The organism is Ruegeria sp. HKCCD6647-2, assembly GCF_057221075.1.
This window is the reverse complement of the sequence record NZ_JBWVBD010000001.1, coordinates 1-115,343: the sequence shown is the minus strand read 5'-3', so window position 1 is coordinate 115,343 and position 115,343 is coordinate 1. Positions and strand designations below refer to the sequence as shown.

At 57.0% G+C, this 115,343-nt stretch carries 99 protein-coding genes (1 of these 99 running past the window's edge); 37 read left to right on the top strand and 62 right to left on the bottom strand.

Going from position 1 to position 115,343, the window contains the following annotated elements; all coding sequences use genetic code 11:
- The 7 genes from AC2TDJ_RS00495 to rbfA all read right to left on the bottom strand — a co-directional run.
- Positions 1-40, bottom strand: partial view of an adenylate/guanylate cyclase domain-containing protein gene (locus AC2TDJ_RS00495; RefSeq protein WP_480838165.1) — the 5' end (the start) only. It extends 476 nt beyond the left edge of the window; 40 of the gene's 516 nt are visible here — the first part of the coding sequence; its start codon is at positions 38-40; its stop codon lies beyond the left edge, outside the window.
- A 693-nt stretch (positions 41-733) separates the two neighbouring features.
- Positions 734-1,003, bottom strand: coding sequence for a 30S ribosomal protein S15 (gene rpsO / locus AC2TDJ_RS00490; protein ID WP_480838163.1), 270 nt, complete (start codon positions 1,001-1,003; stop codon positions 734-736).
- 143 nt (positions 1,004-1,146) lie between these two features.
- Positions 1,147-2,169, bottom strand: coding sequence for a calcium-binding protein (locus tag AC2TDJ_RS00485; protein ID WP_480838162.1), 1,023 nt, complete (start codon positions 2,167-2,169; stop codon positions 1,147-1,149).
- Positions 2,170-2,263: 94 nt separating this feature from the next.
- Complete coding sequence (locus AC2TDJ_RS00480; protein ID WP_480838161.1) at positions 2,264-2,773, bottom strand: DUF1643 domain-containing protein; 510 nt, start codon at positions 2,771-2,773, stop codon at positions 2,264-2,266.
- A gap of 21 nt (positions 2,774-2,794) precedes the next feature.
- Entirely contained in the window at positions 2,795-3,700 is a 906-nt protein-coding gene (gene truB, locus AC2TDJ_RS00475; RefSeq protein ID WP_480838160.1) for a tRNA pseudouridine(55) synthase TruB, read from the bottom strand.
- 54 nt (positions 3,701-3,754) lie between these two features.
- Positions 3,755-4,498 (bottom strand): phosphodiester glycosidase family protein, encoded by a 744-nt coding sequence (locus AC2TDJ_RS00470; protein WP_480838158.1) that lies wholly within the window; start codon positions 4,496-4,498, stop codon positions 3,755-3,757.
- Positions 4,495-4,890, bottom strand: a complete 396-nt coding sequence (rbfA, locus tag AC2TDJ_RS00465) for a 30S ribosome-binding factor RbfA (RefSeq protein ID WP_480838156.1) — start codon at positions 4,888-4,890, stop codon at positions 4,495-4,497. The genes AC2TDJ_RS00470 and rbfA overlap by 4 nt, the downstream gene beginning before the upstream one ends.
- A gap of 91 nt (positions 4,891-4,981) precedes the next feature.
- Here rbfA and dapB point away from each other — a divergent pair, with 91 nt between their 5' ends.
- Positions 4,982-5,791, top strand: a complete 810-nt coding sequence (gene dapB, locus AC2TDJ_RS00460) for a 4-hydroxy-tetrahydrodipicolinate reductase (protein ID WP_480838154.1) — start codon at positions 4,982-4,984, stop codon at positions 5,789-5,791.
- 88 nt (positions 5,792-5,879) lie between these two features.
- Here the strand turns inward: dapB and AC2TDJ_RS00455 are convergent, their stop codons facing one another.
- The gene (locus tag AC2TDJ_RS00455; RefSeq protein ID WP_480838152.1) at positions 5,880-6,062 is read right to left on the bottom strand and encodes a DUF1674 domain-containing protein; all 183 of its coding nucleotides are present in this window, start codon (positions 6,060-6,062) and stop codon (positions 5,880-5,882) included.
- A gap of 88 nt (positions 6,063-6,150) precedes the next feature.
- Between AC2TDJ_RS00455 and AC2TDJ_RS00450 the strand changes: the two genes are divergently transcribed.
- The 7 genes from AC2TDJ_RS00450 to AC2TDJ_RS00420 all read left to right on the top strand — a co-directional run bounded on the left by AC2TDJ_RS00450 (position 6,151) and on the right by AC2TDJ_RS00420 (position 14,620).
- A complete protein-coding gene (locus AC2TDJ_RS00450; RefSeq protein ID WP_480838150.1) occupies positions 6,151-7,410 on the top strand; it encodes an RsmB/NOP family class I SAM-dependent RNA methyltransferase in 1,260 nt (419 codons plus the stop codon).
- Between the two features lie 88 nt (positions 7,411-7,498).
- Entirely contained in the window at positions 7,499-9,238 is a 1,740-nt protein-coding gene (locus AC2TDJ_RS00445; protein ID WP_480838148.1) for a heparinase II/III family protein, read from the top strand.
- A 22-nt stretch (positions 9,239-9,260) separates the two neighbouring features.
- Entirely contained in the window at positions 9,261-10,850 is a 1,590-nt protein-coding gene (purH, locus tag AC2TDJ_RS00440; protein ID WP_480838146.1) for a bifunctional phosphoribosylaminoimidazolecarboxamide formyltransferase/IMP cyclohydrolase, read from the top strand.
- Positions 10,850-11,326 (top strand): signal peptidase II, encoded by a 477-nt coding sequence (gene lspA / locus AC2TDJ_RS00435; RefSeq protein ID WP_480838144.1) that lies wholly within the window; start codon positions 10,850-10,852, stop codon positions 11,324-11,326. Before purH ends, lspA begins: the two co-directional genes overlap by 1 nt.
- A gap of 50 nt (positions 11,327-11,376) precedes the next feature.
- Positions 11,377-11,892, top strand: a complete 516-nt coding sequence (locus AC2TDJ_RS00430; protein WP_480838142.1) for a DUF3035 domain-containing protein — start codon at positions 11,377-11,379, stop codon at positions 11,890-11,892.
- Between the two features lie 86 nt (positions 11,893-11,978).
- Positions 11,979-13,319, top strand: coding sequence for a M16 family metallopeptidase (locus AC2TDJ_RS00425; protein WP_480838140.1), 1,341 nt, complete (start codon positions 11,979-11,981; stop codon positions 13,317-13,319).
- The gene (locus tag AC2TDJ_RS00420) at positions 13,316-14,620 is read left to right on the top strand and encodes a M16 family metallopeptidase (protein WP_480838138.1); all 1,305 of its coding nucleotides are present in this window, start codon (positions 13,316-13,318) and stop codon (positions 14,618-14,620) included. Before AC2TDJ_RS00425 ends, AC2TDJ_RS00420 begins: the two co-directional genes overlap by 4 nt.
- A 267-nt stretch (positions 14,621-14,887) precedes the next feature.
- Here the strand turns inward: AC2TDJ_RS00420 and AC2TDJ_RS00415 are convergent, their stop codons facing one another.
- From AC2TDJ_RS00415 to AC2TDJ_RS00395, 5 genes are read right to left on the bottom strand one after another with little or no spacing between them, the layout of a single operon-like run.
- Positions 14,888-16,510, bottom strand: coding sequence for a GMC oxidoreductase (locus AC2TDJ_RS00415; protein WP_480838136.1), 1,623 nt, complete (start codon positions 16,508-16,510; stop codon positions 14,888-14,890).
- Position 16,511: 1 nt separating this feature from the next.
- Positions 16,512-17,909 carry an SDR family oxidoreductase gene (locus AC2TDJ_RS00410; protein WP_480838134.1) on the bottom strand — a complete coding sequence of 466 codons (1,398 nt, stop codon included), beginning with the start codon at positions 17,907-17,909 and terminating at the stop codon, positions 16,512-16,514.
- Positions 17,906-19,216, bottom strand: coding sequence for a glycosyltransferase family 87 protein (locus AC2TDJ_RS00405; RefSeq protein WP_480838132.1), 1,311 nt, complete (start codon positions 19,214-19,216; stop codon positions 17,906-17,908). Before AC2TDJ_RS00405 ends, AC2TDJ_RS00410 begins: the two co-directional genes overlap by 4 nt.
- Positions 19,216-19,599, bottom strand: coding sequence for a GtrA family protein (locus AC2TDJ_RS00400; protein ID WP_480838130.1), 384 nt, complete (start codon positions 19,597-19,599; stop codon positions 19,216-19,218). Before AC2TDJ_RS00400 ends, AC2TDJ_RS00405 begins: the two co-directional genes overlap by 1 nt.
- A 15-nt stretch (positions 19,600-19,614) precedes the next feature.
- A complete protein-coding gene (locus AC2TDJ_RS00395) occupies positions 19,615-20,634 on the bottom strand; it encodes a glycosyltransferase family 2 protein (RefSeq protein ID WP_480838128.1) in 1,020 nt (339 codons plus the stop codon).
- A gap of 459 nt (positions 20,635-21,093) precedes the next feature.
- On the opposite strand from AC2TDJ_RS00395, the gene AC2TDJ_RS00390 reads away from it, so the two are divergent.
- On the top strand, positions 21,094-21,738 hold the full coding sequence (locus tag AC2TDJ_RS00390) for a class I SAM-dependent methyltransferase (protein WP_480838126.1): 645 nt from the start codon (positions 21,094-21,096) through the stop codon (positions 21,736-21,738).
- 254 nt (positions 21,739-21,992) lie between these two features.
- Here the strand turns inward: AC2TDJ_RS00390 and AC2TDJ_RS00385 are convergent, their stop codons facing one another.
- The 9 genes from AC2TDJ_RS00385 to AC2TDJ_RS00345 all read right to left on the bottom strand — a co-directional run bounded on the left by AC2TDJ_RS00385 (position 21,993) and on the right by AC2TDJ_RS00345 (position 32,472).
- The gene (locus tag AC2TDJ_RS00385) at positions 21,993-22,991 is read right to left on the bottom strand and encodes a glycosyltransferase family 2 protein (protein WP_480838124.1); all 999 of its coding nucleotides are present in this window, start codon (positions 22,989-22,991) and stop codon (positions 21,993-21,995) included.
- Positions 22,992-23,312: 321 nt separating this feature from the next.
- On the bottom strand, positions 23,313-23,516 hold the full coding sequence (locus AC2TDJ_RS00380) for a hypothetical protein (protein ID WP_480838122.1): 204 nt from the start codon (positions 23,514-23,516) through the stop codon (positions 23,313-23,315).
- Between the two features lie 472 nt (positions 23,517-23,988).
- On the bottom strand, positions 23,989-25,359 hold the full coding sequence (locus AC2TDJ_RS00375; protein WP_480838120.1) for a nucleotide sugar dehydrogenase: 1,371 nt from the start codon (positions 25,357-25,359) through the stop codon (positions 23,989-23,991).
- Between the two features lie 246 nt (positions 25,360-25,605).
- Complete coding sequence (locus AC2TDJ_RS00370; RefSeq protein WP_480838118.1) at positions 25,606-26,349, bottom strand: polysaccharide deacetylase family protein; 744 nt, start codon at positions 26,347-26,349, stop codon at positions 25,606-25,608.
- Between the two features lie 3 nt (positions 26,350-26,352).
- The gene (locus tag AC2TDJ_RS00365; RefSeq protein WP_480838116.1) at positions 26,353-27,801 is read right to left on the bottom strand and encodes a protoporphyrinogen/coproporphyrinogen oxidase; all 1,449 of its coding nucleotides are present in this window, start codon (positions 27,799-27,801) and stop codon (positions 26,353-26,355) included.
- Positions 27,798-28,769, bottom strand: a complete 972-nt coding sequence (locus AC2TDJ_RS00360) for a lysylphosphatidylglycerol synthase transmembrane domain-containing protein (protein ID WP_480838113.1) — start codon at positions 28,767-28,769, stop codon at positions 27,798-27,800. Before AC2TDJ_RS00360 ends, AC2TDJ_RS00365 begins: the two co-directional genes overlap by 4 nt.
- Before the next feature lies 1 nt (position 28,770).
- Positions 28,771-29,682 (bottom strand): glycosyltransferase family 2 protein, encoded by a 912-nt coding sequence (locus AC2TDJ_RS00355; RefSeq protein WP_480838111.1) that lies wholly within the window; start codon positions 29,680-29,682, stop codon positions 28,771-28,773.
- Between the two features lie 466 nt (positions 29,683-30,148).
- Positions 30,149-31,324: a glycosyltransferase family 4 protein gene (locus tag AC2TDJ_RS00350; RefSeq protein ID WP_480838109.1), complete on the bottom strand. Its 1,176-nt coding sequence runs from the start codon at positions 31,322-31,324 to the stop codon at positions 30,149-30,151.
- 59 nt (positions 31,325-31,383) lie between these two features.
- The gene (locus tag AC2TDJ_RS00345; RefSeq protein WP_480838107.1) at positions 31,384-32,472 is read right to left on the bottom strand and encodes an NAD-dependent epimerase/dehydratase family protein; all 1,089 of its coding nucleotides are present in this window, start codon (positions 32,470-32,472) and stop codon (positions 31,384-31,386) included.
- Between the two features lie 156 nt (positions 32,473-32,628).
- Between AC2TDJ_RS00345 and AC2TDJ_RS00340 the strand changes: the two genes are divergently transcribed.
- Positions 32,629-33,681, top strand: a complete 1,053-nt coding sequence (locus AC2TDJ_RS00340; protein ID WP_480838105.1) for a Gfo/Idh/MocA family protein — start codon at positions 32,629-32,631, stop codon at positions 33,679-33,681.
- Entirely contained in the window at positions 33,681-34,601 is a 921-nt protein-coding gene (locus tag AC2TDJ_RS00335) for a glycosyltransferase family 2 protein (protein ID WP_480838103.1), read from the top strand. Before AC2TDJ_RS00340 ends, AC2TDJ_RS00335 begins: the two co-directional genes overlap by 1 nt.
- A gap of 9 nt (positions 34,602-34,610) precedes the next feature.
- Here AC2TDJ_RS00335 and AC2TDJ_RS00330 read toward each other — a convergent pair whose 3' ends face one another.
- Positions 34,611-35,753 carry a glycosyltransferase family 4 protein gene (locus tag AC2TDJ_RS00330; protein WP_480838101.1) on the bottom strand — a complete coding sequence of 381 codons (1,143 nt, stop codon included), beginning with the start codon at positions 35,751-35,753 and terminating at the stop codon, positions 34,611-34,613.
- A 240-nt stretch (positions 35,754-35,993) separates the two neighbouring features.
- Between AC2TDJ_RS00330 and AC2TDJ_RS00325 the strand changes: the two genes are divergently transcribed.
- Positions 35,994-37,235, top strand: coding sequence for a glycosyltransferase family 4 protein (locus AC2TDJ_RS00325; protein WP_480838099.1), 1,242 nt, complete (start codon positions 35,994-35,996; stop codon positions 37,233-37,235).
- Here the strand turns inward: AC2TDJ_RS00325 and AC2TDJ_RS00320 are convergent.
- The 6 genes from AC2TDJ_RS00320 to AC2TDJ_RS00295 all read right to left on the bottom strand — a co-directional run bounded on the left by AC2TDJ_RS00320 (position 37,232) and on the right by AC2TDJ_RS00295 (position 46,243).
- A complete protein-coding gene (locus AC2TDJ_RS00320) occupies positions 37,232-38,761 on the bottom strand; it encodes a GMC oxidoreductase (RefSeq protein WP_480838097.1) in 1,530 nt (509 codons plus the stop codon). The genes AC2TDJ_RS00325 and AC2TDJ_RS00320 overlap by 4 nt on opposite strands.
- Positions 38,754-40,208 (bottom strand): glycosyltransferase family 39 protein, encoded by a 1,455-nt coding sequence (locus AC2TDJ_RS00315; RefSeq protein ID WP_480838096.1) that lies wholly within the window; start codon positions 40,206-40,208, stop codon positions 38,754-38,756. The genes AC2TDJ_RS00320 and AC2TDJ_RS00315 overlap by 8 nt, the downstream gene beginning before the upstream one ends.
- A 21-nt stretch (positions 40,209-40,229) precedes the next feature.
- Positions 40,230-41,201 (bottom strand): NAD-dependent epimerase/dehydratase family protein, encoded by a 972-nt coding sequence (locus tag AC2TDJ_RS00310; protein WP_480838094.1) that lies wholly within the window; start codon positions 41,199-41,201, stop codon positions 40,230-40,232.
- A 172-nt stretch (positions 41,202-41,373) separates the two neighbouring features.
- Positions 41,374-42,831, bottom strand: a complete 1,458-nt coding sequence (locus AC2TDJ_RS00305) for a lipopolysaccharide biosynthesis protein (RefSeq protein WP_480838092.1) — start codon at positions 42,829-42,831, stop codon at positions 41,374-41,376.
- An 89-nt stretch (positions 42,832-42,920) separates the two neighbouring features.
- Positions 42,921-44,090, bottom strand: coding sequence for a PepSY-associated TM helix domain-containing protein (locus tag AC2TDJ_RS00300; RefSeq protein WP_480838090.1), 1,170 nt, complete (start codon positions 44,088-44,090; stop codon positions 42,921-42,923).
- Between the two features lie 116 nt (positions 44,091-44,206).
- Positions 44,207-46,243, bottom strand: a complete 2,037-nt coding sequence (locus AC2TDJ_RS00295; RefSeq protein ID WP_480838088.1) for a B12-binding domain-containing radical SAM protein — start codon at positions 46,241-46,243, stop codon at positions 44,207-44,209.
- Between the two features lie 389 nt (positions 46,244-46,632).
- Here AC2TDJ_RS00295 and AC2TDJ_RS00290 point away from each other — a divergent pair, with 389 nt between their 5' ends.
- Positions 46,633-47,604 (top strand): glycosyltransferase, encoded by a 972-nt coding sequence (locus AC2TDJ_RS00290; RefSeq protein ID WP_480838086.1) that lies wholly within the window; start codon positions 46,633-46,635, stop codon positions 47,602-47,604.
- Entirely contained in the window at positions 47,601-49,646 is a 2,046-nt protein-coding gene (locus tag AC2TDJ_RS00285) for a hypothetical protein (RefSeq protein WP_480838084.1), read from the top strand. Before AC2TDJ_RS00290 ends, AC2TDJ_RS00285 begins: the two co-directional genes overlap by 4 nt.
- Positions 49,647-49,649: 3 nt before the next feature.
- Here AC2TDJ_RS00285 and AC2TDJ_RS00280 read toward each other — a convergent pair whose 3' ends face one another.
- From AC2TDJ_RS00280 to rfbF, 5 genes are read right to left on the bottom strand one after another with little or no spacing between them, the layout of a single operon-like run.
- The gene (locus tag AC2TDJ_RS00280) at positions 49,650-50,054 is read right to left on the bottom strand and encodes a GtrA family protein (protein ID WP_480838082.1); all 405 of its coding nucleotides are present in this window, start codon (positions 50,052-50,054) and stop codon (positions 49,650-49,652) included.
- The gene (locus tag AC2TDJ_RS00275) at positions 50,051-50,941 is read right to left on the bottom strand and encodes an NAD-dependent epimerase/dehydratase family protein (protein ID WP_480838080.1); all 891 of its coding nucleotides are present in this window, start codon (positions 50,939-50,941) and stop codon (positions 50,051-50,053) included. Before AC2TDJ_RS00275 ends, AC2TDJ_RS00280 begins: the two co-directional genes overlap by 4 nt.
- Positions 50,941-52,182 (bottom strand): methyltransferase domain-containing protein, encoded by a 1,242-nt coding sequence (locus AC2TDJ_RS00270; RefSeq protein ID WP_480838078.1) that lies wholly within the window; start codon positions 52,180-52,182, stop codon positions 50,941-50,943. Before AC2TDJ_RS00270 ends, AC2TDJ_RS00275 begins: the two co-directional genes overlap by 1 nt.
- A complete protein-coding gene (rfbG, locus tag AC2TDJ_RS00265; protein WP_480838076.1) occupies positions 52,182-53,276 on the bottom strand; it encodes a CDP-glucose 4,6-dehydratase in 1,095 nt (364 codons plus the stop codon). The genes AC2TDJ_RS00270 and rfbG overlap by 1 nt, the downstream gene beginning before the upstream one ends.
- A complete protein-coding gene (gene rfbF / locus AC2TDJ_RS00260) occupies positions 53,258-54,031 on the bottom strand; it encodes a glucose-1-phosphate cytidylyltransferase (RefSeq protein ID WP_480838074.1) in 774 nt (257 codons plus the stop codon). Before rfbF ends, rfbG begins: the two co-directional genes overlap by 19 nt.
- A 677-nt stretch (positions 54,032-54,708) precedes the next feature.
- On the opposite strand from rfbF, the gene AC2TDJ_RS00255 reads away from it, so the two are divergent.
- Positions 54,709-56,190 carry an NAD(P)/FAD-dependent oxidoreductase gene (locus AC2TDJ_RS00255; RefSeq protein WP_480838072.1) on the top strand — a complete coding sequence of 494 codons (1,482 nt, stop codon included), beginning with the start codon at positions 54,709-54,711 and terminating at the stop codon, positions 56,188-56,190.
- A gap of 23 nt (positions 56,191-56,213) precedes the next feature.
- On the opposite strand, the gene AC2TDJ_RS00250 is transcribed toward AC2TDJ_RS00255, so the two are convergent.
- The 4 genes from AC2TDJ_RS00250 to AC2TDJ_RS00235 are packed head-to-tail and all read right to left on the bottom strand — an operon-like array spanning position 56,214 to position 60,655.
- Complete coding sequence (locus AC2TDJ_RS00250; protein WP_480838070.1) at positions 56,214-57,155, bottom strand: sulfotransferase family protein; 942 nt, start codon at positions 57,153-57,155, stop codon at positions 56,214-56,216.
- Complete coding sequence (locus AC2TDJ_RS00245) at positions 57,139-58,128, bottom strand: glycosyltransferase family 2 protein (protein ID WP_480838068.1); 990 nt, start codon at positions 58,126-58,128, stop codon at positions 57,139-57,141. The genes AC2TDJ_RS00250 and AC2TDJ_RS00245 overlap by 17 nt, the downstream gene beginning before the upstream one ends.
- Before the next feature lie 32 nt (positions 58,129-58,160).
- Positions 58,161-59,654, bottom strand: a complete 1,494-nt coding sequence (locus tag AC2TDJ_RS00240; RefSeq protein ID WP_480838066.1) for a hypothetical protein — start codon at positions 59,652-59,654, stop codon at positions 58,161-58,163.
- On the bottom strand, positions 59,651-60,655 hold the full coding sequence (locus AC2TDJ_RS00235) for a UDP-glucuronic acid decarboxylase family protein (RefSeq protein WP_480838064.1): 1,005 nt from the start codon (positions 60,653-60,655) through the stop codon (positions 59,651-59,653). Before AC2TDJ_RS00235 ends, AC2TDJ_RS00240 begins: the two co-directional genes overlap by 4 nt.
- 670 nt (positions 60,656-61,325) lie before the next feature.
- On the opposite strand from AC2TDJ_RS00235, the gene AC2TDJ_RS00230 reads away from it, so the two are divergent.
- A complete protein-coding gene (locus tag AC2TDJ_RS00230) occupies positions 61,326-61,850 on the top strand; it encodes a VPLPA-CTERM sorting domain-containing protein (RefSeq protein ID WP_480838062.1) in 525 nt (174 codons plus the stop codon).
- A gap of 253 nt (positions 61,851-62,103) precedes the next feature.
- Positions 62,104-63,792 carry a hypothetical protein gene (locus tag AC2TDJ_RS00225; protein ID WP_480838060.1) on the top strand — a complete coding sequence of 563 codons (1,689 nt, stop codon included), beginning with the start codon at positions 62,104-62,106 and terminating at the stop codon, positions 63,790-63,792.
- A 9-nt stretch (positions 63,793-63,801) separates the two neighbouring features.
- On the opposite strand, the gene AC2TDJ_RS00220 is transcribed toward AC2TDJ_RS00225, so the two are convergent.
- Complete coding sequence (locus tag AC2TDJ_RS00220; RefSeq protein ID WP_480838058.1) at positions 63,802-64,206, bottom strand: GtrA family protein; 405 nt, start codon at positions 64,204-64,206, stop codon at positions 63,802-63,804.
- Between the two features lie 29 nt (positions 64,207-64,235).
- Positions 64,236-65,504, bottom strand: coding sequence for a right-handed parallel beta-helix repeat-containing protein (locus AC2TDJ_RS00215; RefSeq protein ID WP_480838056.1), 1,269 nt, complete (start codon positions 65,502-65,504; stop codon positions 64,236-64,238).
- 444 nt (positions 65,505-65,948) lie between these two features.
- On the opposite strand from AC2TDJ_RS00215, the gene AC2TDJ_RS00210 reads away from it, so the two are divergent.
- The 3 genes from AC2TDJ_RS00210 (at position 65,949) to AC2TDJ_RS00200 (ending at position 70,931) form a co-directional block, all read left to right on the top strand.
- Positions 65,949-68,150 (top strand): right-handed parallel beta-helix repeat-containing protein, encoded by a 2,202-nt coding sequence (locus AC2TDJ_RS00210; RefSeq protein WP_480838054.1) that lies wholly within the window; start codon positions 65,949-65,951, stop codon positions 68,148-68,150.
- A gap of 588 nt (positions 68,151-68,738) precedes the next feature.
- Positions 68,739-69,956: an O-antigen ligase family protein gene (locus AC2TDJ_RS00205; protein ID WP_480838052.1), complete on the top strand. Its 1,218-nt coding sequence runs from the start codon at positions 68,739-68,741 to the stop codon at positions 69,954-69,956.
- A 45-nt stretch (positions 69,957-70,001) separates the two neighbouring features.
- The gene (locus tag AC2TDJ_RS00200; RefSeq protein WP_480838050.1) at positions 70,002-70,931 is read left to right on the top strand and encodes a sulfotransferase domain-containing protein; all 930 of its coding nucleotides are present in this window, start codon (positions 70,002-70,004) and stop codon (positions 70,929-70,931) included.
- Positions 70,932-70,938: 7 nt separating this feature from the next.
- Here the strand turns inward: AC2TDJ_RS00200 and AC2TDJ_RS00195 are convergent, their stop codons facing one another.
- Genes AC2TDJ_RS00195 through AC2TDJ_RS00175 form a run of 5 tightly spaced genes read right to left on the bottom strand, consistent with a single transcriptional unit; the run spans position 70,939 to position 76,136 of the window.
- Entirely contained in the window at positions 70,939-71,619 is a 681-nt protein-coding gene (locus tag AC2TDJ_RS00195) for a polysaccharide deacetylase family protein (RefSeq protein WP_480838048.1), read from the bottom strand.
- A gap of 1 nt (position 71,620) precedes the next feature.
- Positions 71,621-72,643 (bottom strand): lipid II:glycine glycyltransferase FemX, encoded by a 1,023-nt coding sequence (locus AC2TDJ_RS00190; RefSeq protein WP_480838046.1) that lies wholly within the window; start codon positions 72,641-72,643, stop codon positions 71,621-71,623.
- Positions 72,643-73,587: a sulfotransferase gene (locus AC2TDJ_RS00185; RefSeq protein WP_480838044.1), complete on the bottom strand. Its 945-nt coding sequence runs from the start codon at positions 73,585-73,587 to the stop codon at positions 72,643-72,645. Before AC2TDJ_RS00185 ends, AC2TDJ_RS00190 begins: the two co-directional genes overlap by 1 nt.
- A complete protein-coding gene (locus AC2TDJ_RS00180; RefSeq protein WP_480838042.1) occupies positions 73,584-74,576 on the bottom strand; it encodes a glycosyltransferase family 2 protein in 993 nt (330 codons plus the stop codon). Before AC2TDJ_RS00180 ends, AC2TDJ_RS00185 begins: the two co-directional genes overlap by 4 nt.
- Before the next feature lie 24 nt (positions 74,577-74,600).
- The gene (locus tag AC2TDJ_RS00175) at positions 74,601-76,136 is read right to left on the bottom strand and encodes an oligosaccharide flippase family protein (RefSeq protein WP_480838040.1); all 1,536 of its coding nucleotides are present in this window, start codon (positions 76,134-76,136) and stop codon (positions 74,601-74,603) included.
- A gap of 346 nt (positions 76,137-76,482) precedes the next feature.
- Between AC2TDJ_RS00175 and AC2TDJ_RS00170 the strand changes: the two genes are divergently transcribed.
- Both AC2TDJ_RS00170 and AC2TDJ_RS00165 read left to right on the top strand, forming a co-directional pair.
- The gene (locus AC2TDJ_RS00170; RefSeq protein ID WP_480838038.1) at positions 76,483-77,745 is read left to right on the top strand and encodes a nucleotide sugar dehydrogenase; all 1,263 of its coding nucleotides are present in this window, start codon (positions 76,483-76,485) and stop codon (positions 77,743-77,745) included.
- The gene (locus tag AC2TDJ_RS00165) at positions 77,732-78,988 is read left to right on the top strand and encodes a glycosyltransferase family 4 protein (RefSeq protein WP_480838036.1); all 1,257 of its coding nucleotides are present in this window, start codon (positions 77,732-77,734) and stop codon (positions 78,986-78,988) included. The genes AC2TDJ_RS00170 and AC2TDJ_RS00165 overlap by 14 nt, the downstream gene beginning before the upstream one ends.
- Positions 78,989-79,002: 14 nt before the next feature.
- Here AC2TDJ_RS00165 and AC2TDJ_RS00160 read toward each other — a convergent pair whose 3' ends face one another.
- From AC2TDJ_RS00160 to AC2TDJ_RS00130, 7 genes are all read right to left on the bottom strand, one after another.
- Positions 79,003-80,103: an acyltransferase family protein gene (locus AC2TDJ_RS00160; protein ID WP_480838034.1), complete on the bottom strand. Its 1,101-nt coding sequence runs from the start codon at positions 80,101-80,103 to the stop codon at positions 79,003-79,005.
- Between the two features lie 43 nt (positions 80,104-80,146).
- Complete coding sequence (locus AC2TDJ_RS00155) at positions 80,147-81,685, bottom strand: hypothetical protein (RefSeq protein WP_480838032.1); 1,539 nt, start codon at positions 81,683-81,685, stop codon at positions 80,147-80,149.
- Between the two features lie 238 nt (positions 81,686-81,923).
- Positions 81,924-83,543 (bottom strand): VPLPA-CTERM-specific exosortase XrtD, encoded by a 1,620-nt coding sequence (xrtD, locus tag AC2TDJ_RS00150; protein WP_480838030.1) that lies wholly within the window; start codon positions 83,541-83,543, stop codon positions 81,924-81,926.
- A gap of 133 nt (positions 83,544-83,676) precedes the next feature.
- Positions 83,677-85,113 carry a porin family protein gene (locus AC2TDJ_RS00145; protein WP_480838028.1) on the bottom strand — a complete coding sequence of 479 codons (1,437 nt, stop codon included), beginning with the start codon at positions 85,111-85,113 and terminating at the stop codon, positions 83,677-83,679.
- A gap of 162 nt (positions 85,114-85,275) precedes the next feature.
- Positions 85,276-85,902 carry a polysaccharide biosynthesis/export family protein gene (locus AC2TDJ_RS00140; RefSeq protein WP_480838026.1) on the bottom strand — a complete coding sequence of 209 codons (627 nt, stop codon included), beginning with the start codon at positions 85,900-85,902 and terminating at the stop codon, positions 85,276-85,278.
- Positions 85,903-85,993: 91 nt separating this feature from the next.
- Positions 85,994-88,453 (bottom strand): tetratricopeptide repeat protein, encoded by a 2,460-nt coding sequence (locus tag AC2TDJ_RS00135; RefSeq protein ID WP_480838024.1) that lies wholly within the window; start codon positions 88,451-88,453, stop codon positions 85,994-85,996.
- Between the two features lie 65 nt (positions 88,454-88,518).
- Positions 88,519-89,208, bottom strand: a complete 690-nt coding sequence (locus AC2TDJ_RS00130; RefSeq protein ID WP_480838022.1) for a sugar transferase — start codon at positions 89,206-89,208, stop codon at positions 88,519-88,521.
- Positions 89,209-89,819: 611 nt separating this feature from the next.
- Between AC2TDJ_RS00130 and AC2TDJ_RS00125 the strand changes: the two genes are divergently transcribed.
- From AC2TDJ_RS00125 to AC2TDJ_RS00110, 4 genes are read left to right on the top strand one after another with little or no spacing between them, the layout of a single operon-like run.
- Entirely contained in the window at positions 89,820-90,737 is a 918-nt protein-coding gene (locus AC2TDJ_RS00125) for an ExeA family protein (RefSeq protein WP_480838020.1), read from the top strand.
- Between the two features lies 1 nt (position 90,738).
- On the top strand, positions 90,739-92,295 hold the full coding sequence (locus AC2TDJ_RS00120; protein WP_480838018.1) for a GumC family protein: 1,557 nt from the start codon (positions 90,739-90,741) through the stop codon (positions 92,293-92,295).
- Positions 92,296-92,326: 31 nt separating this feature from the next.
- Complete coding sequence (locus AC2TDJ_RS00115; protein WP_480838016.1) at positions 92,327-93,151, top strand: CpsD/CapB family tyrosine-protein kinase; 825 nt, start codon at positions 92,327-92,329, stop codon at positions 93,149-93,151.
- Entirely contained in the window at positions 93,132-94,016 is an 885-nt protein-coding gene (locus AC2TDJ_RS00110) for a glycosyltransferase family 2 protein (RefSeq protein ID WP_480838014.1), read from the top strand. Before AC2TDJ_RS00115 ends, AC2TDJ_RS00110 begins: the two co-directional genes overlap by 20 nt.
- Before the next feature lie 46 nt (positions 94,017-94,062).
- Here AC2TDJ_RS00110 and AC2TDJ_RS00105 read toward each other — a convergent pair whose 3' ends face one another.
- The 3 genes from AC2TDJ_RS00105 to deoC are packed head-to-tail and all read right to left on the bottom strand — an operon-like array spanning position 94,063 to position 98,277.
- The gene (locus tag AC2TDJ_RS00105) at positions 94,063-94,872 is read right to left on the bottom strand and encodes an SDR family oxidoreductase (RefSeq protein WP_480838012.1); all 810 of its coding nucleotides are present in this window, start codon (positions 94,870-94,872) and stop codon (positions 94,063-94,065) included.
- 25 nt (positions 94,873-94,897) lie between these two features.
- On the bottom strand, positions 94,898-97,231 hold the full coding sequence (locus AC2TDJ_RS00100) for an aldehyde dehydrogenase family protein (RefSeq protein ID WP_480838010.1): 2,334 nt from the start codon (positions 97,229-97,231) through the stop codon (positions 94,898-94,900).
- Between the two features lie 47 nt (positions 97,232-97,278).
- A complete protein-coding gene (gene deoC, locus AC2TDJ_RS00095; protein WP_480838008.1) occupies positions 97,279-98,277 on the bottom strand; it encodes a deoxyribose-phosphate aldolase in 999 nt (332 codons plus the stop codon).
- Between the two features lie 198 nt (positions 98,278-98,475).
- Here deoC and AC2TDJ_RS00090 point away from each other — a divergent pair, with 198 nt between their 5' ends.
- The 6 genes from AC2TDJ_RS00090 (at position 98,476) to AC2TDJ_RS00065 (ending at position 105,800) form a co-directional block, all read left to right on the top strand.
- Positions 98,476-99,429 (top strand): metal ABC transporter solute-binding protein, Zn/Mn family, encoded by a 954-nt coding sequence (locus AC2TDJ_RS00090; protein ID WP_480838006.1) that lies wholly within the window; start codon positions 98,476-98,478, stop codon positions 99,427-99,429.
- Positions 99,430-100,236, top strand: a complete 807-nt coding sequence (locus tag AC2TDJ_RS00085) for a metal ABC transporter ATP-binding protein (RefSeq protein WP_480838004.1) — start codon at positions 99,430-99,432, stop codon at positions 100,234-100,236.
- Between the two features lie 3 nt (positions 100,237-100,239).
- Positions 100,240-101,445 (top strand): metal ABC transporter permease, encoded by a 1,206-nt coding sequence (locus AC2TDJ_RS00080; RefSeq protein WP_480838002.1) that lies wholly within the window; start codon positions 100,240-100,242, stop codon positions 101,443-101,445.
- Positions 101,442-102,371 (top strand): metal ABC transporter permease, encoded by a 930-nt coding sequence (locus AC2TDJ_RS00075; protein WP_480838000.1) that lies wholly within the window; start codon positions 101,442-101,444, stop codon positions 102,369-102,371. The genes AC2TDJ_RS00080 and AC2TDJ_RS00075 overlap by 4 nt, the downstream gene beginning before the upstream one ends.
- 281 nt (positions 102,372-102,652) lie before the next feature.
- Positions 102,653-104,518, top strand: a complete 1,866-nt coding sequence (gene mutL, locus AC2TDJ_RS00070) for a DNA mismatch repair endonuclease MutL (RefSeq protein WP_480837998.1) — start codon at positions 102,653-102,655, stop codon at positions 104,516-104,518.
- 52 nt (positions 104,519-104,570) lie between these two features.
- Positions 104,571-105,800: a DNA recombination protein RmuC gene (locus AC2TDJ_RS00065; RefSeq protein ID WP_480837996.1), complete on the top strand. Its 1,230-nt coding sequence runs from the start codon at positions 104,571-104,573 to the stop codon at positions 105,798-105,800.
- A 3-nt stretch (positions 105,801-105,803) separates the two neighbouring features.
- Here the strand turns inward: AC2TDJ_RS00065 and AC2TDJ_RS00060 are convergent, their stop codons facing one another.
- Genes AC2TDJ_RS00060 through AC2TDJ_RS00050 form a run of 3 tightly spaced genes read right to left on the bottom strand, consistent with a single transcriptional unit; the run spans position 105,804 to position 107,580 of the window.
- Positions 105,804-106,208, bottom strand: a complete 405-nt coding sequence (locus tag AC2TDJ_RS00060; RefSeq protein WP_480837994.1) for a hypothetical protein — start codon at positions 106,206-106,208, stop codon at positions 105,804-105,806.
- 54 nt (positions 106,209-106,262) lie between these two features.
- Complete coding sequence (locus tag AC2TDJ_RS00055) at positions 106,263-106,913, bottom strand: ChrR family anti-sigma-E factor (protein ID WP_480840174.1); 651 nt, start codon at positions 106,911-106,913, stop codon at positions 106,263-106,265.
- Between the two features lie 10 nt (positions 106,914-106,923).
- Positions 106,924-107,580: a sigma-70 family RNA polymerase sigma factor gene (locus AC2TDJ_RS00050; RefSeq protein WP_480837992.1), complete on the bottom strand. Its 657-nt coding sequence runs from the start codon at positions 107,578-107,580 to the stop codon at positions 106,924-106,926.
- A 148-nt stretch (positions 107,581-107,728) separates the two neighbouring features.
- Here AC2TDJ_RS00050 and AC2TDJ_RS00045 point away from each other — a divergent pair, with 148 nt between their 5' ends.
- From AC2TDJ_RS00045 to AC2TDJ_RS00030, 4 genes are all read left to right on the top strand, one after another.
- Positions 107,729-108,499, top strand: a complete 771-nt coding sequence (locus tag AC2TDJ_RS00045; protein WP_480837990.1) for a DUF1365 domain-containing protein — start codon at positions 107,729-107,731, stop codon at positions 108,497-108,499.
- A gap of 87 nt (positions 108,500-108,586) precedes the next feature.
- Positions 108,587-108,904 carry a DUF3775 domain-containing protein gene (locus AC2TDJ_RS00040; protein WP_480837988.1) on the top strand — a complete coding sequence of 106 codons (318 nt, stop codon included), beginning with the start codon at positions 108,587-108,589 and terminating at the stop codon, positions 108,902-108,904.
- A gap of 216 nt (positions 108,905-109,120) precedes the next feature.
- Positions 109,121-109,348 carry a DUF1127 domain-containing protein gene (locus AC2TDJ_RS00035; RefSeq protein ID WP_480837986.1) on the top strand — a complete coding sequence of 76 codons (228 nt, stop codon included), beginning with the start codon at positions 109,121-109,123 and terminating at the stop codon, positions 109,346-109,348.
- A 54-nt stretch (positions 109,349-109,402) separates the two neighbouring features.
- Positions 109,403-109,603: a DUF1127 domain-containing protein gene (locus AC2TDJ_RS00030; RefSeq protein WP_480837984.1), complete on the top strand. Its 201-nt coding sequence runs from the start codon at positions 109,403-109,405 to the stop codon at positions 109,601-109,603.
- A gap of 511 nt (positions 109,604-110,114) precedes the next feature.
- Here the strand turns inward: AC2TDJ_RS00030 and AC2TDJ_RS00025 are convergent.
- The 4 genes from AC2TDJ_RS00025 to AC2TDJ_RS00010 are packed head-to-tail and all read right to left on the bottom strand — an operon-like array spanning position 110,115 to position 113,618.
- Positions 110,115-111,260, bottom strand: a complete 1,146-nt coding sequence (locus AC2TDJ_RS00025) for a saccharopine dehydrogenase family protein (protein WP_480837982.1) — start codon at positions 111,258-111,260, stop codon at positions 110,115-110,117.
- A 3-nt stretch (positions 111,261-111,263) separates the two neighbouring features.
- The gene (locus AC2TDJ_RS00020; protein WP_480837980.1) at positions 111,264-112,319 is read right to left on the bottom strand and encodes a saccharopine dehydrogenase; all 1,056 of its coding nucleotides are present in this window, start codon (positions 112,317-112,319) and stop codon (positions 111,264-111,266) included.
- A gap of 14 nt (positions 112,320-112,333) precedes the next feature.
- Positions 112,334-112,948: a glutathione S-transferase family protein gene (locus AC2TDJ_RS00015; protein ID WP_480837979.1), complete on the bottom strand. Its 615-nt coding sequence runs from the start codon at positions 112,946-112,948 to the stop codon at positions 112,334-112,336.
- A gap of 19 nt (positions 112,949-112,967) precedes the next feature.
- Positions 112,968-113,618 (bottom strand): histidine phosphatase family protein, encoded by a 651-nt coding sequence (locus AC2TDJ_RS00010; protein ID WP_480837977.1) that lies wholly within the window; start codon positions 113,616-113,618, stop codon positions 112,968-112,970.
- Positions 113,619-113,765: 147 nt separating this feature from the next.
- Between AC2TDJ_RS00010 and AC2TDJ_RS00005 the strand changes: the two genes are divergently transcribed.
- Entirely contained in the window at positions 113,766-114,956 is a 1,191-nt protein-coding gene (locus tag AC2TDJ_RS00005) for a Zn-dependent hydrolase (RefSeq protein ID WP_480837975.1), read from the top strand.
- Positions 114,957-115,343: the final 387 nt, after the last annotated feature.

Genomic DNA, 115,343 nt, shown 5'->3' with positions numbered 1-115,343 from the left:
TTTCGGACCAGCTGGTAAAACCCCGCATGTCCGCAAACATCAACCCCGCTTCCACATCAAGGGTTTTGGTTGGCAAACCTTCAAAACAACTTCGGCAAAAGTTTGGGTTTTCAGCAGCGGGTTTAATGCCCAAGATTGCGCCAACTCCGCGAAACGGCACCAGGCACAATCGGCACCGCGGCGAAGCGGGCAGTATCCGAGTGACTTTCCTGACCCTTCCGACAAACCCACTTTCACAAAGACTGAATGCAAGAGGTTGGTTGTCCGAGGTCAGCCTTTGAATCAGCCAGGCATCGTGGTTGTAGATCAAGACGACCATGCCAATAGCTAAAGCGAGAAAAACCAGGACACCAGCGAGTATCGAGAAGCTTAAGGCTACGTAGGCGGCCGCTGTCAGAAACAGGATCTGAAGCGCTATTACACCAGTTTCGATGAGTCGGGCATTTCGCATCAACACACCTGCCTTTGAACACCAGAAAGCCTAACATCATTGGCGATTCGTTGAAATTGAGGCGAATGCGTGAGCATCCGGGCAGCGGATTGAAATATGCCAGAGTGAAGAACGGCCTCTATTGCCGGCCGGGCAGGCTGCCCGATTCTTGCACTGGTCGGCAATCGTTGGGCGCCAAGGCTGTTGGTTATTGGTGTCTGAACGAAGAACGCCCACCAGTTTGGTGGGCGTACAAATCACTGGAACAGGGTTCAAATTCCGTTAGATAACGCCAGAAAGCGCTTAGCGACGGATACCCAGCTTTTTGATCAGGTCCTGGTAGCGCGCTTCTTCCTTACCCTTCAGGTAGTCCAGCAGCTTGCGGCGCTGGGCAACCATTTTCAGCAGACCGCGACGACCGTGGTTGTCTTTCTTGTGGGTCTTGAAGTGATCGGTCAGGGTGTTGATGCGCGAGGTCAGGATGGCAACCTGGACTTCAGGCGAACCGGTGTCGCCGTCCTTGGTTGCAAATTCTTTCATGACGCGTGCTTTTTCAGCGGCAGTAATCGACATCGGGGTCTCCTTCGAAGGTTAGAGTTGATGGCGCAGGCCGGGATGTCGTCCAGCACAGGCCCATGGAGAAAACCGCACCGATTCCGACGCGGATGGGCGCGTATAGGCGTATTCGCGGGAAATGGCAAAGGGATTCTGTCAGTTCAGCCGGTCGCAGCGTATTGAGCCATGTGGCCTTCGGTCACAAGCCGGATGTCCTGAACAGTGAACCCTTCGGTACGGTAAAGTTGCGCGACGTCCTGACCGTTGAACTTCACCAGTGTCAGATCCTCGTTTCCGGGGTCGGGTTCGATGGTTATCTCGGGGTCATCCTGACCTTCCCAGGGAACCAGCAACTTGTCCTGCCCGATCTGAAAATCCATGATTGTGGCGCTTTGCTGCCCTGCTGGGGTACTCAGAACGAACTCATCAGCGCCATTGCCCCCGGTCAGGATATCCGGGCCTTCGGCAATCAGGGTGTCGTTCCCGGCACCGCCATTCAGAAAGTCGGCAGAGGGCTCGCCCGTGTCGTCGCCGCCGAACAGTATATCATCCCCATCCCCGCCAAACAGCGAGTCTGCGCCCGCACCTCCGGCCAGTCGATCCGCGCCCGCACCGCCTTGCAAGGCGTCATCCCCATCTCCGCCCAGCAAAACGTCGTCATCCTGCCCGCCATAAAGTTCATCGTCGCCCGCACCGCCAACCAATTCATCATCACCGAAATGCCCGTAAAGGGAATCGCCGCCGGCTCCGCCGTCCAGCACGTCATCGCCGCTTTCGCCATGCAATATGTCCGCCCCTGCGCCGCCGGACATGTCGTCTGACCCGTTGCCGCCGTGAAGCACGTCATTGCCCTGACCGCCATCAATACGGTCATCGCCGTCATACCCGTTGATCTGATCGTTTCCGTCCTGACCAATAATGTCGTCAGAGCCTTCACCTCCAACGATGACCAGATTTCCTTCGAAATCCGAGATGACTTCACCCGAGCCTGGTGTTTGTATGTCGACCTCGGTCGGTTGATCGACGTTGTCGCCATCATCCAGCAGATTGCCCTGCGTGGTGTCTTCGGGCGCTGTTTCATCGAACGGGTCATCCTCTTCCCGGTCGTCCGAGAGGAAAATGTCGCCCATCGCGTAGGCCGCACCGCCAACGGCTGCCAAACCAAATAATCCGATCAGAAACATGGGAGCCCTCCGAAAGCACACTGCCCCGGATCGAAATATTCCATGCATTCAGAAGGTTGGTCAAAGCCAAGGTGGCGTTGTGGTTAACCCTTTGTCACCGGGGCCAGGGCTGGGGCTGTTGCGTATAGGCGATGTACAGGGGATGTTTCGGATGACCGTCCTTGGTAAGCCCAAGATGGAAAAGGGCCTGGCCGGTTCCACGCAGCAGAGTTTCAACCGCAGGCCCGCGCGCCAGATGCGCGCCGTGGGTACCCCAGGCGGCGATGATTTGGTCTGCCCATTGAACACCGTCCAAAATAGCGTTGTCGTTCTCTGGTCCTACCGGATCGGCAGCAGCGCGCATCTTGCGCGGGTCGGTGTCGCGCCAGGCAAAGATATTGGTCACCTGAAACGCCCCGAACCCCAGCGCCCGCGCACGGCGTTCACAACGTTCCACGGTCGGATCATTCTGCACCTCGGTTGCGGTCGAGGGGTTCAGCATCACAAACAGTGCCTTTCGCCCTTCCGGGTCCCAGATGCGGGTCAGGCTGTAACGGTACTTCTCGCAATCGGAATAGATGGCGGTCGAGGGCGCATCGCCCTTGGTGTGGGAACGGGTGATCATGCCCTTCGCCTAGCACGTGGATCAGGTGACGAACACCCGGCTGGGATGCAATTCGCCGGATTTGTAGATGCCCACGGCCACCGCCTTGCCGTCCAGTGAGGCCCAGGCCTCATCGCCATATTCCACATCCGAGGCCAGCACCATGCCCGGATTTCCGTTGCGCAGGCGAGTGGCGCCTTCGGGTGTGCATTTCAACTCGGGGAGGTCGGCGAGGCCGGTTTCCAGTGGGTGCAGGTAGTCGTCCAGCGCCTCGGTCTTGGCCATCTCGTCGACCTGCTCGATGCTCAGCCCGTCCTCGGCTTCGAACGGGCCGGACCAGATGCGACGCAGCTCTTTCACGTGGCCGTGACAGCCCAACGCTTCACCCAGATCGCGCGCGATTGAGCGGACGTATCCGCCCTTGCCGCAGGTCATTTCCAGTACGACATGGTCCTCGTCGGGGCGGTCGACCAGAACCAGTTCCTCGACCCACAGGGGGCGGGCGGACAGTTCCACATCCTCGCCATCGCGGGCCAGCTTATAGGCGCGTTGCCCGTCGATCTTCACGGCCGAGAACTTGGGCGGGACCTGCATGATCTCACCGAGAAACGAAGTCAGCGCTTGTTTGATGTCGTCATCCGAGGGGCGCGTATCGCTGGTCGAAATCACTTCGCCCTCGGCATCATCCGTGTTGGTCGCCTGACCCAGACGCACGGTGAAGGTGTAGGCTTTCAATGCGTCGGTAATATAAGGAACGGTCTTGGTCGCCTCGCCCAAGGCCACGGCCAGAACGCCGGTTGCCTCGGGGTCCAGCGTGCCCGCGTGACCCGCCTTTTTCGCGTCCATCGCCCAGCGCACCTTGTTGACCACCGCGGTCGAGGTCATGCCCGCGGGCTTGTCCACCACCAGCCAGCCGGAAATGTCGCGACCCTTGCGTTTGCGTCCCATCTTGCACCTTGAATCTTGCCGAAGCGCGCGAGTTAGCGGATCACCACCACCCTGTCAATTTGCGGGTACATCCTCGACGACGCCCACGATCGGCCCCAGTGAAAACCCGACATCCGAACGATTGTTCGCGCGGTCATACATGCGCGAGATGTTACCGTCGAGAAACAGAGCATTCGGGGTGCCGATGACATCGCGAAATAGGCTGCCGAATTCGTGAAAGGTGACGTAATCATCCGAGATCGCAAACACCGCCCGTGTGCCGTCGGCGCTGGTGCCCACACCGTTGCGCACATAAAGCGAGGTCGAATCGGGCAAGAAGCGGGGATGCAACTCACCGTCGATGACCAGCATCGGGCCGGATTGAGACGCGAAACGGCATTCCGGATCCTTATCGACGTAGTCCAGTGTCTCGAACACATCGGCGCGGCCCTCGCGGATGCAGAACACCCCGTTTGGCAGCAGGCCAAAGTTTCCGGGTCCGGCATTCGGAATCACACGCATGACCTCTTCGCCCTCTTCGACATAGTGGCCAACGGGCGACCGGTCGTCGTGATACATGCCGGCATTCATCGCAAAAGCCAGTCGCTTGCCGTTTGGTTCAAGCGCTTCGTTCACCGAAGAGAAATGGCCCAGCAACTCGCCGTTTTCGCCATTGAGAAACAGGCGCAGGTCTTCGTTGGCGGCATCCACCTCGCAGATGGTGTAACGCTTGTCCTCGTGGGTCAGCTTTTCACAGGTGACCGCAGAGGCTTGCGCCGCCCAGAGAGCTGCGCCCAAAATGACGAGTGCCCGGATCACTCGTCCAGATCGCGGCGTACCGCGTCCTGTTCGAACATGCGGCGGGTGTCGTCCAGACGGTCGAACGTGTCATCCAGCCGGAAACGAAGATCGGGCGAGAACTTCAGGCCGACCTTTTTGCCAACCATGCGCCGTAGTTCGCCCTTGTTACGGGCCAGCAGTTCGATCACGTCTTCCTGCCCCTTGCCTCCCAGGGGCAGCACAAAGGCGGTGGCGATTTTCAGATCGGGCGAGGTGCGCACCTCTCCCACAGTAATCGACATTCGGTTCAGGTCGGGGTCGTGGACATCTCCGCGCGCCAGAACTTCGGACAGGGTGCGACGGATCAGTTCGCCGACGCGCAGCTGTCGTTGGGACGGGCCGGGGCCATCGTGGAATTTGTTCTTTGCCATGTCCCCGATCTAAGCCCAAAGCAGGGCTTTGCCAAGCGGGCGCGAACGGGGTAGGAGGCTTTGAGCCAAATTGAGGAAAAGGACCAGCGCTATGACCCATATTCCGGGGATCGTCATCACAGGGGTTTCGGGCCGTATGGGGCAAATGCTGATCAAGACCGTCACGGACAGTGATCAGGCGCGTCTGGTGGGTGTGGTCGAGCGTAAGGGCCATGACTGGATTGGGCAGGATGTGGGCGAGGCCATGGGTGGTCAGGCGCTGGGCGTGACTGTGACCGATGATCCGCTGGAGGCCTTCGCGCAAGCGCAGGCAGTGATCGACTTTACTGCGCCCGAGGCGACATTGGAATTCGCTGCTTTGGCCGCGCAGGCGCGCTGTGTCCATGTGATCGGCACCACCGGTATGACCGACGAACAGATTGCGGCGCTGGAGCCGGCCTCGCGCCACGCCGTGATCATTCGTGCCGGTAACATGAGCCTTGGTGTTAACTTGCTTGTGCAGCTGACCAAGAAAGTCGCAGCTGCGCTGGATGAGGATTTCGACATTGAAATCATAGAAGGCCACCATCACCACAAGGTCGATGCGCCATCGGGCACTGCGCTGATGCTGGGTGAAGCAGCCGCCGAAGGACGGGGCGTCAAGCTGTCGGACGTCTCCGACAGGGGCCGGGATGGGATCACGGGCGCGCGTAAACGGGGTGACATCGGATTCCACGCCATTCGCGGCGGGGACATCGTGGGCGAGCACGACGTGTTGTTCGCCGCACCCGGAGAGCGCATTGTTCTGCGCCATCTGGCCTCAGATCGTGCGATTTTCGCGCGTGGCGCGCTAAAGGCGGCCTTGTGGGGGCAGGGCAAGGCACCCGGCCAGTATGATATGGTGGATGTGCTCGGGTTGTAACGAAGTTTTGCGTTCGGCTGATGATTGACACCGGGGGGCTTGCGCTTCGCGAAGTCCATTCATCCAGATGAAAGGGTCCCCGTTCGGATCAAAAGTCGATCGCGATACCCTTTTTCTCCCAATCGCCATAGCGGGCCGGGTCGGGGCCGTCGCGCCCGCCCAGTTCCTTGGGCATCTCCTTGGCCTCGGCTTCGGCTTTGCGGCGACGCTCTTCAGCCTCGGCCAAAGCGCGCTGGGCAGCGGGGGGCAGGTCTTTGCGCGTGTCGCTCATGACTTCGGGTTCCTTTCCGGGTACGTGCTTGATATACGCCCCCGTCCGCCGATGACAATGCGGGCAGAGGTCACACAAAGGCAATACCATGTCGGACAACCCAACAGCGGCGCGGCGCAGCGCGATCTATCTGCTGGATCAGATTCTGGGCGAGGGGCGGTTGTTGTCCGAATGCCTTGCTGCGGGGGCGCTGGACCGGCTGGGCCCCGAGGATCGCGCACGGGCGCAGCGACTTGCGCTTGAGACGTTGCGCGGATTGGAGCGGGCGGATCGGCTGGTCGGTAATCATCTGAATCGCACGCCTGCCCTGACGGTGCACAACGCATTGCGCCTGGGTGCAGTCGAGCTGTGTCATGGTGCAGCAGCGCATGGCGTGGTCAATTCGATGGTCGAAATTGTCGGACGGTCGCGCAAGCATGGGCGGCTGAAGGGTCTGGTCAATGCGGTGCTGCGCAAGGTGGCTGCCGAAGGCCCCGAGGCATGGCCCAAAATGCGCGTTCCGCGCCTGCCGGAATGGCTGCGTGAACCACTTTCCGTGGCCTGGGGCGATGAGGCTGTCAAAGGGATGGAGCAAGCGCATTTCGCCGGGGCACAATTGGATTTGACCGTCAAGGCGGATGCGGCGGCTCCCAAAGGAATCCAGTTGCCGACCGGATCATTTCGAATCCAGGATGCAGGTCAGGTCTCGGCCCTGCCGGGTTACAAGGACGGTGCGTGGTGGGTGCAGGACGCTGCGGCGGCTTTGCCTGTTCGCATTCTGGCACCGAAATCCGGCGAAAACGTACTGGACCTGTGCGCGGCTCCGGGCGGCAAGACGCTGCAACTGGCCGCTGCCGGAGCCAATGTCACAGCCTTGGACATTTCCGAAGGGCGAACTGAACGCGTGCGTGAAAACCTTGCCCGCACCGGGCTGTCGGCGCAGGTGATCGTGGGCGACGCGCTGGAACATCAGGGACAGTATGATGCGATCCTGCTGGATGCGCCCTGTTCGGCCACCGGAACTATTCGCCGCCATCCTGATTTGCCATTTGCCAAGGACGGGTCCGAATTCGGAGAATTGATCGAATTGCAAACCCGCATGCTGGGCCACGCATGGACCTTGCTGAAACCCGGAGGGCGGTTGGTTTATTGTACCTGCTCGTTGTTGCCGGACGAGGGCGAGGTGCAGATCGAAGAAGCTCTGGACGTGTTGCCGGATATGCAGGTGGATCGGGGTGCGCTGTCCGTCCCGGGCGTCGAAACAGATTGGATCACCGACGAAGGTGGCCTGCGTCTGCGTCCGGATTATTGGCCGGAACGTGGTGGGATGGACGGGTTCTATATCGCCTGCCTGAACAAATCCGCCTGATGGCACTCTTTTCGATGACTTGACGTTCAGACCTGTCTATCGTTGGTTCAGACGCCGGCAGAGCGTCGGGGGCAGAGTAACGAGCGGCATGTCACAGTCAGACACCATGGCAAACCGATGGAGGCGGTTTCAGAACCGTCTTTATGCGCGGCTTGCTCAGCGGCGCAAGGCGGTAGAGGGGTTTGTCGGCCAGCCGGAACCGCGCACCGTTGGTTCGTTCGCGCGCGGGCGCCAACTGGTGGCCGGGAACCTGCTGTTTGCCGGTTACCTGGTCGAGGCCGAAGACACCGCCCTTTGGGATGTGACTGCCCCCAGCACGGATTTCGACGATGAACGCCACGGTTTCGCGTGGCTGGACGATCTGGCCGCGGTGGGCGATATGCGCGCGCGGGAAAAGGCGCAGCGCTGGGTCTGGGGCTGGATCGAGGCGCACGGGCGCGGGCAGGGTTCCGGCTGGGCACCCGATCTGACAGGCCGCCGGGTCATGCGCTGGATCAACCACGCGCTTTTCCTTCTGCGCGGTGTGGACGAAGCACAAAGCAGAGCTTTCTTTCGTTCACTGGCGCAACAGGCATGGTTTCTGTCGAAACGCTGGTCTGCTGCAACGCCGGGTTTGCCTCGGTTCGAGGCTTTGGCCGGTCTGGTTCAGGCGGGGCTGGCGTTGGAGGGTTTGGAACGGATGGCCGACCCGGCCTTGCGTGCACTTGCACGCGAATGCGACCGGCAGGTCGACGCGCAGGGCGGCATTCCCACGCGCAATCCCGAAGAGTTGCTCGAAGTCTTCACGCTTTTGTCCTGGACGTCCGCTGCGCTCAGCGAAATTGGACGCGGCACACCCGCTTCTCAGACCGAAGCGATCAAGCGTATTGCTCCGACGCTGCGAAAACTGCGCCACGCGGATGGCGCGCTGGCCCGGTTTCACGGTGGCGGGCGTGGCCTTGAAGGACGTCTGGATCAGGCCTTGGCGCAAAGCGGCGTCAAACCGCAACCGACGACTGGCCTGTCCATGGGATTTGCGCGCCTCTCTGCCGCGCGCACAACTGTGATCGTGGATGCCAGCGCACCGCCGACTGGTGCGGCATCGTACAATGCCCACGCCTCTACCCTGGCGTTCGAACTGACATCGGGACGCCGGCCTTTGATCGTAAATTGCGGATCAGGCGTCAGTTTCGGGCAGGACTGGCGACGCGCGGGCAGGGCAACACCGTCACATTCGACCTTGTGCCTGGACGGCTATTCCAGCGCACGCCTGACCGCGCCGGTAAAGGGCACTGCGCATGAGGCCCTTGTAGATGCCCCGCAGGATGTACCGCTAGACACCGAACAGGCGTTCGGGGGTGAACGTCTGATGGTCGGTCACGACGGCTATGTCAGAGTATTCGGCCTGACCCATGCCCGCACATTCGAGCTGAGATTTGATGGTCGCGAGCTGACAGGCGAAGACATCTTGCTGACCACGACCGACAGGTCCAAACGGCAGTTCGACCGCGCACTGGATGCCTCAAGCCTGAACGGCATTCCGTTTGACGTCAGGTTTCACCTGCATCCCGACGTGGATGCGGCGCTGGATCTGGGCGGTACGGCGGTGTCCATGGCGCTCAAAAGCGGAGAAATCTGGGTTTTCCGCCATGACAACACGGCAAAATTGTCTATCGAGCCAAGTGTTTACCTTGAAAAAGGGCGTCTGAAGCCACGCGCGACAAAACAGATCGTTCTATCCGGGCGCGCAATGGAGTATGCGACGCGCATCCGGTGGACGCTGAGCAAGGCACAGGATACAGCCTATGCCGTGCGCGATCTGCACCGGGACGAGCCCGAATTCGACTGACGCCAAAAGGACCTTTGGACCCATGACCGATCTTCACCCCGTGCGCCGCGCGTTGCTTTCCGTTTCCGACAAGACCGGGCTGATCGAGCTGGGCAAGGCGCTGGCCGAGCGCGGGGTCGAACTGTTGTCGACCGGCGGCACCGCAAAGGCTCTGCGCGATGCGGGGCTTGCCGTAAAGGATGTGAGCGAAGTCACGGGTTTCCCCGAGATGATGGATGGCCGCGTGAAAACCCTGCATCCGATGGTGCATGGCGGCCTGCTGGCATTGCGCGACAACGACACCCATGTCGCCGCGATGACCGAGCATGGGATCGGCGCGATCGACTTGCTGGTGGTGAACCTCTACCCATTCGAGGCCACCGTTGCCAAAGGTGCCGATTACGATGAATGTGTTGAGAATATCGACATTGGCGGTCCCGCGATGATCCGTGCGGCGGCCAAGAACCATGCGTTCGTCAACGTGGTGGTGGATGTCGAGGATTACGAGAAACTGCTGGGCGACTTGGATCAGCATAACGGCGCGACCTGCCCGAAATTCCGCCGCAAGCTGGCGCAAAAGGCCTATGCCCGCACTGCCGCCTATGACACCGCCGTGTCCAACTGGCTGGCCGACGCGCTGGAGCTTGAGGCCCCGAAACGCCGCGCCTTTGCCGGTGAGTTGAAACAGACCCTGCGCTATGGCGAGAACAGCCACCAGTCGGCGGCCTTCTACACCGATGGCACCAACCGTCCCGGCGTTGCAACCGCCGTGCAGCATCAGGGCAAGGAACTGAGCTACAACAACATCAACGACACCGATGCGGCCTTTGAACTGGTCGCCGAGTTCGATCCGCGCGACAGTGCCGCATGTGCGATTATCAAGCACGCGAACCCCTGTGGCGTAGCCAAGGGCGCGACCCTGCTGGAGGCCTACAAAGCGGCCTTTGACTGTGACCGCACCTCGGCCTTTGGCGGCATTGTAGCGCTGAACCAGCCGCTGGACGCCGAAACCGCGCAGGAAATCACCGGCATCTTTACCGAGGTCGTGATCGCCCCCGGCGCCTCGGATGAGGCCAAGGCGATCTTTGCCGCCAAGAAGAACCTGCGCCTGCTGACCACCGAAGCCCTGCCCGATGTGACCACCGGCGGCAAGACCGTGCGCCAGGTGGCCGGTGGCCTGTTGGTTCAGGACAAGGATAATGGCTTCGTCGGTATGGATGATCTGAAAGTGGTTACCAAGAAAGCGCCGACCGACGCGCAGATGCGTGACCTGTTGTTTGCCTGGAAAGTCGCGAAACACGTCAAGTCCAACGCCATCGTTTATGTCAAGGACGGCGCGACCGTTGGCGTCGGTGCAGGGCAGATGAGCCGCGTGGACTCGGCCCTGATTGCAGCCAAGAAAGCGGAACGCATGGCAGACACGCTGGGCCTGCCGCAGCCACTGACCATCGGCTCGGCCGTGGCCTCCGACGCGTTCTTCCCTTTCCCTGACGGTCTGATGGAAGCTGCTGAGGCCGGTGCCACCTGCGTCATCCAACCCGGTGGCTCGATGCGCGATGGCGAGGTGATCGCGGCCGCGGATGAGGCAGGCCTCGCCATGGTCTTCACCGGCATGCGCCATTTCCGCCACTGATGCGGTACCGTCTTTTGCTCTGGGCCGGTTTGGCCGCGTTTCTGATCGACCAGATCAGCAAATATCTGGTCGTCCGTGTCATGCGCGTGGCCGAACAACCCGGAGGAATCGACGTTCTGCCGCCTTTGGTCGTTTTCAAGTACGGCGAGAATCGCGGTATCAATTTCGGCCTGTTTCAGGGCGACACCGAGACCGCCCGTTGGGCATTGATCGGCATTTCCATTGCAATCTCGGTTGGTGTCCTTGTCTGGCTTATGCGATCGACCCCGTCGAAATTCATTCTGATTTGCGGCGGGTTGCTGATTGGCGGTGCGCTGGGCAATGTGGTTGACCGGGTGCTTTACGGCTATGTTCTGGATTTCCTGAACATGTCCTGCTGCGGGATCAACAACCCGTTTGTATTCAATCTGGCCGACGTGTTCATTTTTGCGGGAGCATTGGGTCTGGTGCTGTTTGACGGCAAAAAGGCCTCGTGACCTGCCGGATGATATGCGATAAAAGCGCCTGAAACTTGCTGGAGACACGAATGCGGACGCCGCGCGCCTTACTTGCCCTGACACTTGCCGTTGCGGTTGCGGGCTGCTCTGACATTGGTTTGCGCAATCTTCAGCCTCCGGGGCCGGGACCGGATGAGTTTTCGGTTTTGCCGGTGAAGCCACTGACTCAGCCAAAGGACTACGCCTTCCTGCCCGCGCCAACACCGGGCGGGGCGAACCTGACCGATCCGACGCCCAAGGCCGATGCTGTTGTGGCTCTGGGCGGCAATGCCGCAGCGCTGAACCCGAATACGACGATTCCATCTTCGGATGCAGCGTTGGTCACGGCCTCCAGCCGCTATGGCGTACCAGCCAATACCCGCCAGGTGACGGCTCAGGAAGACGCGGATTTCCGCAAGCGCAAGGCACGCTTCACCCGTCTGCGCCTGTTCCCGGTCGACCGGTATTCGCAGGCCTACAGGGCAGAGGCGCTGGATGCGAACGCACAGAACGAAGCGGCACGCCGGCAAGGGCTCGAGACGCCGTCTGCACCCCCGGCGGAATGAAATCTTCTTAACTTTCCGTCATCGGCCTTGAACCAGCGCGGCGCCACCGTAGTTTGAACACCATAAAACCAAACGGAGGACGCCCCATGTATAGGGCCCTTGCATTGTCGGCCGCCCTTCTTGCTGCAACACCCGTGTTGGCCAAAGAAGGGCACGAGGCGGTTACCACGTTCACGCTGGACAACGGTATGGATGTCGTTGTGGTCGAAGATCATCGCGCGCCCGTGGTACAGCATATGGTCTGGTATCGGGCAGGTTCAGCGGATGAACCCATTGGTTCATCCGGCGTGGCGCATTTTCTTGAGCATTTGCTGTTCAAGGGCACAGATACACTGGCACCCGGCGAGTTTTCTGCCACCGTGGCGGCCAATGGTGGCAACGACAATGCGTTCACCTCCTATGACTACACCGCCTATTTTCAGCGCGTCGCCGCTGACCGATTGGAGCTGATGATGCGGATGGAGGCGGACCGGATGCGCAACATCCGCCTGACCGAAGAGGACATTGCCACCGAACGCGATGTGATCCTCGAAGAGCGCAACCAGCGAACCGAAAACAACCCTCGCGCCCTGTTCGGTGAACAGATGAGCGCGGCGCAGTATCTCAATCACCGGTACGGTGTTCCGATCATCGGCTGGATGCATGAGATGGAGGAGCTGGATATGGAGGACGCGCTGTCCTTCTATCAGACCCACTATGCACCGAATAACGCCATTCTGGTCGTGACCGGCGATGTCGACCCCGATGAGGTCAAATCTCTGGCCGAGCAATATTACGGTGTGATTCCCGCCAACCCTGACCTGCCTGAACGCGTTCGCTCGCAGGAGCCCCCGCAGACGGCTGAGCGCCGCTTGACATACAAGGATCCTCGCGTCGCGCAGCCCTATGTTCAACGCAGTTATTTGGCACCTGAACGTGACGCAGGTGCCCAGGATAAGGCCGCCGCGCTGTATCTGCTGGCAGAGTTGCTGGGTGGCAGCACAACATCATACCTGAACGAGAAGCTGCAGCTTGAGCAGCAGAAGGCCGTCTATGCCGGTGCATTCTATCGCGGTGTCTCGCTGGACGACACGACGTTTGACCTGATCGTGGTCCCCGCCGAAGGCGTTTCCTTGCAGGACGCCGAAAAGGCAATGGATCAGGCCGTCGCCGATTTCATCGCTGAAGGTGTGAACCCGGACGATCTGGATCGGATCAAGATGCAGCTGCGCGCGGCCCAAACCTATGCTCGCGACAATGTGGACGGCATCGGCAACCGCTATGGCCGGGCGCTGACCAGCGGTCTGACGGTCGAAGACGTTCAGGCCTGGCCCGACATCCTGCAGGCCGTGACCGGGGAAGAAATCATCGCCGCGGCGCGCGAGGTGCTGCAACCCGAAGCTTCTGTAACCGGCTGGTTGATGCGCGATGATGAGGTGACGCAATGAAACGCTTGTTAGCATCCTTGATCATTTGCCTCGTCGCGCTGCCCGCCTGGGCCGAGATTGAGATCAAAGAGGTTACGTCTCCCGGAGGAATAACGGCCTGGCTGGTTGAGGATCACTCGATTCCCTTCACCGCGCTGGAGTTGCGCTTTCGCGGAGGAACGTCCCTGGACGATCCTGACAAGCGCGGTGCAGTCCATTTGATGAGCGGTCTGATCGAGGAAGGTTCCGGTGACATGGATGCGCGCACCTACGCACGCGAACTGGAATCGCTGGCGGCATCATTCAGATATCGTGCCACGGATGACTCGGTTGCCATTTCGGCGCAATTTCTGACCGAAAACCGCGATGATGTGATCGACCTGCTGCGGACCACCATCCACGAACCGCGGTTCGATCAGGATGCGATCGACAGGGTGCGCGCACAGGTGCTGTCGGGCCTGCGCTCGGATCAGACCGATCCGAATGATATTGCGGGGCGTAACTTTGCGAAAATGGCCTACGGAGACCACCCTTACGGATCAGAAGGCAAGGGGACGATCGAAAGCGTTGCGGCGCTGACCCGTGATGATATCGTGGCTGCCTACGACGCCGTGTTTGCCAAGGACCGCCTGTATGTGGGCGCAGTGGGAGACATCACCGCTGAAGAGCTTGGCGCATTGCTGGACAAGCTGCTGGCCGACTTGCCCGATAGCGGCAAGCCAATCCCCGAAAAGGCAGATGTCAACATCGCTGGCGGGGTCAGTGTCGTGGAGTTCGACACGCCGCAATCGGTGGCCCTGTTCGCACAACGGGGTATCGACCGGGACGATCCTGATTTCTTTGCCGCGTATATTTTGAACCACATCCTTGGTGGCGGAGGTTTTGAAAGCCGACTGATGCAGGAAGTGCGCGAAAAACGAGGTCTGACCTATGGTGTGGCAACCTATCTGGTGCCCAAGGATCTGGCCTCGGTCTATTTGGGATCGGTGTCCTCGGCAAATGACCGGATTGCTGAAGCGGTGGACGTGATCCGCGACGAATGGGCCCGTGCCGCGTCCGAAGGTGTGACGCAGAAAGAGCTGGATGACGCCAAGACCTATCTGACCGGCGCCTACCCACTGCGCTTTGATGGCAATGGTCAGATCGCCGGGATCATGGTCGGAATGCAGATGGAGGATCTGCCGATCGACTACATCGCCACCCGCAACGATCAGGTCAACGCGGTGACGCTGGAAGAAGTGAACCGCGTCGCATCCGAATTGCTGGACCCAGAGGGCCTGCATTTCACGGTTGTCGGCAAGCCCGTCGGGTTGGATGGCTAGCCGGTTTCAGCAATGTGACGCCGAATGAAAGATGGGCCGATATCGGCCTGTTGCTCTGGCGTGTGGCTGTCAAACCGGAACTGGGCCGACATAAGCGGGTCTTGTTTGTCGCACATCGGGTTACGGCGCGGTTCCTTTGGTGCTTGCGAAACAGCCGTGCCGTTCTAGTAATCGGGATGGTAAGCTGCGCAACTGGGTTGGTACGGAATTGCAACATATGAGGTTTTCTAAGATCGGTAGGACACGAGTTGGTCGAAAACCAGCTTCTCAGAAAACTTCGGTCGCGACACGCGTTGCATTTGCCATCAGTGTAAATGTCAGGTTTTTGGATGGGAGCGCCGGAAAAACGGAACCGTCGACGACGAACAGGTTCTCAAAGTCGTTCGATTGACAATCTTGCGTCACGGTCATCTCTCCGCCCGTTTCCGAAATCGGCAACGTACCGGAATAGTGCACACTGGCCCCGGGTTTGCGTATCTGTGTCATGCCGGGCACCAGCGGAGCGCCAAGATCGCGCATAAACCGTTTCAATCGTGACAAGGCGTCAGAGATGTCGCGATCCTGACCATCCGGCGAAACGTAATTCAACGACAATGAAGGCCATCCCTCAGCCTCTACCTGCGGATCCAGAGTGGCGAAATTCTCTGCGCGTCGGGTGTCGTTGAAGTTCAGATTCACCACACCCAGTGCCGACCGTAACGTTGTGAAAATCTGGCGACCCGCACGCATCCCCAGCGGGACTTGTGCAATGACCGGATGAGCGCTGCCGGTTGTCATTGTCGTGACCTGCGCATGCACGAATTTCTCTGCGTTATCGGCCTCCATGCCAATTGCAAGTTGGTGGTATTGATAGGAGGACGGATCATAAGATCGCCCCAGCATGGACAGGTTGAGAAACGGGGCCAGAATTTGCTGATTGTCCATAAGTCCCGGCAATTGGATGATTTCCCCGGATGCCTTGTAGACCGTGCGAAGATACAGGTTTGCGCTGCTGATGGTTCCGGCTGCAAGAACGAAAGCGTCTCCGGTGAACTCTTCCGTTGTGCCACCTGCAGCGTAGGTGACCAGACGGCTTAGCGACCCTTGCCCCGTCACCTTGAAATGGCTGGCAAAGCGGTTCGGGGCATAATTGAACTGCGGGTGTTTTTTCAGGGACGCCAATGTCAGGGAGGGGGTGTAGAATGCCCCGTTGGGGCATCCCCACAGGCACCGGCCACATTCGGTACAGGCCTTCCGGACGTCAAGATCGGTGGACAAAGCGGCCTGCCGTGACCGGCCAAGGCGTATGCCCGGGTGCCTGCTGTCGAGTTTGTTGCGCCGTGACTGGTACTTTTGGAGCAACAGCGCGCTGCTTCGATCCAGAGAGATGGGTTCGAGCAATCCGTCATGTGCAGGATACCAACGCGCAAGTTCATCGGCCTCTCCGCCGATGCCGATGCGTTCGGCCACTTTGGCGTAATGCGGTGCCATTCGGTCGTAGCCGAAGCCAAACGCGCTCAGGTCGTCATCATTAAAGGTGTAGGCGCCACCGGTCCAGCATTCCGCCAGACCGCCTGCTGCAAACGAGACTAGCGAAGACAGGCCATGCATCTGCATCCTGAACCGGTCAGGATGGTCAAAGACGTAGTCCTTGGACGCGGGAAGCCCATAATACTCCTCGTCCTGATCAGGGTCTGTAGCAGGCAGGCTGACCGCTTCGTATTGTTCGCCCAGAAAATACTGCACCGCATCGGGATGTGTGGCTTTGAGTTCGGAAAACCCGGCTTGTGGCAGCGGTGCTTCCCGCCCGGTTCTTCCGACATCGACCATTGTGACTATGTGACCACGCTCAAGCGCTGTCTGGGCGAAATGCACCCCGCTGGGGCCAGAGCCAACGACGACGATGTGCATGCTATTTCAAACCATTTGTCGACGCAGGGCCCGAGCGGTTCAGCCAAAATCGCATGGGAAGCAAAAAGATTGTTCCAGCCACTGAAGCCGCAACCGAAACCGTTCCGACGATTGCAAGGCGCATCAATGCGCCGATGGCACCGACATCCGGCGACCCGTCAAAGGATTGATGTGTTTGGGCCTCGTTCTCCAGAATTGCCGCGCACAGGACCTGCCGTCGCCGCAAAACACCATGCCGGTGAAGCAGCCCGCAGAACCCGTCGGTCAGCCAAAGTCGGGCCCCGCCGCGCCGTGCCAGAGCAAGGGTCAGTTGATCGAACTGGTTGCCTTCCTGATTCAGGCCAAGCGCTTCCAGAGCACGCGCATAGTGTTCGAGGGCCGCTTCGCTGGGCTCTTGTCCGGTCATGTGTTTGCCTAAAGTCTTTGCCTCTGATTTGGCTTCTGACGGTGAGGTCATCCGGGTCTTGGCAACGGCACTTTCGCCACTGCCGCCGCCGTTTGATGGTCGGGTGCCGATCTGATCATTCAGCGCCGCCATTTCCGGCCCTAATGCCTGAACCAACCAGTTGTCCGTTATTGTGGAATTGTTGCCGAACACGGCAAACTGCCCTGCGGTTGCAGGCATGACGCCGCGGGCCAGGGGCTCGAGCAGAGCCAAGGGCCATTGCACCAAGCGCAGGGGCAGTTTCATGAAACGCGGCGTGCGGTCAAAATGAAGTTGTGCAATCCTGCGCAATAAGTCCTGCATCGAAACACTCTCAGGGCCGCCAAGGTCCAGAGTTTCCCGCTCGAACGCGTTACGTTTCAGAACCTCGACAATGCCGCGCGCAACGTCGTCTACGGAAATCGGTTGTACACTGACAGGGCCACCCTTTTGCGGCAGTGGAACAATCGGCAATCCGGCCAATGTGCCAAGCGCGTCCGCAATGGGCGAGCCCGGACCAAGGATCAGAGTGGGGCGAAGGATCGTGTAACTCAGATCCGAGGCCGCCAAGTCCTGTTCGGCCCGCGCCTTGGCTTCGGCATAGGGATAAAAGGACTTATCCGGGTATCCCGCTGCAATAGAACTGACGAAAAGGAATTGTCCGACGCCCTTTTCTTTGCAGGCAGCAATCAGATGTTGTGTCGCTTGGCGGTTTATCAGTTCATGTTCGTGCTTTGAGGCCTTTCCGGTGAGCGCGCCAAGGTGGAGAACCGTCTCAACCCCGTCAAGCGCCGCACGATAGCTGGCCGGGTCTGTCAGGTCGCCGACGCAGGTTTCCACGTCACCCGGAAGGTCCTTTGCCCGGTCGGGATCGCGCACCAGAACGCGAAGGTGCCATCCGTGCGCAGCAAGCGCGGGCAATACGCGCTGTCCTACAAATCCTGTGGCTCCGGTCAGAAAGATCGTGCGCGTCATATCGAACCCAGTCGGCTAACGGTTTTGCGGTTCAGTTGCAGCGTGACTGTGATTACTGCGAACAGAAACACCAAAGCGCCTATTGTCGCGAGGCGCGAGCTTGGAAATATCTCGACCTCGGGGACATGAAACGCCCAAATACCGGCAAGGTTTTCAGATCGCCAAATCAACAGTGCGCCGCAAAGGGCAAGTCCCGAACTGACCCACCCGCCCTGAAACAGTAATGCCAGGGGTATGGCGAGCAATACAAAATCATAAATATGCAGCGGCGCCAGCGCGACAATCACTGCGCTTGTCAGGGCGAAGATCTGCCAGGTCAGAACCGCCTTGTCCGTAGACCGCACGATGCGCGCCGGACCGACGCACAACAGCAAGATGACGGCCAGCGTGACAACGGTCGCAACGGGATTTCCGATGTCGAGATTCGTGAGTTCCCAAACGACCAGTCGTATGCCGGTCATGGATTGCGGCAGATTGGCCGCGGTGAACCCGTCATAAGCCGCGAGGTTGCGCAAGAAATGAAAAATCGCACCGGGGGCTGTAAGCAGTGATGGAAGCACAAGAAGAACAGACAACCCAAAAGCGACCGCAACCACCTTGCGCGAGCCGGGATCGAGCAACAGAAGCAATATGGCGATCGGCCCTCCGATCTGAGGTTTGAGGATCACCAGTGTCAGCCCTATGGCCTCCAGAAACAGCTTCTTGTTGATCCGGCTCCAAAGCATGAGCGCAATTCCGAAACCTGCAATCAGGGTTGTCTGACCTACGGAAAACAGGATCGCCGTTGCTTCCAGCACGGCCATGAGGAAGAACAGCACGCTGAATATGGGCAGATAGACCAAACCACCCAGGCGCTCTGAAACACTCTGGCTGAAGGCGGAAAACGTGGACACAAACGCGCTGGTGATCAGCCCGCAGATTGCGATAACCAGAGCGAGTCCGCATAAGTTCCAAGCAATATTTGCGGCATGCAGGCCGAGCGCGCCGAATGGTGTTGCAAATGCCCACCATGTCGGTGGGTAGACCCACATGATGGGAACGTGCCCTTTGTCTATTTTAGCGGCACCTGTGGCTTCATAAGACTCGCCATAGGGATTTATGCCATCCAGCCACATATCGCCTGCCAACCAGATGTAGCGGAAATCGAAGCCGGGCGAACCGGCAATTTGCTGGATCTTGAACAGCAGATAGGCAATCGCGAGGCCGCACAAAACGAAGGATAAACCCAGCGTAACCGGGCGCGAAAGTGCTGGGCCAGCCATGCTGGATGCCGCTTGCGGCCTGGCGCTTTCTCGATATTCATCCATCAGAAATCACCATCGCTAAACGCCCAGATTTTACTCATGAAATATGTAAATGCCGGTACGATCGCGATCATTACCGCCAGCGATGCCCAGTAGGGCTGGCCCATAACGTCCGAAACTGTGAAGACGATGATCTGGTTCAGAAACAGGTTGGTGACCGATATGGCAAAGAATTTTGGCATCGAGGACCGAACTCGCCCGGGCGATCGAAACGAGTAGTTTCGATGGCCGAAGTAGGACACAAAAAACGCCACAGAATAGGCCACAAGGTTGGCATCAAACGGATCGAGTCCCGCCAGATGATGCGCCATCAACCCGACGGCGACATGAACACCAGTGACGATCCCGCCTGTCACCACGAATGTTACGACGCTTCTGACTGACATTCCGAATTGCCCGTTCTACTGTGCCGCGTGCCTGGAGGACCCGATCTCGTCCGGCAGTGTCAGGCCATTCGGATCGGTATCCCGGTCGGTTTCAGAGGAATTTCCCTGTCTGACAATCTCTTCCACGATGAACAGGGGGCGCTGTTTGGACTGGATATACAGCCGTCCAAGATATTCGCCGATCACACCCAGAACCAGAAGTTGCCCACTGCCAAGGATCAGGACGACCGACATCAGCGTCGTCCAACCCTGAATGGCGATACCGGTCAGGTAACTGTAAGCCGTATAGGCAAAGAAAATGAGACCCAGCAGCGCACAAACGAAGCCAAGGTAAATCGAAAGCCGCAAGGGAACGATGGAAAATCCGGCAATGGCGTCCATCGCAAAGCTGAGCATCTTGCGAATGGGATACTTGGTTTCACCGGCGAACCGGGCGGCGCGGGTATATTCCAGCGGAACCTGTTTGAACCCGACCCAACTGACCATGCCCCGAATGAACCTGTGCTGTTCCGGCATTTCGTTCAGCACGCTCAGAGCGCGCCGGCTGATAAGGCGGAAATCCCCGGTGTCCTGGGGAATGTCGATATCCACCAGCATGTTGAGGAACCGATAGAACATATGGGCGGTGAAGCGCTTGGAATGGGTTTCGCCCTGCCGTTCGGTCCGCTTGCCATAGACAACATCGGCCCCGCCATCCATCAGTTGCATCATGTCGGGAAGAAGTTCGGGCGGATCCTGAAGGTCTGCATCAAGGATGAGAATGCGGTCGCCGCTGCATACCCTCAAACCGGCCGTCAAAGCCAGTTGGTGACCAAAGTTCCGGGACAGGAAAACGCCTATTATGGCCGGGTTCTCGTCGCTGAACCTACGGATCAAGGACCGCGTGTTGTCGCGTGATCCGTCATCTATGAGGACAAGCTCGAAACTGTCACCGGCGGTTTCGGAGCACACCGCAACGACTCTGCGCACCAATTCAGGCAGCGATTCTTCTTCGTCGAAACAGGGAACGACGACGGATAAAAACGGAGCACTCATTGCACAAATAAACCCTAAAATCAGAATCCCACCCTAGAGTATATCCTCAGCAGGCAAAGAATTGTCAGAGGAATGTCGCATGAAACGAGAATATCTCAAAGTTATTAGATACATTGGGGTGTCTCGGGCAATATTGTTGCCGTCCCGTTGATATTGCTGGTTCAGAGTTTTGGGGTGCTCGACAATTCAGGTAATAGATTGGACGATTGAAGCTGATGCAAAGTGGCCCCGAAAATTGGAAATACTCGCATGTTGTCCATACCGGAAACCGGATGAAACCCGGAACTTGCCATCAGTTCATTGTTGCGGGGTCTTTGGGTGCATTCGCGCCTTTTTTGCCCTGTTTCACAACTGCTGGCCAACATGTCCCGATGGTCGATTGCAGTGTTGTTTTCTGTTGGGCCGGCCGATATGATCCAGTCGTTGTTTTAAGGTAACAAGTTGAAAAATATGGAAAACATGGAAGTTCGTGAGGACTATCACGCATTGGTCCGACAGGACGTGCTCAGCTTGGTTCCCCAAGGACAAAACGTGGTTTTGGACATTGGTGGCGGGATCGGGGCTTCGGCCGGATATCTCAAGGATGCCGGAAAAGCCGAGCGGTATGTTGTGGTTGATCTTGTTGCCGACACAACGCATCCAAGCGTTGATGCAGCGTATTCCGGAAATCTGGAAGACCCTTCACTGTTAGAGCAGATCGGCTCCGAGCAAGGTGAATTCGATGTCATCATGTGCTTGGACGTCCTGGAACATCTGACCGATCCCTGGTCTGTGATCGAAACCTGCCACAAAATGCTGAAACCCGGAGGGGTGATCGTCGCAAGCATCCCTAACGCCAGAAACCACAGGCTTGTCCTCCCGCTGGTTTTCAAGGGCCGCTTTAACTACACCGAGAAAGGCATCCTCGATCGCACGCATCTCAGGTGGTTCGTGCGCGATACTGCTGTTGCGTTGATGACCGGATCCGGGCTGGAACTCGAACATATTCAGGGCCGTTTCTATGGCAGGCGCAAGCAGCTGGTGAATTGGTTGACGTTGGGGTTGCTGAGGGATTTCATATACTTGCAGTATTTTATCCGGGTTCGGCGAAACCCTTCGAAATGACATGACAAGTGGGAAAGGCCGCGCCATGTGGGAAAGAGTTTCGACACAGAGCGCGCCGCCTTAGAATCCGGTTTGACACCCGACAGAAGATCATTCAGCGGTGTTTTGCAGGTAATATAGCTCAAGACTTTGACAAAATAGGGTATTCAAATTGAGGATAACCTATCATTGAACAAATATCTGCTCATCCGGATAGTCTGAGGAAGTAGAGGCTGTTATCTGACACGTGCAAGGTTTTTGCGACCCCTGAACGGTCATGCGGAAACGTTATCTTCTGGTTCGAACCCCAGACTGCTTTCGACAATATAGAGCGGCCGATTTCGGGCCTCTTCATAGAGCCGTCCCAGATACTCGCCAATAACACCCAGCACGACCAGTTGCAGACCGCCGATCAGCAGCACTGCGACCATCAGCGAGGCGTAGCCGGGCACATCCACGCCGTGGATCAGTGTGCGCAGTACCAGAAAAAGGCCATAGAAAATTGCACCCAAGGCCGTCAGCATCCCGATATATCCGGCTATTCTCAGGGGAACCGTGCTGAAACCCGTGATGCCGTCCAGCGCGAAATTCCAAAGCCGCCAATAGTTGAATTTGGTCTTTCCTGCCGCGCGTTTGGGGCGGTTATAAGGGACCTCTGCGTGGCGAAACCCGACCCAGGCAAACAGCCCTTTCATGAATCGGTTCTGTTCGCGCAACTGAACAATGGCACGAACCACGCGCTGATCCATGAGGCGGTAATCACCGGTATTGGCGGGGATAGGGACACCGGAAAGGCGGTTGATAACTTGATAGAACTTCGTCGCCGACCAGCGCTTCATTGTGGTATCCGAACTGCGCTGACGCCGAACGGCGTAGACCACATCAAAACCCTCGCGCCATTTCTTTAAGAAATCCTCGATCAATTCGGGTGGATCCTGCAGATCGGCGTCAATCGGCACGACGGCCTTGCCTTTTGCAACGTCAAGCCCGGCGGTCAGCGCAATCTCTTTGCCGAAATTCCGGGAAAAGTTCAGCACTTTGACGCGATTGTCACGCTCATGCGCATCTGCCAAAAGGGTGGCGGTTCTGTCCGTGCTCCCATCGTTCACGCAGATGATTTCAAAGCTTTCGCCCAGTTTTTCTAGATAGTTCCCAAGGCGTTCAAAAAGGATTGGCAGAACATCTTCTTCGTTGAACATAGGAACTACGACACTGAGCGTAGGAACGCTGTCGTCCTGTGAGATGTGCCGATGTGTAGATGTCAATTTGTTCATGTCCGGCGCCGTGGCGAATGTATTATGGTTGCTTGCGCCTAAGTGATCACGCAACGGCGCCGGGTTCAAAGAGTTTTGCAGTCAATCGTGAATTTTCAGGCAATGCGTCTGTCAAAAGCCACCGAAAGATCAGAGTCGTACATTCTTTAGGTAAGGTACCGCCTCTGATCTGACCGCTTTGTTACGGGCGGTCAGGCTGCGCCTGCAACAAGGTGTTCTGGTTCAGGAGAGAGTTTTGGCAACTTGAACCTGTTTTGTTCATGCCCAATACGGGAACCGCCCAACTGCTACAGTCAGAGAAAGCCGAGTAACGAAAAGTCGTTAATAAACCAGAGGGCTGCGCTGTTTTTGCAAGCGGGTTTTCAGCGATCGGACACTGACTATTACAACAATTGCAGTCAGAATGAACATCCAGCCGAACAACATGTAGAAACCCAAAGCCATCGACAGGGAGTATCCGGAAAACAACGCCATTCCACCAGCGCTCAAGCCGACAAGAATAGCTATCCCCAAAACGCCCATCATGAATTCAAGTCCTCCGGTCCTTGCCCATGCGTCAGCGAAATCACTGAGTGGTGGCGGTTGTTCCCAAGGGTTTTTTCCCCTCTGGGTATTCCGCGACGCAATCGTGGCAAAATTTGGACCACCTTGGGTAAAAATTTGGTTATTGAATACAATTTCGGATGCTAAATCGCTGACTAAGCGATATATCGCTCAGATTTTGGGTTGGATGGCAAATCCGGGCCGATGTGGCCGTCAACCAATGCTTCCAGCGAATGTCCGACCCGGCTCATTCTCTGGATCGCGAGGCTCTTTCCAAAGTAGAGCAAGAATATTAGTTAAATAACAGTCGGTTATCCGAAGCAGTGGCGAAATCGCCTCTGATAAAGCGAGAATGATGTGCAGACGGGAGACTCGCGTTCCGAGGGCGTGCCTCCAACCTGCACCAGAGTTTTGATAGTAATGGGCGAAGTTCGGTTATCTGCCGGGACGCAGGTTACAACTTGACCAACCGTCCGCCCGTTACTTTGATCCCTTGTTTTTCAAAGGCATTGCGGGTGTCAAAAACCAATGCCGCATCGCGCGCAACTAGTTCGTAATTCATGGCGCTGTGATCGGTGATAACGGCCACGGCCGCATAGCGCTTCAGGTTTTCATCCGTCAGCGGTTCGGACGTTCGCCCTGCCAATTGCGGGTATTCACCGCCTTCCGGCAGGCGAGGGAAAAACGGATCATGATAATCCACCTTGGCCCCCAGTTTCTCCAACTCTTCCAGCAAAACCAGGGCCGGGCTGCGGCGGGTGTCCTCGACATCCCGTTTGTAGGCGATACCCATCAGCAGTATCTTTTGGCCGGTCAATGGCTGCCCGGTATCCGCCAAGGCCGAGCCGTTTCTGGCCGTGAGTTCAGCAGTGATGCGAGCGGCCAGCAATTCCGGCACGGCGTCATTGCTGCGGCGTGCCAGGTTGATGATCGGAGTGTCTGATCCCGCATCCGCAGCCCTCCAGGCCAAATAGGCGGGAGACACCGGAATGCAGGCGCCGCCAATGCCGGGACCGGGATAGAAGGGCATGAAGCCAAAGGGTTTGGTCGCCGCGGCCTCGATCACTTCCCAGACGTCCACATCCATCGCTTCCAGCGCGGTTTTCAATTCGTTGACGAGTGCAATATTGACGGTGCGGAAACTGTTTTCGACCAGCTTCACAGCTTCGGCGGTGGCGGCGGAACTCACCGGCACGGCGCTGGTTACGATGGCGCGATAGAAATCTTCGACCAGTTGTCGGGATTGCGGGTCGTCGGCACCGACGACCTTGGGAATGCTGTGTGTGTCGAACTTGTCATTGCCGGGGTCTTCTCGTTCAGGCGAAAAGGCCAGGAAAAAGTCGATGCCGGCGCGCAGGCCGCCCGCTTCGAGAATAGGCTGAACCAGAGTTGTTGTGGCACCGGGCCAGACGCTGCTTTCCAGAACCACCAACTGACCGGGGCGCAGATGCTGCGCGATGGTTCGGGCTGCGGCCGCGACAAAGCGCATGTCAGGGTCTTGTTCGTCTGTCAAAGGCGTGGGTACGCAAATCAGCACGATATCCGCTTCGGACAGTGCGGCGGCGTCCTGGGTTGCGCGGAACCGTCCGCTGTCCACCGCCTGCGCGATCCGGTCCTGCGCCAGATACGAGATGACCTGTTCGCCGCGGTTGATCCGCGCCACCCGATCGGGGTTGAGATCCACACCGGTCGTGTCGAACCCCTCATCATAGGCGGTCAATGCCAGAGGCAGGCCAACATAGCCCAACCCAACCACGGCGACCCGTGCGTCGCGGGCCGCGATAAGCTGTGTGAGAGACTGATGATGCGAGGTTTCGTAGTTCATGATTCAACCTGATTATACAAAGTCACACTGGAATACTGGCGGTTTTCCCGCGAAAACTGAATTATCTCGGCCAGCAGGATGAAGGGGATAAAGGGCAAAGCCAATAGATTTGTTGGAATTCAATTCAGCCATCGGAGACTGTTTGGAAATTCCGGACAATACGCCCATTTTCGCAGCTCTGTTTACTCATTGACGCTGGTTTCGAAGCGCAAAAATGGCTCTTGATTTTGATGCGGGTGAGGGTGTTCATCTCCATACTCGTCTGGCAGTGCTGCGTATGCGCCGCAGGGCTTGGCGAATGGCCAGGTAGGTATTGCCTTGCCCCGCCAGATGCGATTTCCAGCGGGAAACATCGCTAAAATAGAACATCTCCAGCCGGGGCAGGTCATAAAGATCGGAGTCCGGTTTGGCCACCCCCAGTCTTGTGCCCACCGACGTAGAATAATGCTGTGCGACGCATTTTTGGACGGTTGGGGATGTCGCACCATACGGTGGCGCAAAATGGTGAACGGGTTGCTCGATCCGGGTTGCGATATCCACTCCTGACTGAATGACCTCGTGTTCCAGCTTGGTGGGGGGCAAATTGGACAGGTCTGGATGGGTGATGCTGTGCGCCCCAAAATACACGCCTTCGGAGGCCAGATGCCGGACCCGGTCCCAGCTCATCAATGGGCGGGGCGGGGAATTGCTGCCGACCCATTCCTCGCGGTTCCCCATAAGCCCCGAAGGCAGATAAACGATGGGGCGAAAGCCGTAGTCGCGCAGGATGGGCCAGGCGACCGTGTCGAAATCGGTAAACCCGTCGTCAAAGGTGATCACGACCGAGCGTTTTTGCGGTGGCTTTGCCATTGCGTCCGGAGAGACAACCGGTAAGCCCGACTCAGCCAGTGCCTGCATCTGTGCGCCAAAGGTTTTTGGAGAAATCGACGTCGGACCCGGTGCATCGGAAATCGAGTGATACATCAGAATATCGAGCTGAGGTTCCGCCACGGATCAATCCTCGACGATATGGGTGGCGAAGATTTCGCGGTATGTGTTCCACCTTTCACGATCAACCTGGCCATCCGGTCCGATAACCTCGGCAGCCGCATAGGCCATTGCAAAGGCATGATGGGTGTTGTCGTGGGCAAACAGGCCCTGTCGCCCGAACACCAGCAACCCGTCCAGCCCCAGCAACCACTGATCCACGGTATCAAACCGGCTCTGATAGTCGACATCATAAACCGGGTAGGCGTGGCTGAGCCTTCGGGTCTCGCAACGTCGCACCGGCACTGTCACAGGCAGGCCAAGTTGTCCCAGCCATCCGGTGAATTCGCGGCCAAGCTCCTCGTCGGACATGTCCCACCATTTCTCACCGGGGTCGCAAGGCAATTCGGCGCAGAGTACGGTCACACCTTTCGGATTGGACGAGGCGGAATAATTCTTGGGTTCCGACATCCGGCTGATAGGGATCGACGTTTCGGGAAAATAATGCGCGTCGAATTCTGTGAACTGGTCGGTCTCAAGTATCAGATACAGCAAGATCATCCCTCGGAACCGGATGGTTCTGGCGGCTTCGACCACCGCGGCAGGTGGCTCATCAATCAAACGTGTGAGGCCGGTCAGAGGAATGGTTGACAGGATCAGGTCACCGTCCAGCCGGGTTTCGCCTTTGCCGTCCCGAATGGTCAACCCGGTCACCCGGCCGCCGTCACGTTCGATCCGGGTAATCTCGGTTTCGAACAGAAATTCGGCACCGTTTTCACGGGCGCTTTGCAGCATGGCGTCCGAAATCTGCCCAAACCCCCGGCGCGGGTAATAGAACCGACCGGCGGTTTCGCTGCGCAGTCCGGGCATCAGCCGAAGCATTTTCATCAGGATTTTGCCCACCGAACCGCTGCCGACCCGGCGTTCAGCCAGCGTGACGGCCAGTTTATCGGGATCAAGCCCCCAAAGCTTGCGTACATACGGAAAGTAGAAGTTCTCGGAAATTGTCGGACCCAGACCGCCATACAGCACAGTCGAAAATGTTGCCGGACCGGTGTTTTTCTTGCGGAATGGCTTCAGAACCATGTCTCCGACCAGCGACAGCGCAAAGGGCTTGGGAAGGCGCATCAGTGCATCGGTCAGCTTTAGCGGGAAATGAATCCACTTACCCCCCAGTCTTATGCGCCCGTGCCGGGGACGCAAAAGCAGGTCATCGCCCAGCAGTTTCTTAACATCATCAAGCACTTCAGGCTCAGCTGCGGGGTGAAAACGGTGTGACCCGTAATCGCAAATCACGCCCTCGATCGGGAAGGAGGCCGAGTTCCCCCCGGCCTGACCTGCGCGTTCAATCACTGTAACGCGCGCCTGACCTTTGCTGGTCAGCGTATGCGCCGCAGCCAACCCTGCCGGACCGGCGCCGAGTATGATGATATGCGGCTTGTCCGCACCGGCACCCTGTCGGGAAACATCCGTCACTTGTAATCTTCCTTTCCAGTAGGGCGGGGGCTCAGTTTCAACCCGGACAGGCTGAACACCAGCGCGCCAATTCCGCCCGCCACAAACAACACGGCCTGCCACATCAGTCCAGCCGCCACGATCACGGACGGATCCGCTCCGAAAGGTGCCAGTAATACCGCAAGCGTGGCCTCCCGCAGGCCCAACCCATTCAGCGATACGGGCAGAACGGCAACGATTTTTGCCAATGGCCAGGCAAACAACCAGTCACCGATGTCAACTCCGGTACCCGCTGAAACCGCGAGCCACCAGGCCAGTACGGCAAGTAGGCACTGGATCACGGTCGAGGCCACGAAGGCCATCGCAAGAAGTACCGGTTTCCGTCCAAACTCGGCAAAGGCAACGCCCAGCCGCTCTGCAAAACCCCGACCCGGCAAGGACGGAACCACGCGCCACGGGATCGGAAGAAGGCGCGGCAGGGCAATGACGCCGGCCACTGCGACTGCAAGAAACAGACCGACCTGCAGGACCATCCCCCCATCCGCACCCGCGTGTCTCGATAAGACAAGACCGATGCCCGAAACGGTCAAAAGTGCCAACATGTCGATCAGCCTGTCGACCGCAGCGACCGCGACGACATGAGCGCCATCCTTCACGGTGGCCTGGGCCAGACCGGCCCGAACGGCGTCGCCTCCGATGGCGCCGGGCAGACACAGGTTTGCCGCGAGACCCGCAAAATGGGCACGAATTGCCATGAGCGGCGGAAACTCCCGGCCCAACAGAAGCCACCATTTCAGAGCAGCACCAACATGGGCCAGCAAAAACAACAGCAGAACCAGCAAAAAGACTTTTAAGGAAATCGATTCAAACGCCTGGCGGATCTGATCAAACGGCAGCAGCCAGAACAAAATGGTCAGCAGCAGCAATGAGCCCACGGCCCGTATGACCCAGCCGCGCCGGATCGTAAAGGAAGAGGGCGAGGCGCTCATGTCAGGGCCTGAGATGCAGCCGCGAAATCATGTCGGCGATCAGGCCAAGCGACCAGATCATGATTGCCGCGAGGAATGAGAACACCGCTGTTTCGCTGAGGTTCCAGTAGAAGATATCGATCAGGAATTTCACCGTGCCCAACGTGAAAAACGCCAGACCCAGCGGGATGAAAACCCGAAGTGGATTGAACAAGGTGCTGATGCGCAGGATCAGGATGATGAAGTTCAGAAAATCAATCGGTCTGATCTTGGATTTCCCGACCCGCTTGCCGTATTCGATCGGAGTGTAGATCATGCGCTTGCCGTTCGAAGTCATGCACAGCGTAATCGTGGTGGTGAACGAGAAGTTCTGCGGCAATAGTGGCAGAAACGGGATCAGCTCGGATTTGCGAAAGACCCGCATGCCCGAGTTGAGATCGTTGATCTTGCGCTCGGCCAGAAACGACGCAAAGGCAAACAGGAACTTTTTGGCAGGTTTGCGCAACAGTGGCACGTTTTTCATCGCCGCGCCGCGGTCGCCGACGACCATGTCCTGTTCGCGGCACAGTCCAAGCATCTCGGGAAGGTAGCGCGCCGGATAGGTGCCATCGGCATCCATAATCGCGACATAGTCATATTGTGCCATCCTGATCCCGCGCTTGAGGCTGGCGCCATAGCCCGAATTGACGTCATTATAGGTGACAATCGCACCGCTTTCGCGCGCACGGGCACGGGTGTCGTCCTGACTGGCGTCATCAACCACGATGATCTCGTAGGGGATGCCAAGCGGTTCGAGATGCTCGCGTACATCGTCGACCGTGCTGCGAACAGCGTTTTCCTCGTTGTAAGCCGGGATAACCACGCTGAGTTCCATGCCCGCCGTATTTGGTGCGGCCAGCTCTTCTGTGGCGGTCATTTCAGTTACATTGTTCATTGAATTGAACTGTCCTTTATCTGAAATCCAGTCACCGGGCCGGATCTGACTTTTCAGCTTGAATCTGGATCAAGCCGATTTGGTTTCTGCCTTCGCATCCTATCCATATTGGTCCTAACCGAGCATAGTTGGCAAATTTGGCAAAAATCGAACGATCAAAAGCAAAGTTATGTTCGTTCATCAATTGGCACCAGATTTGAGCCGCCGTGCTTGATGGACCCGAAACATGCCGCCGGTCAGTCGTGGAAGCCGCACTCGGCCATACGGGTGTGGTGAGATATATGTGAAAAAGAAAGCCGTAGCATTTGAACAGGTACCCAACCAATCAGAAAAATCACTTGCGCCCATTGTGTTGTTCTGCGTTTCGAAGTCCAGAACAAGGTTATGCGGCGAATTAATTTTGTTTCGCGCGTGTCCAAAACGGCAACAATGGCGCGTTCAAGCTGGCTATAGTTGCCTAAAGGGCTCAAGCCTTTCCAAGCGCATTTTTGAAACTCACCTCCGCCAGCTCTGCGCCTTTTTCCCAACTGAACTTTGATGCCTGTGCCAGTGCCCTGGTGGAATAGGCATCGCGCAGACCCGGTTCGGTCAAAAGTCGGATCGCCTGTTGCGCCAATTCGGTCTCGGAAAGTGGATCAAAGTACAGACCTCCATCGCCCACGACCTCGGGCAAACTGCCACGGTCAGAGCTGAGAACAGGCGTACCGCAGGACATCGCTTCGAGCGCGGGCAGGCCGAACCCCTCCCACAGAGAAGGAAAGACCAAGGCGTCCGACGTGTTGAGCAGTAATGTCAGCTGTTCGTCGTCAATCTCACCAGTAAAAACGATGCTATTGGAGCGCGCCGCGTCTGCAGCGGCGCTGGCTTTGAGGTCTTCCACATTGTCCCAGAACCGCGCGCCCGTTGTGCGTCCGACTATTGCCAGCCGAGTTTCTGGTACTCGGGCCAGGATACTTGGCATCGCCTCGATCAGGCGCAGCACGTTCTTGTGCCGGTTGAAGCCCCCGACATATACCAGCAGCGGCGCATTGTTCGGTATCCCGTATGACTGCCGGGTTTGTTCCAATAGTCGCGCATCGTGGATTTGCCGAAACACCGGCTCTGCGCCTTCGGTGATAATATCAGTGCGGTTTGTCGGGACGTTCAGGATGCGCTCCAGATCGTCCGCCGAAGCCTGCGAGATCGTCATCACCCGCGTGGCCTGTTTCTTGGCCAGCCAGCATTTCGCCTGCCACAATCTAAAATTCAACGTCTTGGGGAATATCAGATCGGGGAAACGTTCAGGAATGGTGTCATGAAAACACACGACCGAGGGGCGTCGGGTCAGTTGTGGAAAATAGGAATAGACGGCCGGGTAGAAGAACAGATCGCAGTCCATCCGCTGAGCCGTTCTGGCCATTGTGATCAGGTCCGCCCCACCACGCACCGCCGCGCCCGAGGATGCCTCGGACATGGATCTGTCCGACCCGGCGATTCTGACATCGACGCCTTCTGGCACAGGTCTTGTCGGTTCCTGATCGAACAGCAGGGTATAGCGAAAGCCCGTCTGACGGGCGGCAAGTGCAGTGATCAGATTGCGCGTGAAACGTCCGAACCCACGCTCATTTTCCCAGGAACTGGCGTCAACACCGATATGCAGCATACTAAAACCTAAATGGCGGCCCCGAATTCAGGTCACGCGTTTCAAACGACAGGTCCGTATCAGCCATACCGGTCCCTTAAATAGTCTGCTGTGGCGGCCAGTCCGTTTTCAAGCGGATATTTGGGCTCATACGCCAATCGGGCTTTTGCATGATCGATCCGGCATCCGCCCCGTGCGGTAAAGAGCTCAAGCAAATGCCGGTCCGGATATGCGAACCCGTCGCCTTTTGCTGTGCGTTTTTTGATGGTTCTGACCAGCGCTTCGAACCGCTGGCGCCCCAGCACAGTTCGGCCAATCGCCCCGATGCGCGCCGCAGCCGAGACGGTGTCGGATCCATTACCAGCCTCCGGTTCGGGACCAAGGCGTCGGTCAAGCGCTTCATATGGCTCCGTTCGAATGTCGCCCCCACCGATGATCTTGGAATACCCCTGTAGCAACGAGGACCACAGGATAGGTTCGGGCCCTGAGATGACGAACTTTTCCTGGCCCAGATCATTGAGCAGCGCAGCTTTGAGAATGGCCTGAACGACGTCATCGACAAACACGGCGTTACACAGGCCTTCCGGTTCGGGCATCACTTGCGTTCCCGCTGCAAGATTTGCAGCCAGTTGATCCGTCCACAAGGCGCTGCCGGGCCCATAAATCAAAGTGGGTTGAAGAATTGCCGCAGGGATCGAACCTGCCATCAGTTTCTTTTCCATCTCGATTTTTGCCTGGCGGTACGGGCTGCCGCCGGGACGGTTCATCGGGCTGGTTTCGTCCAGGTTTTCGTTGGGCCAGTCGTCATAGACGACAATGGAACTTGTATGGATGATCCTGCCAACGCCCGCATCCTGCGCCGCGCCAAACAGCGAGTCGAAATCCGAAAGGTTCTTTTCCGCAGTGTCGCGCACGTTATAAGCCAGATGCACCAAAACGTCGTGTCCGCGCAGTGAGGCTGCGACTGCCGCGCGTTCACCAAGTGCGCCGATCACCACATTTGCACCCATCGCCTCCAGTTCCTTGGCGCCGTGGCGGCTGCGCAACAGGGTTGAGACTGTTGCTCCGTTGGCCAGCAGGGCGGGAACCAGACGCGCCCCGAGAAACCCGGTCGCACCGGTCACAAAGACTGTTTGCCCCTGCAGTTTTTCAGATCCCGCGAATTCCACTGTTGCCAATCCCCTACCAATTCAAACTCAATCATGAAATCGTTGCGCTTCAGAAGCCTAGCGCAGGGTGATCGCACATGCTACTCCGCATGAAAGTGATTTGCTGTTATAGATGTCCGGTGTGTGGCACCCCATGGTTTTTGAGTGAGGAATTTGATGAGGATCGGTGTGATCGGGGCGGCCGGTAAGATCGGCCAGATGCGGGTTCAGAACATTCACGAGTCTCCTGATGCCGAGCTGGCGGCGGTCCTGGATCTTGAGTTTCATCGCGCCGTGGCTGTGGCGGATGGCGCGCCGGCCTTTACTGATCTCGACCGGTTCTTTGCGATACCGATGGATGCGGTGGTCATCTCGACCCCGGCGCATGTGCGCGAACCGCTGTGCCTGCGGGCCTTCGAAGAAGGGCTGCATGTGCTGACCGAAAAGCCGCTGGCTCCGACGGTGGAGGGCGCAAGGCGGATCGTCGATGCCGCCAAAAAGGCGGGCAAGGCCCTGGGGGCAGGGTTCAACATGCGCTACTACCCCTCCTTCGCTCATGTGAAGGAGGTCGCATCCTCTGGTGAGATCGGCGAGATCGACCATGTCCGTGTCTACGGCGGTCATGACGGGCTGGGCCACTTCACTCATGATTGGGAGTATCAGGCTGAATTCTCTGGCGGCGGCGCCTTGTGGGATGTGGGCATTCACATGACCGACATGGCGCGCTTCATTCTGGGCGAAATCACCAGTGTTTACGGCGTGGCCACCAACACGGTCTGGAAGGTGCCGGGGTCCGAGGACAACGCGGTGGCAATCTTCAAGAACCCCGAGGGCATTCCGGCGATCTATCAGGCCTGCTGGAACGACTGGAAAGGGTATCAGAGCGTGATCGAGGTTTATGGCGCGCGCGGTATGGTGCGCGGGGCCTATGCGCCGATGCAGAACCTCGTCATCACCATGGACAAGCCGGGCGGCGCACCCAAGCGGGTGCGCAAGTTCTATCCGGAAATAATGGTGCGCGAGAAACTGAAATCCTGGAAATCGACCGCCATCCTGTCCTTTGGCGAGGAACTGGCCGATTTCATCCGGCTGACCCGGGGTGAAACCGGATTGAACTGTGCCGACGGCCATGCCGGCTTGCGCGCGGTTGAGATTGCCGCTGCGGTTCCGGAAAGCACGCGCAGCGGTCAGCCGGTTGAACTGGACAATCTTGGGGACATGAAAATCTGATGAGCAGCGATCCGACCCTTTCCATCGTTCTGACCATCGTGCAAGGCGGCAGCTATGTGCGGGATTTTCTGGAGGCGGTGCACAGTTTCGACAATCCACCCCCGCTGGATGTGATCATCCCCTACGACGCCAGCGTCGCCGATGTCGCGCAATATGCCGAAGATTACCCCGAGGTACGGTTTCTGGACCTTGGCGTGATCGAACCCATCCGCCCGATTACCTCGGAAGCCGGCAAGCACGAACTATATGACCGTCGCCGTTCGGCGGGTCTGGCGGCGGCCAAGGGTGACATCATCGGTATTCTTGAAGATCGCGGCCTGCCGCAATCCGACTGGGCGCGCACCATCGTGCGTCTTTATGCGGAAACCGGAAAGAACGTGATTGGCGGCGCGATTGAATGCATGGAGCCGGTCAGCCCGTTGAACTGGGCTTTTTACGTCACCGATTTCGGTCGCTACGGGCGACCGTTTGAGACAGGACCGGCCGATTGGGTATCGGATGTGAACCTGACCTACAGCCGGAAGGCATTGGATGAGACCCAGCACCTGTGGAAGGACCGGTATCACGAGCCGATCGTGCACTGGTATCTGATCGAACAGGGCGAGCAACTTTGGCTATCGAACGAGGTGGTCGTGCATCACCATCGCCCCAAGGCAACCTTTCGCGAGTTGTTGCCCGAGCGGTTCGACTGGGGCCGCCTGTTCGGCGAGATTCGGGTGCGCAATCAAAGCAACGCAAAACGGCTGATGCTGATTCTGGCAGGTCCGCTGATCCCGCCGCTGCTGTGGGTGCGCCATTACAAGCTGCAGGCCAGCAAGGGGCGCGGCATGCGCTATCTCAAGGCATTACCCTATGTCATGCTGTTGTCGACGGCGTGGACGCTGGGAGAAGTCTGGGGCTACATCACCAAACGCCCCTGACATGCGACATCACCTTTGGCGCCCAGCCAGATCGTAATAAGTCCTTTCGAACTGGTGATGCACCCAATCCGGGTCGAACCGGTCCTCTCGGCTGCGATTCAGGGCATTCTCTGCCAAGATCTGGCGGCGGGCTTCGTCTGACAGAACATCCGCAACCGCAGCGCAGATCGCGTCGATGTTGCCGATGGGCACGACCGCGCCAACGCTCTCGTCGATCAGTTCGACCACCCCGGAACAGGCGGTTGCCACAGCCGGGGTTCCGGCTTGAAACGCCTCGGCGATGGTAAAGGGCAGCGCCTCCCACCGCGAAGTTAGCAAAAACAGGTCCGCTGCCCGTAAATGGCGGATCGGCTTATCGGTCCGACCAATGAACTGCAGATGTTTGTCTAGCCCCTTTTCCAAAGCAAGCGCGTGCAATTGCGCCTCGTCCGGCCCGTCGCCAGCGACCACGAAACGAAATCCGGGATGCGTGTCCTTCATTCGTGCGACGCAGTCGATCAGAATGTCGATCCCCTTCTGAGGCAGCAGCCGGGCGAGCGTGACAATCAATCGGTCGCCATCTCCCAGCAACTCCGCCCGGAGGCTTGCGATGTCCTCTGCGCTGTCCTCGGGGGGTGAGGTAACGCCGAGACCGATAACCTTCAGCTTGTCTCGCGGCACGTTGCCGATGGTTGCCAGGTCTTCTGCCGAATGGTGGCTTGGCGTAATCACCAGATCGCATTTTGCGGCGATGCGGCCAAAGGCTGCGATCCGTTCAGGTTCTGATCCATGATAGGTGACGGCAACCGGAACGTGCCGCCCGATACGGGCGAGATTGGCGACCAGAGCGGGGGCGGATTCATGGCAATGGATCAGGTCGGCCGGGTTGTCCGCCAGCCAGCGCCGCAATCGCCAGGCCGCGCCCGCCGTATGACGCAGCCGGTTCGCAATACCGCCGCCGTCACCGGCAACATAGCGTGTTGGCAGGTCCAAAAACCCTGATTGCCGGTCCGGACCCGCCCAGATATCGGCGGTGCCCGCCAGAGTGATGCGGTGATCCCGCGCCTGCAACCAGTCACTTAACCCAAGGATATGCCGGGTAATGCCACCCATACCGAACTGGGTGCCCATTTCGACGACATGAAGAGGGTCTGCAGAGGGCGTGGTTTGCATCTGAAGCGGGTTGGGGTCAAATTTCTGAGTTATTCTGTATTCATAGCATGTGCATCGCGTTTGCACATACTGAGGTCACGCCTTGGCGCAGCCGAAGTGCAATTGAAGCATGTCCGCAACACCAGGTGCCAACCGATTGCCTACAGGGCTTCCTTCTTTAGATTGTCGCAGGGATCGTGTTTCATACTGGAAAGTCATTGGTAATCTGGTCCAATTCGCATGCAGCCATTGCGCATTTTGATGTTCACCACATTCTATCCGCCGTTTTCCTTCGGAGGCGACGCCGTAGGGATACAACGCATGGCCCGGGCGTTGATCGCGCGGGGTCACGACGTGACGGTTGTACATGACGAAGACAGCTACCTCATCCTGGGCGGCAAACCGCAGCCAGAAGGGGCAACCGACGGGATCAGGCGGATCGGATTGCGCAGTCGCAACGGCATGATGTCGAATTTGCTGACCCAACAACTTGGCCGTCCAGTTGTGCATGCCGCTCGCATCCGCGAAATACTGGCCGAGCAGAAGCCGGATATCATCTGGCACAACAACACATCCCTGATTGGTGGCCCCGGCCTGCTGCCGATGGGCGAGGGATTGAAAGTCTACGAAGCGCATGAGCATTGGCTGGTCTGTCCGACTCACGTTCTGTGGCGTCATGGGCGCGAGTTGTGTGACGACCGTCAGTGCCTGCGTTGCGTGCTGAATTACAAGCGCCCGCCGCAGCTTTGGCGCTATACCGGCGCGCTGGACCGGGCTCTTGATCACATGGATCTGATCATTGCCAAAAGCGAATTCAGCCGAGCCAAACACCGCGAGTTCGGTCTGCGCCAGGACATGCAGGTTCTGCCATATTTTCTTCCCGATCTCGATCAGTCGGCCCTGCCTGAACCGGCAGCGCACGAGCGGCCTTATTTCCTGTTCGTTGGACGCCTGGAAAAGATCAAGGGGTTGCAGGATGTATTCCCGGCCTTTGATCAGTATCCCGACGCCGACCTGCTCATACTTGGGGATGGTGACTATGCCGACGCTTTGCAGAAACAGGCGGCCGGCAACGAACGGATCAGGTTTCTGGGTCGAAAGACGCTGGAAGAACTCAACGCATACTATCGTGGTGCAATCGGGCTAGTTGTGCCTTCTGTGTGTTACGAAACCTTTGGCATTATTCTGATCGAGAGCTTCCGTCTGGGAACGCCGGTGATTGCGCGACGGCTGGGCCCTTTCCCAGAAATTGTCGAGCGGGCAGAGGGCGGTATCTTGTTTGAAACACAAGACGAATTGCTTGCCGCAATGCGCGGGCTGCAGCACGATCCGGGTCGCCGAGAGGCGCAGGCACAGTCCGCACGGCGGGCGTACGAAGAAATCTGGCACGAGGATCGGGTGTTGGCCGCATACGGCGAAGCTTTTGCCCGCGCAGCGCATAAGAAAGGCCACCGCAGCCTGAGCCAAAGATTGGAATCGGGTTTGCTGGAAACCGGCGGCTAGCCCGCCAGCGTTCCGATCCGATGAGCGTTGGCCATTACCGAGAACGTAATTGTCGTCGCCGGAATGCTTGGCAGCACGGATGCATCGACAATATGAATTCGGGAAAGACCCTTGGGACGGCCCAGGACATCGGCTTGACCCGGTCCGGGATCGGATGCCATCGGAACCGAACCGCCCACGTGAAAACCTGACCCCGGCTCCCCGGCGCGCGCGGCGAATGACAATGTCGAAAGACCTGATTTGTTCAACGCTTTGGCCAGTCGGGATGTGGTTGCGGTCATGACGTTCCGGGTTTCCGGATTGTGGACCACCGAAGGTATCAGGCGTCCATCGGGTGCGAGGGACAGGTCAATCCGAGCCGAGTGATCGGAATGCAAGAACACCTGAGCCACGATCAGTCGCCGCGCCAATGCGTGCCAAAACGGCGCCGTTCCGGGCAATTTCGAACCGTAATTGGTGACCAGGTCATGCGCGAAAAACTCGTTCCAGGTATAGATCTGCGCGTGAATCAGATGTGGCGAGATACCCGGATCGGCGATCTCCAAAAAGGCCTGCGGCAGGGTGTGAAACGGGGGGTGGTCGGGCCGCCGCGGCGCCGGCCACCTGTGCAGGTTGGGCAAGAAGAAGTGCTGGCTGTCCTTCAGCGTCATGGTCGCGTGGGCATCGTCGCCTGAGGCCAGCATCAGCCGCGCGGTTTCCAGCACGCCGGTTGCGACAAAAACGCGATCCGCTGTCAAGCTTTCACCATTGTCCAGCGTCAGGGTCACTCTGTCAGCAGTTTCCTCAAACCGCCGAACAATGCCGGAGCGGTGTTCAAATTCCGATCGCTTGCGCAGAGTGCCGAGCGTTTCCCGGGCCGACCAGATATATCCCCACGGACACCCGTGAAGGCATTGCCCACAATGCTTGCAACCCGGCGCCACAGCCAAACGTGAGGCCCCTCCGAACACACCCAAATCCGCAAGCTTCGATTTTTGCCGGTCCAGCCGGTCCAAGAAACGCTCGGCCTGCGGAGAAGGGGTCAGAGTCGTGCGACCGTGCATGGAAAAAGCCGGCAACAGAGTTTCAAGATCGTCGCTCCGCCCGCTCACCGGCATGAACTCGGCGACTGCTTTGTAGTGTGGGGCCAGATCATCGACTTTGACTGGCCAGTCGGAAATGTCCTCGGCCCGGTTGGGCAATACGGCAGACCCCCAAAGATTTGACAAACCGCCCTCGGCTCGCGATGCACGCAGCCCGAAATCGTCCCCGGTCGTCAGCGAATTCTCCGAGGGTTCCATCGCGAAATCCGAACCAAATCGGCGTATCTGACCGGGCGGCGCATCAAACTGCGGTTCCTGCCAGGCGGTCCGCATGTCTTGTGACCAGTTGTCAGGCGAACACTCTGCCATGCGCCTGCGCCGCGTATCCGAGTCCGGCTCCGGGACCTTCCCGCCGTCCAGCATCAACACCCGCCGTCCGCGCGCCAGAAGGGCGGTTGCGACTGACACCCCCGAAGGGCCGGATCCAATAACCAGGTCAGTCATGCCCGATGCGTTTGAGAATAAGGATGTCGCCATCTCCGAGGGTTCCCGGGAACCGGTGAACCAACTCAAAAACCGGTCCGATATCGTCTTTCAATGTTGGGATCATTCTGAGTGAGCGCGACGGAAATGGCACAACCAGAACAATTGGTCGAGGTTGGGTCAAAGCGGCATCATAGTCTTGTTGCGACGTCAGGTTGCCCCAATCTGCGCCAAAGTACCCAGAGAACAATGGGCCACTGTGGCCCACCGAATAGACATCGGTATTGGCAGTTCTAATGTCCTCTGCCATCGCATAGGCACCCGCCATGTCCTGTTTGGGGGCCGCGTAATTTCGCTGTACCATGGCAATGGACACAGCAACCATGACAATGGAAGCGGCGATGAATACGTATCGCTCCAGGAACGGTTTTCGAAGCAGTCGTCCCGCGAAGCCCGCGCAGGCAGAAACGCCAGCCACCACAAGGATCAGAATAAAGCCGATGTCCGAAAAGAAAAAGCGCGGCCAGACCCGCATACCCAGTGCCAGCAGCACTACCACCATGAGAACGATATGAGCCAGCACCAAGGGTGCAAAAAGCGGAGCACGACTGTGCAGAGCCGCTGCGCCGATGCCGGAAGCCGCCAAAACGCAAACGGCAACAAACAAAGGTAGAAAACCTGCAGCGCCGATTGCTGTCCGGACACCTTCGAAAACGGTCCAGAGCGGATTTTGGTATTCTTGCATCAAATCGACTGCAGAGGTCTCTGAGACTGTTCCCACTGTGTTCAGAACGTACGGAAGCACCGGTGCATAAAACGCAGCGAGCAAGAGCAGTCCAACAGATGCACCGATCAAGGGCGAGAGAACAAGGTCGCGCGGCAAGCGCCCCTGAACGGCCAGCACGGTGATCAGAACAAGCCAGACCAGCCCCTGCGCGGCAAAGAAAAACGCACCAGTCAGGTGTGTGAAGACAGCTGCCGCAAAAACAACACCGTATGCAACCCAGATACCGGGCCGAGGCGATTGCACCCCGCGCAGAAAAATTATCATGCCCAGGGTGCTCCAGAACGCAAGTTCGGTGTAGCCGCGCGCATTCTGGGAAAACCAGACCTGATGATAAGACAGCGCGACCAACAGGGCGGACACATGGGCCACTGCCACGCCCGCAACATCCCGGGCGAGCCACCAGATTGCAAGAACGGTACCGGTTCCGAACAGGACGGCCGGAAGCCGATAGGCCCAGATGTGGTCGCCGAACAGAGAGGCGAAAAACTTGGATTGCAAAGTGAACAGGAAGTGGTTGTTCATGGAATAGGTCTGCATGACTTCCGCCCACGGACCGGCCACATAGTTCTGAATTGTGACGATTTCATCAAACCACAGCGGGGCATTGAGGCCGATCAGCCGCAACACAACTGCCAGCGTCAGAATGGCCGCCAGTAAGATGTAGTCAATTGACCGGAGCACGGGGTGCTGCATCGCTGAAATCTATGCCGTCATCGGAAGCCGCATCTCATTGGTGATATCATCAATGATCTGGCTTAAAGGCAACATTGGCCGAAAACCGGTGAAACGCTCCAGCTTGGATACATCAGGCAGGCGTCGCTGCATGTCCTCGAATCCGGCGGGGTATACCTGATCATACGGTACGAATTGAATCTCCGATGACGAGCCTACAGCCTTGATGATTTGCTCGGCCAGAGCGCGGATGGTGATCTCTTGGTCGGTGCCGATATTGAACACTTCTCCTTTGGCGTCAGGCGTGTTCATCAGCCGACACACGGCCTCGACGACATCGGCGACGTGCCCAAAACAACGCGATTGCTCGCCGGTGCCATGGACGATCAACGGAGCATTCTCCAATGCCGATTTGACGAAATTCGGCAGCACCATTCCGTATCGGCCGGTTTGTCGTGGGCCGGTGGTGTTGAAGAATCTCAGAATCGTGACTGGAAGGCCGGACTCGCGCGCATGTGCCAGGGCGAGGAATTCATCCAAAGTTTTGGCGCACGCATATGACCAACGCAGGTTCTTTGTCGACCCGATCGTCAGGTCATCATCTTCCTGAAACGGGAATTTCGATGATTTCCCGTACACTTCCGAAGTGGACGCCACGAACGTATGCGCCTTGTTCCGAAGCGTTGCATCCAACACGTTCTCGGTGCCGGCGACATTGGTCAGCATCGACCGGCTGGGTTCATCCATGATCAGCTTGACCCCAACCGCCGCAGCAAGGTGAAAAACGACATCCGCCGGTTGAACCAATTCGGCGACCAGTGTCCGGTCCAAGACATTGCCTTCGACGAAATTGAACGTGGTTTGGCCGGAAAGGGCCGAGAGGTTTGACAATTGTCCGGTCGAAAGATCATCCAGCACTGTGACTGTGTGGCCTTCGCGGACCAGACGTTCAGAAAGGTGTGAGCCAATAAACCCGGCGCCGCCGGTGATCAGAATATGCATTTTAACTCGCCAGACTTACTACGGAAAACCAATTTCGCCCGTTATAGCACGTCGTTGAGGGTGCTTCCACAATCCCTGAGCGAATGTTGGGAAGCGGCAGAGAATTGGCACTTAGGACCTATCCAAATGGGAAACAATTCACAAAGTTCGGTGCGATTGATTTTTTGACGATTCACAGCGATTTTTCCGGTTCTTCCTTCGGCGGACGGACAAAAGACAACAGCAGATCCAGCCTGTCGCGAAGACAGAGAAAGGCAAAACCTGAAAACAGTATCAGGCCAACCAAGGTACCTGAAGCGAGTATGACGATCCCCGACGTGCCAACCATTTGGCGGCTCAGATAATGCACGCCGATCGCCATAAGAGCAGCCAGAATCAAGGGGGCCATATGAAGACGCACCAGTGTGCCGGCACTGAGGCCAGAGATAGCGGCGAGATTGAGAAAACGCATTGGCCACAAAACCAGAAACGCCGCAACAAATGCGGTGGCTGCCGCTGGAAGACCGAAGGGAATAGCAAAATAGATCAGCACAACGCCGAGCCCAACTTCGCACCAGGCCAGCAACGCGAGAATACCGACACGTCCGGCAGCGAGGCAATAAGTCTGCTGCACCTTTTCAATACAGAGATACATCCCAAAGACGGACATGATGCTCAGAACAGGTGCTGCCGGGGCCCATTTCTGACCGAAAAGGACCGTAAGTACTGGTTCTGCAAGGACAGCCAGACCCGCAAACGCCGGAAAAACCACCAGCCCGGTCATGCGCATGATGTCCCGCAGCAATTGTGATGCTTGCGCCCCCTCGCGCATGACGGCGCCGATGGCGGGGAGTGTTACCATGCGCAATGGTGTGGTCACCAGAAAAGATGCAATTTCAATGACCCGCCAGGCGATCGAGAATAACCCTGCCTGGGTTGGGCCAAGTGCGGCTCCGATAATGACGGAAGGCATCTGAACTGCGACCAGTTCTGCGGCGCGCAAGCCGACCATCCGGTGACCGAAATGCAGAACTTCGCGGATATGCGCGGAGGATATGTGCAGTCCTGGCCTCCAGGAAACGGCGGCCCATGCCATGATCACGTTCACCCCTACCTGAGTGACGCGCTGGCCTGCGAGGCTCCAGACGCCATACCCCGAAAGTGCCATGCCAATCCCAACCAAGCCGCCTGCGATGACACCGCACACAGCCCGCAAGGCCAGCGTGCGAAACTGCATGTCGCGCCGCAACAACGCCACCGGAACCGCAGTCAATGCAATCAGGGGCACAGTTGGCGACAATGCGGCAATCAGTGGAGCAACTTGTGCCTCCTTGTAGAACGCCGCGATTGGACCTGACGCAACAAGAAGCAACCCAGCCAGACCGAGGCCGAATGCAGCCAACAGCCAAAACACCGAGTTGAGACGCTGCGGAGACAAGCCTTCATTTGTCAACAAAATCTCTGAGACGGACTCACGAACCAGAAACTCCGGCAGCAACACGAACGCCGCTGCCATTGCCAGAATGCCAAATGCTTCGACGCCAAGAAGGCGCGCAAGCAAGGCGAAAACCACGAAATTGATTGCCTGTTCTACCCAGCCGCCCGCCGACATCCAGGCGACACCCTTGGCAAATTTCCGTTCAAGTGACATCGCAACCTTGTCGTTTGGCAAAAAATGATACCGGACCTGAGGTGAGTTAGGAAGGGTGGATCACAACTAAGCAGGCAAAACCGGGCTGTTCACAGCGCGTAGTGATAAATCGTGGCGGCAATCATCCCCAAGACCATCAATCCATAAGCCCAGCGGAACACTCCAAGCGCCATCCAAACCTTCCGTATTGCGCTCATGCTTTCGTGCTCGGGTCCAGCCTGGCGCGCGGCGAATGTCAGCATTCCGCTGACTGCCACGCCAAAACCCGCCAAACCCAGACCGAACCAGAGCAGTTTGGAAAACAGGCCGCCCCAGATTCCATAGTGGAGTTGGATAAAAAGTTCGCCCATGCGCGCGATGCCCGTGTTGTTGGCGGGTGTCAGCGTTCCGATAACCTCCATGGTCACGGGGTCGACGAATACTCTGGCCGGACCGATCAGTCTGGAGCCTCCGGCCCAATGTCCGAAGAAAGTGATGCCAGCGCTTGTATTGCGGGGGGGAACCATGACCTTCGGGTCAAAATCGGGCAAAGCAGTTCGGGCAACGGACTCGGCCTGATCAATGATTGCGGCGCCAAAATCTTCCGGCAGCACCGTGGTTCGGTCCCGTCCAGGCGGAGGGGAAGGTGTATGCCCGTTGATACCCAGCCCTCCGAGAAAGAAGAAGACGGTTGTAACGGCAATCAACAGCATCAGAATCGCAGACCAAACAGCCAGTAGCCGATGCAGCCCTCCAAACCATCCGCGCCGACCCGAGCGGTCGGAAGGGGGGCGAAAGAAGCCTTTCCAGAACCGTCGGTAGCTTACCAAACCCGAAACGACCAGACCCAGCAACAGGAACGAGCTGGCGGAAACAAGCAGGTAACCCAATCGGTGGTCGGTCATCAGGGTTTCGTGCAGCGGGTCGAGAATCCCTGTTAGACTCAAACCTCGTTCGACAAACAGTACGGCGCCGCTTGTTGGGTCCGTCCATAAGGCTTCTGCACCGCTGGAAGAATGAACATAAACCTTGTCCAGCTGCCAGGCGCTGGCGTGCCTTTCGATGACGTTCACTGCACGAACATCTTCGTCGGACATGGCGGACTCGTAGATTGTTCCAAAGCTGGCCGTTCCGTCTTTGCTTTCGAATGCGGTCCAGACATTTGGACGGAATGCCAGCTCAAGATCGCCCGCAATTGCAAGAACCGACCCCGTCAAAAACATGAACGCCATGAACAGGGATAAATGCAGCCCCAGCCATGTGTGAATTTTGAACGTCAAATTGCGGAAGCGACGACCCATGCGTGCAAAATACCTTTGTCACCCGAAGTCAAGATTCAGCGCGAAATACCGCCTGTCAAGCAGACAAAGTGATCAGCTCTGGTGTTGTCGTTGGACTATTCGGCGGCGTGGCTCTGACTGGTGATATCGAGCTTGCGGCGGAAGTCATTCGCAAACATCGTCCGCGTAAATCGCCCCAGCCCCGAGGCGTGCTCGCCGAAGGTTTCTATCCTGGACAGCAACGTCGACTTGACACGGGTATCGACCTGAGTCTGAAACTCCCGAGGGGCGTCGAACCTGTAGTCGCTCAGCGAACCCGAGTAGTCATCAGCACGCCACGCTTCGACGTCGAATTGCGAAACCCAAACCGGCTCGCGCTCCAGATTGTCGGCGAAGGGCACATGCAACATGACTGCATCATAATAACCGATGATCGAATCCAGCATGGCCTGAGCGTTTTGATTCTCTGCGCCCAGAAGGTCAGAAATGGCGCGTTTCAGGAAATCGAGGGCTTCGCTCAGGACGATGAAACGACCGATCATCGAATACTTGCTGAGCAGATTGCCACCCAGCTCGCCGCTGATCAGATCGTCATAATTTACCTTGGCCCATTCCACGCAATCGGCGCGGGTTTCAAACAGTTCGGCCTGGTTCTCATCAAGGTATCCGGCGACCGCATCGCGCAGTTCCTGTGGGGCTTCATCCAGGATGTCCTGCATGTACTTGACGACCTGGAACGGTCGAATCCCATGCGCCCTGGCCAACTGGAACGCTTCGTCGAAATTGTCCTCGTAGTAGAAAATTGTCAGCAACAAATGGAAAACCCGCGTATCCAGATAGTCCTGGAACGAGAATTGTTCTGATTCCACAACCATCTCTTCGGTCTCAACCACGGTGTCACCGGTATATTTGCCCAGGCAACGCGCAACGACGCGGTGGCGGGTTTTGAAACCGAATTTCTCGCGGCTGTCCGGATTGGCCAGCGGTGCGCCGTGCAGCAGCATCAACTGGTGCGCCGCGACACGACTGACGCCTGTCTCAATCAGCTTGTCGACTGCGTCCATAAACGATTCCTTGGTCTCGCCCGGCATACACAGAATAAGTTCGCCGTAAGACTGCATGCCTTTGGAGTGCAGTTCCTGCTGCACCTCGGCATAAGTATCCAGGCTGATATTGTCGCGCTTGATGTTTTTTAGAACAACCGGGTTGAGCGATTGTACCGACGAGGTCATCGGCAGTCGGCCCTTGGCCTTGCGCATCACCTTGATGATCCGGTCGCCGCGGTTCTTGCCGGTCGTGGTGCGGATATACTTCGGCCAGTCGTATTCTTCCATCAGATGGCCCAGATAATCGGCCACTTCTTCGTCCTGTACATACATGCCGAAATTGTCGTCGGCAAAACACAATGGGCTGGCATGGTTGATACGCGCCACGATGTAATCGAGATCTGCTTTGGTGCGCTCGAAGGAATGGCGGAACACCTTGGAGTTCGACTTGACCGCCGAGTTGCAGAACGCGCAGGTAAACGGGCAGCCGCGGGCCAGCTGCATCAGTGCGAATAGGCCGGTGTCAAAGAACTTGTCCATATGCCCGGCCAGATACGGCGATGGGATTTCATCCAGATCCCGTATCCGGGGTACCTCGCCGCCGCGCAGGATTTCACCCGTTTTGGGATGCACGAAAAGCGCACCATCGATGGCCTCGTCCCACATGCCCTCGCGTGCCGAGCCCACATCGATGAAGCGTTGCAATGTGTTCAGAAAGGCTCGTTCCCCTTCATATGTCGGACCCCGGACATGCATGTCGATCTGCGGCATTGTGCGGATCCAGCTATCCTGTTCGTCCTCGGTCAGCGGAAAGTTTGGGCCACCCATCAGCGTCAGCGCATTCGGGTTGGCCGACTTTGCGTAGTCGGCAAAGGACAAAGCCAGGTGATGGTTCCAGGAATAGCTGGAAAACCCGATTACGTCAGGCGAGGCGGCGTCGATTGCGGCCTTCAACTCCTGCGGGTCGCGGAAGATTTCGACATGTACAGGTGACTTGGATTTGGCATAGGCCTTGGCATATGTAGCCAGATTGCCAACGCCCAGCGGATAGGTGTCCGATGTGGCTGTCACAAGGTTATGGCCCAAATCGGCTAGGTAAATACGCATCAAAAAACCCTTATGTCGCAAAACTATTTACCGGATACGGTCTGACTTAGGTAGACGGCAGAGAGGCTATTGCACGAACCCGTACCCTGTCCAGTTTATCAAACCACATCTTATTTGCCTGCACAAAATTAAGAGCTTTCCGATTTCGTTGGCGCGTACAGCGGTGCTGTCACGTTAACAATTGTACCGAAACAGCAACACTGTTCGAATACAGTAGCCATCCGGAATGCGTGTTTTTGACCGAATACTACGCAAATGCAGCACCTGGCCGCCAAAGCAGCGACCGGGATCATGCTAGTGCTTCCGCGAATGCGGCATTTCCGCTACATTGCTTTCGACTGCCAGAGTTTTCTTTGCGAGTACCCAACGTTTCCCTTCCAGATTGTGCCATGAAAAAAATTTCCGTCGTATCGCCATGCTACAATGAAGAAGACAATGTCGCCGTCTGCTACGAGACGGTGAAGGCTCTCTTCGAAAAAGAACTGCCCAATTACAGTTACGAACACATCTTCATCGACAACGCGTCCAGCGATGACACGGTCGGTGTTTTGCGCGGAATGGCGGAAAACGACCCGAACGTGAAAGTCGTCGTCAATGCGCGCAATTTCGGCGTGTTCCGCTCGACCTTTAACGGGCTTCGCTATGCCGAGGGTGACGCGATCGTTGTTCTGTTACCCGTGGATCTTCAGGATCCGCCCGAAATGATCCCCGAATTCGTTAAGCTTTGGGAAAACGGATATGATGTGGTCGCAGGCGCGCGCAATACGCGTGAAGAAGGGTTTTTCTTCCGTACCGCACGGAAGCTTTTCTATCGCACCATAAATCGGCTGTCTGATGTCGAAATGGAGCCGAACGTAGGAGAGTTTCAGCTGGTCGACCGGCGGGTACTGGATGCTGTGCTCGCCCATAATGACCACTATCCGTATATTCGTGGGATTATCGCGTCCTGCGGGTTTCGTCGGGTCATCGTCCCCTACACATGGCGTGCTCGCAAACGTGGGCTGTCAAAACACAATATGGGGGCACTCGCGGATCAGGCCCTGAACGCCATCTTTGCCTTCACTCGGGCCCCAATGCGCTTTTGCACCATCAGCGGTTTGGTGATTGCGATTGCTTGCATCCTGTTCTCGATCTTTTCGGTGATCGCCTATTTCATAGCCCCCGATCAGGCGCCACGCGGAACCATGACGATTATCGTTTCGTTGTTTTTCCTGTCGGGTGTGCAGCTTTTGTTCATAGGTATGCTCGGAGAGTACATTACCTCGATTCACAATCAGGTGCGCGGTGGCCCTATCGTGATCGAGCAGGAAAAAATCAACATCGAGTCTCCTACCGCCGCCGAGGCCAAAACCACAGCATGAGCGGTACGTTTTTCTTCCGCCTCGTTGCCCCTATCCTCGTGTTCGCAGTGTTTTCCGGAACGGCTGCGGATGCGGCAAGCACAATGCAAACCAACGCGACACAAGGCGAGATGCTTGTCTGGATGGGGATCGTAACCGGCGTTGGCGTGTTGCTTCTCATTGCATTCGCCCTGCGCGGCTACGGGCTTTTCGCGGGGCTTGCCGCAGTGTTTCTGCTCGGAAGCGCCGCACGGTTATGGATGACTCAGCCGCTTTGGTTTCCCAAGCTGGATCTTGCTACCGACATCGGAACATTGGCGATGCTGGGAATTCTGGCTGCGCAGACGCTGCTGACCGGATACGTGCTGGTAACCCGATGGCCTGCTCAGGCGATGAATGGCTTCCGCGAGTTTGGGTATGGCCGTGTGTTGATCCTGCTTGTCCTGGTCGCAGTGTTTTCCGTCTCACCAACCCCGTATATCGCCTATGGGCATTACATTCCCCATGCCCTGCAGATCATTGCCGGTGGAATGATATCCACCGTGCAGCTTGCTACGTTGCTTGCGATGTTCTTTGTCGCGGGGCCATTGCAATGCCCGCGTCTGTCACCCGCTGGGCTTGCGGTCTTCGCCTTTGTTGCAAGCGCCCTTCTGGCCTGGTTTGCCTTTGACCGGATGCCGCATATCCAGGACGAAGTTGCGTATCTGTTTCAGGCCAAAACACTCGCAGGCGGAGCGCTGACCGTACCGGCCCCTCCGCCCGAGGCACAGGCCGCACTGGAATACTACCTGCTTGATATACGCGGCGACCGCTGGCTTTCCGTTACCGCTCCGGGTTGGCCGGGGATTTTGAGCCTTGGGATCTTGGCCGGACTGCCCTGGCTGGTAAACCCCGCCTTGACCGGGGCGTCGGTCTGGCTGGCGCATCGGATCGTCCGCCAGACAGTTGGAACGGAACGCGCTGACCTGGTCGCGCTTTTGATGGCAACCTCGCCCTGGGTTCTGGCCATCGGCGCTTCGATGATGACACACGCAGCGGCGCTGTTTCTGGCGTTGTTGGGGTGGTGGATTCTGTTGCAGCCAGTTGCTCCAAAATCCGCGCGAGGAATTCTTCTGGCGCTATCCGCCGGGCTTGCAATGGGATGGTTGTTCACTACACGTCCATTGGAAGGGATCATGATCGGCGGCCTCACCGGGCTTTGGCTGCTGTTTGATTTCCGGCACAACTTTTTTCGCATCGCTGCTTACGGATTAGGTTGTTTTCTGACCGGGTCCGCCTTTTTCCTGTTCAACTACGCAACCACGGGTGATCTGTTGTTGACGCCCCAGGCTGACTACATCAACCGGCTCTGGCCGGGAGCGGGGAATACATTCGGGTTCGGGCCAGATATCGGCCCACCTTCCGGACATTGGCTGGCGCTGGACATCTGGGCCGGGCACAGCCCGGCCGAAGGGTTGCTGAACACACTCAATGGGCTTGCGTCGATGAATTTCGAGCTTCTGGGCTGGACCTTTGGCTCCTTAACCGCCCTATGGGCGGCTTTGCTTTGGTTCCGGCGATTGACCGGATTCGACAAAGCCATGCTTGCCCTGATGCTTGCTGTCGTGGGGGTCATGTTCTTTTACTGGTTTACGGGCACGTTCTTTGTCGGGCCGCGATACTGGTATGTTGCGCTTCTGCCCTTCCTCACACTGTCGGCGGCCGGCATTCTGGAGGTCCGCGGTCGGCTGTCCGAAACCGGGCAAAAGCGGCTTTCAGTCGTGGTTCTGCTGTTATGCGGAGTGGCTTTGGCTGCCTTTACGTCTTGGCGCGGGGTCGCCAAATACCACGACTACCTTGCCTACACATCCGAAATCCGAGACCTGGAACGTCGCGAGACTCTGACGAATGCATTGGTTATCATATCCACATCGGAAGATATTGGTCTGGCATTCTATCGGCTTGATCCGTTCCTGTCCCCGGATCGTCCGATCTATGTCCACGATTTGGGGCCAGATGCCAACAAAGCGACAATCGCGGCTTTTCCCGGGCGTGATGTGGTTTACGTCACCCTCGACAATTAAGGCTCAACCCGTGCCCGCTGACCAGGGAAAGCGGCCCGTCAGCACTCGCCCGATCACGACAAAGGCCAGCACGGCGACGGGCAGTACCAACAATCCCTGTGCCACCATCGCAGGTAGCCCGGTGAGCAGCAGCGCCTGAAGACCCAGAGCGTTTATGGCGTACAAGCCAAGATAGGCGAGCACATAGACCGGCAACCGCGACAGGCCGCTGGTGCCAAAAACGAGGCGCGCGTGGGTGATGTAATTCCAAAGGACGCCCCCCGAGAATGCCCATGCCAACGCATGTTGAGGCGAAAGACCCACCACAAGAAAAATGGCGAACAACAGATAACCGATGCCGGTGTTCAAAACCCCAACGGCGACAAAGCGAAGGAACGCCCATTTCGGATCCGAGGATTTCGCGTTCATCCTTTTCCCTCCGCCGCGAGGACGGCAGCTATTCCTGAACTGACATCGTGCTGCGGCCGGAACCCGATATGCCTTTGTAACTTCTTGATGTTTGCCACCAGACGATCTGGGTCGGTTTCGGCCCGGGGTATCGCGCCCATACGCACCAGTTCGGGGCGCTTCAATTGGCTTGCAACTTCATTGATCAACATGCGCACTGCAATGGCGTTACCACTGGCGACGTTAACCGGACCGGTCAGATCGGACGTCACCAGCAATGTCAGTGCTTGGGCCACGTCATCCACGTGCAGAAAGTCGCGCTCTTGCTTGCCGTCCGTACAATCCACGGTTTTGCCCAGGCTCAAATTGCGGATCAGATCACCCAGCAGCCGTCCGGTAGGTTCATTGGGTCCATACAAGAAGAAAATCCGCGCCCAGGCGATTGACAGGCCAAGGCTGGATGCTGAGGCGCAAAGCGCCAACCCGGTGCCGGCCTTGGCCGCACCATAGAGCGTGCGCGGACGCAAGGCCGTGGTTTCGGCCAGTTCGGGGATCGACCAGTCGTATTCAGCACAACTTCCCGCGCAAACCGCACGTTGCCCGCCATTCCGGGCAAACTCCCGTACCAGATGAATCGTGGCTGCCATCCAGTCGAGATTTGCCGGCGACACCCATCGCTTCTTTGGATCATCAAGCCAGGCAAGATGGACGAGGTGCGTCGCACCCGCGTCTTTAATTGTGGCTGATACGTCCGCCGGGTTAAGCAGATCACAGAATACAACGCGATGGGCATCATCCACTTTGCCTTCGCGCGTGAGGGCGATCACCTCATGCCCGGCCTCACCCAGGGTTTCTAACATGGCGCGCCCAATCAAACCGGTTGCACCAGTCAGAAGAACGCGCGCCATCAATCCACCCTGACTTCTGGAACCACGGTCACAAAACTTGTGCCGTTGGCTTGAAGGTCAGACAGTTGGCCAACCACCTCATCCCGAATGTTCCAGGGAAGGATCAGCACGTAATCCGGCGGCTCCAGTTTCAGAGATTCCACGGGATGTACGGGAATGCGACTGCCCGGTAACAGGGTGTTTTGTTTGGCCGGGTTGCGATCGACGCAATAGGAAATCAAATCCGGGCCGACTGAGGCATAGTTCAGCAGTGTGTTTCCCTTGGCTGCGGCACCGTAGGCGGCAACAGTCTTCCCGTCGGTTTTCGCGGTTTTAAGGAAGTTGAGAAGACCGTCGCGCACCTGTTCAACGCGGGCCGTGAAGTTCAAATACCCATCCGGCCGGTCAAGCTGTGCGGCGGCCTCGTCGGCACGAACCTTGGCCAAACCTGACCCTTCCACGTGACCGGCCCCTTCCAGGCAGGCAAACACCCGAAGCGAACCGCCATGCGTTGGCAGCTCTTCCACGTCAAAGACCCGCAGACCGGCTTTGGCAAAGATTTTTTCCACTGCCAAAAGGGAAAGGTATGAGTAATGCTCATGATAGATCGTGTCGAACTGGACCTGTTTGATAAGGTTCAGAAGATGCGGAAACTCGACCGTGTAAACCGCGTCTCCTTGAAGCAGCGTCGCGACACCATCAACAAAATCGTTGATGTCCGGCACGTGTGCCAGAACATTGGCCGAGGCGATCAGGTCGGGGTGCTTCCCTTCCTGAACAAGCTGTTCCGCCAGAGATTTGCCAAAAAACTCCACCAGGGTTGGTACTTTCTTTTCCTCGGCGACCTTTGCCACATTTGCGGAAGGCTCGATCCCAAGAACGGGAACGCCCTGTTGCACAAAATACTGCAGCAGATAACCGTCGTTCGAGGCAATTTCGACCACCAGGCTATCCGACCCAAGATCAAAACGGCGCATCATGTCCTGCGTATAGGCTTTGCAGTGGGTCAGCCAGCTGTCCGAAAAAGACGAGAAATATGCGTAGTCCTGCGAGAAAATGTCTTCCGGGGGAACGGCATCGTCGACCTGTGCCAGCCAACAATTCGTGCAAACTCTGGTGTGCAGGGGATAGGCCGGATCGGGAGTGCTGGCATTTTCAGGCGCAACATACGAATTGGCCAAAGGAGACAGCCCCAAATCCACAAGTGTCAGTTCCAGCGCGGCATCGCAATGACGGCAGCGTGGTTGTGGCGTTTCGATCATCATCGTTCCTGACTCAGTGTTTCATACGCAGCAATCTGCGCGCGACACAGCTCGGCAACGGACCGGCCCTGTGCCCAATCCGCATACCAGTTTGCGGTCATTGTCACGGTTTCCTCGAAGCTCATGACCGGACGCCAGCCCAGTTCAGCGCGCGCCTGGGATACATCCAGCCTCAGCATGCTGGCTTCGTGCAAGGTCGCCGACTTTGGATCAATCTCAATACGGCCCTGTCCAAGAGCGTGCACCAAAGCGTTGGCCACGTCCAAAACAGGGCGTTCGTCGTCACGGTGCGGCCCGAAGTTCCAGCCACGAGCGAAATCACCGCTGTTGTGATCCAGGGCCTGTGCCAACATCAGGTAACCCCGAAGGGGTTCCAGAACGTGCTGCCAGGGGCGAATGGCGTGGGGATTGCGCAACCGGACGCAGCCGGTTTCACCCAGGCATCCGCGCACGATATCCGGAACCAGCCTGTCCTCGGCCCAATCCCCGCCTCCGATCACATTACCCGCACGAGCCGTCGCAATCCGGGCCGGGTGCGCGTCAGTGGCATGTTTAGAATAATAGCTGCGACGCATCGCGGCGGCCGCAATCTCGGTCGCTCCTTTTGAGGCGGAATACGGATCATGCCCGCCCATCGGATCGGTTTCCCGATAGCCCCAGATCTGTTCTACGTTCTCGTATGCCTTGTCGGAAGTGGCCACGACAACCGCCTTCAAGTTCCTGGCTGTGCGGAGTGCATCCAGCAGCTGGACCGTGCCCAGCACATTGCTGGCGAACGTTTCAACCGGTTGCCTGTATGATCGCCGCACCAGCGATTGTGCCGCTAAATGGAACACAAACTCCGGATCGGTCTCGGCAATTGCCTTATCCAGCTTGTCGCGATCATTGAGGTCACCCGTAACCGACGATACATCTTTCAGTTCCAGCATGGACCACAGGTTTGGTTCGCCTTCAGGCGACAAGGCATATCCGGTTACCTTCGCACCAGCCGCCGATAACCACGTCGACAGCCACGCGCCCTTAAAGCCGGTATGTCCGGTGACAAGTACCCGACGTCCAGAGAAATAGGCCGCAGTCATTCCCAGATCTTCCACGGAGCCTCTCCGCTGGACCAGTATTGCTCAAGCTCATGGCGCTCGCGGATCGTGTCCATGGGTTGCCAGAAGCCTTTATGTTCGTAAGCCATCAGCTCGCCGTCACGGGCAAGGCCCGTTAGGGGTTCCTTTTCCCAGGCCATTGTGTCGCTTCCCAAGTACTTTTTCACTTGCGGTGAAAGCACAAAGAAACCCCCATTGATCAAACCGCCGTCGCCCATGGGCTTCTCGGCAAAACTACTGACCTGATTGCCGGATGTTTCCAGCTGCCCAAAGCGCCGTGCCGGTGGAACGGCCGTTACTGTCGCAAGCTTTCCATGGCTTTTATGAAAGGCGATGCATGCACCGATATCAACATCACCGACGCCGTCACCATATGTCAGGCAGAACGCTTCTTCATCCTGCAACATCGGCAAAACGCGACCAAGCCTCCCGCCGGTTTGGCTGTGTTCACCCGTGTCGACCAATGTAACGCGCCAAGGTTCGGATTTGCTGTTGGCAATTTCCAGACTGCCATTCGCCAAATCGACCGTCACGTCTGAGCTGTGAAGAAAGAAATTGGCGAAGTACTCCTTGATCACATAGCCTTTGTATCCAAGGCAGACGATGAAATCGGTGACACCATGGGCAGCATAAATCTTCATGATGTGCCAAATGATCGGCTTTCCGCCGATCTCTACCATGGGCTTGGGTATCCTGACGGTTTCCTCGCTCAGCCGGGTTCCTAAGCCACCGGCCAGAATAACGCATTTCATCAAATTGCTCCCTCGCTAACAACGAGACTAATCACAAACACAGCGGCCCTTCAAACAGGCCGATACGACCACGTCCATTCAATTCGCAGGGATCAGTAGGATGGCAGCGTGTAATCCATGTCAAGATTCACAACACATGGCTTGGCTTCGCATGCCATCCCGGTTTCGGGCTATTCAGGATACAGACATAATAGCCCAAAAAGAGTGCAATTGTTTCACCATATTGAGAGCTGTCACCAAAGCGTCATTGTCGATTTTTTACAAATCCTGCGAAGGCGCTGATTGTGATTGGGAAATGCGAAGCCCGACAGCTGGCTCGGGTTGTTCTTGCAATGGCAGATTATTTGAAATGCCTAAATCGAAGTTTTCTTGCGTGGTTTACTATACCTATTAAATCAATCGCTTATATCCCCTTAGGTTCATGATCAACGAGCCCTCGTTGCTTTTGAGTTCGAGTAGGATTCACAGGTCAACTTGCCGTTCAAGGCGCACCAGACCCCGATCAAGGGTCGCCGAAAACAGCTGCTTCATAGGATGTGCCAACAGGTCGTCGGGATCATTTGAAGGAATACCAGCCTCGACGCTGCCGCAGTTTTGTCGGTACGGTAGTTTTGGTTGAGAATCTATAGCGACCTCTTGTAGCCTGAGAGCAGCGTATTGGTATGGGTGTTAGTGATTTGAAAAAAGATTTTGTTCCAGTCGTCGTCATCGGAGGCGGCCCAGCTGGCCTGACTGCCGCTTATGAACTTCAGAAGCTGAGCGACACGCATATTCCGAAGGTCTATGAGGCCTCGGACATGGTTGGCGGGATTTCGCGAACCGAAACCCACAATGGATACCGTTTCGATATTGGCGGGCATCGGTTCTTCACCAAGGTGCGCGAAGTCGAAGACATGTGGCATGAAGTGATGGGTGACGATTTCATCACCGTGCAGCGCCTCAGCCGAATTTTCTATCGCGGGAAGTATTACGATTACCCGCTGCGGATCTTCAACGCGCTTGGGAATATTGGCCCATACGAAACCTACAAAATCGTGGGCAGTTTTATCAAATGGAAGCTCCGGCCCAAGCCGCAGGAAGACACGTTTGAAGAGTGGGTGATCAACCGCTTTGGCGGGCGTCTATATATGCATTTCTTCCGCAGCTACACCCAAAAGGTCTGGGGTATTCCGCCATCAGAAATTCGGGCCGACTGGGCTGCGCAGCGGATCAAGAACCTGTCGCTGCCAAAGGCGGTCTGGAACGCAATCTCGGGCGCCAACGACACGGCCAGCCTGATTGAGGAGTTCCAGTATCCCCGTTTGGGTCCCGGTATGATGTGGGAAAAGACTCGCGACCTGATCCAGGAAAAAGGCGGGACCGTTGAAACCCATTCAGAAGTCGTGAAGGTCAACCGCGACGGAAACCGCGTGACGTCGATTGATGTTCGCCACTGGGATGAAAACGGAGAAAGGACCACCGAACGGGTCGAAGGTGAAGAGTTTATCAACTCGATGGCCGTGCGCGACCTGATTCACGCGTTTGATCCGCCGCCGCCGCCCGAGGTTATCGAGGCTGCGGACCGGCTGAGATACCGTGATTTTCTGATCGTGACGCTGGTGCTCGACCATCCAGACCCGTTCCCGGACAACTGGATTTACATTCACAGTCCGAAAGTGAAAGTTGGCCGTATTCAGAATTTCCGGGCCTGGTCCAAAGAGATGTTGCCAGATCAGGAGACTGCATCGATCGGGATGGAGTATTTCTGTCAAAAAGGTGATGGGCTTTGGTCGTCCTCGGATGAAGAACTCAGGCAGCTTGCCAGTGAGGAACTGGAGAAACTGAACCTGGCCAAATCGACGGATGTCGTCGACTTTGCCGTGATCCGTCAGCCGAAAGCCTATCCGGTTTATGACAGCGAATACAAAGACGCGCTGGATACTGTCAGCGACTGGCTGAAGACGCTCGAAAACTTCCAGACCGTGGGACGCAACGGCCTGCATCGGTACAACAACCAGGACCACTCGATGTTGTCGGCGATGTTCGCGGCGCGCAATATCATGGGCGAAGAAAACGATGTGTGGGATGTGAACGTCGAGCGGTCGTATCACGAAGAGTTCGAGGTCAAACCGGAAAAGAAAAGGATCCTTGGCCGCAGGACAAACAGAATAGCGCAGTGATGCCGCAAGTGCAGGTCTGAGTGTCAGGTTTTCCAGGCGCTCAGATCTTGATCCAACAAGCGTTCAAGATCCTCGATTTCTGGCATCAGCCTTTCTTGCAGTATGTCTCGGGCACGCGCAGGCATTTGTACGCCACGTTTGAGATTGAATTCTGACAGACGGTCCCGAATTCTCCGCCGGGTCTCCAGCGGCATGACGCGGGCAATCAACCCGGTTACGGGATTTGGTTTCATAAGAAAATCCTGAAATACACGGCTACGCGGAACGCCGCCCGCATTCGCACGTGTCGACATATCCGGAACAAAGCTGGCATCTGCCCCGATGAAGCGGGTAATGTCTTCGATGATTTTCTGCGGATCGGCCTGAAACTCGTCATAAGTGCGGATCAGAAACTGATCGCGATCAAACTGGCGGAAATAACGGGACAATTGCTGCGCATATAATGGGTATTTTGAATAACCGAACAGGGGTTGCCAGCCGGCTGCAAGCCTTTCGTCCTCTGCCATTAGTGCTGTGGTAAAATCCTCCAACGGCTCGATCCGCTGCTTTACTGCGTAAAGATAGTGCGACAGGGCTTGGTCAATCGGATTGCGAAGTATGGCCACCATGCGCACATTTGGCACGTGGGCGTGAATCCTTTCCGGCGCGTCGGGGGAATAAAGATAAAGTGGCGACGCCTCTCCACGTATTTGTCCCGCGGGAACATCGGCAAACAACGCGCGATATTCATCGATGTTCGTGATCGAGTTGTTGACGTAATCTGCACCGGGTCCGGAATACGTCATCGCCTCGCCTTCGAACGCAAAGAAGTTCGGCTCTTTTGCCGTTGGCATGAATATGGACGGGTTCTGGCGCAAATAATTGTAAAGCGCAGTCGTTCCGGCGCGCGCTGCCCCTAGAATCAAGAAATCCGGCAGCCCTCCGGCAGCCGTCACCCTGGGTTCGGAGTCAACTGCGTGTGACATGGAGTTTCTGCTTTTGCCCCAGGACGTGATACTCGAACAGGCACCACACATATATTGCGGCTGAGTAAACGTAGTAGACCTGATGGTAGAGCAGGCACTTGAACGAAAACCAAGGCCCGCCATGCCCGGACATTGTTCGCGCCAAATCCAAATTGGCAACAAAGGCCGCCATTAGCAGAATTAGGGGCAGGGGCCATGATCCCGGCCAGAATGGCAGTGCAAGAATGGACAGCAGTAGCAACCCGGCAATTCCGGCCCTGACACGTTCGGCCATCGAAGTGTTCAGATCATCCGTCAATCCCTCACGCGAAATCATCAGACGTGCCCAGGGCAGTGCGCGGCAATGGATGTCCGTGGTCAAGCTGTTGCGGATTGTCCAAACTTTCAGATGTTTTCCCTGCAACTGAGGCTCGACCAGGATCCGACGGCCGGTTTCGGCAATACGGTATCCCAGCTCGATATCCTCGATCGAGGGGACCTCATACGTTTTGACATCGAACCCGCCGACCTCGTTGAACACATCCCGCCGGATCGCACCACAACCAGCCCAGAAGGTGCGCGCTTCACGCCGGGCCCGCTGATGATGGTAGCGATGAAGCAGGTTCTTGTATCGCGAAAACCAGGCCTGCCCGTCCGGGGCATCGTCGTAGGAGCCAAAAACGGCCCCGACATTGTCCTCGGACATGGCCCGGCGAATATGTTCCGGCCCATCAGGCCACGCGATGACATCTGAATCGACGAACCATAAGACGTCGCCCTTGGCTTGCTTGGCTGCAAGATTTCGCGCGGCCCCCGGCCCTCCATTCACCGGAGTGGTCAGGACCGTTGCGCCCATTTCCCGCGCAAGGGCGGCGGTATCATCCGGAGATTGATCGTCGACAACCAGGACTTCCTGCACCTGATCTGTGTTCAGCATGTCAATCAGGGGCGGCAAAACCCGAGGCAACAAATGTTCAGCCTTGTATGCAGGCATGACCACACTGATGGAAAGTGGATGATCTGAAGTCACGGTGTTTCTCCGGCGGCATTTTGCGGCGGTCCCGACCACCTGACAAGGAATAGAAAGGCCGCCGAAAACGGCAGCAACCACATGACGCGCGCGCCGTATCGGTCGGCGGGTTGGGACACGCCACCACAAACCAGTGCGTTGACCGCAATCCCGATCAAGATGAACAGAACGAAAAGCTTGATGTTCGGCGCCACGCTGCCTGGTCGCAGCAACATGAACACAATGAAGGCAAATGAAGCGGCATAAATCACGCTGTGCAGGGTGTCGACAGGATCGATCCAGGCCCGGTCCCGAGACAATTGCCCTGCTTGAATCAAATAATGCTGGCTATCTTCGAGACGAGCGAGGTCGCGCGCACTGTCCAATGCTGCATCAGTCGGTATCGTCATGTAAATGCTGTCGCGCAGGACTTGCCGGTAAGCGTTGTTTGCCAGCGCCAATGATGTGGCGACAGGTCGGGAGAGGAAAACGTCTTTCGCAAAATCTCTTTGCGTCAGGGCGATCTGTTTCTGTTCCTCGGCCGATAACAGGCGGAACGAACCCAGACGTTGCGAGCGTTCAAATATGATATGAGACGCCGTCATCCTGTAAGGATCATCCGACCAGGACAGCGCCTCGTGCAAGGCGCAGGTCGGGACTTCTGTGTTCGGGCAGATTTCGTTCAGGTAGTCCAATCCCGGGCCGTCGACGATGAGTCGGGCGGTAATATGGGGCGTATATACGACTTCTTTGTTGGTTTTGGTTTCAACCGTAATCTGAAACGCCTTTCGCTCGGCAACGGACAGGGCAAGAACCGCGATCATAAGAACCGTTGCGCGCCAACGCCCACGCATCCTGCTAAACAATGCGGCAAGGATGACAAAGGGTATCATCAACCCGGCAATCGCCAGATGCGACGGATGCAGCAGTGTGCAGACCAGCGCCAGACCGGACATCAGCAAAAGTTCCCAAATCCGCATTGTTCGGCCAAAGGCCGTAAGCGCTGCGATCATGATCAACATGACCGGTGCGAAAATGTCCGGCATCATATACGCAATATAGAATGGCAGTGATGTGCTGGCCGCGACCAGCAGGGGAACCGTGGTCAGAACCGTTGTGTTCGGAGCCACGTTCAAAGACCGGCTGGCTGTTTTCGCCAGCAGCCATGCCGTCAGCAACACAACAAACATGTGCAGGATCGGAACCGCGTTGAGAGCGTTGGCACGAAGAAACGTAGCCATGATGAGTCCGTAAATCAGTGATCGGGACCCGGTCGCGGTATTGTCGTCATCTGCGGTGTACGCTCCGCCCGGCGTGCCGCCTTCGGTCACCGGTGGAAAAATGCTGTTCAGGGCGACGCTGCCCTGTCGGATATAGCTGCCGGTATCAAAATAATATAGTGGTCCGCCATTGATCAGCAGCACTGACAAACAGGCAATAACCGCCGCGAGCACCAGTACAATCGCTCTGGCGCTCAATAGTCGTTTATCAGAGCGAACCGTTACGGTCATATCCGTTCGTCTGCCTTCTCCGCCGCCAATGCGGTCCGCTGGAAGTATGCGATCGTCGCCTTCAACCCGTCTTCCAAAGGCACTTTAGGCGCCCAACCCAGCTGGTCGCGGGCGCGGGTGATATCCGGTTGGCGCTGAATAGGGTCGTCCTGCGGCAACGGGCGCTGAACCAGTTCGGATTTCGACCCGGTCAGACGGATAACGGCCTCTGCCAGCTCTCGGATGCTCAGTTCCACCGGGTTGCCCAGATTTATCGGTCCGGTCACATCCTCGGGTGAATCCATCAGCTTGATCAGACCGTCGATCAAATCGGAAACAAAACAGAAGGACCGGGTTTGACTGCCGTCGCCATAAATGGTGATGGGTTCGTCGTTCAGGGCCTGCATGATGAAGTTCGAGACCACGCGCCCGTCATCGGGGTGCATATTCGGGCCATACGTATTGAATATCCGTGCGACCTTGATCGGCAGATTGTGCTGCCGGAGATAGTCAAAGAACAAGGTCTCGGCGCATCGCTTGCCCTCGTCATAGCACGAGCGCGGTCCGATGGGATTGACGTGGCCGACATAATCCTCGGTTTGCGGATGGATCTGCGGGTCGCCGTAAACTTCGGACGTTGAGGCCTGCAGAATTCGCGCGCCGACGCGTTTGGCCAGCCCAAGCATGTTGATCGCGCCATGCACAGCCGTTTTGGTCGTCTGCACCGGGTCATGCTGGTAATGGAAGGGCGAGGCGGGACAAGCCAGATTGTATATCTCGTCAACCTCTACATAGAGAGGGAAAGTCACATCGTGCCGCATCACCTCGAAACAGGGATTGCCCAGAAGATGGCGCAAGTTTCCCCGACGCCCCGTAAAGAAGTTATCGACGCATAAAACCTCGTGCCCCCGCTCCAGCAAGGCGGCGCAAAGATGCGAGCCCAAAAAGCCCGCGCCTCCGGTTACCAGCACACGCTTGGCGTTCAGGTTTATGTTGTTGGGATCAAAATCGGACGCGTTCATAGGCGCTCTCTTCTGTTACATGCCAAAGTGCAGGCGCCCACTTTGGCTGAATAAAACAATCAGGCACTACAAACGGTTTAAGAACATATTCCGGCTGCAAAATGAGCGCCTGTAATAAGTACGTACGGGTTCGTTGAAGTTATACGAAGATTTTTAAGCGACGAAGAGTAAATTTTACAAGTGCCGGGATTTTGTGAACTTTCACAGGTCTTTCGCTTATAGCGGCGCGATCCGACAGGTCTGGCAACGACAATTGCCTGGTAATCTCGGGATTGTTCCGTCTGTTGGCATGTATCACCAACAAAATGGTGTTTGGAACCTGCTCGCCCCTGCAAAGTGAGCAGCACATCTGTTATCTGTACGGAAAGATGGCTGGCTCCTGATGGCGTGCTTTTGGATGCGCAATGAGGCCGTAGAGTGAGGTCGTGTCGAACTTTCTGGAGATTCGCTTTTTCGCCACATTCTACGCGGAACTGTTGTCGCTCCAGAAACAAACGGAGGTTTAGTGTAAGATTTTTCGGCAAATCAACCTATGCGAACACAAAAAAACCATATTTTTCAAAAAAATCCTCGCGTGCTGGAAAAATAATGTGTTAACTCAAATGGAAGATTGAGTACTGCACCCTGTGATTAAAGCAGGTGCATCCTGACAGTGTAACGAGGGTGGAACATGTTTAAAGCATTAAAGATGATGGCCATTGCCGCAACGGCGGCCCTATTTTTCTCCGGGTCCGCTAACGCAATTACAGTAGTAGTTGACGGTGGCAGCTATGACATCAAATCCGACAACTTCTTCACGGGTACTGTGTCGACCAATGGCGGTCCGGGCATGTACTCGGTGAACTTCACGACTTCCGTTGACCCGTTGAGAGGCGTTGCGAATGCGTCTGTTACGGCGAATATTCTGGGGACATTCACCGGTCTGACTATGAGCTGGGTGGACGCCGCGACCAACACGCTGGTGAACTCAATTTCATTGGTGGCGGGTATCACAACGCTCGACACGATCTTCACCGCGGCCAACACCAACGGTCAGGACCTTGTCTTTACATGGTCGGATTCGCAGTCGGCGAATGGTGGTCCGATCCAGTTTGATTTCGACGTGGCTGCTGTGCCGCTTCCGGCCGGTGGTCTGCTGCTTCTGACCGCGTTGGGTGGTCTGGGTATCGTGCGCCGTCGTCGCAAAGCAGCTTAAAAACATTCGGCCAAGCAAAAACTGGCTTGGCTGGCTTCTATCTTCGGAAGGCCGCGCTTGAAGGCGCGGCTTTTTCGATTTTTGGTGGACGGGTAGTCAGGTTGTGTGTTCGAAAAGCACCTAAACCCATTGTTGGCAACTCGGTTGATGGCTTCGCTTTGAAACCAGTATTCTTGAATAATCGAATTCATACGGCGGGATCGCTCATTGCATTGAGGCCCGGTCTCGAAATCAGCCGGGAGAGAATGGCGTGGTGAGCAGGATTTGGATCGGGCTGATAGCGTTGATCGCCCTGGGCCTTGCCATATTTGCATTTGGAGCGATCGGGACGCCAAGGGGACATTCCTACGGTTTCAACATGAGCTGGACCGTGGCTTTAACGGACGCCCTAGGACCCGGCTCGATTTACCCACGGTTTCTTCCCGCACTTTGGGATGGCGTCGGTGGGTTCGATTTCTTCTTTTACGCTCCGCTTCCCTTCTATGTGGCTGCCGGACCGGTCCAATGGCTTTGTCCGGATTGCAGCCCGCAGGTTCTGTTTGGTCTGTCCGGTGGGATTCTGTGCTGGTTGTCCGGCGTGACATTCTGGGTTTTCGGTCGTCAGTTCCTGCCACCGGCGGCCGCCCTGTTTGCGTCGTTTGTCTGGGCGCTGGCGCCCTACCATTTGGGCATAGACTGGATGGTCCGGCAATCAGCGGGTGAGTTCGCGGCATACGTCTTTGTACCCCTGGTCTGCCATGGCGTTCTTGTTGCCTTGAAAGACCGCCGTCCGGCATGGTCATTGCCGATTGGGTTAGCTGGTCTTGGCCTAAGCCATCTGCCGACGCTCCTTCTGGTGGCACATGTGCTGGTGGTTGTTGTCGGTGCATGGCTGTTGATCTATCGCACCCATATCATTCGATCGCTTGCGATCCTCGTCGTTTTGGGAGGGGCCGGTGTAGCTTTGTCCGCTTTCTATTGGTTGCCCGCTGTTGTGCTCATAGGTGATGTTTCACCTGAGGGGTTGTACACGCAGGAACTGATCCCCGAAAATTGGTACCTGTTTGGATTCGACACCCTTCCCAACAACAAATTCAGAATAGCCTTGTTGGTGTGTCAGGAAGCCGCGTGTGTCCTGGCCGGCTTGGCAGCCATTGTCTCCAAAGGCGAAGCAAGGAAGCGGTTGATCGTCTGGGCGCTGATGCCTGCTGTTCTTGTTCTTTTGCTGAACGGTTCGTTCTCTCGGGTGATTTGGGACAGTTGGGTGATTGCGAAAGTCCAGTTCCCATTTCGGCTGACGATCATGTCGGATCTAGCGCTCGCGCTCGCGTCAGGAGCGGTGCTAAACGCCGTTCTGCATGGCCACAGTAAAAGGTGGCACGTCTTGTTTGGCGCGGGGTGTCTGGTTCTCTCTTTTGCCATTGTAGGTTTGCTGGTGCCGGACCGGATCGCAGAAGGTATAGCCTCGCGAGGACAGCCGGTGGTGATGAGGGGTGCGCCAGAATATCTGCCGCCAGCAGTGTTTGAACCCCTGGCTGTGAAAATAGAAGCCGCCGACGCTCCGATCTGGGACTTGCCGCAACATCTTTTGGATTTCGTGGCGACGATCAAAACCCCCGGCTCCGGCTTCACGGAACCAACTGCCGAGGGGCCGCGCCAGTGGCTGATACCTCAAAATCAGGGACAACCGCAGGAGTTGGTGCGGGTCGCGTTGATGTATTGGTCCCATATGAAGGCCATGACTGCTGATGGCACTCACGTTCCATTGTCCTGGGACCCAAACAACGGATTCCTGACATTTGAACCGGTTGAGGCTGATGTCAGAATCCTGTTGCCTTTGCACTGGAGCGAAAAGGTCGGCCTTGGCCTTACGGGATTGGGTTTGATAGTCGCGCTGCTCTTTGGTTTGTGGATGCGTTCCGAGGAACGCCGGACATCCGTCTTGGATGCGCCGACCGGGTGACATTATCTCCTACCCAGGTTTTCGAAACACCCAGAGGGTCGAGATTATGTAATTTGCGACAAATGACGCGCCAATGGCCACCAGCAGGATGAACCAGAAGGGCAGAGCCGTGAAATAGGCCAACCCTTCCACCACTGCGAGGCGTATGCCCAGAGACGACAGTACGGCCAGAAAATACCTGCCGTATCCCCTGAGCGATATGGTGCTCTGACTGGTATGTTCATAACTAAAGATGTTGTGGCCGACATAATTGATGATCGAGCCCAGAATGAATCCCAGAGTCGAGGCTATCGCATAGGGCGTGGACAGAGTTACCGCCAGAAGCAGTGCCAGCACGTAATCAGCGGCCGTTCCGAGGGCACTGATGCCCAGGAATCTAATAAGCTGTCGTTTGTCGTTAAGGTCCGAGATCACGGCGACGGGGCTTTCTCAATGTCAATCATTCAACGGCTTGGGTAATTTTTGACAAGTGTCGAACCGGCTTTGAGGCGATCGATCTCACTGCCGGGACGAACACCATATTCATGAAAGCCATTGGTGGAACCCGTTTTGTAAACGATGAACTCACGATCATAGTAGCCACCGGCCGAGGGCGACACGTCCTGAATGATGGCATTGTTCAGAACGGCCCAGTCGCGTTGGTTCTCATATCCGGTGATCTCGCTGACGGCGTTCTGTTCAATGACGACAGAAGTCGAGGATGTCACGTTTATGCGAGGGATTGTCACTTTGCCGCTGTTGGATATGGGTACTCGGATTATGGAATTCTTGCGAATGGAAAGATCGTCCACACCGTGTATCGAGATACCATGAAGGTGTGCGTTATAGATAACGTTGTTCTCGATCAGAATGTTCCGATGGCGCAATTGCGGATTGCTCGTATCCTTGCCGCTGGCACCCATGAAGATTGTCTGAGTGTAGTCCCCGGCCCCGATGTCGAAAATATTGTCGCGGATCACGATATTGGTGCTGCGGGTATTCGTCGTGCGCATCAGCTGGATCATATCACGGTGATCCCGCGTGCTGCCGGCGCGGAAATTGTGCAAGGTGTTTCTTTCGATCACCACGTCATCAATCCCGCTGAATGCCATCCCGTCCGCACGAATATCGTAGATCTGGTTTCCCCGGATGGTAAGAAAAGTCGTGTGCACCGCCGTGATGGCACGCAACCACTTCCTCATGATGTTGTTGGAGATCGTGATTTTGGAGCTGTCCCGGATAAAAAGACCGCGGCCGTGCCCGATCCGGGCGTTATAGTCACCGTCGAATATCGAGTTTGAGATCGTGATGCCGTGGCTGTTTCTGATCTCAAAGCGGATAACATGCACCTTGTCACCTGGCGCCCGCACATAATCGAGCACCAGCCCGTCAAAGATGATGTTGCTGGACTTGGTCACGCGCAGCTCTGTCAGGCAGGCGGGGGACTGCGGATCAGCGGACCGTATGGTGACAGGCTTTTTGAATGTCTGCCGAACTCTCACCGCGCCATAGTTGCCGCCGGCCAGCAGAAAGGTTTCGCCTCCGCGCGCGCTTTTGAGTGCTGCGGTCAATTCCAGGGCGCTGCTGATGGCCTGACCGCCAGTGGCCTTCGGCAACGCTGCGGTGATGACAAAGCCACGGCAGGCGGTTGCGGCGTGCAATGGCGCGGCAAGAGCAAGCTGGAAAACGCAGACAATCAGCATCAGGCCAACGGAGGGGTATGTGAATCGCATGTGCAGTCACTCTTCCTGATGTAGGGTGCAGAATTACCCTACGAACACTCAAAAGCCTTGTCCATGACACGATCCGACAGGTTTCGAAGAGATGACTCGGCGCGCTTACGTACCGGAAAGGGGCAATTTACCGCCTACGATTAGCGCGGATACGCGGCCCAATGCCTGAAAAATGGCAAAACTGTGTCCTTTGTTGCGGAACGGGAATCAATTCGCCAAACCCTTAATTACCGCAAAGGGAAGAGGAACAATTCCCAGTATCGAGTATCGAGTTTAACTCGGAAATGACGGCAAAGGGGCAGTATTGTCCCAATTCGGGCGACAATTTCCAATCATAGCCATATTCCGGCCAACGTGTCGCCATTGTGCGGCTGTTCCATCTGCCCAAGTGAGCGGAAACTCGTGCGCTGCCACTCATAGCGCCACTGATACAGAAGGTGAAAGATGTCGACGATAATTACGGTAACGTCTGCGGCAGAGTTGAAGCAAGCTCTCTCACAGGCAACTGGTGGGGAAACGATACTGTTGGCAACCGGCGACTACGGTCGCCTGGATGTCAGCAATCAGTTCGCATCCAATGTCACAATCAAATCAGCAGATCTGAACGCGCCTGCTACAATCTCGGAACTGCGCGTCAAAAATGCAGCGAATATCACGTTTGAAGAAGTGAAATTCGACTACACGTTCAATGGCGAAGCTCAAAGCTACAGGCCATTCCAGATTCAGGGCAGTTCGAACGTCACAATCAAGGATTCGGTCTTTGATGGGGATGTGGCGTCGGGCGTGTCCTCGGCTGCGGATGGCTTTGGTACGGGTTACGGCCTGTATGTGCGAAACAGCTCGGGCGTAACCGTTGAAAACAACGAGTATTTCAACTGGCTCAATGCGCTGCATGTCGGTGCCAGCAGCAATGTTGCCATCAAGGGGAACAATATCCACTCGATACGCGCAGACGGGATGTATCTGGATGGCAACCAGGGCATTCTGGTTGAAGGGAACTACCTGCACGATTTCAACCGGTCGCTCAACTCGGGTGATCACGGAGACTTCATCCAGTTCTCCAAACTGCTTGGCCCGAGCACCGACATTACCATTCGTGGCAATGTCATCGATATGGCCGGCGGTGACTACGCGCAGGCGATCTTCATGGGAAGCGGTCATGCCGACCCCAGTGATCCCAACATGTTCTACCAGAATCTTCTGATCGAAGATAACATGATCTACAATGGTCATATTCACGGCATCACCGTGTCTGGCGCCAACAATCTGACAATATCGAACAACACCACACTGGCGGTGCCGGGCTTGCTGACCGGTGGGGTATCGGTGCCCGCGATAAACGTGTCGGGTGCTTCGACGAATGTCACGATCGACAAGAACGTTACATCTGGAGTTATCGGCCATAACGGGCAATCAGACTGGAACGTATCGAGCAACGTGTTTGCCCAGAATACAAATCCAAACGCGGCCAACTACTACGACAACCTGTTCACGTATTACGCCACCGGAGCGAAGGACGGTTACAACCAGTTTGGCGTCAAGCAAGGCAGCGTCATTGACAACCTGGGCGCAGGCTCGAGCCTGGCGCAGCAACTCCCGATGTCCTACGACAATTGGGTTGGTACCAGCACAACCGGGTCAACCGGATCGAACACTGGCACCACCAGCCCGGACAATGGGACCAACAACCCTGATTCAGGTGCGTCGAACCCGGATAACGGAACCAACAACCCTGATTCAGGTGCGTCGAGCCCGGACAATGGGACCGACAACCCCGATTCAGGTGCGTCGAGCCCGGACAACGGGACCGACAATCCCGATTCAGGTGCGTCGAACCCGGACAACGGGACCGACAATCCCGATTCAGGTGCGTCGAGCCCGGACAATGGAACCAACAACCCTGATTCAGGTGCGTCGAACCCGGACAACGGGACCAACAACCCCGATTCAGGTGCGTCAAACCCGGACAACGGAACTACCAAACCGGATACAGACACTTCCAGCCCGGATACAGGTCCTACAAGCCCGGATACCGGCCAATCGTCTGGCATGATCTTCGATGACTTCATCTTGGATATCGCAAACCTGCCGGGTAACGATCAGGCTTCGCTGAGAGGCGATGCGCATATCGCGGATACCGGGTCCGGTCCGGCGATTCAGTTGGATGGCACGGACGATTTCGTCAAAATCGGCCGGTTGAAAGAGTTCGAGGACTCGGATCAAATCGCCTTTACGATTGAATACGCCCGCGACGAGGCCGACGGCAGCACGCAGCGCCTGGTCTGGAACCACAAAAAATTCGGTGTGATGCTGACCAAAGACGGTCTGAAGGTGCATGTCGCAAATGACGACGCCAAGTTCCACAAGGGGTTCACTGCAGAAAACATCGGTCTGAACGACACTGAAACGCACGAGATCACCGTGCTGGCGGATCAGAGTGCGGATCGTCTGCAGGTTCTGGTCGATGGCCAAGTGGTCATTGATGAATCCAGTGTCGACTTCGACTTCACCGGTGGGCGTGAATACGGTTGGATGCTTGGATCTCCGTGGGGCGCCGACATGGATGGAGAGATCAGTGCGTTTGCCATCGATAATGAGGTCGAGTTCGTAAACACCTGGGTTCAGGATGACGCGCAGTTCATCTGATGCGTGATATTCTGAACAATAAGTAAACTACTTTCGGAATGTTTAAGCGGGGCGTACAGTGTTGCGCCCCGTTTTTTTCATTCTTAGGCCGAAGACTGGTGTAGTTGGGAACTATCGGCCAACTGGTTTCGGACATATTGCGAAGCAAGTTTTACACTTCGATCGCCCGCCAAGACATCAGCGGGTTTGGATGCATGAGTTTTCTCTATGATTCTGTGGCAATTGAGCTGAACAGGCGGAGGTTCGGCGTTGCGTATTGGAATGCGAAAGCGGGCAATAACATATCCAGGGCCGGGTCCATCCTTGTATGGTCGCGTTCCTGCCCATCAGATATAGGGTGAAAACAATTTGGCTTTTGGTAGTATGAAAGACGATTTTGAGCGTTGGGCAGCGAGGGGTTCGCTGCGCGGCAGACACCCGAGTTCGGGGATTTGAAACGAAGTCAGACAAAGTTCAGTGGTAGCATCGGCAGATACAGCAAGAACGTTACACGCACCGGGGGCACGGGCCAGTGCGAAGGGAAGCCCGTTTGTCATCCCTCTGCTTTTTTGCGGCTTTGTCCTGCCATTCTATTTTGAAGTCGCCGGATTGCAGATCGGTACATATCGACTGGTACTGCTGATCTTCTTTATTCCAGCCATGGTCCGCTGGCTTGATGGTTCCGGACGATACTATTTTGCCGATTACATGATGATCTTCTATGCACTTTGGAGCAGCTTGGCGATCCTCATAAACCATGGCATCGCCCGGTGGGAATACATCGGAATCGCCGCTGTCGAGACGCTCGGCCCCTATTTTATTGCACGCTGGATGATACGAGACGCAGACGCGTTTCGAGCCTTTGCCAAGTGGATGTTCATTCTGATTTTGTTCATGCTGCCGTTCAGCATCTATCAGTCGCTGATGGACAAATCCATCATTCTGGACTTCTTTTCCAAATTCGCGAAAGTGCCCAATGTTGTTCACTATGAACCGCGACTTGGATTCTATCGCGCGCAGGGGTCCATGCCGCACCCCATTCTGTTTGGAATATTCTGTAGCGTCGCGTTTTCTCTGACGTGGTACGTGCTGGGCTATGGCAAAGGGATGGGCAACAAGGCGAGCCGTGTCAGTGTCGTGCTTGCGGCGACCTTCACCTCCTTGTCTTCGGGGGCATGGCTTTCGGTGGCCGTGCAGATTGCCCTGATGATGTGGAAGGTCACGTTTGCTTCGATCAAGAAAAAGTGGAACCTGCTGCTGTATCTGTTTGCCGGGTTTTATGTGTTGCTCGATGTTGTGGCAACGCGGCCTCCGGCGCAGTTGTTTGCGGCCTATCTCACGCTGAACAGCAATTCTGCCTGGTACAGGATTCATATTTTCAACTACGCCTATGATGACGTCGTAAACAATCCGATTTTCGGCATTGGCCTCAGAACATTCAGCAAACCGGCCTGGATGGTTGCGAGCCTAGATAACTTCTGGATGGTTGTTGCTTTGCGCTATGGATTGCCCGCGCTGTTTGTGCTGCTTGCAACAATAGTGGTGATCTTCGTGGTCGTCGGGCGTGCGCCGCTGTCGGGCCGGTTGGCTAGCTATCGGTTGGGTTATCTGTTTGCGATGACAGGATTCAGCATCGCAGCCATCACGGTGCATTTGTGGGAGGCAACCTATTGCCTTCTGATGTTCATGCTGGGTGCCGGTGCCTGGATGATCGATGCGAAAGATGAAGCAGCGCAGTCCGAAAACGATGCGCGGGCACCGCAGGCGAAAAAGATAAGGTATACCCGGTTCGAACCCACGGAAAGGCAATCTGCCAAGGATGCGTGATCAGAGGAACCGAGGTTGGGGTGTTTAGTATAAGGAAGTTATTGAGTGTCAGCTCAGCCTGAAAAAATCATGACGGATGCCGGAATTGGCCGCAAACCCAAACGATCGGGATGGCGAAAGGCCGTCACGCAAATCCCCATTTCGTTTCGCAAGAACTATGGCCTGTTAAAGAACCCCGAACTGTGGCGGATGATGCCCCTGTTTCTGGCGTGCAGACGCGAGGCAAAAGGGGCTGCAAAGCTGCAGCACAGGATATTTGTAGGGACCCATCACAAAGCGATGACCACCTATTTCAAGGCTGTGCTCAAGTTGCTGGCCTTTGGACTTGGTGAACGGTTCGAGGACATTTCGCGACAGGCACCGGCGAAAGACACGAATGTATTTCTTTCGATACACAGTCAGACGCCGTTATCCGAAATCGGACCTTACCGCGGTATTCACATCATGCGCGATCCGCGCGACATGATCGTCTCGTCCTACCACTACCATCTTTGGACAAACGAGATCTGGGCGCATGTGCCCGACGAGAATGGGCAGACCTATCAGGAGAAGCTGCTGGCGGCAGACAAGACCGAAGGGCTGTTCATGGCCATTCGCCACTTTATCTTTTTCAGCCGCGAAACGCTGGAAAACTGGGATCTGAACGACCCGGACATTCTTGAGGTCTCCTATGATGACTTGATGGGTGAAAATCGCGACGAACTGTATGATGAAATGTTTTCCTTTCTTGGATTGAACAGCAAAGCGCATGAACTGGGGATTCGCCTGATGCGCCTGTTCGAAGCCGGTAAGCGCAGCAAGATCTCGGCAACAAAAACCAATGAACGCGCGCATATACGCAGCGGGCGAAGCGGGCAGTGGAAAGACGAGCTGGAACCAGAACATATTGCGTATATCGAACAGGAGCTGGGGCATATTCTGGACAAGTTCGGATATGCCCGGTCATCCGCCAACAGCTCGCAAGGCGCGGTGTGACCGTTGACTAACGCAGCGGAAGCAGTCGCTTTCTGATCATGCCAATGGCACGCCGCAATTGTCTGGCGGGGGTTATATGGCCGGCAAGAATCGCATCGAATTCAGTCTGGGTCATATCTCTGCGCAGGGAAGTGCGGGGGCGCAGAAAGACCGCGTCGTTCATTAACCCGGTGTCGCTGGAAAACGCTGCACGGTAACCATGGCGGCTCAGCGCGCGCAGGACGCGGGCGTTGTAGCGGCCAAAAGGTATCCCGGCTTCGGTCACTTGTTGGGCGCACAAGTCCTGCAATTCGTCGCGCGATTTAGACAATTCCATATCCAGCGCAGCAGGCGCCAACTGGCTCCAGTCGACATGTGCTATACCGTGGCTGCCTATACCCATCCCTGCGGCGACCAGGGCTTTGACATGATCACGCCCCAGCGAACCGGGCTCATCCAATCGCCCCGTCAATACAAAGAAACTGGCGGTCAGATCTCGCTGCTGCAAGGCAGGCAAGGCGATCTCGTAGTCCGAGAAGTTGCCATCGTCGAAAGTGATGACGAATTTTCGCGGGTCTGGCGCAGAAGCAACGCGGTCCAGGATATCCGTGAACTGCGTTTCCGACAGCCAGTACGGTGCCTCGCCGTCTTCCAGATCCCGCGCCGGAGTACCGATTCCGTGGAAATTTATGCCAATTTTCTGCACCACGTCAGGACTTCAGCTTTCTGTGCATGGATTCCGCAATGTCGATCAGGCTGGCACCATACCCGGCAGGCCGGGCTTCGTAAGGTCCAGCAGCAACGGATTCCTTGCCCCCGGTTCGCAGCTTGAATCGGGTAACGCTTGGGTTTGTCTCGGGATCAATGCCGCCCAAGTCGAAGCATTTGACCCCCTGCTCGCGGCAGTAGAGCATGGCTTGCCACATCAAGTAATGCCCTGCATTCAGTCGCCGCCCAGCTTCCGACGTGGCGCCGAATAAATACGTCGCGTTCCGGCCGGCACACCCAATGGTCATCGCACCGATATCCTCGCCATCTTTACGCGCGATCAACACGTCATGGTCGAAATCCTGCCCCGACAGATCGTAGTAGAAGTCCGGAGGGATATCGGGTTGAAACCCTTTGGCTTCCCGCACCTGTTCGTACAGATGGGAGAAGCGATCTGACAACTCTGATATCGCGCCCCTTTCCAGTTCCAGCCCGGCCTTCAATGCGTTGCGCAGCGGATTGCGCCATTTGCCATGTAAGGCGCGCATCAGGTCGTCATCATCGTGATCCGGATCAATCAACACAGTTCGATACACTGCGGCCCTATCCGTCGGTTCAAAACCGGCTTGTACAATGGCCTGTTCCGGCGGAACCGCCTGCACAGGAAATCGCAGGCGCAATACGTGACCTGCGTCATACGTATAGTCGCGCAATTTCGACAGGATCGTGCCCATCATCGCCACAGATGGTTCGGGCTGGCTGCTGCTACATGTGAGTGGACCGGCCGCAATCCAGGCGATACCCCGGTTCAGTAGCGGGATTTTCTTGATCCTCAAACAAGCCGCGGCAACCGGGGTGTTCTGCGCATTGTAAAGGGCAACGAATTTTGCATTGGCGCCGATGCGGTGCGCAGCCGCCTGCGCGTAGGTCAGGCTCTGTTCATATGTCAGATCACTGAACAGGCCACTGATGCGGGGCCAGTCTTCTGGTGTGACGGTTCGAAGGGAGAGCTGGTTTTGATCCATCAATCCGCCACCCTGACGTCCTGACGTCCCAGAAAACCTTCCAGCAAGCCCTCTTCGTCGGCATCGAGTGGCTTGGAAGGTCTGAGAGTGAATTGTTCGGGAAGCGTGTTTTGCTGCAACGCCACTGCGGGGACACTGTGCGCGGACAGAAATCCGGCCACATCGGACAGTGTTCCCTTTGGGTCGGCACAAAGCGCCGCGTAATCGATCACGAAGCGCCGGTCCACGCCGACATGGGCACAATCGCGTTCGATATCTTCAGCCACGCCACGGACCTGACGGCATGCCCGTTCGATATCCGTGTCACCCCCTGCGTTCGATGGGCGAACGGACCACCAGTCGTCCTCGTGCGCCTCCGGTCCCTTTTTGCGGCGCTGTGCCCGCAGGATCGATCTGGCGGTGTCTTTGGCGTCGCGCCGCACTTCCATAAACAGGCAATTGGGAAACAAGGCATCCAGCAGGCGCACCCGGTTCGAGTGCATGACGTTCTTGTTGATAAAGGGCGAGGAAGACAGGTTCGACATTCCGGATATCGTTGATCTGATCTCATCGACTGGCAGCGTCGCAATCTTGCTCTCATCTGCCCATGGGCCATCCTCCAGCCAGCGCTGCCAAATCCAACCCCCTTCATTTGGCGCGGCCCAACCGGAAATATGGCCATAGTCACTTTGGTAGGACGGAATATGACGAGAGATGAAAGGTCGCCCGAACCTGGTTGCCGCCAGAGGTGTCTTGAAAAACCGATGTGCCAGGTTGGTGAAATAAGAGAACTCGAACTGCGTCGTCATCAGTTCATAGAACAACGACGTCCCGGATCTTGGTGCGCCCAGAATAAACACGTGGGGCCATCTGGCCGCGGGCTGCTGCGACAGCATTTTGGCCTCCATCGGACCAAGAGCCGTATGCACCGTCCCGCGCACGATGGATTTCGCCAGCGCCTTCATGTCACCAACCCGATATCAGGTTGCGGAGGCGTTTGCCCTTTCGGTTGCCTGAACAAAGCGCCCAGCAAGAATGCAGTCCGCGCGCGCCAGGCTTCGGCTCCTTTGTGGCCAGGTCGGACCAGAGAGATGGGCAGAAACCAGACGGCGCGAAGAAGATCGGCCAGCGTCATAAGCGCGGTTCCAAGCCAAGCGATAAAGGGGCCACGCGTAAAACGAAGGAAAAGAATGTGGCCCTTGGCGATTTCAACGGATTTCCACGGAGAGGTCTGACCCGTAGAGACGGCGCCATAGTGCATGAGGCGAACCTCAGGATTGTAGCGCACTTTCAACCCGGCCTGCCGGACGCGCCAACACCATTCGGATTCCTCGCTATACATGAAAAAGCGGTCATCCATCATCCCTACCTTTTCAACGACATCCCGCGAGATCATCATGAAGCAACCAGCGACGACCTCTACGTCCTGTACCGCATCACGCGATAACGAGGCATAGCGCTGATCACCGAACAACTGGCTGCGACGCAGGACCCGGTTCGGGACAACGAGACCCCAGAACAACTTGCCAAGCGAAACTTCCCGGAACAGGGTCGGCTGTTGCGTGCCGTTTTCCAGTGATACATGACCACCCAAAATGCCGACCTGCGGGTTCTCTTCCATGTAGCAGACTGCACGTTCGAGCGTTCCCTCATAAACCAGCGCGTCGGGATTAAGGACCAGCAGAAAGCGCCCCCGCGCGCTTCGGATACCGACATTGTTCCCCCAAGCGTATCCGCCGTTATGACCGGCTGCCAGTATAGTTGCTTGCGGATGGGCTTTGCGCAACGCTTGGACACTGCCATCCTGGGAATCGTTGTCGACCACGATCACTTCGATATCCAGTGACCCGGAGTGATCCAGTACAGACTGTATCGCCTTCGATGTAACGTCAGGGGTTTTGTAGTTTACAATAATGACGCTGAGATCGATCCGAGGTGTCGCGGTTTGTGTCATGATCCGCAACTTTCCCTTTTATTGCTAGTGGAAGACATGTCTGCGCATCTTCCCGGCCAGCCTGAATACCGCGCTTTCCACACCTTCGGGCCGTTTGGACAGGTGCCAGAGCAACAAGTGAGTACCGACATAGGCCCCGGCCCCCACCAGAACCTTCACAATGAAGCGAAAGCGCAACAGGGGCAGATCGTCGAATGACTCGTACGCCCAGCCGATCACTTCGGTGCTGCCATAAGCGCTGCCGACAAACAGCACAGCGGCAATCATGACCAGAGTCGAGACAAAAGACCGCCAGGCAACTGTCAATGGGCCGACAAATGTGCGTTTGCCATATCGCTTTGCCAAAAACAGGGTCGTCACGATTGCGGCTGCACTTCCGGCCCCCGCGCCAGCGAGCGCCCCGGTGAAGCCGTAGCCCACCCCGACCCACATAAACAGGCATACAATTACCAAAAGGAAAGTGTTGCGGATCAGTAGAATCCTGGTCGATCCTTCGACATAGGAAGCCGACTGGACGTTCTCCTGCAGTGTTTCCAGTGCTTTCAGCGGCGCCAGAACCCATATGACCTGGGCCGCGCCCAACCATTGCGGACCAAGCACCACGATCACGACGTGATTGGCCACCAATGCCATTCCAACCGAAACGGGCAAGACGATGGCAAGCAGCAGTTCGTTCAGCCGGTTAAACGTTTCGTCCTGCCTGTTCGTGTTGCGTGAAATATCTGCAAGTCCAGGATAAAGCACGCGTTGCAACGGGGCGAACAGTTGCGTGGTGACCAGCGTGCTCAGCCGGTTTCCCAGCCGAAATACACCTGCATCCGAAAGCCCCAGCGTTGCACCAACAATCAGCTGCGGCATATTTCTTGAAAAGAACTGGGCCACCAGTGCACCGGTGGACCAGATTGAAAAAGAAAAGCAATCGTGCCAGCGCGCCAGTGACAATTTCGGAACCATCGGCGCAAAGTAGAATGTCCAGGCGCAGCGTGTGGTCAAAGCGCAGAAATTGGCCACGACGATGGCCCAGAAATCCCCCCAGTACCAGGCCAGGCTGATTGCGATGGCCGAGTAAATGATCCGGCTCAGCGTTTCTTCTCCGGCGGCGAAGCCGAAGCGCAGATTGCGTTCGTACAGAACGAAACGCGGGCTCTTGATGGCTATGATCAGAGACAGCACGCAAAGAAGAGGAGTCAGCGGAACCAGTTCCGGCAGCCCGATGAATTCGACAAAGGGTCGGGACGCATAAAACAACAAACCGGCAGTGACACCGAGGATCACCTGAAAGGTAAATACCGTCTCAAGATGTTCATGGATGACGTCTTCGAGCCGGATGAGTACGTTGGAAATCTGCCGTTGCATCATTTCCAGAAAGGCGGTGGCGACCAGAAAATATGCGGCGATACCGAAATCCTTCGGCGTCAGCAGCCGCGCCGTCACCACCAATGTCACCAGCCCCAGAACTTGACGAAACAGGCTGGATGCCAGCAATGTCGTGGCCCCGACGGCCAGAGCGGCGCTGCGCGACGAGTTACCATTCTGCTTCGGTTCGGTTGATCGCTTCAAGTTCTTTAACTTTCCATACTCGCAACAAATTACGTCAAATCGCGCCAGTGTTTCCAGATCGCGCATACATCAGAACCTCGGTCAGTACCGGAAAACGTGATTCCGGAACAGTGGCCGGGGGCGGAAAACTACACTGATAGTGCTATAATATATGCGGTTCGCAACGATTTAGTTCCATTTGTCAAAGGGCACTTGTTTTACCTGTCAGCACATTGAATTCTGCGTCAAATTGTAATTTCACTCGGTGTCATGAATTGGACACTAATTGCGTGAATATGCCAAGCAGGTGAAGATTTTTTGCTTGTGAATGGTTTACGAGTATCGAGTTTCGAAATGGTGTGACGGAATGAAGATTGCGATTTTCGGTTTGGGGTATGTGGGGTTCACCGCGGCGTGTTGCCTGACCCGTGAAGGGCATGAGGTAATCGGCATCGATGTGAATGCCGACAAGGTCTCGGAAATCAACGCTGGCCAACCGCCGATCAAAGAACCCCAGGTGGCCGGGTTGCTAACTGCGGCACTCGGGAAAGGGTTGATCCAGGCCACCGTCGAAATGCCGGACCTTTCAGATGTGGATCTGGCTATTGTCTGCGTTGGCACGCCCAGTTCCACCGATGGCTCGCACAACATGAGCTTTGTGGCCGAGGTGACGCGCCAGATTGCCGAAACCGTGTCACCCGACCGGGCACGGCCTCTGACCGTCGCGTATCGCTCGACCTTCCGGCCCGGCACCGTGCGTCAACTGATCGAGCCGATCTTCCAAAGTTATCTGGGCGACCGGACGGCGCAGGCGGTCGAAATTGTCTATAACCCCGAGTTCCTGCGCGAAGCCTCGGCTGTGGAAGATTTTTTCAACCCGCCGAAGATTGTTGTCGGCACCGCAGATGGCAAGCGATCGGGGGTGATGGACGAGATGCACGAAGGTCTGGATGCACCGGTCTTTTATACTGCCTTTGAAGAGGCCGAGATCACCAAATTCGTCGACAACACCTGGCATGCAACCAAAGTGGCATTTGCCAATGAGATCGGCCGGATCTGTCATCGGATGGGCGTGTCGGCTAAGACCATGCACGAGATATTCGTCTCGGACACCAAGCTGAACATCTCGTCCTATTACATGCGCCCCGGTGGTGCGTTCGGGGGGTCCTGCCTGCCCAAGGACGTCCGCGCGCTGCAGCACATCGCGGGTGAGGTTGGCGCGCATACCCATCTGATCGACAGCCTGTTGCAGACCAATCAGGCGCACAAGAGTTACCAGGCGCAGGACATCATGGCCCGGCTGCCTGAAGGCGCGCGCGTTCTGATGGCGGGGTTGGCCTTCAAGGCCGGAACTGATGATCTACGCGAAAGCCCCAATGTGGATATTGCCCGGCGGCTGCTGCAGGCCGGCTATCAGCTCTCGGTTTATGATCCGGCGATCAAGCCAGCCGACCTGCGGGGGCAGAACCTGGGCTATGCCTTCACCCACTTACCGTCGGTGGGTCGCCTATTGGTGGATCGTGCCACGGCCGAGGCCGGACCCTGGGATCTGGTGATTGGATCGAACAGGATTGTGGACGAGCTGAGCCTTGGCGATACAAGGGTGGTGAGAACCTATGAATATGACTAGCCCTGTGCCCGCCGTTCAGCCGATTTCATTCGAAGAGCTGCGCCAGAGCCAGCCCCTGAAGGGCCTCAAGGTTCTGATCGTAGTGGAAAACCTGCCCGTCCCCTTTGACCGTCGCGTCTGGATGGAGGCCCGCACGCTGGCCGCGGCCGGCGCGCTGGTTTCGGTCATCTGCCCTACCGGCAAGGGCCATGAGGAACGCGTCTGGGAAGACGAAGGCATCAAGGTTTATCGCCACCCGCTGCCGCTGGATGCCAGCGGTGCGCTGGGGTATCTGCTTGAATATGGCGCGGCGCTGTTCTGGGAAAGCTGGCTGGCGCTGCGGATCAAGCTGACGCGCGGCTTTCACGTCATTCATGGCTGTAACCCGCCCGATCTGATTTTTTTGGTGGCGCTGCCGTTCAAGCTGTTTGGCGTGCGCTATCTGTTCGATCACCACGACATCAACCCCGAGCTTTACGAGGCCAAGTTCGACAAGCGCGGGTTCTTTTGGAAGCTGATGAAGACGTTTGAACGCCTGACCTTCGCCTCGGCGCGGGTGTCGATTGCCACCAATGAAAGCTATCGCAAGATCGCCATCGAACGGGGTGGAATGGCGCCTGAGGATGTCTTCGTAGTCCGCTCAGGCCCCGATCTGAGCCGCCTGCAGCACCTGCCCCCGAACCCCGATTGGCGCAACGGGCGAAAATACATGGTGGGTTATGTCGGCGTGATGGGCGATCAGGAGGGGATCGACCTCCTGCTGGAATCCGTGGCGCATCTGGTTGGGGTTCAGGGGCGCGAGGATATCCAGTTCTGTCTTGTGGGCGGTGGCCCCAGCCTGGACAAGCTGCGGGAACTGTCCATCGAAATGGGGCTGTCGGATTACGTGACTTTCACCGGCCGGGCGCCGGATCATGATCTGTTCGAGATCCTGTCAACCGCGGATGTCTGCGTGAACCCGGATCGGGTGAACGAGATGAACGACAAATCCACCATGAACAAGATCCTCGAATACATGGCCTTCGAGAAACCCATCGTTCAGTTCGACGTGACCGAAGGCCGATTCTCGGCGCAGGAGGCATCGCTATATGCGAAGGCTAACGATCCTGTGGATATGGCTGACAAGATCACCGAATTGCTGGCGGATGAGGAACGCCGCGCGGCCATGGGACGCTACGGTCGCGCGCGTGTCGAGGCCGAGATGGCCTGGCCACATCAGGTACCCGCGCTGATTGCAGCCTACAAGAGAATCTGGAAAGGCTAGCCGGACCGCCCGGTTTATTTTGCAGCTTGCTTTGACTCCACCGGCTTTGGAGTTTTGGAACGATGGCGCAGTTTCATCGCCGGCGCCTCGACAAGGTGCCAGGACAGCACCGCGCAGACAAGCGTGAAGGGCAGGGAAATCGCGATATTGATGGCAGGCGTGGTGACCCCGGACTGCGCGACCAATTGTTGGATCGGAAACGCATAAATATAGACGCCATAGGAATAATCCCCCAGCTTGTTGTAAAGCAAAAGCCGGGGCGTTCTTGCATACCCGCAAAAGAACACTGCATAAGACAGGCCGACTGCGAAAACCGGCATAAACAGCGGCGTAAACCAGGCCGCAACGGTGACAGCAGTCACCCCGCCTAGCGTTCCCCAGGACAGCGGTATGTTGTGTCGGAACAGGTAAAAGATCATTCCGGTAATGAAGGGCAATCCAAGCCGTGCAAGCTGCTCGATACGCGGGTTCAGCTCAAAGATCATCGTTGCGGCGTAGACGCACAAAAACAGCAGTGAAAGTCCGACAAAGGCTTTGCGGTGCCCGAGCAACCCAAGTACCCCGCAGGCGAAGACACCGGCGTAACAGGTCACTTCGTAGGACAGTGACCAGAGCGATCCGTTGATGCCGCCGCCGCCGGGGTTGTCGCCGAATACGCCAGGCAAAGAGTACTGTAAGTTGAACAGGGTGATATTTCGGACGAAATATTCTCCTGTCGCGGCCCAATAGACCGATGGGGCCGCTTCGGTCAGAAACAACCCTGCAAACAGGATCGTCACAATCAGTACCGTGGCCAGCGCAGGGAACAGGCGTAGGACCCGGGCCAGCAGGAACGACGATATGGACGACGTCCGGTCAAAGCTGCGGGTAATGAAAAAGCCTGAGATGGCGAAGAATATCCAGACGCAAACGGTTCCCAAGGCCGTACCGTGCAACAATGCTTCGAGCGGTTGGCGAGCACCGACGCCCCAGCTCAGCGGAAAGGCGTGCGAAACCAGCACCCCGGCGGCTGCCAGAATGCGGATCAGGTTGAAGTTGTTGTCGCGCCCGCCTGACCGGTCAGAAATGAATTCAACCCGGTTCCCGGTGGCTGCGCGCGTCGGTTCAGCTTTCATCTGCGGTTCCCTGGGCTGATATTATCATGAACTCAGAATAGGGCTATTGCGCGGCGGTTCTTTGGTACAGAGTCCACGGAGCGGTTGCTGCCAGGATGTGGAAGCCCTGAACTTCTGCTCGAAATGAGTCCATCGAACATATTACAACTGTATCTGTTCTTACGTCCTCCAGAACAGACAAAGCGGAAACAACTGTGTGGTTCGCCTCGGAACTGATCTGCTGGGTGGCCGCCTGCACATTGCGCAAAGTGCCAACAATGCGAATAGGTTGCTGTGTGGGGTTGGCGAATGTGGGAATGGCGGTTTCGTTGAAAGCCATCAGAAACGGCAACGGCATGCAACTGGAAGCAACAGCACCGGGGTCTTCAGTGCCTTCAAGATAAATGCCCGCGCCCAAGCTGCGCGTGTCGTGCTGGTTGAGGGCGTCCAGATAAGATGAATAGACCAAGCCATCCTGATACCAAGAAATGCTTAGTATCAAGTTGCGTGTCAGAAAGACGGCCCCCACCGCCAGAAGTGCAATATGCCGATGCTTTGTGGGTGCCTGAGGGTTCTGGGACAGGCTTGCGGCGAGAAGTGCCAGCAACAATAGAGGGATGCGTTCGCTCAGATGCCCGACGCCGAATAAGTTTGGGGGAGTGATAACAACCAGAACAGCACAGAGCGCCACAGCAAGTTTCATGCGTTTGTCGATTTGCCAAACACCGACCAGCAGACCGATAATCAACATGCTCCAGATTACCAGTCCAAGACCATAATCGGCCATGCGCGCGGTCGATTCAGCCACGCGCAGAATGCCGTCGATCCGTAGCGAGATTTCCGTGCTCAAACGGGCTGCAAGCGTTCCCTGTTCTGCATGAGCCACGAAATTCGTAAAAGTCGTGGTTGCGCCGCCACCGACCGTTTTTGTCTGGAGAAACAAAAGAACCGGAGCCACGGCAATCAGCAGCAACCGTCCCGCCCGACGCGCAAGATTCGGCAGGTTTACATGACCTGCCTGACGCGCAATCGCGAGCTCAACCATGCACAGCAGCAGACCCCACAGCGCGAAAGCCAGGCCATGGATAAAAAACAGGATCAGACCAAGGCCGGCCGTGACCAACAGTTGCCGAGTGGGCCGGTCCTGCGTCGCAATCCAATACCCCGTCGCACCCAACAGAAAGCCCAGCCCAAGCAGGAAATTCGAAAACCCCCAAATCAGAATGTGGTTATATGCGACCAACCCGGCCAGCAGGACATTCAGTGTTGAAACTCTGCCATGCAGAACATGTGCGAGGTAAAGCACACCAGCAACGAGTGCGGAAATGATCAGACCCGCAATCAATTTGGCGCCGAGTAACGGGGAGAGCAGCTTCATGATGCCGACACCAATGATGTCGAGGCCCAGATTGGGCAGCAATTGCCAGGCGGCTTCGTAACTTTGTTGGAACGCGGCCGAGTCGGTGAGATTGGCCAGAATATAATATCGCGCAATGTGAGCGTAAAAATCCGTCAACGGAAGGACGGGTGTAACGAAGAGAGGAACAAGGCTGGCAATCAGCACGAGCAACAGAACCAGGCGCAATTGGCCACCACGAGTCATGATATCTGGTTCGGCTTTTGACACACTGTTTCCATATGACAGAATATTGGTCATCGCGTTATTTTGCTGCTCGAAGGCCCTATGGCCTTACGTTTGATGGGCAGAGTTGCCTCGGCGCATCACGTGTCTCTGAGTAGCGGTGAGTGGATGACACGTGTTTTGGGATCAGGTTGAATATGGTGCTTTCCTTTGGTGTGAACATGAGGGTTTCGGTCATGCGATTTGGCCGGGATACTTGTTAAAATGGTACGAATTGTGGCAAGCGGTTAAGACTTGGCTCCATAAAGCGTTGCAACCGCGCATCCGCGTCTGCTTCGGTTTCTCCGGCCCGGATCGGTGTGACAAAGCGAACCAGCGCTCCATCCGTGCGCCCCATCGTGAACCCGTCCTGAATTACACTCAGCTTGGCACGGAAGTCGTTGACCATGCGCTTGCCGCGTTGTTCAAACCAGTAATAGACAAGCTGCTTTGACAATTCCTTCTGGATCACGGCGCGGTTGACCGTGAAACTGCCATACGGGGTGTTGCCGGGATTAACCTCGAACGGTTCAAGGCTGAAGATTTCCCAGCCGCCAACGGGGAGACAGACCTCTGGTGAGTGAATGCCATCGCCATCTGTTTGCTTGTCGTAGAACGCGACGAACATGTTCACGTAATCGCCCGACTCGGTATCTATGTAGCTGGTATTGAGATAATCGCTGGCACCAAGAACTTGCTCGACTTCCGGATCAAGACTGGTGGTCGCACCCGACCAGGGCCCAAGCTGCCTGGGGTACAACACAAAAGGATCCCGTTCGATCGGTTGGATTTCCGATGCGGGACGCAACGCCCAGGCGGTTGAAACCGCAAGTGTCAAAAGGGCCGCAACTGCCATCGCCGCCGAGGCTTTGATGCTCAGGATGCGCAGTGCAATGGGGCCGAACCCTTCGGTATCCAGATCAATCGTTTCGGTAAATGGTTGCGGGTTGGGCGTCAGGCGTTGAAGCCCGATTGCCATGAGAAACAGTATAGCCACGCACAGCAGGAAGATGATCCAACCTTCGAAGAAATGCATGAACCCTTCGGCCTGTTCGATCCCGTTGTGATTGACCAGAACGCCAATCACCCCGATGCGGATTGAATTCATCAGCACGGTCAAAGGCGCCGCGGAAAGCATCAAAACCGCCTTGTGCCAGACCGGCCCTCGATAAAGCAGGGCGAAGAGGTAAGAGAAGCTCAGAATCGGGAACAGGTAGCGCAACCCGGAACAGGCCTCGGCCACCTGCAGCTTATAGACGCCCAGATCGATAACATTGCCTTCGATAAAAACCGAGACGCCGGCCATTTGCACAAACCAGACGCCAAGTTCCGAAGACACCCATTGAAGAAAGATCGTCAGCTTCCAATAGATGAACTGAGGCAGCGGCAGCATGAAAACCAGATGGATCACTGGCAACTGATGGTATTTGCCACGCTCCCAACCGAACACGACCAGCATGACACCGCCGACCCAAATGATCATCGCATAGGTGACGATGTCCGGAATGCGAGCCAGGTTGCCCAGAACGGCAACCAAAAGCGCCACCAAGATGACGGCAATACCCGGCCAGCGGTCATTCACTGTAGGGCTGGGCGTGGGATAGTTGCGCAGCTCGCGCAGGAATAGATACAACGAGATGACAGGGATCAGTGGTCCGTGGCTGTACTCGGGCGTAGTCCACGCCGCGCCCAATGAGACAATTCCGATCCAGAAAATCGGTACTGACCCGATCAGAAGCAGGCAAAACCAGAACAGCCCCGCCGCGTTTATACTGGGCAGGGCATTCCGGGCTACGTCAAGCGTAGAGCCCTGACTATCATTCGAGTCGAGACGGTGCATTGCCGACAATCATACTAAAATAACACCTGCATTTAAATTGTTCGGTCACGGTTCGCGCAGTTTTGAACCGCCGTCGAAACAATAGGTGTATTTCGACAACATTATTGCAGATCTAATAGTAAGCCTTTGAAAGTCAGGGCCTTAGTGTGAACCGGCGCCCAAGTGTCACAAAAACCATGTTGGAATCAGCTCTGAAACCGTTCTGATCATCATATTCATACTGATACCCAACGTTCATAGCCCAGTCCCGGGTGATCGCGCGGGTATACCCGGCGCTGAATGTGCCGCGCTGGCGAGGGTTGGTCGAGGCTGTTCCTTCATCTTCCTGGTCGATGTAGCTGACGCCAAAATTCAGGGCAGATACCGGGTTGATGAAATAATCATATGTCAGAAAAACAAGGGTCTGACGGGTTTCCACGCTCTGCGTGCTGGTGCCGACCCGTCTTTGGACCGTTGCCCCGATCTGAGAACTGGCCAGCCGGTGTCGATAATCGATCTGCCCGATTGGGGTAACCTCGTCGAAGGGGCCTCTGGTAAATCCTGCATTGAAAGCAAGCGTAGAACTGGCCCGCTGGTAGCTCCGGCCGAATGTCGCGTTGATCCGGGACCCATTCACACCAAATGTCTGGTCGAACAGGATATCGGCAGTCCCATCCGGCAGCGTTTTGGTCCAGGCGAAATTCCAAACGAAATCTTCAGTTACGTTGTTATTGCTGGTCGTGCGTTCGGTGTCGTCCACCCGACTGTAGCCAAGGTTCGCGCTGACCGTGGTGACGGCGGAGACATCATAGGAAGCACCGGCCGACGCCACCGTTGTTCGCCGATCGGTCCGCACGCTGTCCTCGGCCTTAAAATCCTGGTAGCTGATGCGAAGGTTACCCTGCAGGGTAGGAGAGAACCGAAACAACGTTGTCGCGATGTAGTCGTCGAAACTGTTGTCGAACAGGGACGGATCGATTGTACCCGAATATGTCCGCTCGCGGTGGGCGTAGTTGAAGCGGAAACCCACGGGATCGTTCAGGCCAACCTCCCAATCCAGACCAGCGCGCGTGTTGACCTGATCGCCAACTGTACCGAGGACGTCAGACGAGTCGATGACGCCATCAAGGTTCGTGTCGGTCAGCGAGCGGTTAAAGGCCAGATCTCTTTCGCGATATTCCAGCAGCAGTCCAAGTTGGCTGTTGGCGCGCGTGCGCTGATAGGCCAGGCGCGCCAGCGGATCCGAAAAGTCGTATTCCGTGCCGATAACCGGTTCATTTGCGATCCGGTAAAGCCCCGACAGATCAAAGTTCAGAGTGGAATCGGCCGTTTGTTTAATAACACTCAGCGCCAGGGTGTTTTCCCACCAGGTGGTGGCCCCGAGAGACGGATCGGTCAGACGGAGATTATCGTCGTGCCTGAGCGACGAAAAGTAATCCAGCGTGACGGTAAGACCGGTCCCGGTGCCTGTCTGCTGACCAATTGCTGGCTGGCCGACACGGCGGGCGGGGTTTCGCTGCGCTTGCTGTGTAATAAGCTGCAGGCTGGGTACCTGCTGAACTTGCGCCGACTGAACCGTGGTCTGCTGCACAGTCGTTTGCTGCGTTGTCGCCAGGGTTTGCTGGGTGGACGCTGCCTGTTGCTGTGTTGACGTTTGCTGCCCGATCGCCGGTGTTATTAGAGTAAAAGCAGCGACCCCACCCCCAATTGCAGAGGTAAGCCTGAATTTGGATTTCCCCACCTGTATCAGCCCCTATTCGAACAAGCGGCGCGATGGAACCACAACGACGTCTCCGGGTTTAAGCACAGTATTGCCTTTGATGCCGCTGCCCGATCCATTGTAATTGTATGTATATTTGTTCATCACGCCTGTTTTACTGTCAGCCCTGCGCAATTCGATGCGTTTTGGGGCCGCGAAGTTGGTCAGGCCACCGGCCTGAGCCAAAACCTGAAGAATGGTTGTGCCTTGAGTTGCCAGATGTTTGCCCGGAATACTCACTTCACCCATGATAAAGACCTCAATCGTCGGTCCGGATGCAGCAAGCCCGCCCTGAAGTGGCGGCGGAGCAAGCGACGCGATCGAGATAAAAACTGTCGGTGGCGTATTGAAATTGGGCGCCAGCGCAGAAGACAGAGATGACCCGAGCCCGCCGGTCGATTGACCCGCGGCACGAAGTGTTCCAGCCAATGGAAAGTTTATTGATCCGTCCGGCAGAACCAGAACTGTTCTGTTGAGCGTTGGATCTTCCAGAACCTCTACTCGCAATGCATCACCCGGTTGGATCTGATATGACTGCGCCCAGGCGTGGCTTGCTACAACCAAGGTCACGACAAACGCGATCAGCGATCCAATTGCATTCCGCATACTAAAATCTCTCATCTTTTTTCCCCTTATGCCTTGTTCTATTTTTCTAAACAATCCCCGTTGAATTCGCCGAAGGCATGATGCGGCAGAATTGCAGCGGTGTCTATTACTGCCCAGCAGCAATTTCGTCGCTTAGTCTTTGTATCTCGTCATTTAATCCCAGCGTTACTTTCAGGGTGATCATGGTATTTTGCGCGGCTTCGAAGGCTTTCAGCGCGTCTTCTTTCCGACCAACGGCCTCGTAAGCTTTGCCCAGGTGATACAAGACCAGCGGGTGATCTGGCATGGCTTCAGCAGCGGGTTCCAGATAGGTCAGAGCCTCTTCAAAATTGCCGAGCCGATAGGCCACCCAGCCATATGTTTCCTGAAATGCCGGAACCCGTGTTCCACGCAACCGGCGCGCCAGACGCTGCGCTTCCTGCAGGCTTTCTTCGTCCGTGCGATGGGTCGTCAGCAGGCTGGCGAGGTTGTTGGCGACAACCAAAGAACGGTTGCTGAGTGGATACAGCTTTTCGTAGACAGCAATCGCGTCATCCAACTCACCGGCGCGTTCGTGTTCCGCAGCCTGAAGCATCAGCAAGTCCGGGTTGTCCGGAACAACCTGCAAAGCTTCCTTCAAAGTCACAGTGGCTTGTTCCGGCCTGTCGAGTTCGGATTGCAGCAGATAGAGCGCAAGCCATGCCCGGTCCGTGTTGGGACGATCCCGCAGAATCCCGCGGTAAAGTTGCTCTGCTTCGTCGAACTTCTCTTCGGTGACCAACGCACGTGCTTTCACGAAACGAAGGATCAGGGAATCGGGGTCTTTTTTAAGCAACTCATCAAGATGCGCCGTAGCGCCGGCAACATCGTCCTGAGTCAGCATCAGTCGGATCAGGGCGATATCCGCGGGCAAACCGAATTCGGGGTCGTTGGCCAGTTCGTTCAGCAGTTCGGTCAATTCGTCCATCCGCCTCTGAGCCGCCAGCATCTGCGCCCTGAGTTCACTGGACTGACGCATCGCGTCGACATTGTCCAAGTCCTCGATGGTGTTCAGAACCGCCGCCAACCGATTCCAATCCTGCATAATCAGATAGACCTGTCCCAGTTGAACCAGCAGGCCGGGGTTGTCCGGGTTTTGGCTCAATGCTTCAATCAGAATGCCCTCGGCGATTTTGTTGTCGCCACCCTGGATCAGGAAATTTGAATAGCGCAGCGCTTCTTCGGGCGCGCTGTTCGAGACTTCGACAGCAAGCGCCAGCATCTCGCCCATCAATTCCCGGTCACCATTGCGTTCATGCGCCTGCGCCATGAGAGACATCAGCTGAAAGTCGCGAGGGGCGGCGCTCAAGGCTTCGCGCAACAGCAGGATTGCGTCGCCTATCTTGTCTTCTTCGATCAACCACGCCGCCTTGAATTTGACTGCATCCGCCTGGGAAACGTCTTCTTCCAGCACCTTTTCGATCAACGCGCGCCCGGCCTCGATTTGACCTGATGCAAACAGCATGCGCGCGTATTCCACCTCGCTCTCGCGGGTCTGGGTCGTGCGTTCAGCGCCTTCCAGCAGCTCTTGCATCTCGGCAAGCGCCTGTTCTCTGTCACCCGATTGAAACTTTAGCGCGGCACGCATGGTTTTGAACCGGGGTGTGTTGCTTCCACCTTCAGCGATGATAGCGCCCAATTCGGCAATCGCTGCGTCAGCACCGCGGTGCTCAACCAAAAAAGCAACCAGTCTTTGAACAGGCAGTGTGTTGTCGGACTCAGGTTCCAATTGGTTCCGCAGGATTTGCTCAGCGGCGTCGAGGTTGCCTTGGTCCACGTGGTGTTCAAAGAGCATCTGAACGACACCAGTGTCCTCGGGGAACAGAACCAACATCTTCTTGAGCTGAGCTTCGATTTCCGCAGGTTTTACCAACTCCTGCAAAGCCCGAAGCCGAATTGCGTACAGGTTGGCTTCTTTCGGCGCAAAGGTCAGAGCTGCGTCGATCTGGTCGAGCAAGGTATCCCACTCCTGGGCACGTACCAGGTGGTCCACGACAATCTGACGTGCAGAGATCAGTTCAGGGTGCTCGTCCAGCAAGGTGCGGGCGTTGTTTACCGCAAGATCCACCGCAGCAGCGTTTCCGTTACGAATACCATCCGTGTAGGCCAGCGTGTTGTTGATCGAGTAGATTTCAACGTCATCCGGGGCGAGTTCTTCGGCGGATTTGGCGTACCGTCGCAGATCTTCCCAATTGCCCAATTGCAGGGCCATTTCCGCCAAGGCGCGATGACCTTCCAGATTGTCGGGATATTGCTCGATCACAAGCAGGTACTGGCTGTACGCGATGGGAATGTTTCCGCGTTCGCGTTCAAGCCGCGCATAAGTTAGACGGGCCTCCTTGTGCTCACCGTTCAGTTTGAAAACATTCCTGAATTCGATCAGAGCACGATCGACGTCGCCCTCTTCCAGATGAGCAAGGCCAGCTTGATAATGTGCCTCGGCCCGTTCTTCGGCAGAGTCGCAGGCGCTCAGAAACAATGACAGGGCGAGAACGACAACCGCCAGACCTTTGCCGGTCGGGAACCCAGATTTGTTTAGTTTTGTCATTCTTAATCTATCCTGCGACGTGTTTTGCTGCGTGATCCGATTAGACCCGGCAGCAAACTATGGCGTCAACAGCCAGTACCGCGCAGAACGACGGAAACCGTCCGCATCAGAATGCTGGAATCCGACGCAAATGACATCGTTTCCCAGTATTCAGTGTCGTGGTGGGCACGCTCGGCGAACGAGGAATTGTTGCGCTTGGAAACCTGCCACAGACCTGTGATACCGGGCAGCATCGAGTAATAGCGACTGCCGGGATACAGGTCCTGCTGGTTTACCATCATCGGGCGTGGGCCGACCATTGACATCTCACCCACCAGCACATTCCAGAATTGCGGCAGCTCATCCAAAGAGCTTTTGCGCAGGAACGACCCGAATTTGATGATCCGCGGGTCATCGCGCAGTTTCTGATTACGGCTCCACTCGTCCTGCGCCTCAGGATTCGCGGCAAGGTGTTTTTTCAACACGGTTTCGGCGTCATGCACCATCGTGCGCAACTTGAGCAGTTTGAAGATCTGACCGTTCCGGCCAACTCTTTCCTGGCGGTAGAACGGTGATACGCCCTGGCACGCCAGAAAGACCGCCAGGACAAGAATAACGGGCACCACGAACGGCGCGCTCAACACAACGAAAGCGACGTCGAGAATGCGTTTTCCATTTCGTCTGTAGTACCCCGATTTATGTACCGAGGTCCGTGGAACAGAAATCTTCGGATAGACCGCACGAGCGTCGGCTACCTCTTTCGAATGAATTGTCACTATTTAAACCCCCGGCACACACAACAACCCAAGAATCACCTACCCAACTCAGGAACCAACTACGCTCAACCTCAAATCTTGCTCAAAACTGTTATACTTTTATGTCTCTTTTGACCTCCGCCGATATTCACACGTTATGGCGGGCGACCTGAGATCAAGTTTTAACAAATTCTTACCTTCTTGCAAAACAAAATTCATGTTCTGCCGGGCGCCCGAACGCTGCATTTGCGTGGAGTCCGGGATACAACGAGATAGCGGTTCCTTTTGATTTAAATGCATTTTCTGCGTATTTTGTTGCCTATTTGGAAACAGTAATCGATTTTAGAATAGATAGGTTCCTGGAATCAGGTTTTTTGGGAAATATGAAGGTGCTGAAAATTACATCACTGCAGAGGCGCGCAGCCATTTTCCCGACCAGAACACTAAACGCGCATTGCGAAACAATCGCCCGATTAGTCCGAGATTGAGGCCGCCCAAAGGTCAATACGCCGCCTGTAAAGTTCTATGGCTTACACTATCTTGATTTTGTGGCACAGACGTAGCCTAGTTCAACTGGGTCGTGTAACGTCTCTGTATTGTGTAATGGTTTTCTAGTGGTTCAGGGCGCAAGTATGAGTAACCTCCGAAGTGCCAGGATTAGTTTTGACAAGGCGGAAGGCGACCGTGGAGCCATGGCTTCGAGTGACGGGTTTTATCTAGATTTCTTCGGACTTGACCGGCGGCCGTTCACCTTGCTGCCAGATCCCGGATTTCTGTACTGGTCACCTCTTCACAAACGGGGCTATTCGGTCTTGCAGTTCGGGGTGTTGAGCTGCGCTCCGATTACTGTTCTCACCGGAGAGGTGGGCGCGGGGAAAACGACGCTGGTTCAGCATCTCCTGAGTGAGATGGAACAATCAATCACGGTTGGGTTGGTCTCGAATGCCCAGGGCGGCCGCGGCGAACTGCTGCAATGGGTCCTGCATGCGTTGGGGCTGCCAATCGACAAAGATGCAACCTATGTACAACTGTTCCGCGAGTTGCAGGATTTCCTCGTCTCGGAATACGCCGAGGGGCGGCGGGTAATCTTGATCTTTGACGAAGCGCAGAACCTGACCGTCGAAGGTTTGGAAGAAATTCGAATGCTCACCAACATCAACGCCAACACGGACGAGTTGTTGCAGCTTGTTCTGGTGGGACAACCCGAGTTGCGGGACATGGTTCTGGATCCCAAGATGCGTCAGCTGACGCAAAGGGTCGCCGCAAGTTTTCATCTGGAGCGGATGGATGAAGCTTCGGTCGAGCGTTATATTAAACACAGAATGAAGATTGCCGCCGGCACAGGTGAAGAGTTCACGGAAGACGCCTGCAAGTTGATTTTTCAGCAGACCCGTGGTGTCCCGCGTCTTGTGAACCAGTTTTGCGATTTCGCCCTGCTTTATGCCTGGACGAATGAATCGGAAAAAGTGGACGAAGAAATCGTCAACCAAGTGATCCAGGACGGTGTGTTCTTTGGAGGAAATTCGCTTGAGAAGGAGCTGACAGACTGAAATGGGCCTGGTTCGTTACTATCTTTCAATTTTTTTAAGACGGCTTCCGTATTTCCTGATCGTGGCCACCATTGTGTCGGCGGCTTCGATTATCATCGCGTTGAACCTGCCACCGACATACGTGTCGCAGATGCGTTTGATTGTTGAGTCTCCGCAGATTCCCGGGAACCTGGCGGCAAGCACGGTGAATACGACGGCAGGCGAGCAGCTTCAGATCATCGAGCAGCGTCTGCTGACGCGGCCGGTTCTTCTGGATATTGCGCGCAAACATTCGGTTTTGCCTAATCTGGACGAGGCCAGCCCTGACCAGATTGTCGACGTGATGAGGGCAAACACAAGAGTGAGAATCAGCGCCGGGCAAAACCAGGCCAGCCTGATGACGATCACTTTCGATGCAAGGTCCGGGCCGATCGCGGCTGGTGTGTTGAACGACTATCTTACCGAAGTTCAAAAACTTGACGTGTCCTACCGCAAGAATCGGGCGTCGGATACTCTGAGCTTTTTTGAACAGGAAGTTGACCGCCTGGGTAAAGAGCTTGATCAGCGCAGCGCGCGAATTCTCGAGTTCAAGAGAGAGAATTCAGGAGCTTTGCCAGACAGTCTACAGTTCCGTCTGGCCCAGCAAGGTTCTATGCAGACAAACATCGAACAGATGGACCAGCAGATATTTGGGCTAAAGGGTCAACGCGAAAAGCTTATTGAGACTTACAGATCGACTGGTCAGATTCTGGGGGTTGCGCAACTGAATATGACGCAATCTCAAATCCAGTTGGAACAATTGCGCAACCAGCTGGACGCACAACGGGCCATCTATTCCGAGAACAATCCGTCGATCAGATTGTTACGCGCAAGGATTGCTCGGCTTGAAGAAACGGTGGCGGCGGAACAGGCGGCCAACGTCAACTCGAATACAGTGCCGAGTGCGACCTCCACCACAGGAAATGCCACCCTTGATCTTCAACTGGCCCAGATTGACAGCCAGATCGAAGCCACTGCGGACCAAAGGGCATTGCTTCAGGATCGCCTGAACAAACTGACATTGACGATAGACCAGACGCCCGCCAACGCAATCGCGCTGGCTGAATTGCAGCGGGATCACGACAACATTCAGGCCCAGTACAACAACGCCGTGGGCCGGCTGGCATCCGCGTCCACGGGCGAACGGATCGAGGTCACGTCCCAAGGTCAGCGTATTTCGGTGATCGAATACCCTGCGGTGCCCAGCTCTCCGACAAAACCCAATCGCATGGCTATTGCGGGCGGTGGTGTGTTCTTCGGAATTGCGCTGGGTGTCGGGTTGATCGTACTGCTGGAAATCCTGAACAGATCAGTGCGCCGTCCAGAGGACCTGATCAACAAACTCGAGGTCTGGCCGATTGCCGCGATCCCTTACGTGCGTTCCCGGGGCGAGTTGATCCGGGTTCGGGTGGCGTGGTCCTTGGTTGTTCTGGCCATTCTTATCGGTGTGCCAGCCGGGGTCTGGGCCATCCATACCTATTATTTGCCCCTGGATCTTATCGCCGAGCGGGTGATCGACAAGTTGGAGGTTTATTGGTGATTGTAACTCCTGCGAAATTGGGGAGGGCGTAATGGAACGTCTTCAAGAGGCCATTCAGAAGGCCCGCAAGGCACGTGAAAACCGCCAAGTTGAACCGCTTGTTCTGTCCGAAGCGCACGGTCCCATTGAACCTGAGATGGAAGAGGATCTGTGGCATTCTTTGCCAGAGATGAAGATTGACCAGTCTCTTGTTGCGCGAAATCGTCTGATCTCGTTTCAGGGCGGTCCAAGTGCGACACCCTATGACATGCTGCGTACGAAAATGTTGCAGCAAACCTTGTCCAACGGCTGGCGCCGCGTGGCATTGACCTCTCCCTACAGTGGGTGCGGCAAAAGCACGGCGGCTGCAAATCTGGCTTTCAGTCTGGGTCGACAGGTCGATCTGCGTACCATTGTCATCGATCTTGATATGCGCCGCCGAGGGTTGGGCGACATCCTCAAGCAAACCGGAAACCGAAGCATGGCGGACGTGTTGCAGGGAAAGGTACCGTTTCGCGAGCACGCCCGGCGATATGGCGACAACGTGATTTTCGGGCTGAATTATACGCCGACGCACAATTCAGCGGAAATACTGCAAAGCCGCCAGACAATCGAAGTCCTGGAGCAGATCGAGAACGAGTTCAAACCGGATATCATTCTGTTCGATACGCCTCCGCTGATGGTCAGCGATGATAGCCACGGATTCCTGAAGAATGTCGATTGCGCCCTTCTGCTGGCCGCGGCCGAGGAAACCAGCATCGACCACATTGATGTGGCCGAGCGGCAGTTGGCGGAACTGACGCAGGTCATGGGCATCGTGTTGAACAAATGCCGCTATATCAGTGGGTCCTTTGGCAATGAACAAGGTTACTACTGAAAACGCTCCGGCCGACGCGGTCATAATTCCGCATTATAACGACATCCCAAGACTGGAGCGCTGCCTGCGGGCGCTCTTGGCCAATGACATCTCTGATACTGAGATCGTTGTGGTCGACAACGCGTCCCCGGTTTCGCTGGACGACATGCGCCGCGCCTTTCCCATGGTGCGTTTCATTGTCGAGACCCAAAAGGGGGCCGCGCATGCCCGAAACAGGGGCATTGCCGAGACGACGGCACAGCGTTTGTTCTTCATCGACGCGGATTGCGTGCCAGACTCGGATTGGCTGGAAGTGGGACGAAAGATTGCGGCCCGCGCCGACCTGATCGGCGGGCGTGTCGATGTCTTCGACGAAACGCCGCCTCCGCGCACCGGTGCCGAGGCTTTCGAGGCGGTTTTCGCCTTCAATTTCCGCAGATACATCGAGGTTCAGGGCTTTTCGGGCGCAGGCAATCTTTTGACCCGCCGCGATGTGTTTGACGCGATCGGCGGTTTCATCAATGGCGTTTCCGAAGACCGGGAATGGACCATGCGCGCAGTCGAGCAAGGCTACAGCTTGATCTATGAAGACCGATTCCGGGTAAGCCATCCATCCCGCCAGGATTGGCCGGCACTCAAGGCAAAATGGAGGCGAACGACACAAGAAGCCTTCATGCTGCACGGAAACGGCGGAATTGCACGATTGCGCTGGGCGCTTCGTGGTCTGGCGATGCCGGCAAGCGCTATTGTGCATACCCCAAAGGTTCTGATCAGCAAGAAGGTGACCTCACCGGGTGAGGTGCTGCGTGCGATCACAACATTGGTGCGCCTAAGGTGTACACGTATGGTCTGGATGTTGCGTCAGGCCATGGGCGGTACGATCTGAAGCAGAGGTTCTGAACAGGGGTGCTGGGTGAGCTGGCTTTTGACGGCTAGGTTTTGACCTGCGCACGCAGCATCTGCCCCATCATCTGCCCGAATTTGCCCGAACCGCGCTGATAGAGCGCGCCGTCGACCGCCAGAACCGTTCCGCTGATATAGCTGGCAAGGTCGGAGCTCAGGAACAGGCAGGCATTTGCCACGTCCTGCGGTTGCCCCCACCGGCCCAGCGGCACGTCGCGGCGCAATTGCGCTCCGGCATCCGGAGTGGGGGCCAGACGCCTGGCGCCTTCGGTGCCTTCTATGAAGCCCGGCACGACCGAGTTCACGCGGATACCCTCTACTCCCCACTCCATCGACAATGTACGCGTGATCTGGTCCACGCCGGCCTTGGCTGCGCACACATGGGCCTGACCTTCATAGGGCAGATAGGATTGCGGTGCCGAGATGTTGATGATGCTGGCGCCGGGGCGTTTGAGATATGGGTAGGCCCCTTTCATCACATGGATCGTGCCCATCAGGTCGATATCGATCACTGTCTTGAAGGCGTTGACCGACATTTCGGCGGCAAGTGCAGGGAAGTTGCCGGCCGCACCTGACACCAGAACGTCGAAATCGCCAAAAGCGTCGTGGAACTGCTTCAGGCCCTCGGCCACGGCCTCCGGGTCGCGCACGTCAAACGCCGCCCCGATGGCGTCCGCCGCACCCGACGCTTTTAGCGCGGCAACGGTATCATCAACCTTTTCCTGCGACCGGCTTGCGACCGCCAGTTTGGCCCCCGAGGCCGCAAAAGCCTCGGCAATGCCGCGGTTGATCCCGCTGGTTCCGCCTATGACGATGACGGTCTTCCCTGAAAAGTCCATTTAGGCCTCCCATGATGCGAGAGCCCTATTCTCCGTAGGGCACCCAGATGTTTTTCACTTCGGTCGAAGCCTGAAGGAACCGGCGGGAATGGTCCATGTTCCAATCAAATGCCGTCGCGTTATTTACCCAGGTTCGTTTCAGGTTGCCTGCCGAGACGGCCTCGATCTCTTTAGACAGGTCAGAGGACGAGAACGACCACACAGCATCCACGTTCAGGTGCGAGGCCAGCGGTTTGGCCAGCTCTGAATGGCTGCCGGTCAGGATATTCACCACGCCAGCAGGAACGTCCGAGGTTTCGAGGATCTGGTAGAAGTCGGTTGCCGCCAACGGATAAGGCTCCGAGGTTACCAGAACCGTCCGGTTGCCCATCGCAATCGCCGGAGCCATCGCTGAAACCAGACCCAGTAGCGGCGCTTCGTCCGCGCATAGCGTACCGATCACGCCCACCGGTTCCTTCATCGCAATGGCGACGCCCCGGATCGGAACACCATGCACCTGACCGTCATATTTGTCGGCCCAGGCGGCAGCGGTGAACAGGCGCTGGATCGAGGCCTCGACCTCATTCGCGCCGTCTTTCTTGCCGGTCATGGCGTCGATACGCGCGGCGAACTCATCGGCGCGGGCCGAGAGGTTTTCGCCGATGTAGTACAGGATCTGTGCCCGCAGATGGCCGGTGGTACTGGACCAGCCTTTGGCCCCCGCCGCAGCTTCGACTGCGTTGCGGACATCCTTGCGGTTGGCAAGGCCGACATGGCCCAGCAGGCCGGACTTGCCCCAGATCGGTTTCGAGTAGCCGCCGTCGGGCCGCGCCTGCTTGCCGCCAACATACATCTTGGCTGTGCGGTCAATCGGATCGACCGGCGCACCTTCGCCCATGATTGCTTCGACCTTCGCCAGTGGTTTGGCCTTGCCCTTGGGCTTGGTGTAGGCCGCCAGGCCTTCCCAGCCGCCTTCACGGCCAAAGCCGCTTTCGCGCACACCGCCGAACCCGGCAGCGGCGTCGAACAGGTTTGTGGCATTCACCCAGACCACGCCCGCAACCAGCTTGGGCGCGATATCCAGCGCGAGGTTCACATTCTCGGTCCACACAGTCGCAGCCAGCCCGTAACGAGTGTTGTTGGCCAACTCGATCGCTTCTTCCGGAGTGCGGAAGGTGGACGAAACCAGAACCGGGCCAAAGATTTCTTCCTGCATGAGCGGGTCCGAAGTTTCGAGGCCCGAGATCAGCGTCGGCGGATAGTAGCAGCCATTCGCGGGCAACTCGCAAGCTGCCTGATGCACGTGGCCAACCGTGTTGCTTTCGACCAATCCCTTGATGGTCTGCAACTGAACCGGATCCACAACAGCGCCCACGTCGATGCACTTGTCCAGCGGATTTCCAACGCGCAAATTGTCCATCCGTGCGCGCAGTTTCTCATGGAAGCGATCCGCGACGCCTTCCTGCACAAGCAAACGAGACCCGGCGCAGCAAACCTGGCCCTGATTGAACCAGATCGCATCAACCAGACCTTCGATGGCACTGTCGATGTCGGCATCGTCGAACACGATGTACGCGGACTTGCCGCCCAGCTCCAGCGTCAGTTCCTTGCCCGAGCCGGCGGTCGCCTCACGGATACGACGACCTACAACGGTAGAGCCGGTAAAGGCAATCTTGTCCACGTCCGAGGCCACGATCATCTCACCCACCGCGCCATCTCCGGTGACAATGTTCACGACACCCTTCGGCAGCCCGGCCTGCGAGCAGATATCTGCAAACAGCAGCGCCGTCAGCGAGGTATATTCGGCCGGTTTGAGAACCACAGTGTTGCCCATCGCCAGCGCCGGGGCAATTTTCCATGCCAGCATCAACAGCGGGAAGTTCCAGGGGATGATCTGCCCGCAAACTCCCAGCGCTTCTGCGTCGGGCAATTCGCTCTCCATCAGCTGCGCCATGCCCGCGTGGTAATAGAAATGCCGCTGCGCCAGCGGAATGTCGATGTCGCGCGATTCACGGATGGGTTTACCATTATCCAGGCTTTCCAGCACGGCAAACAGACGCGAATGCTTCTGCAAAAGGCGCGCAATCGCATAAAGGTACCGCGCTCGGACCGAGCCGCCCAGTTTCTCCCACTTCGGCTGCGCCTTGCGGGCGGCGGCAACAGCGGCATCCACATCGGCCTGTTTCGCCTGCGTCAGCTTGGCCAGAACCTCACCAGTTGCCGGGTTGCGGCTATCAAATCCTTTACCGGGTTTCGTGAATACCCCGTCTATATAGTGACCGAATTTGTCGCCCTGATCGACCAGCCAGGCCAAGGCCTCGGCGGCACTTTCGGGGGCAGGGCCGTAATCCATGGTTTCGAAGATTTCTTTGACTGTCATGACTTCATCTTTTCCCAAATACTCACTGTCCAGACATAACTTCGGGCTCAGCCCATCGAATGTCTGTACCCAGCCGAGTATGCCCCGGTCACATAGTGTTCCAACTGCCGCTCGATGTCGCCCAGCAGCGAAGACGCACCAAAGCGGAACAGATCCGGCTCCAGCCATCGGTCGCCCAACTCGTCCTTGATCAGCGACAGGTAAACCAGCGCGTCCTTCGCCTTGGAAATCCCGCCCGCAGGTTTATACCCAACGCGGTACCCGGTGCGGTCATAGTAGTCACGGATCGCCCGGATCATTACCAGCGATACCGGCAGGGTGGCGTTGACGCTCTCCTTACCGGTCGATGTCTTGATGAAATCCGCCCCGGCCATCATGCAGACCAACGAGGCGCGGGCGACGTTTCTCAGACTACCCAATTCACCGGTTGCCAGAATGGCTTTGACATGCGCATCGCCGCAGGCGACGCGGAAAGCTTTCATCTCATCATACAAAGCCTGCCAGTTGCCTGACAGAACGTGGCGGCGCGAGATGACGATGTCGATCTCTTCGGCGCCTGCTTTCACGCTTTCCTCGATCTCGGCCACACGCAGGTGGAAGGGGGACAAACCCGCCGGAAAACCGGTCGAGACGGCGGCGACCGGAATGCCGGTACCCTTCAGCGCATCGACTGCAGTATCGATCATGTCGTGATAGACGCAAACCGCTCCTGTCGTGATCGCCGGCATGTCCATCGCCTGCAACAACGCGGGCGACACCGGCTGACGCGCCTTGGCGCACAGGCGGCGCACGCGACCGACCGTGTCATCACCGGACAGGGTCGTCAGATCGATCAACGTGATCGCCTTGAGCAGCCAAGCGGCCTGGTAGTCTTTTTTCACCGACCGCCGACCGGGCAAGGTGGCCGCACGGCGTTCAATGGCCGAGGTGTTGGCCTGTACGGCCCGCACCCAATCCAGATCCAGGTCCATTCCCGGATTTCTGGGTTCGGTCACTTGCGGCAGATGCGCGGTGCGCACGGGGCTTTCTGTGCTCTGCGTTTCCATCATCGCGTCCTTTGGGAGATTTGCGCCAAATTCGCATGGGACACGAGCAAATGGAAGGCACCTGAGGGGTGCGAAGCAAAAAAATTTGACCAATTGGACAAAACAGGGGTTTTCTTGCGAATAATTCTCAATTGCGTTGACTTGGTTGCGAATGGTTCGCATATTCATTCTCAACTGGATACCGAAATGGGGTCGGAAATGATTCGTCGCAGCTTTCTTGCAGCAATTGCCTTCGCCACTGCTCTGCCGTTTGCCGCCTGGGCGCAGGCGCCACTCAAGGTGGTCGCCACGACCGGCATGATCGCCGACGCCGCGCGGCAGGTCGGAGGTGATCAGGTCGAGGTGAAAGGCCTGATGGGGCCGGGCGTCGATCCGCACGCCTACCGCCAGACCCGCAGTGACATCGTGGCTATGACACGCGCTGATCTGATCCTGTGGCATGGGCTCTATCTGGAAGCGCAGATGGAAGAGTTCTTTCACGACCTCGGCCGCAAGCGGAATGTCGTCGCGGTGGCGGACGGCGTGGATAAGTCCAAGCTGCGTGCGCATGACGATTACGCGGACAAATACGATCCTCATCTTTGGATGAGCCCGGTTCTATGGCGCGACGTGGTGGTTCAGGTGCAAAAGGCATTGACGGACGCGCGGCCCGAAGCCGCCGAGGAATTTGAGGCCAACACACAGGCGTTTCTGGCGCAGATCGACCAGTTGGATGCATATGGCAAACAGGTTCTTGCCGATGTGCCCGAAAACAATCGCGTTCTGGTCACCGCCCACGACGCCTTTGGCTATTTTGGTGAGGAATTCGGCTATGAGGTGTTGGGCATTCAGGGCATCTCGACTCAATCCGAAGCAGGCCTGAACCGGGTCGGTGAACTGGTTGATACGCTGGTGGATCGTCAGCTAACGGCTGTGTTTGTCGAAAGTTCGGTTTCAGACCGCTCGATGCGGGCCTTGATCGAAGGCGCTGCGGCCAAAGGGCACGATGTCACCGTTGGCGGAGAGCTGTATTCCGATGCCATGGGTGAGCCGGGCACATACGAAGGCACATATATCGGGATGCTGGATCACAACATCACCGTTATCGCACGGGCGCTGGGCGCAGATGCCCCCGCGCGCGGAATGAACAGCAAATTGTCCGCGGGGTTTTGAATGACGCTCGAGCTTGCATCCGTTCAGGGGATCGCGGTCGAAGATCCGGGGATCGCGAACAGCCCGCTGGCCATTCGGGGGCTGACAGTCTCTTACGGTCAGAAGCCGGCCGTGTTTTCCGTGGACATGACCGCGCAACCCGGGGCGATGACGGCGATCATCGGCCCGAACGGAGCAGGAAAGTCGACGCTGCTCAAGGCGGCATTGGGCATTTTGAAGCCGCTGTCCGGGCAGGTAACTGTTTTCGGTCAGCCGATAGACCGGCAGCGCGCGCGAATTGCCTATGTTCCTCAGCGCTCCAGCGTGGATTGGGATTTCCCGACGCGCGTGCTTGACGTCGTACTGATGGGTCTGTCGCGTGAGCTGGGCCTGCTGGGCCGAGTCCGTGCCCGGCATCTGTCCCGCGCGATGGACTGCTTGCACCGCGTCGGTATGCGCGACTTTGCGGATCGTCAGATCGGGCAGCTCTCCGGCGGTCAGCAACAGCGGGTCTTTCTGGCTCGTGCTCTGGCGCAGGATGCCGATCTGTACCTGCTGGACGAACCCTTTGCCGGCGTTGATGCGGCCACGGAAAAAGCCATCATCGCCGTGTTGAAGGCGCTGAAAGAGGCCGGCAAGACGGTCATCACCGTGCACCACGATCTGGCCACCGTAACGGACTATTTCGACCATGTGTTCCTGATCAATACCCGAAAGGTTGCCGAAGGTCCGGTCTCGGAGGCCTTTACCGCCGAAACGCTGCAATCCGCCTATGGCGGGCGATTGGCCACGGCGCAGATCGACCAGATTTCGCGCGCTTTGGGGTAATTCATGCTTTGGGATGCTCTGAGCCTGCAGCTTGGCTATAACGCCACGCTGGTCGCCATTGGCGCGACCTTGCTGGGTGTGTCTGCCGGTGTGACCGGGACATTCCTGTTCCTGCGCAAACGCGCGCTGGTGAGCGATGCGATCAGCCACGCGACGCTTCCGGGCGTGTGCCTGGCCTTTATGGCGCTGGTTGCCCTTGGGGGCGACGGGCGTAACCTGATCGGTCTTCTGGCCGGATCGGCCGTGTCCGCCTGGGTGGGGCTGCTGTGCATGAACTGGCTGACACGGCACACGCGGCTGGCCGAGGATGCCGCCATCGGTGCAGTTCTTTCCGTTTTCTTTGGGTTCGGCATCGTATTGCTGACCGTCATTCAGACCATGGGCGCCGGGCGTCAGGCGGGGCTCGAAGGTTTTTTGCTTGGCTCAACGGCAGGAATGCTCTGGGCGGATGCGATGATCATCGCAATCGGTGGAGCGGCGACCCTGGTTCTGGTCATGATCCTGCGCAGGCCGATGGTGATGGTTGCTTTTGATCCCGAATACGCTACGGCGCGAGGCGTGCCTGTACACCGGGTTGATCTTGCAATGATGGGTCTGGTCATGGCGGTGACCGTCGTCGGGCTGAAAATTGTTGGCCTGATCCTGATCGTTGCCCTGCTGATAATACCTCCCGTGACCGCCCGCTTCTGGTCGGATCGATCTGATCGCGTTGTTCTTCTGGCCGGTTTGGCCGGCGGTCTGGCCGGCTATCTGGGCGCGGCCCTGTCCGCTTCGGCCCCCAACCTGCCGACTGGTCCGATCATCGTTCTGGTGAGTTTCGGGTTCTTCGCAATTTCCATCTTTCTGGCACCGGTGCGCGGTGTTCTGGCAGCCCTTTTGCACCATTTGCGGTTCCAGCGCAGGGTACATATTCGGCAGGGCCTACTGGCCTTGGCACAAGGTCAAAAGATCTATGAACCGCTGACGCTACGCCTGTTGCGCCGTGCGGAAATCGTGCGCGCCGATGGCGTGGCGACCGAGACCGGCAAAGCGCGCGCCGCCAAGGCGCTTCGCGACGAAAAACGGTGGGAAATCGTTCGTGCCGATCAGGCCCATGAGGCCACAGCAGCGCTTTACGACGGGCTACGCGATATCGAGACGGTTTTGACCCGCGACCAGATCGCCGAGATCGACCGCCGAATTGGTGGCCCACAGGAGGTTTCGCCATGAGCGGAGCAGAATTTGTCCCCCTCTCGCTGACCCCCCTGCTGATAGGCACCTTCGCCGCAATCGCCTGCGCTTTGCCCGGAAACTTTCTTGTATTGCGCAAACAGGCCCTGATCGGCGATGCGATCAGCCATGTTGTGCTACCCGGTATCGTGGTGGCATTTCTGCTGACCGGTGTGATTTCGACCTGGCCGATGATGCTGGGCGCTGCGGGCGCCTCCGTGGTCGCAGTTATTCTGATTGAAACAGTCCGCCGTCTGGGTCAGATCGAACCTGGTGCTGCCATGGGTGTCGTCTTCACCACCATGTTTGCAGCGGGTGTATTGTTGCTGGAACAGACCGATACCTCGACCGTGCATCTGGACGTGGAACATGCGCTGTACGGCAATCTGGAAAGCCTGATCTGGCTGGACGCGACGGGCTGGTCCTCGCTGATGGACCCGCAAGCATTGGCGGGCTTGCCGCCGGAGCTGCCGCGGATCGCACTGACCCTGATCGGCGTGACCCTGTTCACCTGGCTGTTCTGGCGGCCGCTCAAAATCTCGACCTTTGACGAAGGGTTTGCCCGTACGATCGGCATCCGCACCGGGGTTTTGGGTATGGCGCTGGTGATCACGGCCGCGATTGCTGCGGTGGCAGCTTTTGATGCCGTCGGTTCGATCATCGTGATCGCCATGTTTATCTGCCCACCTGCCGCCGCGCGCATGATGACCAACCGGCTCGAGGCACAGATCGCGTGGAGCGTTCTCTTCGCCGTTGTATCCGCGGTGTCAGGGTACGTGCTGGCCGGTTACGGCCCGCTGTGGCTGGGCGGAGCGGGTGCCGTCAGTGCAGCAGGTATGATCGCCACGATGTCCGGTTTGATTTTGGCACTAAGCGCGGTGTTCGGCCCATGTCGAAACCGGGCCGGCGCACCGGTTGCCACTTGATTTGGCGTCATCCCGCCAGTCATCGCCGCCGGAAATCGGCTAATATTTGCTTAAATGGAAACAACGGGCATACATATGCGGATTTGTTCACCTTTTTGTGGTAACGCTGCTTCAAGTGTTAACCATATAGCAACCACTCACCACGACCCGTTCGGTCCCTCGTTCACAATTTCCGACCTGTTGGTAGCATTGAACGTGGGCCGGACGGGGCTTTTTCTGGCCAGCGTATTACGTTTCAAATAGGTGGCAGAATCGCGCCGTGTTGTGCTAGGTCTAGCGGTATGGTGCAGACAATCCCCAATATGAGCCAAAAACGCCCGGTCATCCGACAGCTTGATGACGCGGCAATCAACAGGATTGCTGCAGGCGAAGTAGTGGAGCGCCCGGCCTCGGCCGTCAAGGAGTTGGTGGAAAACGCGATCGATGCCGGGGCGACGCGCATCGCCATTGACATTGCCGACGGGGGCAAGACGCTGATCCGCGTCACCGATGACGGATGTGGAATTGCGGCCGCGGATTTGCCTCTGGCTCTGTCACGCCATGCGACCTCGAAGATCGACGGCTCGGATCTGTTGAACATTCACACGTTCGGGTTCCGCGGTGAGGCGCTACCGTCTTTGGGGGCGGTCGGGCGGCTAACGATCACCAGCCGGATGCCGGGGGACGAAGCTGCCACGATCCTTGTTGCAGGTGGCAAGATCGGGCCAGTAAAGCCGGCTGCCCTGCGGGCCGGAACGGTTGTGGAACTGCGTGACCTGTTCTTTGCAACACCGGCGCGCCTGAAGTTCATGCGTACTGACCGGGCCGAGGCGCAGGCGATCTCGGACACAGTGAAGCGTCTGGCTATGGCGGAACCGGCGGTTACATTTACCCTGCGCGATGTTTCTGGCGGCGGCGAAGGGCGCGTGACCTTCCGTGCCGACCGTGAAAACGGCGACTTGTTCGACGCGCTGCACGCGCGACTGGCGCGCGTTCTGGGACGGGAGTTTGCAGAAAACGCCCTGCAGATCGACGCCACGCGAGACGGCATTCGTCTTTATGGCTATGCTGCCTTGCCGACTTATTCACGCGGTGCGGCGGTTGCGCAGTACCTGTTCGTCAACGGGCGTCCGGTGCGTGACAAGATGCTGACCGGCGCGTTGCGTGCGGCCTATTTCGATTTCCTCAGCCGCGACCGACATCCGGCTGCGGCACTGTTCATCGATTGTGATCCGAATTTGGTGGATGTGAATGTGCATCCTGCGAAATCCGAAGTGCGGTTCCGCGATCCGGGTCTGGCGCGCGGACTGATCGTTTCGGCGCTGCGCCATGCGCTGGCCGAAGCCGGGCACCGGGCGTCTTCAACCGTGGCCAACGCAACGCTGGGGGCGATGCGACCTAAACCAGCTTCGGCGGGTCCGGCGCGCGTGTACCAGATGGACCGGCCCTCTCCATCGGCGCGGCAGGCAGCTTTTCGGGCCCAATCTCCGGGCTTTGCCGAAATGGCGAAAGACTATAGCGGCAGCATTGTCGAACCGGTGACCACGCCCGCACAGATTCCGGATGCTCCCGACACATCTGCCGATGAGCTGCCACTGGGCGCGGCACGCGGACAGGTGCATGAGAACTATATCATCGCCCAGACTGCGGATGGCATGGTGATCGTCGATCAGCACGCCGCGCATGAGCGACTGGTGTACGAGAAGCTGAAGCGCCAGATGGCCGAAAACGATGTCGCCGCGCAGGCGCTTCTGATCCCTGAAATCGTGGAACTTTCCGAAGGGGATTGTGCCCGTCTGATGGCGGCGGCCGACGACCTGTCACGCCTTGGTTTGACCATCGAGCCGTTTGGCGGCGGCGCGGTCGCGGTGCGCGAAACCCCCGCCATCCTGGGCGAGGTCGATGCCCGCGCGATGGTTCTGGATATCCTTGATGAGCTGGCCGATCAGGGTGACAGCCAAAGCGTTCAGGTGCGGATCGAGGCAATCCTCAGTCGGGTGGCGTGCCATGGCTCGGTCCGCTCGGGCCGTCGGATGCGGGCCGAGGAAATGAACGCCCTGTTGCGCGAGATGGAAGCTACACCGCATTCGGGTCAGTGCAATCACGGGCGGCCCACCTATGTCGAACTGAAGCTGAGCGATATCGAGCGTCTGTTCGGGCGCAGTTGATCCTATGGCCTTGCCGGGCTATGAAGAATAAAACAAGAACATCCGAGGCGATATGATCGAGATTGCTGGAACTGAAATGGCATTGGACGACCCCGTGATCCTGATCGGGTCCGGAGTCATCGTGTTGATTCTGCTGCTGCTGTTTCTGTCGTTGCGCGCGGCCAACCGCTCGGCCCGGTTGACGGAGCCTCTGGCGCGCCAAATGGCCCATTTGGGTCAGCATGTTCAGCAACTGGGCCAAGGGCAGGAGCAATTGCGCGGCGGGTTGCAGCATGTCTCGGACACCCAGGCCAATGCGCAGGTACAAGTGATCCAGACGGTCGAATCCCGCCTGTCCTCGGTTCAGCAGCAGATGAATGACCGGCTTGCGGACAATGCGATGAAATCGGCGCGCGCGCTGGCCGAGATGCAGGAGCGGATGAAAGAATCGCTGCACGGATCGTCCAAACAGACCGCAACTTCTCTGACCCAATTGCAGGAGCGGCTGGCCGCCATCGACAAGGCGCAGGACAACATCACCAAACTTTCGGGGGACGTTCTGACATTGCAGGACATTCTGTCGAACAAGCAGACCCGCGGCGCGTTTGGTGAGATTCAACTGAATGACATCGTCTCGAAAGCGTTGCCTCGGGACAGCTTCCAGTTGCAAGCGACGCTGTCAAACGGGCGGCGTGCCGATTGTCTGATCAAATTGCCGAACCCTCCGGGGCCGATCGTAATCGACAGTAAGTTCCCTTTGGAAGCCTATGAAGCGCTGATCGGCTCAACCAATGACGCCGAACTGAAAGCGGCGGTGCAGATGTTCCGCGCCACAGTGCGCAAACACATCACCGACATCTCTGAAAAGTACATCCTGGACGGCGAAACAGCTGATGGCGCGTTGATGTTCCTGCCCTCCGAGGCCGTCTATGCGGAATTGCACGCCAAGTTCCCGGAATTGGTGCAGGAGAGCTTTTCCAAACGTGTCTGGATTGTCTCGCCCACGACCTGCATGGCGACACTGAACACCATGCGGGCGATCTTGAAGGACGCGCGTATGCGCGAACAGGCCGGTGCAATTCGCAAGGAACTCGGGATGCTGCACAAGGATGTCGAACGTCTGGGCGACCGGGTCGCTAACCTCGACCGCCATTTCGGACAGGCGGTCAAGGATATTTCGGACATCAAGATCAGTGCCGAAAAGGCTGGCCGCCGGGCGCAGCGGCTGGACAATTTCGATTTCGAGGAACTGGCCCCTGACGAGCATCCCAATGTAGTTCCATTGGGCAAATCTGAAGCCTAGACGCTACTGGATCGACAGGTCCAGATTGTACCCGACAGTCTTGCCGGTATTGCGATCATTGCCCATCAGGTAGACGCGGATCGTGTAATCTCCGTTTTCGGGCAGGTCGATCCGGGCGGTATTGCCGTCAATCGAACCGATATAGATTGCTTCGCCATCGCTGCCTGGTGGCAGAATGTTGAAATAAATCACACCGTTTCCGTTCGTGTCGCTGACCTGAAGCTCGGCAAACATTTCCTGACCGGCTTTGGCCCCCAGCCTATAGTCGAAATACTCATCCCCGGTGATCGTTCCGCTGACCATCGTTCCATAATTTCCGGGTTGAAACTTCACGTCTGCGGTCATCTGTGCCGAGGCAACGGTTCCGATAAACAGCAGCGATAGGCCAAGAAGAAACTGTCTGAACATTTGGTTGTCTCCATTCAATCACCGCTTTCGGGTCGCGCGGATGGCCATGAATATTCAAATCCGCAAAAACGGCTGAAACAGTCGCGGCATCAGTTTGTTGAACTTGAGAGGCGCATCCGTGACTGCCAGACAAATGCAATCTTCGGACATATCCGCGATGGGTGTGTGCTCCAGGCTCTCATCAGCAATCTCGACATCGCCGCGCGCAAAGTGATCGACCTCGTCCGTGAATGCACCTTGCAGCACCATGGTCAATTCCATGCCTTTGTGGCCGTGATCCGGAACAGCAGCACCTGCCGGGATAAACAGCAATCGCGCCGTGGCCTCGCGAGTCGTCGGCAGGATCGCCTGTTTGACACCCATGCCTATGGCTCGCCAGCGGATCGCGTTCACGTCACCGCCGACGTAATCCTGCAAGGGCGTGGGTAGCACGGAACACGGGGGCCGCGTTGGTTTCGGTTTCGGCGCTCCCTGCGCAATCAACGCCATCGTGGCAGCCAGTGACTCGTCACCCAATTGTGCCACGTCCAACTGCTCTTCAAGTACGTGCCCGCCCACGGCTTCAAAGCTTTCGGCCCGGGCACGACAGTGGTCGCAGAGCGAGATATGCGTCGCGACCATCAGGTCGAACGCTTCGGACAGTGAGCCTGCGGCGTAAGCCATCAGCAGATCGTCTGTCAGGTGATGTTTGATATCTTGTCGCATCATCGTCATCTCAATTCATCGCATGGCGCAAGCGGTCCAGCGCCAGCCGTATACGTGATTTGATCGTACCCAGCGGCAATCCGGTCTGAGAGGCGATTTCGCGATGGCTGAGATCGCCGAAATAAGCCTTTTCGATCAGTTCCCTTTGCGCATCCGGCAACGCCGACAAAGCGTTCCGCAGCTGCGTGGTTTCCTGCTGCAGCGCAATAACGTCATCCTGATCCGGTTCCGCTTCGGGACCCCAACCAAGATCCTCGGGTTCGGGGCGGCGTTGCTTGCGCAGGACATCAATGCGCTTGTTCCGAGCAATCGTGAAAACCCAGGTGGCAACGGTTGCGCGGGTCGGATCGAACAGATGCGCCTTATGCCACAGGGTTGCCATGACTTCTTGCGCACATTCCTCTGCCAGCGTCGCGTCAGACCCAGACTTGATCAGGAATGCCTTGATGCGCGGTGCAAAATGCTGAAACAGCTCTGCAAATGCCACCTGATCCTGCGCATCGCGGATGCGTTTTATGTGGCCCACCCATTCAGCCCGGGTCTCGCAGATGTCTTTCGCACCGTTCACCGATTTGCCCCTGATACGTTTGCGCGCGATCCGGGGCGCGTCAACGCCTGACATCGGCGCGGGGTCGTCCAGGGTCACTGTGTCGATCTCGGTAAACATAACAACAATACGGGTAGATACCCAAGCCGGATCACTCGAACCTGTTTTTTTGATCCCCTCCGCCTTGGGATACGTAGAAAATGTTGGACAAAGTGCTGAGATGAACGCGAAATTACACATGCGCTGAGTGACCGGGAGTAGCTACTGGATGTCGGGAATAGAGCAAGTTGCAGCGCACACCTTTCACGGGCGCAAGGGGCAAATCGAAAACGCCTTCCGCTATTCCGTGGACTACATCCTGTTGGACCCAGAGGTGCAGCTGGACACGCCGGCGCTGTTCTCGATCAATCGCGCAAACCTGACAAACTGGCGTGTCACCGACCACGGGGGCGAGCCAAAACAGGGCCGGGGGGCCGATTGGCTGCGTGATCGCTTTGATGATCTTGAGGTCCCGCAACCGGCCCGATTGATGCTGCTGACCCAGCCCAGGGTGTTCGGGCATGTCTTCAATCCGGTCAGCTTCTGGTTCTGTCTGAATACTCAAGGCCAGCTTTTCGCAGTTGTGGCCGAAGTGACGAACACATATGGCACTCGGCACAGCTATCTGTGCCACAAGCCGGATTTGTCACCGATCGAGCCGACTGATCGCATCGTTACTGACAAGCTGATGCATGTCTCGCCGTTTCAAAAAATTGCTGGCACATATACGTTCCGCTTTGACTATCGGCAGGATCGCGTTGGGGTTTGGATCGACTATGACTGCCAGCGGGGCGGGTTGATTGCAACCCTTACGGGACCGCGACAACCGCTGACCAATCAAACCATTCTGTGGTCTTTGCTGCGGCGCCCATTCGGCGCGCGCCGTGCTGTATTTCTGATCCACTACCAGGCGGTCAAGCTGTGGTTCAAAAAAGCAACCTTCCGCCCCTTCCGTACGGCGCCGGTTCCGGAACAGACAGTGTCGCGCGCCCGCCGCTAAGACGCATTTCTTGCGTAAGATCAAAGACGGGTACTGTTTCAGGTGATTTTGATAGACTGAAACCGCGAACACGAGGAGTTGGGACAGATGCTGGAAATCTCCGCAAGAAAAATTGCTCAGGTTGCCATGATGGGGCGCGAACTGGAACGGGCCGAGGGCGAACTGCGCGCCTTTATCGATCGGATGGGCGAAGATGAGCAGGCCGAACTGGTCGCTGTTATGTGGATCGGTCGCGAAAGCTTTTTCGCCGAAGATCTGGCCGAGGCCATCGCCACCGCCAAATCCGAGGCCTCAACCCCTTGCGCCGATTACCTGATAGGTACACCGCATATGTCGGACCATCTTGAGAATGGTCTGGATGCGTTGGGCATATCCGCTGAAGATGTGGAAAACGACCTGATGTGATCCTGGCTCGGGCGTCGGACGGCCGCATCCGGACGCCTGTGCCCGTTTTGGCGTGTTTCGCCGCGATCTCCGGTCAAAATTGATGCAAATGCCGGACCCCGCTATCCCGACAGAAATCATAAAGAACTCTTAATTTCCTGCCCCTCAATCGTTAACGGGGCGCTCCTTTATCAGAAATCAGAAGACAGCTGAATTTCGGACATAAAGGAGAAAGATATGGAACACGTACAAACAGCCAAGCCACAGAACGGCTTCTTTGCGAGCCTGCTCTCCGGCTACACCGAGAAGAAAGTCGAGAATTTCCGCCGTAGAATCTATTCACGGACGGTTCAAAGGCTGAGCAAGCTGACGGACCGGCAGCTGGAAGACATCGGCATCCCGCGCAATGAAATCCATCGCCGGGCATACGAGAGCGTCTACCACAACCAACCCTACCAGCAGTAGGTCTGACACCTGCGTCAGGCGCTTTCGTTGTGATCAATCAGGGAGGTGAGGAACATGCTGGATACAGACACCACGTTCCAAAAAGGCATCTCAAGCAGCGCGCTGGTGCTGTTTGACAGGGCAATGAGCATGCGCGCGATCAGCAGCGACATCGTGTGCGCTGCTCAGGAACTCAATCGCCTGTCGGACCATGAGCTGTCCGAACTTGGAATCAATCGTACCGACGTTGAAGCAATCATCGCTCAGTACATTTGAAAACAGGATAGAAAAGGGGTTAGGCACAGCACCTAACCCCTTTTTTGTTTGGCCCGGTTCGGGCTCATGGATCAAACAGCTTTTCGGGTGCCGTGTTCAGAAAGGTCGTGGGCAAACTCGGAAAGCGCTGAATAGGGTGACGCCAAATAATCTCTGGCTGATTGAATGAACCCTGATTCCCAAAGGTCGTCCGAGATGGTGGCTTTCATATTGTTCACCTGATCGCCATGCCGGTGGTAATGGCGTTTTTGCCGGTCCAGTCTTGAAGAATGGCATTGGCAACTGGACAAAACTTTTAGTTGAACTCAGAAATAGTCCCGTATTGGCCGAGGCAAAAGACTGTCCCGCTGCGGTGCAGGCAATTGACATTGCAATGGTTCAGCAAACGGGTGTCCGCCACGTACGAAAGTTGAAGGGCGGTTTGCAGCAGCAGTGCAGGTATTTGAATTCGTTCTGTTCCACTTTGCCCATTGGGGAGAAGGACAAAGAGGAACAGAAGACGCAAACTGCTCTAACTTGCCGAGTGATCCACAATCTGCAAATGCTGCGCCAGCGTGTCGATCTCGGCCATCCAACCCTGAACCAGTTTCGGATCGCTGGGTGCGGCGTGGACACCAGCAGGGATGGCGCGGTTCAGAACGGCTTCGACCGCCAGTGACACCGGGATCGATACCAGGCGCGCCATGGCGGTGCCGCGTTCATCGCCCCATGCATCCATGACATAAGTTTTGTGCCAGACTTTGCGGCCCTCTTTTTCGGCCTTCAGCCCCACGCACAGGACTACACGGTCGGGTTCGCCTTCGTCATAGGCGTTTTCTTCCCAAAATTGATCTGACATCTCTTTCAGGCGGGCGTCGCCTTCTGGGCCGGTAAGGGTTTCGATCTCGCGGAAAACATCCGACCAGGCATCCGCCCAACCGTTCAGACGCAGGGTGCCGCGGACGAATTCCTTGACGGGCCAGTGTTTCTCGAATTGGTACTGCTCCATGAAAGGGATCGAGTCGCGGTTCGGATAGACTTCGAAACTTTCCGGTGTGGGAAGCGGAGCGATATAGCTGCTGATCGCGTCCCACGGGCGGGCGACGTCCAGCGGCGCGTAATCGCGGATCGACTTTGATGGAGAGCGCAGCGCCTTAAGCACGCCCAAGGGCGACCAGCTAAACTTGTACCGAAATGGGTTGGGGTCCTTCGGAATGCCGCCGCAATACGAAATGAAACTCAGGTGATTTTGCGGATCGAACGCATCCGAGGCGCGATAATCGTCGACCAGAGCGTGTGCCATCAGGTGGTCAATCCCCGGATCCAGCCCAACCTCGTTGACTAGCGCGACCCCGGCCGCGCGCGCCTTGTCGTCCAATGCGCGCATCTCGGGTGCGATGTAGGACGAAGAGACAAAGTTCGCCTCTTTCGAAATCGCCAGTTCCGCCAACGGTACATGCCAGTCGCCCGGCAGCATCGAAACGATCACGTCGCCCTTTTCCAATACCGCACCCAGCGCGTCGAGGTCGAAGGCGCGGATGTCATCGGTCAGATCGCCGACCTCGGCCTGCGCCTTTTCGACGGTCCGGTTCCAGACAGTGACCTCATTCCCGCCGCCAATCAGGCGGCGCAGGCCGGGGATGGCCGACAGGCCGGTGCCACACCAGTGAATCGTCATCGCTCAGATCCCTTCGATATGCGTGTTGTAGGTTGCTTCGGCCCGCCCCCAAATGCCACTTCCCAGATCGGTCAGGGTCAGCAATGAGGGCAGCAATTGCGCGGCGTAGTCTTCCGAGCTTTCGACCGGCAGCATCGACGGCAGGTTGTCGATGGCCATCACGTCCATCACCGGATCGGTGGCCACACGCAGGGCGGGGGCATTCCAAGTGGTGGCGCGGTCATAGACCGGCACCGGGTTGTAGTCGCTGTCCGGGTCGCAGGCCACGTCGCCGATGGCTGTCAGTTTGCGCGGGGCGCTCAGCGCCTCGCGGGGGACAAAGACCGGTGTGCCAGGGCGCGCGAAGATGCAGTTCAGGAACAGATCATGGTTCAGGATTTCGGGAAACGGTCCACCGCTGGCGGTCTCGGCCATGTCCCATTTGGTGACGCTGACGCCCATCGCCTCGCAGAGATCCGCAGCACCTGTACCCACGCGGCCCAAAGCGCCGACAACAATTGCGCGGGGGCGTTTGGCACCAGTGGCATCCAGCTCTGCCAACAACTCGGCATTCAGCGCGTCTTTGCCGGAATAAACACCGACGGGTGGACATTCTTCACCCCTTTGCTGTGCGGCCCATGTTTTGAGTGTGACCGCTGCGCCTGCGTATCCCGCCCAATAGCCGAAGGCAGCCACCCGTCTGCCGTTTTCGTCCACGAGGTACTCCAGATCATACAGCGTTCCGCCGCCCGCCTTGAACCGCTCCAACAGCGCGCGGCCGGAATGCTGACCCTTATAGGCATGGCCGAACATGATGTGACGATGGGGCAGGGGCGTACCGTCCTCGGGCAGTTCCTTGAGGCCGAAGATGATGGCGTCCAGCGGAGCATCGGGCCAGGAATTCTCGGGCGTTATCTCGCACCCAACATCCTTGTAGCCGTCGATCGGGATGGCGCGAACCGAGATTTCCTCGACCGTTACGCGGATACCCGCGGCGATCAACGCGGCGGCGCCCTCGGGGGTCAATCCCACCCGCTCCTCGTTCGGGCGCTGTTCCGACCGGACCCAGAGATGTGTCATGCAATTTCCTTTTCTCAGAGCATTCCTGCGGCACGGACCGCCTGAACGGAAGGACGCGCCTCCATCGCCGCGCGAAAGGCTTCAATCTTGGGAAAGGCCGGGACGTCGACGCCATCGCCTTCAAGCCAGCTGCAGACGACGTAGAGATACGCATCCGCCATGGAGAACTGTTCACCCAACACCAGCGGCCCGCGCAGCCCGTTCGACACGATGTATTCACAGGATGCAGCCATCGTTTCAGGGACTTTATCGGCCATATCTTTCCAACTGGTTTTCTTGTTTGCCCAGCGATGCCCCCGCAACTTGTGGGCGTGGTTCACATGCATTGTGGAAGCCAGGTAATACATCACCTCCCGCATTCGGGCCGCCATGATCGGATCATCGGGCACGAGGCCGACATTGGGTGCGATTGCAGCGATGTAATCCAGCAATGCGCCGGTCTCGGTCAGAATCCCTCCGTCAACGACCAGGGCCGGGACGCGGCCCTTGGGGTTTATCTGCTTGTAGGCCGGTTTTGTCTGTTCCCCGTCCGCAAAGTTCAGGCGGATCGCCTCATATTCCAACCCGGCCTCTTCCAACGCAATCGCAACAGCGACCGAGATTGTACGGGGGGCATAATATAGCTGCATCAGGAAGCCTCCGAATGGGTTACAAATGCGTCTGGGCGAAATGCCGGTCCGGGGTCTCGAGATGCGGAACGGCATTGAACAGAACCGGGCTTAGCCGAGCGCCAATCGGGTGCAGACGATGCATCGACGTGTTCATGATGGCAAGGGCCACGCGCGCCATCGAAGGGATGTCCAGCCCCATTGCCTGCCGCACCACCATCGAAATCAACCCGCCCGACGTTACGACTATGGCTGGTCCGCCTTCGGTTCCGATGTCCCGTAACGCATCGCGGACGCGGGTTTCGAATTGTTCAAAAGTTTCGGGCGCGTCCCTGATGTCACCATTGGCCCAGGCGGCGAATGTCCTGGGCAGATGTTCGACAAAGCCTTCGCGATCAGTTGGAACTTCCACGCCATGTTGCTGCTGAAACAGCTGCGCCAGATTAAAATACTCGATCTCGTTCAGGCGCGGGTCGCAGATTGGATCGGACAACCCCATGCTGCTTGCCGTTTCCAGATGGCGGGTCAGTGTGCCGCAATAAACCCGGGGATGGTGGGCGCGCGTATCTCGCAGATGAGTCCCCAGCCAGCGCGCCTGCTGATGGCCCAGTTCGCTGAGCTTGTCATAGTTTGCCTCGTCTCGTGCGGCCGTGTTGGCCTGCCCGTGACGCACCAGTGTGATATGCGACATGTCGGATCCTCTTGCGCCGAAGTCTTAGGGCAGGTTCCGGGCGCGGACCAGAGGTGTTTCGCCGCCGCCGCGAAAAATCTGATTTCAGGGTGGTTTGCGGTCGTGCCTCGCGGCTATGGTCTTGCGAAACTGCGGGAAAGGGGAACCATGGCCATTGATGAAAACCGCTTTTTGGCTGACCTGCACAAGCTGCGCGAGTTCGGAGCCTCAGGTGTTGGAAAAGGCGTGGTGCGCCCGGCATATTCCGACGCCGACATTGCCGCGCGCCGTTGGCTGGCTGACCGCATGACACAGGCCGGTCTGCAACCGCATTTCGACCCCGTTGGCAACCTGTTCGGTTTGGCGCCGGGTCGGTCCCTCCTGCTGGGGTCTCATTCCGACAGCCAGCCCGAGGGCGGTTGGCTGGATGGCGCACTGGGTGTCATTGCCGCACTTGAAGTAGCCCGTTCCACCGATCGTCCGATCTCGGTCGTGAGTTTTCAGGACGAAGAGGGACGATTTGGCGTCACCACCGGTTCTGCAGTTTGGTCGCGCGGTCTATCGTTGGAGCAGGCAGATGTGCTGACTGATGCCGCAGGCGTCAGTTTCGCCACCGCGCGGTCGACCATGGCGGATTTGTCCCAGGAATTTGTAGATCCCGCCCGTTTTAGCGGTTTCATCGAAATGCATATCGAGCAGGGGCCTTCGCTCGACGCGCAAGGCGAACAGCTTGGCGTGGTCACGGACATCGTAGGCATTCGCGATATGGTAATTGGGTTTGACGGCCAACAGAACCACGCGGGCACCACGCCGATGCACCTGCGGCGTGACGCGTTTCAGGCCCTGTCGCAGTTCAACGCGATGATCAATGACCGGTTCCGGAACGTCGTCACCCCCCAAACCGTCTGGACCATTGGCCGGGTCGATCTGCATCCCAACGCCTCGTCCATCGTGCCCGGTCGGGTACGATTCTCAATGCAATGGCGGGACGGTGACGCCGAGCGTCTTGCGCGGATGGAAGATATTATCCGAACCACGGCGCAAGACGTCGCTAGGCAACGCTCCATGGAGCTGGATTTTGGACCGATGCTGGGATTGGAGCCGGTTTCCATGGATCCCCACCTTCGCCTTGCGCTGGAAGAAGGGGCTGACAAGATCGCCCCGGGAAAATGGCGATTGATGCCTTCGGGCGCGCTGCATGATGCGACGAACGTATCGCGATTGATGCCGGTCGCCATGTTGTTTGTTCCCTCTATCGGCGGGATCAGCCACGATTTTACCGAGGACACTGCCGAGGCTGATTTGGTCGCCGGATTGCGCGCGCTAAACCACGCGGTGAGCCAATTGGCGGATAACTGAAAGGCCAAATACAAATTTGAAACGGCAATTTTGACTGCTAACACGCGAGTGGATTGCGATACGCTTGGGGCAAGGTGACAACGGCACAAGTGATCCTTGCAGGGATGTTGCGCAAGGGAAAAATGTTTCCTATAGGAACATTGAAAATGCATACGCCCGTATACAAGATGAACTTAGTCTGTTTTGTAGGCTCAGATGACCGCCTTCGCGCTGCGAAAACCTCTGTTTCTTCACCGCCTCACGGGCGACGGTTCACCGGGCCGTTGCAAAATGTGCGGCTTCCTTCAAACTGACGCCGATCCATTTGGACGATCCAGGGCGATAAGGAATTCCCGATGACCGATATTAAGCGCACGCCTCTTTACGCTTTGCATGTTGAGTTGGGTG

What these genes read in the sequence shown, in the direction of transcription:
- rpsO (WP_480838163.1), bottom strand. Translation starts at nt 1,003, where the DNA reads ATGTCGATTACTGCCGCTGAAAAAGCACGCGTCATGAAAGAATTTGCA.
- AC2TDJ_RS00485 (WP_480838162.1), bottom strand. Translation starts at nt 2,169, where the DNA reads ATGTTTCTGATCGGATTATTTGGTTTGGCAGCCGTTGGCGGTGCGGCC.
- AC2TDJ_RS00480 (WP_480838161.1), bottom strand. Translation starts at nt 2,773, where the DNA reads ATGATCACCCGTTCCCACACCAAGGGCGATGCGCCCTCGACCGCCATC.
- truB (WP_480838160.1), bottom strand. Translation starts at nt 3,700, where the DNA reads ATGGGACGCAAACGCAAGGGTCGCGACATTTCCGGCTGGCTGGTGGTG.
- rbfA (WP_480838156.1), bottom strand. Translation starts at nt 4,890, where the DNA reads ATGGCAAAGAACAAATTCCACGATGGCCCCGGCCCGTCCCAACGACAG.
- dapB (WP_480838154.1), top strand. Translation starts at nt 4,982, where the DNA reads ATGACCCATATTCCGGGGATCGTCATCACAGGGGTTTCGGGCCGTATG.
- AC2TDJ_RS00455 (WP_480838152.1), bottom strand. Translation starts at nt 6,062, where the DNA reads ATGAGCGACACGCGCAAAGACCTGCCCCCCGCTGCCCAGCGCGCTTTG.
- AC2TDJ_RS00450 (WP_480838150.1), top strand. Translation starts at nt 6,151, where the DNA reads ATGTCGGACAACCCAACAGCGGCGCGGCGCAGCGCGATCTATCTGCTG.
- AC2TDJ_RS00445 (WP_480838148.1), top strand. Translation starts at nt 7,499, where the DNA reads ATGTCACAGTCAGACACCATGGCAAACCGATGGAGGCGGTTTCAGAAC.
- purH (WP_480838146.1), top strand. Translation starts at nt 9,261, where the DNA reads ATGACCGATCTTCACCCCGTGCGCCGCGCGTTGCTTTCCGTTTCCGAC.
- lspA (WP_480838144.1), top strand. Translation starts at nt 10,850, where the DNA reads ATGCGGTACCGTCTTTTGCTCTGGGCCGGTTTGGCCGCGTTTCTGATC.
- AC2TDJ_RS00430 (WP_480838142.1), top strand. Translation starts at nt 11,377, where the DNA reads ATGCGGACGCCGCGCGCCTTACTTGCCCTGACACTTGCCGTTGCGGTT.
- AC2TDJ_RS00425 (WP_480838140.1), top strand. Translation starts at nt 11,979, where the DNA reads ATGTATAGGGCCCTTGCATTGTCGGCCGCCCTTCTTGCTGCAACACCC.
- AC2TDJ_RS00420 (WP_480838138.1), top strand. Translation starts at nt 13,316, where the DNA reads ATGAAACGCTTGTTAGCATCCTTGATCATTTGCCTCGTCGCGCTGCCC.
- AC2TDJ_RS00415 (WP_480838136.1), bottom strand. Translation starts at nt 16,510, where the DNA reads ATGCACATCGTCGTCGTTGGCTCTGGCCCCAGCGGGGTGCATTTCGCC.
- AC2TDJ_RS00410 (WP_480838134.1), bottom strand. Translation starts at nt 17,909, where the DNA reads ATGACGCGCACGATCTTTCTGACCGGAGCCACAGGATTTGTAGGACAG.
- AC2TDJ_RS00405 (WP_480838132.1), bottom strand. Translation starts at nt 19,216, where the DNA reads ATGGATGAATATCGAGAAAGCGCCAGGCCGCAAGCGGCATCCAGCATG.
- AC2TDJ_RS00400 (WP_480838130.1), bottom strand. Translation starts at nt 19,599, where the DNA reads ATGTCAGTCAGAAGCGTCGTAACATTCGTGGTGACAGGCGGGATCGTC.
- AC2TDJ_RS00395 (WP_480838128.1), bottom strand. Translation starts at nt 20,634, where the DNA reads ATGAGTGCTCCGTTTTTATCCGTCGTCGTTCCCTGTTTCGACGAAGAA.
- AC2TDJ_RS00390 (WP_480838126.1), top strand. Translation starts at nt 21,094, where the DNA reads ATGGAAGTTCGTGAGGACTATCACGCATTGGTCCGACAGGACGTGCTC.
- AC2TDJ_RS00385 (WP_480838124.1), bottom strand. Translation starts at nt 22,991, where the DNA reads ATGAACAAATTGACATCTACACATCGGCACATCTCACAGGACGACAGC.
- AC2TDJ_RS00380 (WP_480838122.1), bottom strand. Translation starts at nt 23,516, where the DNA reads ATGATGGGCGTTTTGGGGATAGCTATTCTTGTCGGCTTGAGCGCTGGT.
- AC2TDJ_RS00375 (WP_480838120.1), bottom strand. Translation starts at nt 25,359, where the DNA reads ATGAACTACGAAACCTCGCATCATCAGTCTCTCACACAGCTTATCGCG.
- AC2TDJ_RS00360 (WP_480838113.1), bottom strand. Translation starts at nt 28,769, where the DNA reads ATGAGCGCCTCGCCCTCTTCCTTTACGATCCGGCGCGGCTGGGTCATA.
- AC2TDJ_RS00355 (WP_480838111.1), bottom strand. Translation starts at nt 29,682, where the DNA reads ATGAACAATGTAACTGAAATGACCGCCACAGAAGAGCTGGCCGCACCA.
- AC2TDJ_RS00350 (WP_480838109.1), bottom strand. Translation starts at nt 31,324, where the DNA reads ATGCTGCATATCGGTGTTGACGCCAGTTCCTGGGAAAATGAGCGTGGG.
- AC2TDJ_RS00340 (WP_480838105.1), top strand. Translation starts at nt 32,629, where the DNA reads ATGAGGATCGGTGTGATCGGGGCGGCCGGTAAGATCGGCCAGATGCGG.
- AC2TDJ_RS00335 (WP_480838103.1), top strand. Translation starts at nt 33,681, where the DNA reads ATGAGCAGCGATCCGACCCTTTCCATCGTTCTGACCATCGTGCAAGGC.
- AC2TDJ_RS00330 (WP_480838101.1), bottom strand. Translation starts at nt 35,753, where the DNA reads ATGCAAACCACGCCCTCTGCAGACCCTCTTCATGTCGTCGAAATGGGC.
- AC2TDJ_RS00325 (WP_480838099.1), top strand. Translation starts at nt 35,994, where the DNA reads ATGTTCACCACATTCTATCCGCCGTTTTCCTTCGGAGGCGACGCCGTA.
- AC2TDJ_RS00320 (WP_480838097.1), bottom strand. Translation starts at nt 38,761, where the DNA reads ATGACTGACCTGGTTATTGGATCCGGCCCTTCGGGGGTGTCAGTCGCA.
- AC2TDJ_RS00310 (WP_480838094.1), bottom strand. Translation starts at nt 41,201, where the DNA reads ATGCATATTCTGATCACCGGCGGCGCCGGGTTTATTGGCTCACACCTT.
- AC2TDJ_RS00305 (WP_480838092.1), bottom strand. Translation starts at nt 42,831, where the DNA reads ATGTCACTTGAACGGAAATTTGCCAAGGGTGTCGCCTGGATGTCGGCG.
- AC2TDJ_RS00295 (WP_480838088.1), bottom strand. Translation starts at nt 46,243, where the DNA reads ATGCGTATTTACCTAGCCGATTTGGGCCATAACCTTGTGACAGCCACA.
- AC2TDJ_RS00290 (WP_480838086.1), top strand. Translation starts at nt 46,633, where the DNA reads ATGAAAAAAATTTCCGTCGTATCGCCATGCTACAATGAAGAAGACAAT.
- AC2TDJ_RS00285 (WP_480838084.1), top strand. Translation starts at nt 47,601, where the DNA reads ATGAGCGGTACGTTTTTCTTCCGCCTCGTTGCCCCTATCCTCGTGTTC.
- AC2TDJ_RS00280 (WP_480838082.1), bottom strand. Translation starts at nt 50,054, where the DNA reads ATGAACGCGAAATCCTCGGATCCGAAATGGGCGTTCCTTCGCTTTGTC.
- AC2TDJ_RS00275 (WP_480838080.1), bottom strand. Translation starts at nt 50,941, where the DNA reads ATGGCGCGCGTTCTTCTGACTGGTGCAACCGGTTTGATTGGGCGCGCC.
- AC2TDJ_RS00270 (WP_480838078.1), bottom strand. Translation starts at nt 52,182, where the DNA reads ATGATCGAAACGCCACAACCACGCTGCCGTCATTGCGATGCCGCGCTG.
- rfbF (WP_480838074.1), bottom strand. Translation starts at nt 54,031, where the DNA reads ATGAAATGCGTTATTCTGGCCGGTGGCTTAGGAACCCGGCTGAGCGAG.
- AC2TDJ_RS00250 (WP_480838070.1), bottom strand. Translation starts at nt 57,155, where the DNA reads ATGTCACACGCAGTTGACTCCGAACCCAGGGTGACGGCTGCCGGAGGG.
- AC2TDJ_RS00245 (WP_480838068.1), bottom strand. Translation starts at nt 58,128, where the DNA reads ATGCCTGCATACAAGGCTGAACATTTGTTGCCTCGGGTTTTGCCGCCC.
- AC2TDJ_RS00240 (WP_480838066.1), bottom strand. Translation starts at nt 59,654, where the DNA reads ATGACCGTAACGGTTCGCTCTGATAAACGACTATTGAGCGCCAGAGCG.
- AC2TDJ_RS00235 (WP_480838064.1), bottom strand. Translation starts at nt 60,655, where the DNA reads ATGAACGCGTCCGATTTTGATCCCAACAACATAAACCTGAACGCCAAG.
- AC2TDJ_RS00230 (WP_480838062.1), top strand. Translation starts at nt 61,326, where the DNA reads ATGTTTAAAGCATTAAAGATGATGGCCATTGCCGCAACGGCGGCCCTA.
- AC2TDJ_RS00215 (WP_480838056.1), bottom strand. Translation starts at nt 65,504, where the DNA reads ATGCGATTCACATACCCCTCCGTTGGCCTGATGCTGATTGTCTGCGTT.
- AC2TDJ_RS00210 (WP_480838054.1), top strand. Translation starts at nt 65,949, where the DNA reads ATGTCGACGATAATTACGGTAACGTCTGCGGCAGAGTTGAAGCAAGCT.
- AC2TDJ_RS00190 (WP_480838046.1), bottom strand. Translation starts at nt 72,643, where the DNA reads ATGGATCAAAACCAGCTCTCCCTTCGAACCGTCACACCAGAAGACTGG.
- AC2TDJ_RS00185 (WP_480838044.1), bottom strand. Translation starts at nt 73,587, where the DNA reads ATGAAGGCGCTGGCGAAATCCATCGTGCGCGGGACGGTGCATACGGCT.
- AC2TDJ_RS00180 (WP_480838042.1), bottom strand. Translation starts at nt 74,576, where the DNA reads ATGACACAAACCGCGACACCTCGGATCGATCTCAGCGTCATTATTGTA.
- AC2TDJ_RS00170 (WP_480838038.1), top strand. Translation starts at nt 76,483, where the DNA reads ATGAAGATTGCGATTTTCGGTTTGGGGTATGTGGGGTTCACCGCGGCG.
- AC2TDJ_RS00165 (WP_480838036.1), top strand. Translation starts at nt 77,732, where the DNA reads ATGAATATGACTAGCCCTGTGCCCGCCGTTCAGCCGATTTCATTCGAA.
- AC2TDJ_RS00160 (WP_480838034.1), bottom strand. Translation starts at nt 80,103, where the DNA reads ATGAAAGCTGAACCGACGCGCGCAGCCACCGGGAACCGGGTTGAATTC.
- AC2TDJ_RS00155 (WP_480838032.1), bottom strand. Translation starts at nt 81,685, where the DNA reads ATGACTCGTGGTGGCCAATTGCGCCTGGTTCTGTTGCTCGTGCTGATT.
- xrtD (WP_480838030.1), bottom strand. Translation starts at nt 83,543, where the DNA reads ATGCACCGTCTCGACTCGAATGATAGTCAGGGCTCTACGCTTGACGTA.
- AC2TDJ_RS00140 (WP_480838026.1), bottom strand. Translation starts at nt 85,902, where the DNA reads ATGAGAGATTTTAGTATGCGGAATGCAATTGGATCGCTGATCGCGTTT.
- AC2TDJ_RS00135 (WP_480838024.1), bottom strand. Translation starts at nt 88,453, where the DNA reads ATGACAAAACTAAACAAATCTGGGTTCCCGACCGGCAAAGGTCTGGCG.
- AC2TDJ_RS00125 (WP_480838020.1), top strand. Translation starts at nt 89,820, where the DNA reads ATGAGTAACCTCCGAAGTGCCAGGATTAGTTTTGACAAGGCGGAAGGC.
- AC2TDJ_RS00120 (WP_480838018.1), top strand. Translation starts at nt 90,739, where the DNA reads ATGGGCCTGGTTCGTTACTATCTTTCAATTTTTTTAAGACGGCTTCCG.
- AC2TDJ_RS00115 (WP_480838016.1), top strand. Translation starts at nt 92,327, where the DNA reads ATGGAACGTCTTCAAGAGGCCATTCAGAAGGCCCGCAAGGCACGTGAA.
- AC2TDJ_RS00110 (WP_480838014.1), top strand. Translation starts at nt 93,132, where the DNA reads ATGAACAAGGTTACTACTGAAAACGCTCCGGCCGACGCGGTCATAATT.
- AC2TDJ_RS00105 (WP_480838012.1), bottom strand. Translation starts at nt 94,872, where the DNA reads ATGGACTTTTCAGGGAAGACCGTCATCGTCATAGGCGGAACCAGCGGG.
- AC2TDJ_RS00100 (WP_480838010.1), bottom strand. Translation starts at nt 97,231, where the DNA reads ATGACAGTCAAAGAAATCTTCGAAACCATGGATTACGGCCCTGCCCCC.
- deoC (WP_480838008.1), bottom strand. Translation starts at nt 98,277, where the DNA reads ATGGAAACGCAGAGCACAGAAAGCCCCGTGCGCACCGCGCATCTGCCG.
- AC2TDJ_RS00090 (WP_480838006.1), top strand. Translation starts at nt 98,476, where the DNA reads ATGATTCGTCGCAGCTTTCTTGCAGCAATTGCCTTCGCCACTGCTCTG.
- AC2TDJ_RS00085 (WP_480838004.1), top strand. Translation starts at nt 99,430, where the DNA reads ATGACGCTCGAGCTTGCATCCGTTCAGGGGATCGCGGTCGAAGATCCG.
- AC2TDJ_RS00080 (WP_480838002.1), top strand. Translation starts at nt 100,240, where the DNA reads ATGCTTTGGGATGCTCTGAGCCTGCAGCTTGGCTATAACGCCACGCTG.
- AC2TDJ_RS00075 (WP_480838000.1), top strand. Translation starts at nt 101,442, where the DNA reads ATGAGCGGAGCAGAATTTGTCCCCCTCTCGCTGACCCCCCTGCTGATA.
- mutL (WP_480837998.1), top strand. Translation starts at nt 102,653, where the DNA reads ATGGTGCAGACAATCCCCAATATGAGCCAAAAACGCCCGGTCATCCGA.
- AC2TDJ_RS00065 (WP_480837996.1), top strand. Translation starts at nt 104,571, where the DNA reads ATGATCGAGATTGCTGGAACTGAAATGGCATTGGACGACCCCGTGATC.
- AC2TDJ_RS00060 (WP_480837994.1), bottom strand. Translation starts at nt 106,208, where the DNA reads ATGTTCAGACAGTTTCTTCTTGGCCTATCGCTGCTGTTTATCGGAACC.
- AC2TDJ_RS00055 (WP_480840174.1), bottom strand. Translation starts at nt 106,913, where the DNA reads ATGCGACAAGATATCAAACATCACCTGACAGACGATCTGCTGATGGCT.
- AC2TDJ_RS00050 (WP_480837992.1), bottom strand. Translation starts at nt 107,580, where the DNA reads ATGTTTACCGAGATCGACACAGTGACCCTGGACGACCCCGCGCCGATG.
- AC2TDJ_RS00045 (WP_480837990.1), top strand. Translation starts at nt 107,729, where the DNA reads ATGTCGGGAATAGAGCAAGTTGCAGCGCACACCTTTCACGGGCGCAAG.
- AC2TDJ_RS00040 (WP_480837988.1), top strand. Translation starts at nt 108,587, where the DNA reads ATGCTGGAAATCTCCGCAAGAAAAATTGCTCAGGTTGCCATGATGGGG.
- AC2TDJ_RS00035 (WP_480837986.1), top strand. Translation starts at nt 109,121, where the DNA reads ATGGAACACGTACAAACAGCCAAGCCACAGAACGGCTTCTTTGCGAGC.
- AC2TDJ_RS00030 (WP_480837984.1), top strand. Translation starts at nt 109,403, where the DNA reads ATGCTGGATACAGACACCACGTTCCAAAAAGGCATCTCAAGCAGCGCG.
- AC2TDJ_RS00025 (WP_480837982.1), bottom strand. Translation starts at nt 111,260, where the DNA reads ATGACGATTCACTGGTGTGGCACCGGCCTGTCGGCCATCCCCGGCCTG.
- AC2TDJ_RS00020 (WP_480837980.1), bottom strand. Translation starts at nt 112,319, where the DNA reads ATGACACATCTCTGGGTCCGGTCGGAACAGCGCCCGAACGAGGAGCGG.
- AC2TDJ_RS00015 (WP_480837979.1), bottom strand. Translation starts at nt 112,948, where the DNA reads ATGCAGCTATATTATGCCCCCCGTACAATCTCGGTCGCTGTTGCGATT.
- AC2TDJ_RS00010 (WP_480837977.1), bottom strand. Translation starts at nt 113,618, where the DNA reads ATGTCGCATATCACACTGGTGCGTCACGGGCAGGCCAACACGGCCGCA.
- AC2TDJ_RS00005 (WP_480837975.1), top strand. Translation starts at nt 113,766, where the DNA reads ATGGCCATTGATGAAAACCGCTTTTTGGCTGACCTGCACAAGCTGCGC.